Annotated in this window: 103 protein-coding genes and 3 riboswitches (2 of these 106 cut by a window edge); of the genes, 19 read left to right on the plus strand and 84 right to left on the minus strand. The window is 40.4% G+C overall.

Annotated elements, in window-relative coordinates; translation table 11 throughout:
• Window positions 1–1781, minus strand: partial view of a beta-glucosidase gene (locus tag KW850_RS12840; RefSeq protein WP_256358228.1) — the 5' portion only. Its footprint begins 616 nt before the window's first position; 1781 of the gene's 2397 nt are visible here — the first part of the coding sequence; the start codon lies at window positions 1779–1781; its stop codon lies off the left edge, out of view.
• 412 nt (window positions 1782–2193) lie between these two features.
• On the opposite strand from KW850_RS12840, the gene KW850_RS12845 reads away from it, so the two are divergent.
• Both KW850_RS12845 and KW850_RS12850 read left to right on the plus strand, forming a co-directional pair.
• Window positions 2194–4545, plus strand: coding sequence for a glycoside hydrolase family 3 C-terminal domain-containing protein (locus KW850_RS12845; RefSeq protein ID WP_218347971.1), 2352 nt, complete (start codon window positions 2194–2196; stop codon window positions 4543–4545).
• 87 nt (window positions 4546–4632) lie between these two features.
• The gene (locus KW850_RS12850; RefSeq protein WP_374226329.1) at window positions 4633–5922 is read left to right on the plus strand and encodes a prolyl oligopeptidase family serine peptidase; all 1290 of its coding nucleotides are present in this window, start codon (window positions 4633–4635) and stop codon (window positions 5920–5922) included.
• A 98-nt stretch (window positions 5923–6020) separates the two neighbouring features.
• On the opposite strand, the gene KW850_RS12855 is transcribed toward KW850_RS12850, so the two are convergent.
• From KW850_RS12855 to KW850_RS12930, 16 genes are all read right to left on the minus strand, one after another.
• Window positions 6021–7010, minus strand: coding sequence for a LacI family DNA-binding transcriptional regulator (locus tag KW850_RS12855; RefSeq protein WP_218347973.1), 990 nt, complete (start codon window positions 7008–7010; stop codon window positions 6021–6023).
• A gap of 3 nt (window positions 7011–7013) precedes the next feature.
• Window positions 7014–8072: an aldose epimerase family protein gene (locus tag KW850_RS12860; protein WP_218347974.1), complete on the minus strand. Its 1059-nt coding sequence runs from the start codon at window positions 8070–8072 to the stop codon at window positions 7014–7016.
• A gap of 18 nt (window positions 8073–8090) precedes the next feature.
• Complete coding sequence (gene galT / locus KW850_RS12865; RefSeq protein ID WP_218347975.1) at window positions 8091–9575, minus strand: UDP-glucose--hexose-1-phosphate uridylyltransferase; 1485 nt, start codon at window positions 9573–9575, stop codon at window positions 8091–8093.
• An 11-nt stretch (window positions 9576–9586) separates the two neighbouring features.
• Window positions 9587–10576, minus strand: a complete 990-nt coding sequence (gene galE, locus KW850_RS12870) for a UDP-glucose 4-epimerase GalE (protein WP_218347976.1) — start codon at window positions 10574–10576, stop codon at window positions 9587–9589.
• On the minus strand, window positions 10576–11757 hold the full coding sequence (locus KW850_RS12875; RefSeq protein WP_218347977.1) for a galactokinase: 1182 nt from the start codon (window positions 11755–11757) through the stop codon (window positions 10576–10578). Before KW850_RS12875 ends, galE begins: the two co-directional genes overlap by 1 nt.
• 172 nt (window positions 11758–11929) lie before the next feature.
• Entirely contained in the window at window positions 11930–14164 is a 2235-nt protein-coding gene (locus KW850_RS12880) for an alpha-galactosidase (RefSeq protein WP_218347978.1), read from the minus strand.
• Between the two features lie 287 nt (window positions 14165–14451).
• A complete protein-coding gene (lacZ, locus tag KW850_RS12885) occupies window positions 14452–17487 on the minus strand; it encodes a beta-galactosidase, LacZ type (protein WP_218347979.1) in 3036 nt (1011 codons plus the stop codon).
• 63 nt (window positions 17488–17550) lie between these two features.
• Window positions 17551–18375 carry a carbohydrate ABC transporter permease gene (locus KW850_RS12890; protein WP_218347980.1) on the minus strand — a complete coding sequence of 275 codons (825 nt, stop codon included), beginning with the start codon at window positions 18373–18375 and terminating at the stop codon, window positions 17551–17553.
• Window positions 18368–19231, minus strand: a complete 864-nt coding sequence (locus tag KW850_RS12895) for a carbohydrate ABC transporter permease (RefSeq protein ID WP_256358240.1) — start codon at window positions 19229–19231, stop codon at window positions 18368–18370. The genes KW850_RS12890 and KW850_RS12895 overlap by 8 nt, the downstream gene beginning before the upstream one ends.
• A 218-nt stretch (window positions 19232–19449) precedes the next feature.
• Window positions 19450–20739 (minus strand): ABC transporter substrate-binding protein, encoded by a 1290-nt coding sequence (locus tag KW850_RS12900; RefSeq protein ID WP_218347981.1) that lies wholly within the window; start codon window positions 20737–20739, stop codon window positions 19450–19452.
• Window positions 20740–20914: 175 nt separating this feature from the next.
• Window positions 20915–22678, minus strand: a complete 1764-nt coding sequence (locus KW850_RS12905; protein WP_218347982.1) for a sensor histidine kinase — start codon at window positions 22676–22678, stop codon at window positions 20915–20917.
• A gap of 13 nt (window positions 22679–22691) precedes the next feature.
• Window positions 22692–24242 carry a response regulator transcription factor gene (locus tag KW850_RS12910; RefSeq protein WP_218347983.1) on the minus strand — a complete coding sequence of 517 codons (1551 nt, stop codon included), beginning with the start codon at window positions 24240–24242 and terminating at the stop codon, window positions 22692–22694.
• Window positions 24243–24467: 225 nt separating this feature from the next.
• Window positions 24468–25187: a hypothetical protein gene (locus KW850_RS12915; RefSeq protein WP_218347984.1), complete on the minus strand. Its 720-nt coding sequence runs from the start codon at window positions 25185–25187 to the stop codon at window positions 24468–24470.
• Window positions 25184–25933 (minus strand): hypothetical protein, encoded by a 750-nt coding sequence (locus tag KW850_RS12920; RefSeq protein WP_218347985.1) that lies wholly within the window; start codon window positions 25931–25933, stop codon window positions 25184–25186. Before KW850_RS12920 ends, KW850_RS12915 begins: the two co-directional genes overlap by 4 nt.
• Complete coding sequence (locus tag KW850_RS12925; RefSeq protein ID WP_218347986.1) at window positions 25914–26816, minus strand: ABC transporter ATP-binding protein; 903 nt, start codon at window positions 26814–26816, stop codon at window positions 25914–25916. Before KW850_RS12925 ends, KW850_RS12920 begins: the two co-directional genes overlap by 20 nt.
• Complete coding sequence (locus KW850_RS12930; protein ID WP_218347987.1) at window positions 26813–27193, minus strand: GntR family transcriptional regulator; 381 nt, start codon at window positions 27191–27193, stop codon at window positions 26813–26815. The genes KW850_RS12925 and KW850_RS12930 overlap by 4 nt, the downstream gene beginning before the upstream one ends.
• A 73-nt stretch (window positions 27194–27266) precedes the next feature.
• Between KW850_RS12930 and KW850_RS12935 the strand changes: the two genes are divergently transcribed.
• On the plus strand, window positions 27267–27440 hold the full coding sequence (locus KW850_RS12935; protein ID WP_218347988.1) for a hypothetical protein: 174 nt from the start codon (window positions 27267–27269) through the stop codon (window positions 27438–27440).
• Between the two features lie 352 nt (window positions 27441–27792).
• On the opposite strand, the gene KW850_RS12940 is transcribed toward KW850_RS12935, so the two are convergent.
• Window positions 27793–28464, minus strand: a complete 672-nt coding sequence (locus KW850_RS12940; RefSeq protein ID WP_218347989.1) for a putative periplasmic lipoprotein — start codon at window positions 28462–28464, stop codon at window positions 27793–27795.
• Window positions 28465–28579: 115 nt separating this feature from the next.
• Window positions 28580–29971, minus strand: a complete 1392-nt coding sequence (locus tag KW850_RS12945) for an alkaline phosphatase (RefSeq protein WP_305730322.1) — start codon at window positions 29969–29971, stop codon at window positions 28580–28582.
• Window positions 29972–30348: 377 nt separating this feature from the next.
• On the opposite strand from KW850_RS12945, the gene KW850_RS12950 reads away from it, so the two are divergent.
• On the plus strand, window positions 30349–31551 hold the full coding sequence (locus KW850_RS12950) for an MFS transporter (protein ID WP_218347990.1): 1203 nt from the start codon (window positions 30349–30351) through the stop codon (window positions 31549–31551).
• A 92-nt stretch (window positions 31552–31643) separates the two neighbouring features.
• Here KW850_RS12950 and KW850_RS12955 read toward each other — a convergent pair whose 3' ends face one another.
• Genes KW850_RS12955 through KW850_RS12970 form a run of 4 tightly spaced genes read right to left on the minus strand, consistent with a single transcriptional unit; the run spans window position 31644 to window position 35467 of the window.
• The gene (locus tag KW850_RS12955; RefSeq protein WP_374226323.1) at window positions 31644–32639 is read right to left on the minus strand and encodes an NAD(P)/FAD-dependent oxidoreductase; all 996 of its coding nucleotides are present in this window, start codon (window positions 32637–32639) and stop codon (window positions 31644–31646) included.
• A gap of 14 nt (window positions 32640–32653) precedes the next feature.
• Entirely contained in the window at window positions 32654–33478 is an 825-nt protein-coding gene (locus KW850_RS12960) for an ABC transporter ATP-binding protein (RefSeq protein WP_218347992.1), read from the minus strand.
• Window positions 33479–33491: 13 nt separating this feature from the next.
• Complete coding sequence (locus tag KW850_RS12965; RefSeq protein WP_218347993.1) at window positions 33492–34511, minus strand: FecCD family ABC transporter permease; 1020 nt, start codon at window positions 34509–34511, stop codon at window positions 33492–33494.
• A complete protein-coding gene (locus tag KW850_RS12970; RefSeq protein ID WP_218348084.1) occupies window positions 34511–35467 on the minus strand; it encodes a FecCD family ABC transporter permease in 957 nt (318 codons plus the stop codon). Before KW850_RS12970 ends, KW850_RS12965 begins: the two co-directional genes overlap by 1 nt.
• Before the next feature lie 550 nt (window positions 35468–36017).
• Here KW850_RS12970 and KW850_RS12975 point away from each other — a divergent pair.
• From KW850_RS12975 to KW850_RS12985, 3 genes are all read left to right on the plus strand, one after another.
• Window positions 36018–36965, plus strand: coding sequence for an iron-hydroxamate ABC transporter substrate-binding protein (locus KW850_RS12975; RefSeq protein ID WP_218347994.1), 948 nt, complete (start codon window positions 36018–36020; stop codon window positions 36963–36965).
• 119 nt (window positions 36966–37084) lie between these two features.
• Complete coding sequence (locus KW850_RS12980; protein WP_218347995.1) at window positions 37085–37351, plus strand: hypothetical protein; 267 nt, start codon at window positions 37085–37087, stop codon at window positions 37349–37351.
• A gap of 148 nt (window positions 37352–37499) precedes the next feature.
• On the plus strand, window positions 37500–37724 hold the full coding sequence (locus KW850_RS12985; RefSeq protein WP_218347996.1) for a diguanylate cyclase domain-containing protein: 225 nt from the start codon (window positions 37500–37502) through the stop codon (window positions 37722–37724).
• 462 nt (window positions 37725–38186) lie between these two features.
• On the opposite strand, the gene KW850_RS12990 is transcribed toward KW850_RS12985, so the two are convergent.
• The 5 genes from KW850_RS12990 to KW850_RS13010 form a co-directional block, all read right to left on the minus strand.
• A complete protein-coding gene (locus KW850_RS12990; protein ID WP_218347997.1) occupies window positions 38187–38783 on the minus strand; it encodes a biotin transporter BioY in 597 nt (198 codons plus the stop codon).
• Between the two features lie 175 nt (window positions 38784–38958).
• Window positions 38959–39489, minus strand: a complete 531-nt coding sequence (locus tag KW850_RS12995; protein ID WP_218347998.1) for a GDYXXLXY domain-containing protein — start codon at window positions 39487–39489, stop codon at window positions 38959–38961.
• Window positions 39482–40555, minus strand: a complete 1074-nt coding sequence (locus tag KW850_RS13000) for a DUF2157 domain-containing protein (RefSeq protein WP_218347999.1) — start codon at window positions 40553–40555, stop codon at window positions 39482–39484. Before KW850_RS13000 ends, KW850_RS12995 begins: the two co-directional genes overlap by 8 nt.
• Before the next feature lie 234 nt (window positions 40556–40789).
• Window positions 40790–43171 (minus strand): M14 family zinc carboxypeptidase, encoded by a 2382-nt coding sequence (locus KW850_RS13005; RefSeq protein WP_218348000.1) that lies wholly within the window; start codon window positions 43169–43171, stop codon window positions 40790–40792.
• Between the two features lie 558 nt (window positions 43172–43729).
• A complete protein-coding gene (locus tag KW850_RS13010; RefSeq protein WP_218348001.1) occupies window positions 43730–44143 on the minus strand; it encodes an acyl-CoA thioesterase in 414 nt (137 codons plus the stop codon).
• 331 nt (window positions 44144–44474) lie between these two features.
• Here KW850_RS13010 and KW850_RS13015 point away from each other — a divergent pair, with 331 nt between their 5' ends.
• A complete protein-coding gene (locus tag KW850_RS13015) occupies window positions 44475–45011 on the plus strand; it encodes a ribonuclease H-like YkuK family protein (RefSeq protein WP_218348002.1) in 537 nt (178 codons plus the stop codon).
• Between the two features lie 55 nt (window positions 45012–45066).
• Here the strand turns inward: KW850_RS13015 and KW850_RS13020 are convergent, their stop codons facing one another.
• On the minus strand, window positions 45067–46527 hold the full coding sequence (locus KW850_RS13020; protein WP_218348003.1) for a PAS domain-containing sensor histidine kinase: 1461 nt from the start codon (window positions 46525–46527) through the stop codon (window positions 45067–45069).
• A 258-nt stretch (window positions 46528–46785) separates the two neighbouring features.
• Window positions 46786–48180: a M28 family peptidase gene (locus KW850_RS13025; RefSeq protein WP_218348004.1), complete on the minus strand. Its 1395-nt coding sequence runs from the start codon at window positions 48178–48180 to the stop codon at window positions 46786–46788.
• A gap of 579 nt (window positions 48181–48759) precedes the next feature.
• On the opposite strand from KW850_RS13025, the gene KW850_RS13030 reads away from it, so the two are divergent.
• Window positions 48760–49242, plus strand: a complete 483-nt coding sequence (locus tag KW850_RS13030) for a hypothetical protein (RefSeq protein WP_308128794.1) — start codon at window positions 48760–48762, stop codon at window positions 49240–49242.
• A gap of 120 nt (window positions 49243–49362) precedes the next feature.
• Here KW850_RS13030 and KW850_RS13035 read toward each other — a convergent pair whose 3' ends face one another.
• The 5 genes from KW850_RS13035 to KW850_RS13055 all read right to left on the minus strand — a co-directional run bounded on the left by KW850_RS13035 (window position 49363) and on the right by KW850_RS13055 (window position 53017).
• Window positions 49363–50379, minus strand: a complete 1017-nt coding sequence (locus KW850_RS13035; RefSeq protein ID WP_218348005.1) for a DUF418 domain-containing protein — start codon at window positions 50377–50379, stop codon at window positions 49363–49365.
• Between the two features lie 221 nt (window positions 50380–50600).
• Entirely contained in the window at window positions 50601–51059 is a 459-nt protein-coding gene (locus tag KW850_RS13040) for a DUF3298 and DUF4163 domain-containing protein (protein WP_218348006.1), read from the minus strand.
• A 3-nt stretch (window positions 51060–51062) separates the two neighbouring features.
• Window positions 51063–51503: an SH3 domain-containing protein gene (locus tag KW850_RS13045; RefSeq protein WP_218348007.1), complete on the minus strand. Its 441-nt coding sequence runs from the start codon at window positions 51501–51503 to the stop codon at window positions 51063–51065.
• Between the two features lie 70 nt (window positions 51504–51573).
• Entirely contained in the window at window positions 51574–52419 is an 846-nt protein-coding gene (locus tag KW850_RS13050) for an aldo/keto reductase (RefSeq protein ID WP_218348008.1), read from the minus strand.
• Between the two features lie 43 nt (window positions 52420–52462).
• Window positions 52463–53017: a histidine phosphatase family protein gene (locus KW850_RS13055; protein WP_218348086.1), complete on the minus strand. Its 555-nt coding sequence runs from the start codon at window positions 53015–53017 to the stop codon at window positions 52463–52465.
• A gap of 201 nt (window positions 53018–53218) precedes the next feature.
• On the opposite strand from KW850_RS13055, the gene KW850_RS13060 reads away from it, so the two are divergent.
• A complete protein-coding gene (locus tag KW850_RS13060; protein ID WP_218348009.1) occupies window positions 53219–53584 on the plus strand; it encodes an SET domain-containing protein in 366 nt (121 codons plus the stop codon).
• Between the two features lie 50 nt (window positions 53585–53634).
• On the opposite strand, the gene KW850_RS13065 is transcribed toward KW850_RS13060, so the two are convergent.
• The 18 genes from KW850_RS13065 to KW850_RS13145 all read right to left on the minus strand — a co-directional run bounded on the left by KW850_RS13065 (window position 53635) and on the right by KW850_RS13145 (window position 74782).
• Window positions 53635–54177, minus strand: a complete 543-nt coding sequence (locus KW850_RS13065; RefSeq protein WP_218348010.1) for a GNAT family N-acetyltransferase — start codon at window positions 54175–54177, stop codon at window positions 53635–53637.
• A complete protein-coding gene (locus tag KW850_RS13070) occupies window positions 54174–55259 on the minus strand; it encodes an ATP-binding protein (RefSeq protein WP_218348011.1) in 1086 nt (361 codons plus the stop codon). Before KW850_RS13070 ends, KW850_RS13065 begins: the two co-directional genes overlap by 4 nt.
• Before the next feature lie 273 nt (window positions 55260–55532).
• Entirely contained in the window at window positions 55533–55658 is a 126-nt protein-coding gene (locus KW850_RS33355) for a hypothetical protein (protein WP_256358231.1), read from the minus strand.
• A gap of 82 nt (window positions 55659–55740) precedes the next feature.
• Window positions 55741–56760: a thiazole biosynthesis adenylyltransferase ThiF gene (locus KW850_RS13075; RefSeq protein WP_218348012.1), complete on the minus strand. Its 1020-nt coding sequence runs from the start codon at window positions 56758–56760 to the stop codon at window positions 55741–55743.
• The gene (locus tag KW850_RS13080) at window positions 56757–57524 is read right to left on the minus strand and encodes a thiazole synthase (RefSeq protein ID WP_218348013.1); all 768 of its coding nucleotides are present in this window, start codon (window positions 57522–57524) and stop codon (window positions 56757–56759) included. Before KW850_RS13080 ends, KW850_RS13075 begins: the two co-directional genes overlap by 4 nt.
• Window position 57525: 1 nt before the next feature.
• Window positions 57526–57729 carry a sulfur carrier protein ThiS gene (gene thiS, locus KW850_RS13085; protein WP_218348014.1) on the minus strand — a complete coding sequence of 68 codons (204 nt, stop codon included), beginning with the start codon at window positions 57727–57729 and terminating at the stop codon, window positions 57526–57528.
• A 10-nt stretch (window positions 57730–57739) separates the two neighbouring features.
• On the minus strand, window positions 57740–58879 hold the full coding sequence (gene thiO, locus KW850_RS13090) for a glycine oxidase ThiO (protein ID WP_218348015.1): 1140 nt from the start codon (window positions 58877–58879) through the stop codon (window positions 57740–57742).
• Complete coding sequence (gene tenI / locus KW850_RS13095) at window positions 58854–59606, minus strand: thiazole tautomerase TenI (protein ID WP_308128795.1); 753 nt, start codon at window positions 59604–59606, stop codon at window positions 58854–58856. The genes thiO and tenI overlap by 26 nt, the downstream gene beginning before the upstream one ends.
• Window positions 59607–59715: riboswitch (TPP riboswitch) on the minus strand.
• Window positions 59716–59868: 153 nt separating this feature from the next.
• Entirely contained in the window at window positions 59869–61881 is a 2013-nt protein-coding gene (locus KW850_RS13100) for an outer membrane protein assembly factor BamB family protein (RefSeq protein ID WP_218348016.1), read from the minus strand.
• Window positions 61850–62134, minus strand: a complete 285-nt coding sequence (locus tag KW850_RS13105; protein WP_218348017.1) for a hypothetical protein — start codon at window positions 62132–62134, stop codon at window positions 61850–61852. Before KW850_RS13105 ends, KW850_RS13100 begins: the two co-directional genes overlap by 32 nt.
• 117 nt (window positions 62135–62251) lie before the next feature.
• Window positions 62252–64543: a 5-methyltetrahydropteroyltriglutamate--homocysteine S-methyltransferase gene (gene metE, locus KW850_RS13110; protein WP_218348018.1), complete on the minus strand. Its 2292-nt coding sequence runs from the start codon at window positions 64541–64543 to the stop codon at window positions 62252–62254.
• Window positions 64544–64720: 177 nt separating this feature from the next.
• Window positions 64721–64902, minus strand: a riboswitch (cobalamin riboswitch).
• 133 nt (window positions 64903–65035) lie between these two features.
• Window positions 65036–65407 carry an MmcQ/YjbR family DNA-binding protein gene (locus KW850_RS13115; protein ID WP_256358232.1) on the minus strand — a complete coding sequence of 124 codons (372 nt, stop codon included), beginning with the start codon at window positions 65405–65407 and terminating at the stop codon, window positions 65036–65038.
• Window positions 65408–65432: 25 nt separating this feature from the next.
• Window positions 65433–65828 (minus strand): VOC family protein, encoded by a 396-nt coding sequence (locus KW850_RS13120; protein ID WP_218348019.1) that lies wholly within the window; start codon window positions 65826–65828, stop codon window positions 65433–65435.
• A gap of 295 nt (window positions 65829–66123) precedes the next feature.
• Entirely contained in the window at window positions 66124–66891 is a 768-nt protein-coding gene (locus KW850_RS13125; protein ID WP_218348020.1) for an ABC transporter ATP-binding protein, read from the minus strand.
• Window positions 66892–67061: 170 nt separating this feature from the next.
• Window positions 67062–69416: an ABC transporter permease gene (locus tag KW850_RS13130; RefSeq protein WP_218348021.1), complete on the minus strand. Its 2355-nt coding sequence runs from the start codon at window positions 69414–69416 to the stop codon at window positions 67062–67064.
• 362 nt (window positions 69417–69778) lie between these two features.
• A complete protein-coding gene (locus KW850_RS13135) occupies window positions 69779–71749 on the minus strand; it encodes a beta-propeller fold lactonase family protein (RefSeq protein ID WP_374226325.1) in 1971 nt (656 codons plus the stop codon).
• A 13-nt stretch (window positions 71750–71762) separates the two neighbouring features.
• Window positions 71763–73850 (minus strand): glycoside hydrolase family 88 protein, encoded by a 2088-nt coding sequence (locus KW850_RS13140; RefSeq protein ID WP_218348022.1) that lies wholly within the window; start codon window positions 73848–73850, stop codon window positions 71763–71765.
• Window positions 73851–74044: 194 nt separating this feature from the next.
• Complete coding sequence (locus KW850_RS13145) at window positions 74045–74782, minus strand: hypothetical protein (protein WP_256358233.1); 738 nt, start codon at window positions 74780–74782, stop codon at window positions 74045–74047.
• Between the two features lie 407 nt (window positions 74783–75189).
• Here KW850_RS13145 and KW850_RS13150 point away from each other — a divergent pair, with 407 nt between their 5' ends.
• From KW850_RS13150 to KW850_RS13160, 3 genes are all read left to right on the plus strand, one after another.
• Window positions 75190–75864 carry a response regulator gene (locus KW850_RS13150; RefSeq protein ID WP_218348023.1) on the plus strand — a complete coding sequence of 225 codons (675 nt, stop codon included), beginning with the start codon at window positions 75190–75192 and terminating at the stop codon, window positions 75862–75864.
• 6 nt (window positions 75865–75870) lie between these two features.
• Complete coding sequence (locus KW850_RS13155; RefSeq protein WP_218348024.1) at window positions 75871–77268, plus strand: sensor histidine kinase; 1398 nt, start codon at window positions 75871–75873, stop codon at window positions 77266–77268.
• Between the two features lie 422 nt (window positions 77269–77690).
• Window positions 77691–78062: an iron chaperone gene (locus KW850_RS13160; protein ID WP_218348025.1), complete on the plus strand. Its 372-nt coding sequence runs from the start codon at window positions 77691–77693 to the stop codon at window positions 78060–78062.
• 482 nt (window positions 78063–78544) lie between these two features.
• Here KW850_RS13160 and KW850_RS13165 read toward each other — a convergent pair whose 3' ends face one another.
• The 13 genes from KW850_RS13165 to KW850_RS13225 form a co-directional block, all read right to left on the minus strand.
• Window positions 78545–78712, minus strand: a complete 168-nt coding sequence (locus KW850_RS13165; RefSeq protein ID WP_026564673.1) for a hypothetical protein — start codon at window positions 78710–78712, stop codon at window positions 78545–78547.
• A gap of 21 nt (window positions 78713–78733) precedes the next feature.
• The gene (gene thiC, locus KW850_RS13170; protein WP_218348026.1) at window positions 78734–80518 is read right to left on the minus strand and encodes a phosphomethylpyrimidine synthase ThiC; all 1785 of its coding nucleotides are present in this window, start codon (window positions 80516–80518) and stop codon (window positions 78734–78736) included.
• Window positions 80519–80660: 142 nt separating this feature from the next.
• A riboswitch (TPP riboswitch) is annotated at window positions 80661–80775 on the minus strand.
• Window positions 80776–81106: 331 nt separating this feature from the next.
• Window positions 81107–82480 (minus strand): 23S rRNA (uracil(1939)-C(5))-methyltransferase RlmD, encoded by a 1374-nt coding sequence (gene rlmD, locus KW850_RS13175; protein WP_218348027.1) that lies wholly within the window; start codon window positions 82478–82480, stop codon window positions 81107–81109.
• 717 nt (window positions 82481–83197) lie between these two features.
• Window positions 83198–84679 carry a nicotinate phosphoribosyltransferase gene (locus tag KW850_RS13180; RefSeq protein ID WP_218348028.1) on the minus strand — a complete coding sequence of 494 codons (1482 nt, stop codon included), beginning with the start codon at window positions 84677–84679 and terminating at the stop codon, window positions 83198–83200.
• A 70-nt stretch (window positions 84680–84749) separates the two neighbouring features.
• Window positions 84750–85301 carry a cysteine hydrolase family protein gene (locus KW850_RS13185; protein WP_218348029.1) on the minus strand — a complete coding sequence of 184 codons (552 nt, stop codon included), beginning with the start codon at window positions 85299–85301 and terminating at the stop codon, window positions 84750–84752.
• A 106-nt stretch (window positions 85302–85407) separates the two neighbouring features.
• Window positions 85408–86349 carry a diacylglycerol kinase gene (locus KW850_RS13190; protein WP_218348030.1) on the minus strand — a complete coding sequence of 314 codons (942 nt, stop codon included), beginning with the start codon at window positions 86347–86349 and terminating at the stop codon, window positions 85408–85410.
• 206 nt (window positions 86350–86555) lie between these two features.
• Window positions 86556–87476, minus strand: a complete 921-nt coding sequence (locus KW850_RS13195) for a hypothetical protein (protein ID WP_218348031.1) — start codon at window positions 87474–87476, stop codon at window positions 86556–86558.
• Window positions 87473–87568: an LPXTG cell wall anchor domain-containing protein gene (locus tag KW850_RS13200; protein WP_218348032.1), complete on the minus strand. Its 96-nt coding sequence runs from the start codon at window positions 87566–87568 to the stop codon at window positions 87473–87475. Before KW850_RS13200 ends, KW850_RS13195 begins: the two co-directional genes overlap by 4 nt.
• Window positions 87561–88640: a DUF6677 family protein gene (locus KW850_RS13205; protein WP_218348033.1), complete on the minus strand. Its 1080-nt coding sequence runs from the start codon at window positions 88638–88640 to the stop codon at window positions 87561–87563. The genes KW850_RS13200 and KW850_RS13205 overlap by 8 nt, the downstream gene beginning before the upstream one ends.
• On the minus strand, window positions 88637–89173 hold the full coding sequence (locus KW850_RS13210) for an anti-sigma factor (RefSeq protein WP_218348034.1): 537 nt from the start codon (window positions 89171–89173) through the stop codon (window positions 88637–88639). Before KW850_RS13210 ends, KW850_RS13205 begins: the two co-directional genes overlap by 4 nt.
• Window positions 89170–89688, minus strand: a complete 519-nt coding sequence (locus KW850_RS13215) for an RNA polymerase sigma factor (RefSeq protein ID WP_308128796.1) — start codon at window positions 89686–89688, stop codon at window positions 89170–89172. Before KW850_RS13215 ends, KW850_RS13210 begins: the two co-directional genes overlap by 4 nt.
• 208 nt (window positions 89689–89896) lie before the next feature.
• Window positions 89897–90535: a pentapeptide repeat-containing protein gene (locus KW850_RS13220; RefSeq protein WP_256358234.1), complete on the minus strand. Its 639-nt coding sequence runs from the start codon at window positions 90533–90535 to the stop codon at window positions 89897–89899.
• Between the two features lie 63 nt (window positions 90536–90598).
• Window positions 90599–91381, minus strand: a complete 783-nt coding sequence (locus KW850_RS13225; RefSeq protein ID WP_218348035.1) for a class I SAM-dependent methyltransferase — start codon at window positions 91379–91381, stop codon at window positions 90599–90601.
• A 120-nt stretch (window positions 91382–91501) separates the two neighbouring features.
• Here KW850_RS13225 and plsY point away from each other — a divergent pair, with 120 nt between their 5' ends.
• Window positions 91502–92128 (plus strand): glycerol-3-phosphate 1-O-acyltransferase PlsY, encoded by a 627-nt coding sequence (gene plsY, locus KW850_RS13230; protein WP_218348036.1) that lies wholly within the window; start codon window positions 91502–91504, stop codon window positions 92126–92128.
• Between the two features lie 97 nt (window positions 92129–92225).
• Here the strand turns inward: plsY and KW850_RS13235 are convergent, their stop codons facing one another.
• Window positions 92226–92375 (minus strand): hypothetical protein, encoded by a 150-nt coding sequence (locus tag KW850_RS13235; RefSeq protein ID WP_218348037.1) that lies wholly within the window; start codon window positions 92373–92375, stop codon window positions 92226–92228.
• 37 nt (window positions 92376–92412) lie between these two features.
• The gene (locus tag KW850_RS13240) at window positions 92413–92967 is read right to left on the minus strand and encodes a thioredoxin family protein (protein WP_218348038.1); all 555 of its coding nucleotides are present in this window, start codon (window positions 92965–92967) and stop codon (window positions 92413–92415) included.
• Window positions 92968–93191: 224 nt separating this feature from the next.
• Here KW850_RS13240 and putP point away from each other — a divergent pair, with 224 nt between their 5' ends.
• Window positions 93192–94670, plus strand: a complete 1479-nt coding sequence (putP, locus tag KW850_RS13245) for a sodium/proline symporter PutP (RefSeq protein WP_218348039.1) — start codon at window positions 93192–93194, stop codon at window positions 94668–94670.
• 40 nt (window positions 94671–94710) lie between these two features.
• On the opposite strand, the gene KW850_RS13250 is transcribed toward putP, so the two are convergent.
• Entirely contained in the window at window positions 94711–95250 is a 540-nt protein-coding gene (locus tag KW850_RS13250; RefSeq protein WP_218348040.1) for a DUF1697 domain-containing protein, read from the minus strand.
• Between the two features lie 157 nt (window positions 95251–95407).
• On the opposite strand from KW850_RS13250, the gene KW850_RS13255 reads away from it, so the two are divergent.
• Window positions 95408–95758, plus strand: coding sequence for a VOC family protein (locus KW850_RS13255; RefSeq protein ID WP_218348041.1), 351 nt, complete (start codon window positions 95408–95410; stop codon window positions 95756–95758).
• Between the two features lie 545 nt (window positions 95759–96303).
• On the opposite strand, the gene gatB is transcribed toward KW850_RS13255, so the two are convergent.
• From gatB to gatC, 3 genes are read right to left on the minus strand one after another with little or no spacing between them, the layout of a single operon-like run.
• The gene (gatB, locus tag KW850_RS13260) at window positions 96304–97731 is read right to left on the minus strand and encodes an Asp-tRNA(Asn)/Glu-tRNA(Gln) amidotransferase subunit GatB (protein WP_218348042.1); all 1428 of its coding nucleotides are present in this window, start codon (window positions 97729–97731) and stop codon (window positions 96304–96306) included.
• Window positions 97732–97743: 12 nt separating this feature from the next.
• Entirely contained in the window at window positions 97744–99201 is a 1458-nt protein-coding gene (gene gatA / locus KW850_RS13265; protein WP_218348043.1) for an Asp-tRNA(Asn)/Glu-tRNA(Gln) amidotransferase subunit GatA, read from the minus strand.
• Window positions 99202–99206: 5 nt separating this feature from the next.
• Window positions 99207–99506 carry an Asp-tRNA(Asn)/Glu-tRNA(Gln) amidotransferase subunit GatC gene (gene gatC / locus KW850_RS13270; RefSeq protein ID WP_218348044.1) on the minus strand — a complete coding sequence of 100 codons (300 nt, stop codon included), beginning with the start codon at window positions 99504–99506 and terminating at the stop codon, window positions 99207–99209.
• Between the two features lie 235 nt (window positions 99507–99741).
• On the opposite strand from gatC, the gene KW850_RS13275 reads away from it, so the two are divergent.
• Window positions 99742–100398 carry a lysozyme family protein gene (locus KW850_RS13275; RefSeq protein WP_218348045.1) on the plus strand — a complete coding sequence of 219 codons (657 nt, stop codon included), beginning with the start codon at window positions 99742–99744 and terminating at the stop codon, window positions 100396–100398.
• A gap of 16 nt (window positions 100399–100414) precedes the next feature.
• Here the strand turns inward: KW850_RS13275 and KW850_RS13280 are convergent, their stop codons facing one another.
• Complete coding sequence (locus KW850_RS13280) at window positions 100415–100918, minus strand: VanZ family protein (protein ID WP_218348046.1); 504 nt, start codon at window positions 100916–100918, stop codon at window positions 100415–100417.
• Between the two features lie 90 nt (window positions 100919–101008).
• Here KW850_RS13280 and KW850_RS13285 point away from each other — a divergent pair, with 90 nt between their 5' ends.
• On the plus strand, window positions 101009–101461 hold the full coding sequence (locus KW850_RS13285) for an OsmC family protein (RefSeq protein WP_218348047.1): 453 nt from the start codon (window positions 101009–101011) through the stop codon (window positions 101459–101461).
• Between the two features lie 134 nt (window positions 101462–101595).
• Here the strand turns inward: KW850_RS13285 and KW850_RS13290 are convergent, their stop codons facing one another.
• The 9 genes from KW850_RS13290 to KW850_RS13330 all read right to left on the minus strand — a co-directional run bounded on the left by KW850_RS13290 (window position 101596) and on the right by KW850_RS13330 (window position 111766).
• Window positions 101596–102033, minus strand: a complete 438-nt coding sequence (locus tag KW850_RS13290) for a YueI family protein (protein WP_256358235.1) — start codon at window positions 102031–102033, stop codon at window positions 101596–101598.
• 318 nt (window positions 102034–102351) lie between these two features.
• A complete protein-coding gene (gene aceA / locus KW850_RS13295) occupies window positions 102352–103635 on the minus strand; it encodes an isocitrate lyase (RefSeq protein ID WP_218348049.1) in 1284 nt (427 codons plus the stop codon).
• Window positions 103636–103709: 74 nt separating this feature from the next.
• Window positions 103710–105302 (minus strand): malate synthase A, encoded by a 1593-nt coding sequence (gene aceB, locus KW850_RS13300; protein WP_218348050.1) that lies wholly within the window; start codon window positions 105300–105302, stop codon window positions 103710–103712.
• Window positions 105303–105501: 199 nt separating this feature from the next.
• On the minus strand, window positions 105502–106119 hold the full coding sequence (locus KW850_RS13305) for an NAD(P)-binding protein (RefSeq protein ID WP_218348051.1): 618 nt from the start codon (window positions 106117–106119) through the stop codon (window positions 105502–105504).
• Window positions 106120–106122: 3 nt separating this feature from the next.
• Window positions 106123–107571 carry a uroporphyrinogen-III C-methyltransferase gene (gene cobA / locus KW850_RS13310; protein WP_218348052.1) on the minus strand — a complete coding sequence of 483 codons (1449 nt, stop codon included), beginning with the start codon at window positions 107569–107571 and terminating at the stop codon, window positions 106123–106125.
• Window positions 107572–107598: 27 nt separating this feature from the next.
• Window positions 107599–107919, minus strand: coding sequence for a nitrite reductase small subunit NirD (nirD, locus tag KW850_RS13315; protein ID WP_218348053.1), 321 nt, complete (start codon window positions 107917–107919; stop codon window positions 107599–107601).
• Window positions 107920–107925: 6 nt separating this feature from the next.
• The gene (gene nirB, locus KW850_RS13320; protein ID WP_218348054.1) at window positions 107926–110340 is read right to left on the minus strand and encodes a nitrite reductase large subunit NirB; all 2415 of its coding nucleotides are present in this window, start codon (window positions 110338–110340) and stop codon (window positions 107926–107928) included.
• Window positions 110341–110528: 188 nt separating this feature from the next.
• Window positions 110529–111515 (minus strand): hypothetical protein, encoded by a 987-nt coding sequence (locus KW850_RS13325; RefSeq protein WP_218348055.1) that lies wholly within the window; start codon window positions 111513–111515, stop codon window positions 110529–110531.
• 23 nt (window positions 111516–111538) lie between these two features.
• Complete coding sequence (locus KW850_RS13330) at window positions 111539–111766, minus strand: hypothetical protein (RefSeq protein ID WP_218348056.1); 228 nt, start codon at window positions 111764–111766, stop codon at window positions 111539–111541.
• A 231-nt stretch (window positions 111767–111997) separates the two neighbouring features.
• On the opposite strand from KW850_RS13330, the gene KW850_RS13335 reads away from it, so the two are divergent.
• Window positions 111998–112825, plus strand: coding sequence for a hypothetical protein (locus tag KW850_RS13335; RefSeq protein WP_256358236.1), 828 nt, complete (start codon window positions 111998–112000; stop codon window positions 112823–112825).
• Window positions 112826–112870: 45 nt separating this feature from the next.
• On the opposite strand, the gene pruA is transcribed toward KW850_RS13335, so the two are convergent.
• Together pruA and KW850_RS13345 are read right to left on the minus strand one after the other, a co-directional pair.
• Window positions 112871–114418: an L-glutamate gamma-semialdehyde dehydrogenase gene (gene pruA, locus KW850_RS13340; RefSeq protein WP_218348057.1), complete on the minus strand. Its 1548-nt coding sequence runs from the start codon at window positions 114416–114418 to the stop codon at window positions 112871–112873.
• Between the two features lie 116 nt (window positions 114419–114534).
• Window positions 114535–115343: the 3' portion of a CamS family sex pheromone protein gene (locus tag KW850_RS13345; RefSeq protein WP_218348058.1), read on the minus strand. Its footprint extends 349 nt past the window's final position; only the last 809 of its 1158 coding nucleotides appear in the window; its start codon lies beyond the right edge, outside the window; its stop codon occupies window positions 114535–114537.

Here is a 115343-nt window from a genome sequence, read left to right on the forward strand (position 1 = left end):
GGATTGACTTTACCGGAAATAACATCAGCAACAGCATAACCTGCTTCTTGGCCTGGCTGCCATGCCAACAGGATTGAATCAACCTTATCCCTCCAGCTGGCTACTTCGATAGGCCCGCCAATATTCAAAATAACAGCTACTTTTTTACCCTGCTTATGATATTCTGATGATACGTTCGAAATCATGTCTTTTTCTGCATCACTTAATAAATAATCCCCTTTTACCACTTTACGGTCCGCACCTTCTCCAGAATTTCGCCCAATAACGATGATGCCGATATCCGATGCTTTTGAAGCAGCGGTAATTTCGGTTTCTGCTAGGGGCTTTTCAGGAATAGCAGGGACGGACTTTCCAAAATCTTCACCCCATGGACTTGGTTTAATTTTATACTGATCTTGCGAGCGCAATGTATCAATATATGTTTTATATTCCTGAAGTAAACTTTGATTTAATTGGTATCCAGCACTCTTTAATCCATCAACAATAGAAGTGGTGTAAGCCGCATTGACATCGCCGCTTCCTGTTCCCCCTTTAACCGTTTCGATTTGTGTATTGCCAAATAAAGCGACCTTCTGCTCCTTGCTGATAGGCAGCGGCATCTTGTCGTTCTTTAAGAGAACCATCCCTTCTGAAGCTGCTTTTCGAGCTGTTTGCGCGTGAGCAGCTAAATCAGGCTTGTCTGAGTTTTGGTACTTTTTAAACTCAGGTGTTTGGATGACAATCTGGAGAATGTTCTTAATATTACGGTCAAGCACTTTTTCGTCTAAATTTCCACTTTCCACAGCTGTTTTAATCAAATTAGATTGGGTTGCTGAACCTGGCATAATCATGTCATTTTCTGCTTTCATTTGTTCGACCGGATTATCCCCGCCAAACCAGTCTGTCATGACAAACCCTGTGTAGCCCCAGTCCTTACGCAAAACAGTTGTTAGCAAGTCAGCACTTTGAGAGGTGTATGTTCCATTCAGTTTGTTATAGGAACTCATAACCGACCATGGATGGGATTCTTTAACAGCGATTTCAAAGCCTTTAAGATAAATTTCCCTTAAAGCTCGTTCAGATACGACGGTATCAATGCTATTCCGGTTTGTTTCCTGGTTATTAGCAGCAAAGTGCTTGATTGTCGCGCCAACGCCGTTCGATTGTACCCCATTTACCATCGCTGCAGCCATTTTTCCTGCAATTAAAGGATCCTCTGAGTAGTATTCGAAGTTTCGTCCATTCAATGGATTACGGTGGATATTGAGTGCCGGTGCTAATAATAGGTCGACACCGTATTCTTTCACTTCATTTCCCTGTGCTTGACCTACTGCTTCTGCTGTTGCAGGATCCCACGTGGATGCAAGAGCCGTCGCGATCGGGAAAGCGGTTGCATAATAAGTTTGCGTTTGACCTGGTCTTGTCGGTCTGATTCTAAGGCCGGCCGGACCGTCAGCGAACCTCAGCTCAGGAATACCTAAACGGGGAATTCCAAACGTACCGCCTACAGCTCCAACTACTTCAAATGGAGGCATCCCCCCGAATCCAGGCATCCCTACACCCACAACAAATTTAGCTTTTTCCTCTAGGGTCATAGCTTTAATAACACTGTCAATCGATGCCGCATCTGTTAAGTAAGAAGTTGATGTCTGTTCGGCAGAAGTTTGAGCTTGCTGAACGGTTGTTGAATTTTGACTCTGAGCGGATGCAATGTCAAAAGTGAGTCCTGAGAGAAGTAATGAAGATGTAAGCGTAAATGCTAGTAATTTTGACTTTTTCTTTTTCTTCAATTTTTTTAACATAATTCTAATACCCCCATCAAATTAGTTTAAATTTTCCACACTCGCAAATTAAAACGCTTTCATTAGTAGTTTAACTTAAATGAATTTTCACATTATTGATAATTTTCTGGACATTATTGCGAAAATCTTCACTATTTTGTTTTAGTTGAAAGGGACTAAGAATCGATAAAAAGAGTTTAAACGGATCTCCTTTACAGTTGAATATCCCTATATCTTATATCATGTCAAATAGTGTCTAAGAAATATGTACAATTCCTCTTGACTTTTTAATAATTTATTGAATATTCAGTCTATAACAAATTAATCTAGTAATTCACAATTTAATGCTACCTCTTGTAACTTATTGAATTATACATTACATGTTAACTTTTGGGATGTAAGGGTTTTCATTTAAAAGAAGGAGTTGTTAGGCGTGAGGGGTTATTACAAAGTTCTGAGTTCATCCATGTTTACTTTAATGCTATTGTCATCTGGTTCAGGAGTACTTGCAGAAGAACAGCCACCATTACAAGTTAATGCTGCGGCTGTTACTACAGACAATGGTAGTGTACAAACTGGTGCGGTTCAGGAGCAAACACCGATGTTAGTGGACCAAGCTTCCATTCCAGCAGTTATCCGGGCCATGACGCTGGACGAAAAGGTGGATTTGATTGGAGGAGCTGGGGCGGCAGTAACAGGGGCTGCTGGCGGAACGTTTCCAATTCCACGGCTTGGTATTCCAAAGCTTACCTTTGCCGATGGTCCAGCTGGGCTTCGATTTGGATCAACTGCAAATAAGTCGACAACCGGTTTCCCAATTCCCTCGGCATTATCTGCTAGTTTTAATAAGGATTTAATGTACCAGGTTTCTAGTGCGATGGGAAAAGAAACCCTTGATTATGGCGTAGATGTTATATTAGGACCGGCATTGAATATTCACAGAGATCCAAGAGGTGGAAGAAACTTCGAATATTATTCAGAAGATCCATACTTAAGTGGAGAAATGGCGGCCGAATTTACAAAAGGTGTTCAGGATCAAGGTGTGGGTGTTAGCATGAAGCACTTTGCCGCTAATAATCAGGAAACAAATAGACAGTCAGTCAATGAGATTATTTCTGAACGCGCCTTAAGAGAAATTTATTTATCTGGATTCGAGAGAGTAGTAAAAGAAGCACACCCATGGACAGTGATGAGTTCCTATAATTCTATTAATGGACCTTTCTCTGCTCATAACTCTTGGCTGTTAAATGATGTATTAAGAAGTGACTGGGGCTTTAATGGCATGGTCATGACTGACTGGGGTGGATCTAAAAACAATGGTATAGCGATGTTAAACGGTGGTAATGATTTGTCCATGCCAAGTTTAAGTGTCGCTGGCAAAACGGCGGTAAAAGCAGCTATTCTAGACGGCTCACTAAAAGAGGTAACACTTGATACGGCAATTGAGAATATCCTTAACTTAATAGTCAAATCCCCAACATTTAAAAAATTAAGTACGGCTGACAATACGAAACTAAGCGTAAGTTCTGACCTTGCTTCTGCCGATGCAAAACTTTCACGAGAGGCTGCACCGGAAGGCATGGTTTTATTAAAGAATGAGAACAAAGCGCTTCCTTTCGATAAAAAAGTGAAAAAGGTCGGAATTGTTGGTAACTCATATACAATGCCAAGCTGTGGATTTGGTACCCCTGCTTCTGCGTGTACTACAGATAATGCTGCTTCAAAAATGTTCTTGATGGGAACCGGAAGCGCCTATGTAACACCAACTCATACCGTACAACTTCCAGAAGGCCTGAAAAATGGAGGATATATACCTGTTAACACGAACGCCAGCGGTGCTGAGGTTAATGAAAATCTTACTGCTGAAGATGCCGCATATATGGCACAGAATTCAGATATTGGTGTGATTGTGATTGCTAGAGGGTCTGGAGAAGGGGCAGATGGAAATGAAACAACCTTTGAACCGTCTGCAAAAGAATCAGAACTAATCAAAAAAGTTACTGATGCATATCACACTGTTAATAAAAAGGTAGTAGTAGTCTTAAACGTTGGTGCTCCGTTTAACACTGTAAGCTGGAGAGATTCTGTAGACTCCATTTTATTATCTTGGCAGCCTGGGATGGAAGCAGGAAACGCTTTGACAGATGTTCTGTCAGGAAAAGCTTATCCATCAGGAAAACTTCCAGAGACCTTCCCAGTTAAATTAGAGGACGCGCCAAGTTATGCGAACTTCCCAAGCTCAGACGGCAATCCAAACTTAGTAAATTATAAGGAAGACATTTACGTTGGTTACCGCTACTATTCTACTTTTAATAAACAAACAGCTTACGAGTTTGGTTACGGACTCTCCTATACAACGTTTGATTATAGCGACTTTAAATTAAATAAAGATACCTTATCAAATAAAATCAAAGTCTCGTTTAAAGTAGCCAATACAGGTTCCTTGGTTGGAAAGGAAGCTCCGCAGCTTTATGTAAGTGCACCTGACGGCAAGTTAGAAAAACCAGCGATTGAGTTGAAAGCGTTCGGAAAAACCCGTGAGCTGAAGCCAGGTCAAAAAGAAACATTCAACTTCTTTATTGATCCAAAGGATATCGCTTCGTTTGATGAGTCTACTTCCTCTTGGATTGTTGAAAAAGGTACCTATAAATTCAAAGTTGGAGCTTCTTCTGTCGATATCAGAGGGACGCTTGATTTTAAAGTGGACAAAGAAATCATTGCCGAGGTAGACAATGACAATGGACCCGATGTGCAATTAGAAACTCTATCAAAATACAATCAGTAGAGTAGTAATATGGACATCCTAAAAATAACATTTTGGAGGTAAAGGAAAATGCTTAAAAAAGTGAAAAAAGGGGCCATATTGGCCACAATGGCTGCAACCATGACTTTATCTCTCAATACAAACGTTTTCGCTAAACAAATCAATACACAGCCCACATCCTATCAAACCGTGACAGAGATTGAAGATTGGGGAGCAGCAACCACGAAAGTAATTGTTAATGTTGGGAAACCGATACCAAAGGACTCTGTTACAACAGCTACCTTCAAAGTACATGTGGCCAGAAGCGATAAACGGTTAAAAACACCGTTGCTAGAGGAAGGCGACCGAACAATTACTAAAGCATATGTAGCAGATAAAGACGGCAATCCTGCTGTCCAAACAGGTAAATATGTCGTCTTAGAAATGAAAATTGGCCCTGATGTATCCCTAGGTTCACCTCTTAACTATGATTGGGCTACTACTGGTTTTAATGATTGGATTGATATGAAATATACCATCACACAGCAAAAGGATATTGAAACAAGTGCAGGAACGATTTCAGGATTAGTTGTCGACCAATTCGCAAGGGAAACAAGAGAACTGGTAGATGATTTTTCAACGGGAAAGGGAACCTATGACAATGTTAGTTTAACTTATGCGGACTATTCGCCAGCAACTGACAATCATAAAAACCCATTAATTATCTGGCTGCACGGCGCGGGTGAAGGCGGCACAGATCCAACGATTCCACTTTCAGCTAATAAAGCAGCAAACTTTGCTTCAAAGGATATTCAATCCTACTTTGACGGTGCCTACGTTCTGGCCCCTCAAACTCCGACTTTTTGGATGGACGGTTTAAACGGATTTGGAGATGGAACCTCCAAATATGAGAATGCTTTAATGTCTTTAATTAAGGATTATGTAGCTAATCACAAAGACGTTGATACCAGCAGAATTTACATTGGCGGTGACTCTAACGGCGGATATATGACCATGCTGATGGCGAGGGATTATACCCATTACTTTGCCGCAGCATTCCCAACATGTGAAGCCTTAGGGGATAACTTAATTACAGATGGACAAATTCAAAAAATGAAGGATTTCCCAATGTGGTTCATTGCCGCTAAAGCCGATCCAGTAGTTATCACAACTCAATATGTTGAACCTACGTATAAACGCTTAGTCGAAGTTGGAGCAAAAAATGTCCATTTATCATTATTTGATAAGGTAGTTGATACCTCCGGTTTATATACCAAAGCGGATGGCACTCCATATGAATACAACGGACACTGGTCTTGGATTTATGTATACAATAATGCGCCAACAGACATAATCAACGGAAAAACAACCACCATCATGGAATGGCTGGCAGCACAAACCAACCCAAACACTAAGTAAACGGTGGCAAATAAATGGTGTCAGGCACCACCAAAAGACAACAGGCCGATTTGTCCACCTTAGGTGGACAAATCGGCCTGTTTTAGTTTTTTATTAGGTTAAAAGCTACTATTCCGAATGACCAGTTCTGTGGCGATGGATATTTTTTTGGCTGTTTTTCTTCCTGCTATTCTCTCCAACAGGGTGTCTACAGCGGTTTCACCCATGATTTCGGTATAGACCTTAACCGTGCTTAGGGATGGGAAGACATATTTAGAGATGCTGATATCGTTGACACCGATGATGTTCACTCGGTCAGGGACAGCAATTCCTTCCTCTAAAAGCGCTCTTAATGCGCCTACTGCAAGTGAGTCATTCCCTGCAAAAAAGGCTGTCGGTAATTGATCACCATGCTCATTAATCGCCTTTTTCATCAAGGCGTGACCATCATCAGCTGAGAAAGAGCCTACATACATACACACTTCATTAGGCAGCCCTTTTTCTGCTAAATAGCGCTTGAACGTCAATTCCCTTGGGTCTTCAATCATCGATGTTTTGTCTTTAAACACTTCTCTGCCGCCGATATACCCGATTTTCTCATGACCCTTTTTTATAAAGTGATCAATTACTTTTTTTGTAGCTCTTTCAAAGTCAATAACAATCGAATCGAACCGATCTTCGTCTGGAGAGGTGTCCACAAAGACAAGATTTTTTGTAATTTTGACGAGGTCACTCACTTGCTTCTTGCTAAATTTCCCAATCGCAATAAGCCCTTGAATATCGTCTTCCTTCAAATCCCCATAGTTGTCTTGGAAATACTTATCGACCTGAATCCCATGCTGCCGGCATTGGTTTTCAACACCCAGACGAATCGACATGTAATATAAATCTTCCAGTTCTTCTTTTTCTGTATACCATTGCAAAAGGGCAATCTTACCCGACTCCTGCTTACGGGCTGGTTTCTTTTTATATGATAGTTCCTCTGCCACTTCGAAAATTCTTTTCTTGGTTTCATCACTAACGGAAAGAGTCGTATCATAATTTAAAACCCGGGATACAGTAGCAATGGATACCCCGGCAATTTGTGCAATATCTTTGATGGTAGCCATGAATCAGTCTCCTAATGTATTAGCAAAAAAACGGTACACTGTTTTGGAATAGTATACTTCCTCTGGATTCAAAATGACAGATGGAAACTCTGGTTGGTGGATGGCATCAGGAAATCCTTGCGTTTCTAAACAAACACCCAAATAGTTCTCTGCCCTGACTCCTGCGATAGAATAAGGACCTTCTATAAAATTTCCTGTATAAAGAACGACACATGGCTGATCGGTCGTGACAAGAAGGGAGCGGCCGCTTTCTTCATCGCTTAAGATTATCGTATTTTCTCCCTCTTGCGTAAAGACGAGTGGATGGTCGTAGCCATTACCGACCAGCACATTCTGGGGATAAGATGAATTCAGACCAGAACTTAACCTTCTGCCATGCTTAAAATCAAAGGGAGTATTCTTAGAATCAATCAACTTACCAGTAGGGATAAGATCGTCTCTCAACTCTAAAAATCGATCACTATCTAATTTAAGAATGTGCTCCGAACAATCTCTTTTTATATTACCACTTAAGTTAAAATACGAGTGATTCGTTAAGTTGACTAACGTTTTTTGATCCGTTTCACTTTTATAACTAATATCGAGTTCATTTTTATTATTTAGAATGTACGTAACAGTGGTGTCTAGATTACCTGGATAGCCTTCTTCTCCGTCTGGACTATGGTAAAAAAACTTCAACCCGACAGCATTTTCTTCCTCGATGATTTCAGCTTTCCAAATCACAGAGTTAAAACCCTTCTTGCCTCCGTGCAGATGATTGGGATAGTTATTGTCAGCAAGTTTATATTCTTTCCCGTCCAATTCAAAACTTGCACCGCCAATTCTTCCGGCTACCCGTCCACAAACTGCTCCGAAATACGGTGACCATTCTGTATAATCTTCGAAGTTATCAAAACCAAGAACAACATTTTCAAAGTTTCCACGGCGGTCAGGGACGATGATTTTCGTAATGATACAACCATAATCCAAACAAGAAACCATCATGCCATAATCATTGACCAGTGTATACTCAGTAACAGTCTCACCCTCGTAACTGCCGAATATTCTATTTAATATTTTCATCGATATCACTCCATATTTTTACAAAGAATTGATAAAACGCTGGAACCCAGCTTGCCCTGCCTCGTCCCGCTTGAACACTCCTGCATCTTCCAAGACCCTTGAAAATTTCTTTCCCACTTCTTCTCTTACTAGACCTTCCACATTCACTTCGTTAGGGATATCTTGATAGCGTGCCTTTAACGATTCCGCCCATTCTAAATGGTACTCGGCAATTTCAGCAGTTTTTCCAAGGATGTACCTCTGTACTTCTCCTAGTTCAGCCTTTAACCGTGCAGGTAAAACAGCCAGCCCCATTACTTCAATTAGGCCGATATTTTCCTTCTTAATATGATGAACGTCGGCGTGTGGGTGGAAAATACCCAGCGGATGTTCATCGCTTGTTCGGTTGTTACGGAGTACTAAGTCCAGTTCAAAAACATCCTCATTTTTCCTTGCAATCGGTGTAACGGTATTATGCGGCGTCTCTCTGGTTCTCGCCAAAATTTCAAGCGTCTCATCACTGTAATTTTTCCATTGGTCAAAAATATGTGAACCTGCTTCAACAAGATCGCTAATTTGAGAAGAGCGAAGGCGAATGACGGACATTGGCCACTTCACAACCGAGCACTCTACAGTAGGAAAACCAGCCATCTTAAATGTCCAGTCATCACCAGCCTTCGCCATCGCAAATTGATAATTCCCGCCTTGATAATGATCATGGGTTAAAATCGAACCGCCGACAATTGGCAGATCCGCATTAGAGCCCACAAAGTAATGGGGAAATTGTTCAACAAAGCTCAAGAGCCGTAAGAAAGACGTGGCACTAACGACCATATCGGTATGTTTTTCTGAGAGGACAATACAATGCTCATTGTAATACACATACGGTGAATACTGAAGATACCATGGCTGATCTACTAGATTAACGCGAATCATTCGGTGATTGGAGCGGGCCGGGTGTCCGACTCTGCCTGCGTAACCTTCATTTTCAACACATAGCAGGCATTTCGGATAATCTGTTTTTTGCACCGACCGCTCGAGCGCGATACTTCTAGGATCCTTTTCAGGTTTCGATAGATTAATAGTTATGTCCAGTTCACCATATTCTGTGGCGGTTTTATACTCGATATTCTTCCGAATCCGCTTCATTTGAATATAATTGCTATTTTTACTTAACTCATAAAAATACTCGGTTGCTGCTTTTGGATCCAGGTTATATCTATCATAAAATAGCTGATTGACAGTCGATGGACGCGCGATAAAACAGTTCATAATTTTACTTGAAAAAATCTCTTTCTCATCAAATAATTCTTCAATTATCCCTTGATTGCAGGCATAGTCCACGATTAAATCGAGTAAATCAGGGATTTCCATATAACTGCTCTCAGCTAATTCCACTTCCTTAAACTCGGTTAAATGGAGCAGTGACAGAATTTGATTGCGTGCATATATTTCATCTTCCTGCTCCATTAATTGAGTGGCAATCGCGCGATTAATTAATTGTTGTATTAGTTGATAAATCATTATGATCCCCTCTATTTCTGATATCCATTAGGGTGATGCTGATGCCAGTTCCAGGCATTGCTTATAATTTGATGAATCGAAGTTCTCGTTGGATTCCATCCCAATTCCTTTTTTGCTTTTTCCGAAGAAGCAATTAAGGTACTCGGGTCTCCCGATCGACGTTCACCGATTTTCACCGGAATATCAATTCCTGTCACTTCTTTAGCTGTCTCAACAATTTCTTTTACCGAGAACCCTTGACTTGAGCCTAAATTGAAAATATTACTCTCCCTGCCATTCTGCAAATAACGTAATGCTAAAAGATGGGCATCAATTAAATCTTCAACATGGATGTAATCTCGAACGCAGGTCCCGTCCTCTGTATCATAATCTTCCCCAAATATTGTTACGGCCGGTCTTTTCCCTAATGCCGCTTCGAGGACAACAGGGATTAGGTGTGTTTCAGGATCATGGTCTTCTCCAATTTGTCCGTCACTTCTTGCTGAAGCAACATTAAAATAGCGAAGTGATACATAGCTGAGATCAAAAGCCTTTTCACACCAGGCCATCATTTTCTCCATTGCCAGCTTGGTTTCACCATAGGTATTTGTTGGAATGGTTGCTGCATCTTCTGTTATAGGTACAATTTTCTGTTCTCCATAGACGGCTGCTGTGGAAGAAAAAACGATATGCTTGACGGCAAATTCTTTCATCATTTCAAGAACGATTTGTGTTCCGTATACGTTGTTATCGAAGTATTTTAATGGTTCAACCATCGATTCCCCGACAAGGGAATTGGCGGCAAAATGCAAAATCGCGTCAATGTTTTCTTTTTCAAAAACCGAACGCATAAACTCACGGCTGCGGATATCACCTTTATAAAAGGCAGCCTTTGGATGAACCGCATCCTCATGGCCTGTTTGCAAATCATCAATGACAACTACCGAAAAGCCCTGATCAATCAACTGATAAACAGCGTGCGAACCGACGTACCCCGCGCCGCCTAATACAAGGATACTCATTATATCGCTTCCTCCATTTGAATTTCTTTTGCGCCGTCGCCGATACTTGCTACGTAAAATTCTGCCTCGTAGCCAATTTTCTCTAGGTAAGCTTCACCAACATTGGCAATAAAGTTCTCAACCTCTTCATTTGCTACAATCGCAATCGCACATCCGCCGAATCCTGCACCTGTCATGCGCGCGCCAAGAACTCCCGGCTGTTTCCATGCAGCTTCTACTAAACTATCAAGCTCAACACCAGTAACCTCATAATCATCTCGTAATGAGATGTGTGATTGATTAATCAATTGTCCGAACACCTCTAGATTCCCTAACTTTAGCTCTTCTAGGGCTTTAATGGTTCTCATGTTTTCATAGACAGCGTGCTTTGCCCGTTTGCGAACTGTTTCATTGGTGATCAGGTACTGATTTTCATCGAATTCCACTTCAGATAACTGACCAAGAGCCTCAATCGGCAGCTTTTGTTGAAGTTGCGCCAATGCCTCTTCGCATTCTCCTCGTCTTTCGTTGTATTTCGAATCAGCTAATTCCCTGCGTTTGTTCGTATTCATAATTAAAATTTTGTAGTCTTCAAGATGAATTGGTGCATACTCATATTTAAGAGTCTGACAATCTAGCAGGATTCCTGCATCTTTCATACCCATGCCAATCGCAAACTGATCCATGATGCCGCTGTTCACACCAATAAATTCATTCTCTACTTTTTTGCCAATCTTGATGAGTTCCAATCGAGGAATGTCTAATTGGAAGAGGCCATTTACAAGCACTCCCGTTAAAAGCTCAATAGACGCTGATGAAGAAAGACCTGCACCATTTGGAATATTGCCTTGAATGACACAATCAAATCCGAAGGGAATTTCATAGCCCGCCTCAATAATGTAACGAATCATCCCTTTCGGATAGTTGGCCCAATTGTGTTCTTTCTTATAATCTAGTTCGTTGAGGTTAAATTCAATGATTCCTTTTTCAGGGAAGTTGGTTGAGTACAAGCGAAACACTTTATCTTCCCGCTTTCTTGCTACCGCATAGGTACCATACGTAATCGCACATGGAAAAACATGACCGCCATTGTAATCGGTATGCTCGCCGATTAAATTAATCCTTCCAGGAGCGAAAAAGGCTTGCCTTGGTAAAACCTGAAACATATCTAAGAATACTTGATTAAGTGTGATAACGTTCATTTCAAATTCCTCCAGAAGTATCGTGTCTTGTATGTTAACTACTTTAAATTTTACTCCCCTTAGTAAAAACTTTCAATATTTTTACTAAAATTTTACGTAAAAAATATAAAAATGGCGCATGAAATAATTCATGCGCCATTTCCGTTTAAATATCTTAATAATCAATGACCCATTATTTCTCTAATTGTTTCAAATAAAATACTTGTGACTGGAAGTCGCCCCCTCGCTCGGCGCTTCCGTCATTGACACCATTAAACTCAGTTGGAAGCGGCATTCCCACGTTCATGAGTTCATCACCAAAATACGTTCGCTCGCTTCCAGCCGCTTTATATGCTTTTGTTTCATCTAAGCCAGTGAGACGCAGGGTTTGCTGTTTTTTGGGATTAGGTGTTGCCAAAACTTTATACCAGCCAATCAATGCTTCCGATTGGTCCTGACTCACGACCATCCATGCCGTTTCATTATTTGCAAACGGACTCATCAGGCGATAAAAGTGACCATCCCGTATCAACTCACGATGCTCTTTATAAAATGCGACCTGCTCTTTAATATCAGCACGTTCTTCTTCGGTTAATTTCACTGGGTCTAATTCATAGCCAAAGGTTCCAAAATACGCTGCGTTCGCCCTTGTTTGTAATGGCGTTGACCGTAATGTTTGGTGATTCGGAACAGCTGATACATGAGAGCCCATGCTGTAGAGCGGATACGCAAAGGATGTGCCATATTGAATTTTCAGCCGTTCTATCGCATCTGTATCATCACTCGTCCAAGCCTGTGGTGCATAATACAACATCCCCGGGTCGAACCGGCCTCCCCCGCCCGCACAAGATTCAAACAACACATGCGGGAATTCCCTCGTTAACCGATCATAGAGATCATAGACCCCTAAAATATAACGATGGAAAAACTCGCCTTGCTGATGGACGGCAAGTTTTGGCGAGAAGGCTTCGGTCATGTTCCGATTCATATCCCATTTAATATAAGCAAGGTTTGTTTTTCTAATAATATCGGCCATTTTTTCATAAAGATAATCCACAATTTCTTGTCTGGAAAAGTCAAGAACCAGCTGATTTCGTCCCAATGTATAGGGTTGACCTGGAATACCAACTGCCCAATCTGGATGCTCGCTAAATAATTCACTGTTTGGACTAATCATTTCAGGCTCAAACCAGAGTCCAAATTTCATTCCAGTTGCTGCAATTTTCTCTGCTAAACTTTCTAAACCATTGGGAAGCTTAGCTAAGTCTACATGCCAATCTCCCAGCGAGGAAGTATCGTCATTCCGTTTTCCAAACCAGCCATCATCAAGGACAAACAGCTCGATTCCTAATTCACTGGCGGATTTAGCAATATTCACAAGTTTTTCTTCATTAAAATCAAAGTAGGTTGCTTCCCAGTTGTTAATCAATATTGGGCGTACAGACTGCTTCCATTGTTCCTGAATCAGATGCTCGCGGTAAAGAGCATGAAAAGCCTGACTCATCCCGTTTAAACCTTGATCGGAATATACCATCACGACCTCTGGGGTTTGAAATGAAGCTTGCTGCTTTAAATTCCACTTAAAGCCGAACGGATGAATCCCAACAGTAAGTCTCGCAGTATCGTAATGATCGACTTCTACTTGCATCAAAAAATTACTGCTATAGATAAAATTAAAGCCATATACTTCACCTGCATGTTCTGTCGCCTCAGGCCGTTTTAGTGCCAAGAATGGATTATGATGGTGCGAGCTGGCACCACGCAGACTGGAAATAGACTGAATGCCTGTTTCAAGTCTTCTCTCCTTCACATGACGCTCCCGTGACCACGCACCGGCTAAATGGGTAAATACAAAATCTTTATCCGGCAGGTCAAGCGATGCGCCCATCAACCGCCCAATCACCAATTCCTCTGACCCCTTATTAATAAGGGAGGCACTTCTTGTTATGACGGGTTTGTCACGGAAAATCGTATAATTTAATATTAATTCCGCCTGCAGGAACTCATCTTTTAAGATGATTTGCAGTGTACTAGCTTCATGATTTTCTTTTGTATAGGTGGCTGGTAGACCGTCAAGACCTGGCTTTCCTTCATGCAATTGATACGATTCATATGTGAAATTTGGAACATGGTTAGCTGTAGTTTTACTAACACTGATTGCTGGTTCACGAAAATCAGAATTTCCGTATGCAGGGTATTCTTGACGCAAGGTTTCCAAACCAAAGGCAGGATCGTCCCCATATACGTGCGTTGTTGCCCCAGTTGGCACATCATACGCTTGCAAATGGGAAAAATCTTCTCGATGTCGCAATGCCTTACCGTAATAAAGATGACCTAATTGTCCATTTTTCATCACGTGAAAAATATAACTGACTTTGCCATTTGTTAAATGAAACTGCCTGTCTTCTTGATTCACATGAATTAACATAACATTCTCCTTCACAAAATTGGTTTGTTTTAGACATATTCTTTTTACTTATAGTCTCTATTAAACTTGGCTGTTGATTTCCGCTCCAGGCACTTCGCTTTCCGCGGGCGGTCCGGGGAGCCTCCTCGGCGCTTAGCGCCTGCGGGGTCTCCCCTGGTCCGTCCTCCCGCAGGAGTCTTCGTGCCTTCCGCTACAATCAACTTGGCTATAAAATTTTTACAAAGCTTACTTATAAGGAAAGAGCCTGGCAAAATCAGGCTCTTTTCTTTATTTGATCCATTTCATAATTAAATTCTATTGATCACAAACTCAAATTCCATGTTTTGATTAGCATGAATAAGATGTTCTTCATGTACTGGTGCGCCCCAACTGTCGTCTCCACCAACGCCCATCTGCTTACCTGCGACCGTCACAACGGTGTAATGAACATTTGGAAGCTCATAATGATGTTGAGCATTCTCAAGTTCAAAAGCAGTATATGGGGAAAAATTGCACTCTAATGGTTCAGCAACTGTTGATATTTTTATCCCCTGTCCTTGCTTATTCGTCACACTAACGCGACGTACTCCTGTTCGATTGCCCGACTCTTGTGGCATCACATATCCGGACAAATTATCAGACACTTGGTTTTTAAAGATACCCAGTCTTGCGCCCATTGCACGATCCGAGTAATTTTCTTCTGGTCCCATCGCATACCATTCTAATTGGTCATAATCGGCAGGGACCTTAAAGGAAACCGCAAAAATCGGCAGTTGCGGAAGATTTTCTGCTCCATGATAAACCGATTTCACTCGAACACTGCCATCAGGAAGAACAGTATAACCTACTTTTACCACTACTTCTTCACTAATAGCTAGTTTATAAGTAAACGTGACAGATACCTGGCCTTTGGCTTCTTCGACCTCTATCCCCACGCATTTACGTGTAAGACTAGCTGCGTACCAAAGACCCGAATGATAACCTTGCGAATAACCACGATCATTATCTGTTGTAGCACGCCAGAATAACGGTGCCGGTGGCAAGGCAATCATCTCTTTCCCCGCATAGTTTAGTGAAACAAGGCTGCCGGCCTGCTTTGAGAAGATGATTGTAAAGTCGCGGCCGTGGACGCCAATATTGACATCCCCAGTCACAACCCGTAATTCTCCAAAAATCTGCGCCGGCTCCTCAGACGATTCTACCTGAAACACGTACTGTCCGAACGCAATTTCGTGGCCAGCATCCGCCCACAACTTACCTTCCCTCAGCCGTAAAGAGGTATGAATGCAATATTCACCAGAAACACTGGCGATCTCAACTGGCCAGTTAAATTCGACTCGTCCATCACTTTGAGGTGCCACATTTACTTCGAGCTGATCCCGATACTGTTCCTTCCCTTCAAGGTAGAGAATGTATTCCAAATCATAATCGGACGTATCGGCGAAAAGACTTTCATTTTGAATGGTTACGCCTGAACGGTCCGGTACCAGCTTTAGGTTTTGATACAAATACTTTACTTCCTTCATCTTTGGCGATACCTCTCGATTGGCGTAGACAATGCCATTCGTACAGAAGCCGTAATCGGTAGGCCGGTCATCAAAATCGCCGCCGTAGGCCAAAAATTCTTTTCCATAACGGTCCTTTTTGATAATGGATTGATCGATATAATCCCAAATAAAGCCACCTTGATACATTGGATACTTCTGCTCTAAATCCGTATATTTGTACATTCCGCCAAGTGAATTTCCCATCGCATGCATATATTCGCAGCTAATATATGGCTTTGACGGGTTATCGTTCAAATAATTCTCAATGTCAGCTGGCTTCGCATACATGCGGCTTTCCATGTCACTAGTATCATTGTACTCACGTGCATGGAAAACACCTTCATAATGTACCAATCGGCTCGGGTCCACTCTCTTAAAATACTTAGAAACGTTTAGAATGACCTCACCTGCATACGATTCATTGCCGCATGACCAAATGAGGATGGACGGGTGATTCTTATCTCGTTCATACATGGATACCGCCCTGTCCATGACAATGTTCTCCCATTCAGGCTTATTCCCGGGGATGTTCCAGGATGGCTCGACTGCCCCCATCTTCTGCCATGATCCGTGCGTTTCAAGGTTCATTTCATCGATAACATAGACACCGTATTCGTCGCATAACTCATACCAATAACTCTGATTCGGGTAATGGGACGTCCGGACCGCGTTAATGTTATTTTGTTTCAGCGTTTTAATGTCCCAGAGCATGTCTTCCTTAGTAATCGCCCGACCCGTCCGGCAATTAAATTCATGGCGATTGACACCCTTGAATATCATTCGTTCACCATTAAGACGCATGATTTTATCAACCATTTCAAATCTTCTGAAGCCGACCTTTTGCGGAATGACCTCAACCAACTTACCTAACTCGTTATATACTTGGATATATAACTTATATAAATAAGGATTTTCTGCGCTCCATAATTCCGGTTGATCAACCGCCATCGAAACCGTCCATTTCCCATCAATGAAATCACCATTTTGCGTTGCCACTATCTGCCCCTCGGTATCATACAATTCAGCCACTATTTTTGATGGTAAAGCCAAGTCAGATAGAAGTTTTAGGTCTGCTCGAAGCGTCCCTTTCGTAAAAGAAGAATCCAACTCTGCGCGGATATCGGCGTCATAGAAGTGAATTTCCGGTACAGTATAGAGATAAACATCGCGAAAAATACCTGAAAAACGCCAGAAATCTTGATCCTCCAGCCAACTTCCTGTGCTTCGTTGGTAGACCTGTACTGCTAGTTTATTTTCACCTTTCGTAAGAAAAGGGGTGAGATCAAACTCTGCCGGAGTGAAAGAATCCTCACTGTAGCCGACAAACTCCCCGTTAATCCACACATAAAAGGCTGATTCTACCCCTTGAAAGGAAATATACACAGGCTTATTTTCCATATTTTGAGGAACAGTAAACATCTTCACATAGCTGCCCACCGGATTATGATCGAGTGGAATTTCTGGAGGACGGATCTCGTTAAGGCCGTCCCATGGGTACATGGTATTCACATATTGTGGTTTTCCGTAGCCCTGAAGCTGGATGTGCCCAGGTACAGTGATGTTCCCCCATCCCAAGCAATTAAAATCCATTTTATAAAAGTTCTCCGGACGATTATCCGGATTGACGCTGTAGTTAAATTTCCAGTTTCCGTTTAAATTATGGCGCATTGCCATTGGACCTGCAGTTTTTGCCTGTTCCAGTGTTTCGTAATACAGGTGATCCGAATGCGCAGGCAGTCGATTCACGGCAAACACATTCACATCGGTAAGCCAGTCTATTTTTGGAATTGTTGTCATCATGATCACTCTTTCTAATTGCATTTTTCCAAAATGGCAAATTTCACTTATTTTACCTTCCTACTATTTAACAGATCCCATCATGCCAGCGACGAAATGCTTTTGCATAATGAAGAAAATTAATGCTGCCGGCAAGGTCGCAATCACAATCGCCGTCATGATCATTCCAAAGTCAGGTGAGTAGCTAGAACCAAGATTAGAGATTAACAGCGGAATTGTTTGATTTTCCGGCGACTGTAACACAACCAACGGCCATAAATAACTGTTCCAGCTAGCCATGAAGGTAATGATGGCTGCCGCAGCGTAAGTTGTTTTCATTGTTGGAACATAGATCCGAAAGAAACATCCCAATTCAGATAGGCCATCTATTCTTCCGGCCTCAAGGATTTCCTTCGGAAACATCTTGGTGCTTTGTCTAAAGAAAAAGATCAGGTAGGCGGTTGTAACCGTCGGTAATATGACAGCTGCGATTGTATCAATACCAATGATCGGTAAGGATTGTGAAATGGTAGCAAACATTCTAAATAGCGGTACCATCAAAGCAGCAAAAGGAATCATCATTGAAACTAACAAAATATTAAACACAAAATCTTTTGATTTACTTTTATAAATTTCAAATCCATATCCTGCCAAGGAGGCAATCAGCATGGCAAGGATAGTTGTTAGAACTGAGATTTTTGTTGAATTTATTAATGCAGGTACAAGATCAACTGTATCCAGCAGATTGTGAAGGTTTTGCATAAAATGACTGCCAGGCAGCATCCTTCCTTGCGTTACATCGACAGACTTGTTTGTCGAGCTCACAATCATCCATAGAAATGGAAACACAGAGACAATCGCTGCGATGATTAGTACTGTATAACTGAATGTATTTTTTAGCTTAATCATTTTTATCACCTGCCACTTTAAACTGAATGATAGAGAAGATGACAATCATAATGACAATTGCATAAGAGACAGTAGCTGCATATCCAAAGTCCGGAGTATACTTAAACGATAAATTATAGATATACTGAGAAATTGTCATGGTCGCATTACCAGGTCCACCCTTGGTAATATTCATAACTTCGTCAAATAACTGCAGCGTACCAATTGTTGACGTGATGGATGTAAATAGGATAATTGGCTTTAACATTGGGATAGTTATTTTGAAAAATTGCTGAATTGGCGAAGCACCATCGATTCTAGCTGCTTCATAAATAGATTCATCGACGTTTTGAAGAGCGGATAAATAGAAGATCATATTGTACCCTGTCCAACGCCAAGTGATTGCTACAATAATGGCAATTTTGGCCCAAAAGGGATCAGTAAGCCATTGGATGGGTTCCGAAATTAGTGAAACTTTCATTAACATGATATTAATTATGCCATCTTGACCAAATAAATATTTAAAAATGACGGAATAGGCAACAAGTGAGGTTACACACGGTAAGAAGATGGCTGTTCGAAAAAAGCCCTTGAACTTCAACGTTTTATTATTTAGTAAAACGGAAAGAAATAAAGCTAGTAAAATCATGACTGGTACTTGAATGATCAAATAGATGACTGTATTTTTTACGGTTGTAAGGAACGTTGGATCCTTAAATAAACGCGTATAATTATCGATACCTGTAAATGTTAAGTTCGCACCTACACCAGATTGAAAAGACAAAATAAGCGCCTGAACCATTGGGTAGAAGTAAAACAAAAAGATCATTACGGCAGCGATAATCACAAAGGACCAGCCGATGACATTATTTTTCAACCGAAGCTTCCGGCCTGAGTTTGCTTTTGGAAGGGTTTGAGTGTGATTTTCTTTCGCTGTTATCAATTTTAGTCAACTCCTTACGTTGTAATTTCAAGAAAAGAGCCCCAGGAAATCGCCTGACACATCAGATAGCTTCCATTACTAAATGGTAGAAGCCGGCGAATTCCTAAGGCAAATCTCTCTTTACAAAGATGTGTTACTTGCTACTTGTTGTATTATTTAATTTGTTCTTCTGCTTGCTTTTGAGCATCTTCTAATACTTTATCTAGATCTTTACCTTTAAGGTAATCTTGCATTCCCACTGCTAAAATGTCCTCAATTGCATATGTGTGCATACCATAGTTTACTTGAGGGATTTTCTCTGTCCAAGCTGCGAAGTCAGAAACAACTTTTTGACCTCCGAAGAAATCATCGGCAGCCTTGTAGGCTTCCCCTTCAGCAGCTGGCTTGTAAGTACCAATAGCTCCCATTTCCTTATTCAAGGTTTGATAAAAATCAGCATTAGAACCAAAAGTTTTTGCTAAGAAGTCGGCAGCCTTTTCTTTACCTGGAATGTTCAGCACGTACCAAGAGCTTCCGCCTAAGTTAGAAGCATTTACAGAACCAGAAATTCCAGATTGTTTTGGCATCGGAAGAACTGCCCATTTACCTGCTTGCGACGCTTCTGCTTTGATTGATGGAGTAATCCAGTTACCAGTAGGAACAGTTGCAACATCTCCACTGTTAAAGCCTGCTACGAATTGACCCCAGTCAGAGACAGGTTTTACTAAATCTGCATCTAAAATTGCTTTATATGTTTGGAATGCTTCCTTTAAAGAAGCGTTGCCTGCTAAGTCAGGTGTAACCCCGTCGTTCTTTAAGTACCATGAACCGCTAGTTTGAATCATCATACGAATAAGACCTAGGTCTTTTGGATCCTGTGTAAGCATTGCTTTACCAGTTGCTTCTTTAACCTTTTTACCTACTTCAATATATTTGTTCCAGTCCATATCTTGTAAATCTTCCACTTTGTATCCCGCTTTTTCCAAATAGTCAGTTCTAACGTATAGTCCCGTTACACCTGTATCAAATGGAAGACCGTAGTTTTTGCCATCCAAGCTGGTAGGAGCAATTTTATACTGTGCAAAATCATCGGCTTTAAAAGAACCAGTTAGCTCATGGAACATATCCGGATACGCTTTCAGGAAACTTTGCGCACGATAATCTTCAATTAAAACAATATTCGGAAGTCCTTTTGTAGTTCCAGAACTTAAGCTCGTATTTAGCTTTTGAATAATGTCATCCTGAGCATGTTCAATTACTTTAATGTTTACATCTGCGTTTTCTGATTTATAAGCTTCTTTTGCTAGATTCATTGCTTTAATGTTGAAATTTGGGTCCCATGCCCATACCGTTACTTCTTTTGTATCTTTGCCACTGTCGGAAGCATCTTTATCTTTAGTTCCCGAAGAACAGGCAGTTAGCATCAATATACTAACTAAAAAGAGTGCTAGTACTTTTCTCATTGATATTCCCCCAACATTCTATTATTGTAAGCGTTATCTAGCTTACATATATAATGTTAGCACCTGTTTGGACGTAAACGTTAGGACGATATTTTTAATGGTTGGTAATATTTTTGTAACATGAACACGCTTCCATTTAATTTATTTGGATTATTTTTAGATTTTATGACTATTTTTATATAGTCGTAATTGGCATTGTAATCCGTACCTTTGTCCCTTCGCCTAACTCGCTGGATATTGTCACCCCATACTGTTCTCCGTAAATAAGCTGGATACGCTCATGAACATTCCGTACACCAATCCCTGAAAACATCTGTTGTTTACGTTTTGTATTGGGTAGTTTATTTTCAGAAGAGACTTCCATTCCATCTCCATTATCAACTACTTCACAGATCAACGCATTCTCTTCCTGCCAGACAAGAACATTAATGTACCCGCCAGGCTTACGATTGAAGCCATGGAAGAATGAATTTTCCATAAAAGGCTGTAGGATAAGCTTTGGTACGTGATACTCCAAACAATCTGGCGCAACGAAATAATTAACGTTTATCCGATTACCATACCGTTTTTGATTAATGAGGACGTAATTTTTTAAATTATCCACTTCTTGGCCAATGGTATTTGTCTCGCTGACATTGCCAATTGTATTCTGAAGCAAGGAGATCAACGCACTAATCGTTGCTTCCGTTTCTTCTTTTCCACCTTGCATCACCATGAATTTTATCGAGGTCAGTGTGTTATACAGAAAATGTGGATTGATTTGCTGCTGCAAAGCAGACAATTCCGCATTGCGCTTTTGCTTTTGTGATTCTACCAGCTGTTCTACATACAGATGGAGCTCATCAAGCATGGAATTAAAGGCATTGCCGATTTTCATGGTTTCATAAGTACCAGATGCAGAAACATATTGGTGGAATTCATGTTTGGACGCATCTTCTATCTGCTTAACAAGACTCGATAATGAATTTGTCAATCTCCTTGTCGCTAGTAAGACAATAATTAGCGCCACAAAAACAATTCCCATAGAGATGAGGACGATATCTTTTTTATCAATTAGGTCTCCCACTGCTTTTTGCTTGTCGATTATATTAAATAAGTACATGTCAAAAGAAGGAAGATATTCCATCGAAATAATCTGGTCCTTCCCCATAAAGTTATCAATTATATAATGGTCTGGACTCTTTTCAATTTTCCCTGCGTAGCTAAGCAAGCCCTTTGGTTTTTGCCCAATGAGCTTGGACTGATTGCTAGAAACAATGACCCCCTGCTTATCTACAACAAACACATTATTACCAGTGCCTGTATAGCTTGTGAAGAACTTTCTAATTTCACCTTCATCAAACGCAAAAAACATAGATCCATAAATATTACCGTTGATCCGTTCCATTAGCACCTTTGATGCGACAATGAACCATCTATTCGTTCCACCATGTCTCTTGTCCAATTGATAAACCAGTTTCTTGGGTGCCTTAAACGTATTACTAATAAGGGTACTAGTCCTTAACTCTTCATCCGTTATTGGCCAGTAGGTACGGTCCGTCGCAAAACTGAACCCATTTCTGCCCATGATTAGAATGCTTTCCTCATATGCATCTAAATTGGTTTCGATCCGCTTCATCTGTTGGCCCGTATTATAATAAGCACTAAATTTCTCTTTATTGCTGTACTGTTCCTTCGTAAGGATTTTTTTTATCGTACTGCTTTGAAGGAGGTTGTTTGATGCAAGGACGACCGAATAGTTAAAGGACTCGAAGCTTTCCTTTACCTGACTCATTACTCTGGAATTCGTAATACTAAACTTTTTAATAAAAAATTGCTCGGACATCCGAATCGTTGTCCAAGTAATAGTAATCGAAACTGTGATAATCATCATAACCGTAATGAAAAACATAACGATAAACAATCCGTTATGTTTAAAACGTTCGGGAATAAATCTCATATTTCACCATCTCTTATCTAAGTTTTTGCTTTCTTTTGTATTGGCTTGGAGACAATCCCTTTATTTTCTTAAAAACTTTACAGAAATAACTGTGGTCCGAATAACCTACCCTTCCACTAATTTCGGAAATTGATTCCGTGCCTTGCAAAAGTAGCTTCGTCGCTTCTTCAATTCGGACTCTATTTAGATATTCGATAAATCCTTCCTTATTATGTGTTGAAAAATAGCTTGAAAGGTAGGAAGGATTAAAATGAAAATGCTTTGCTACCCCAGTAAGCGTAAGCGGCTCGGCATAATGTTTTTCAATATATTCCATTAGATTTTTCATATTTACATCTTCAGGCTCGTCTTGCACCGAAAATATGCATCGTTTCGCTTCTTCAATAAAGCGATTCATTAGTTCAACCGTGGCCTTGGCTGAAGGCGCTTCATCAATCGACCTAAAGTATGAATACTTAGCATTTTCCAAATCTGTTACATCATATTTCATATTACTTAGAAGAATTGTTATATTAAAAATAATGTTGCCAAAAAAAGCTTTATATTCAAAGACATCCATCGTATACCATGTGGACAACGCTGTAACATGTTCTTGTAAATATTGAAAAGCTGGATCAAAATGTTTGCGCTTTAATTCTTCTGTAAACCAATCCAAATTAAAGTTTTCAGGTTTGGAAGGCAGATGAGGCAGATCCTGTTTCATAAAGAATGATTGTTCGGGAAAATAAAAGCGATAGTCTAATAATTTTATAAGGTCTTCTTTGTAAATGTTCCCTAGTAGCGAGAGGTCTGCAAACTCCTCTGTTAAAGCAAGACTAATTCCCGGAATAGACTGTGAAAGTTGGCCGGCCAATTCAATAACCTCCGGAAGAATCTTTATATTAATTAAGTATCCGATGATATTCTCTTCAACGTTTAAGGGCTCGTGAACGGCTTGGCCTAGTTTGTTCTGAAATGCCTCTATCATTTTCTCTTTTATACTCGTTTGAAATTCGGCGCTATTTCTAGTTTGCTGGTTCCTTAAATCCACCCCAATTAAACAATAATGGCTAAACGGAAACGCCTGAGCTACTACGTCTGGATCATAATTTACTTCATATCCCGAAATGAGTTTATCGATAATCTGTCCGATTGGGAGATTACCAGTTACTCTATGATCCATTTTCTGAAATGCAGGAATTCGGCTTGCTGCCGTTTTCAGCGCCTTTAAGAGACCCTCCGCGTTGAGCTTCGGTTTTAGAATATAATCAACCACACCACTTTGGAAGGTGGAACGTACATAATCAAATTCTCCAAAACTACTTAAAATAATCATTTCAGTTTGAGGATATCTTTCCTTCACGATTCTCGTTAATTCTTCCCCGTCCATAATCGGCATCACGATATCTGTAATGATGATGTGTGGTTTGGTCGCTTCGATTAACTCAAGGGCTTCTTGGCCGTTCGAAGCCTCTCCCACAATCATAAACCCTTCTTGCTCCCAATTGATATAATGTTTAATCCCTTGTCTGATTAACATTTCATCGTCTACAATAAGTGTTCGGCATAGTTCCCTGACTGTCAACGCGATCCCTCCAGAAGATGATCTGTACAATTAATATTTCTATTATACTATAACCATTCTGTTTCATTTTTCATAAAATTGTTCCAATTAATTGCACTTCAGCAGAATACAAAGAAGTCCCTATCCCAACACAAAAAGCCTTATTTTACAGAACTTCTGACCAATTTAATTAAACGTTTGATTAGTTACCAACATAAAAAAAGGATAACCCTAACGGCTACCCATTTACTCGACATACTGAATGTTTATGTCTGATTGGTTGATAAGTTCAAGATCCTTCGGAATTCGCAGGTAGAGGATGCTCTGCCCCTCAAAAAAACTAGATTGGTGTTCAAATAACGAAGGCTCGCCCGTAAATTGATTGACTGAGAAGACATTATTAAACATGGAAAATTCAAGTTTTGCTTTCTTTGGATTTTGTAAAACTAATATATTCCCTGCTAATTTCAGACGAATCGGGTTAATCAACTTACTGATATCCATGTCATTCACACTTGATCTCGTTTTATAGGCTATTGCGTCAATTTTATGATCATTCGTGTTCTTTCTTTCCACAAAAATCTGTGTGCCAAAGAATTCAGCGGTTTCAGTTGTCACGTTAAGTTTTTGATCACGATAATCAAGGTCCCATTTTTTCTCAATAAAGTTGCTATCGATAGTATCGATTTTTCCAGCTGCAGCTGCATCGACTAAAGCGATTCCTTCTTTTTCTAAAGAGTCGACATCAGCCTTTTTCAAATCATTGTTATCTTTTCCGTTGATAAAAGTAACTACAAATGCACAGATAAGTAAGAGCGATATATACGCGCCAAATATCCTGCGGACCCAATGACTGGACATGGATTTGCCCTTATGGTTGACTGACTTTTTCATACTTTTGGCTGTGAAACCAGCAATCACTAAGATAATAAGAATAGGGAAAACAAAGGCCAAGGTCATTGTCATGATCTAACCTCCATTCGGTTTGACAATACAAATGCACTCGTAAAGAGCAGACTGCATGTAACGATTATTTTGATAATAAATAACAGGATGGATGATTCTGAAAAGATGAATCCAACGAGGTTTGATACGATGCGTGCGTTCCCACTAACCCCGCCGAGAACCAATGACCCGAAAAATAGTGCCGGCACTAAGACAACGAAAACTTTATGAATCTGGACCAGCGTCCCGACCAAATATCCAAAAGCACAAAATAGGAATATATAAAAACTTGTTGCAAAAATACCCAATATTAATGCTGCGGGGGTACCGAACACGCTTGAGTTAGCCATTGTTTGCGGCCCGACAAAGAGATATGTTATCACTTTCAGAAGATAGGTAGACAACATAGCTGTCAGACCGCCAATAAGGCTGGCTGTTAGCAAAAACAATAGATTGGAAAGGTTGTGGCTAAGTCGATTGGTGACAAAGGTGAAGTCATCATTGCGATATGCCTTCGTAGTAATGATAATAGCGATAATAAACCCCCATAGCATTGTGAAAAAAGCAACCAAATCGGCGGAATAATAATGAACCTCCAGTTCAATACTTTCACTGCTTGATCCCATCATGCCCACACCGTTAAGTGAAAAGAAAATAGCTAGCAATTGAAGAAAGACCAGGTTCCAAAACACCTGAACGTAAGCCTTCAATTTATAGGAATATTGTTTTTTCACAATCGATGTCAGACTAACCTTGGATAAAGACATCATCAATTCCCCCTTCACTTTTACTAGTTAAATAAACACATAGGTCGCTAGCGGTAACCGACGTGAGGTCAATCCCAGACGCACGAGCTTTCTGCCTTTCTTGCTCGGAAAACTGATTCCTTACGACGACAAAAGATTGATCAAGACCGATGTTTTTGGTGTGAATCCTCTCTCTATCTTTAGTCCATTCATTGACGATCGCTGTCTTTCCTTGAATTCCAATCGCAAAGTCCTTAACATCTGCTGCCGGGAGATGTAGATGCTCTTTCCCATCTTTTATCAGAAGGATATCTTCTAGTAAATCCTCGATCTCGTTCAAATGATGGCTTGAAATAATAATCGAGCGTGGATGGGCAATATAATCTTTTAGTAAAGCGCGGTAAAAATCATGTCTGACAGCCGCATCCATACCTGTGGTCGGTTCATCAAAAATCGTCAATGGACACCGGGCAGATAATCCTATGATGGTATTGAACGTACTCTTCATTCCCTTTGATAGTTCTTGATAATCTTGCAACGGGTTCAACGAGAAATAGTCAAAAAGGCGATTGGCCAGAGCTGCATCCCAATTTTCATAAAATTTTTCTGCGGCCGCTAAGATTTCTTTAAGATTCAAAGCAGAAGGCAGACTCAATTGGTCATGAATCAATATGACGTTAGCTGAAACTGTTAGACTATTAAACGGCTTTTCCGAGAACACGTGGACCTTTCCTGATGTTTCCTTTATCAAGCCAGCAATTATTTTTAACAGCGTCGATTTCCCTGCTCCATTTCGACCAATCAGGCCGGTTATTTTATTTTCTCCGATCTCAAATGACAGGTTGTTTAACGCTCTATTTCTCCCGTAGTCTTTCGTCAATCCATTGCACTCGATGACACTCATTTTTCTTCCTCCCCACTGTTAGCTGCTTTAATCATTTCAATTAACTCGGCTTTACTAACGTTTAACCGGTCTGCTTCGAGGACAATTTCCTCAACTAATCTTTTTAACGTCTCATTTTTCCGCTTGTTAAGGATCATGTCTTTGGCAGTGCTTGCAACAAACATCCCCAGTCCACGTTTCTTATAGAGGATGTTTTCATCCGCCAAAATATTGAGGCCCTTTGCGGCCGTTGCCGGATTAATATTAAAGATCTCTGCCAGTTGATATTGGGAGTAAATTTTTTGATCACTTTCAAAATTTCCATTCAGAATCTCACGCTCTAGCCACTCCGATATCTGTAAATAAATCGGCTTCGTCCCATCCAAATTAAGATTCAAGCTCTCACCCCTCACCTCTAATATAGTGCATTAGTGTTGTAATGTAGTATATATCAATTGGAAATAAAAAACAATGGATAAATTTCCAATATTTACATTTTTATTTGGTGGTGCCTCTTTTGTGGTGCTTTGGTGTCAGGCACCACAAAAAGACATTTGTCCACGGGTGGTGCCTGACACCTTAGATGACACCATGGGTGGCCAACAGGATAATAATCTTCCAGTAAGGTTTGGATACTATTTTTAGGGAGGGGTGTGTATTAGTGAGTATTAATTCAATATGCTATCTCGGACTGGGTTTTTTAAGTGTCATTCTTTTGGGTTATGTGCGATATAAAAAGGGGATAAAAAGGAGTCTGCTGCTATTTTTAGCAATGGTTGGTTTGGGGTATATGATTGAAGCCATTATTTATAATTTTTTAGGAAGCTAACAATATCATCCCAAAATCCTCATGCATGGTCGAATTTATGATAGCAATATGGGAGCGGTCGCATCCAATGCGTTAGCCTTGCCTGTTTTGCAAAAGGGGTATAGGGTGTCAGGCACCACTCGTGGACATTTGTCCACGAGTGGTGCCTGACACCCTTTTCATTCTCTATTAGAAATTTAATTGGATTTTTTGTGCTTCTTCAAGTCTTTCTTGTTGAGCATTATACACATCACTTGTTAAGATTTTTATCCATTGAATCTCTTTACTGTTTGCTTGGTTGATGATGAATCCTAGACTCCCCCGCTTTATTTGGCTTCCTTCGATTTCCCCATTTAAATGTTCAAGATACATATCCTGTTTCCAATCCATTTTCACTCCTGTGTTCGTTTCAAACAGGGCAACTGGGGCAAAATTCAGCTTTTCTTTCGAGTGATTTTTTATATCCACACTTATTTTAATAAAATCAAATTCCTCGGCTTCCGTTAGCGGATGGAAATAATCAATTAAACTATAATCTGGCCGGTAGTGCAGTAGTTTCATTTCTTTGATTGTGTACTCGATATCTCCAAAATGATAGACCTTATTGATTTGTTTCATTTGTTTTAAAGTTGCTTCTCCTTTTTCATCTGTAACCGACTGCCCAGGTTTTTGTAACGTTGAATCATCGGTTACCTGAGGGCTATTGTAATAAGCATCATGTTCGTCTGCAGAAATCTTTTTGGCAGCTGTCGAAGTATTCTCTGTTACTGTGTCAGTCTTCTCATTAGGTGGCTGAATTGAGACAAATGAACAGCCAGTTAGAAGGAAAACAAATAAAATAATTATCATTGCCTGTTTCACATCGATTCCTCCTATCAAGTAAAAACGGTCTTTTTAGCAAGCTATCCCGTTGCTTTAAAACGCAACGGGATATACGATTGCTAAATCTTTGTCCTCTTTATTGTGAAAACTTAACTTACTTGTCTTCGACGACTGTTTTTCGACTGCCTTTTTCAAGTAGGTCAAAGATGATTTTAGCATTGTCTGTATTGTCAATTTGTCCGGCAAAGCGTTCGCTCGCTGGGCCGAATGCATAGACATTTACATCTTCACCCGTATGTCCGCCCGTCGTCCATCCCGTGAATGAACGGGTATCAATAATTTGTTCGATCGCATTATCGATATCCACTACTTTCTTGGTTGCTGCTGCATCTTTAACCGACTGAATCTCTTTATCTGTTAATGTAAGATTGATATATTTATTCAATGTTTCTTTCACATCTGCACCGTTTGCAATTTGCTCTGCCATATAATCCGGCGTACGTTTTGTAGCATTGATTGGGGCACTAAACCAGTTATACTCGCCGCGAGCACCAATTGAGTAACCGCCAGTTGAATGGTCGGCTGTTGCTACAACCAATGTATGTTTATCCTTTTTGGCAAAATCGATTGCTGCTTTGAACGCCTTTTCGAAATCTTCCATTTCACTCATCGCACCAACAATATCATTATCGTGACCAGCCCAGTCGATTTGACTTCCTTCTACCATTAAAAAGAAACCTTTTTTATTTTGATTTAAGCGCTCAATTGCTGAAGTCGTCATGTCTGCAAGTGAAGGCATCCCTTCTGTGCGATCAATCATTTTTGGCATACCGCGTTTCGCAAATAAACCGAGTACCTGGTCATTCTTATCCTTTTTCAATTCTTGCAGGGTAGAAACATAGCTGTATCCGTCTTTTTGGAATTCATCAGTAAGGTTACGATCTTGTCGGATAAATAAATCTGAGCCGCCACCCAAAAGGACGTCAATTTTGTGTTTTCCGTTTACCATTTCATTATAATAATCATCTGCAATGGCATTCATGTTATTTCGGTTTACATCGTGAGAACCAAACGATGCAGGTGTAGCATGTGTAATTTCGGAGGTAGCAACAAGACCGGTTGATTTCCCCTGCTCTTTTGCAGATTCAAGGACTGTTTTGACTTCAGATTTGTCGTTATCAACAGCGATGGCAGCATTATATGTTTTGACACCAGCCGCCATTGCCGTAGCAGCTGATGCTGAATCCGTTACATTTTGCTTCGCATCCTCAGGATATGTAGTCTGTTGTCCAACTAAGTATTTATCAAACTCAGTTGGTTCCACTCTTTTCGTAGCAGGATCGTCCTTTAAATAACGATAAGCTGAGGTATAAGAAACACCCATACCATCACCTATTAGAAAAATGACATTTTTAATTTCCGCATTGTTTTTCGTATTATTTTCTGATTCCGCATTAGCAGTACCCTCTCCGACAAGGCTGCTAAACGCAATAGTTGAAAGAACAGCAACTGGAAGAACCTTTTTCATTAGTTTTTTCTTAAACAATTGAATTTCCCCCTCAAATTAAAATGTTAATTATTACGACTCTATTTTAAAGGGGTTTTATTAAGCGAATGTAAACCATTGTAAAGATGAATACTCTTTGAATTGCTTGATCATAGGAAATTGGTATGAGAGCAAAAGTATTTTGAACACAAATCCCGTATTTTCCCTTTTGATTTTTGACCTACTTCTCCTGAAAATGGCCTATTTTTCTTTATATTTTTTTAACAAAAATTGAACATTTGAGGGAAGAGTTACTTTTCAAGTGAAACAAAATGCCATTTGTTCACTAGTGGTGCCTGACACCTTTTTCTGATACTATTTTGAATAGTATTATATTTTCGTATAAATACGAATAGAGGGATTGAGGGAAACATCGTATGTTGAGGAACAAGAATGTTTGGATATTGTTAACAGGGGAATTTATCGCTGGCCTCGGTTTGTGGCTTGGTATTATTGGTAATTTGGAATTCATGCAGGCGAAGCTGCCTTCGGATTTCTTAAAATCACTGCTTCTGGCGGCTGGATTGCTTGCTGGAATTGCTTTTGGCCCCTATGCTGGCCGGCTTACTGATCAAGTAAGTAAGAAAACAGTCATGCTGTTAGCTGGATTTGTAAGGGCTATCAGTGTCATCTTTATGCTAATTGCGATAGCTACTGGCTCCATCTGGTGGATGCTAGTGTTTCTAGTCTTGCTGCAGATTTCCGCAGCGTTTTATTTTCCTGCCCTGCAGGCAGCACTGCCGTTGATTGTGGCTGAAAAGGATTTGCTCCAATTAAATGGTATTAATATGAACGTATCTACTCTGTCTCGCATTATTGGAACAGCGGTGGCCGGCGTTTTGTTGGTAATCCTGCCATTATCGATGCTATATGTCAGTTCTCTGGTCGCGTATATTGGATTATTTATCCTCACTTGGTTCTTAGATATTGATGAATCAAGGGAGCTTCAAATAGCAAAGAATAGCCCTACTGAAAAAACAAGTTTTAAAGACGTATTTCCTATTATTAAAGGTCTACCTATTGTCTTGATGACGCTTATCATGACACTGGTCCCGGTCCTATTTCTTGGCGGATTTAACCTTGTAGTCATTAACATTAGTGAACTTCAGGATAGTTCAGCCATAAAAGGCTGGATTTACACCGCAGAGGGAACCTCCTTCATGCTTGGTGCTTTTCTTATTAAGTTAATCAGTGACAGAACTTCACCCTACATCATCTTATTTGCCTGTTCCTTACTGATTGGGGGTTCACAGATGCTTCTCTATATGGCTGACAATCCAGTGTTGACCATTGCAGCGTTTGCGCTTTTTGGATTCTCTGTCGGCTGCTTTTTCCCGACAGCTGCCACCATTTTTCAAACAAAGGTACCAAAGGAATTTCATGGCCGCTTTTTTTCGTTCCGAAACATGCTGGACCGGATAACCTTTCAGATCGTCCTGCTCATTAGCGGCTTTCTCCTAGACCTCATTGGCCTGCAGCTCATGTGCGTTCTATTTGGAGGCATATCCATCATCATGACAGCAATCTTTTATACCAGACATAAATACCTTCAAACCCGTCCAGCCAAACAAAATACCTAACCGTAAAAAGGCACCATCCACAAACGGATGATGCCTTTTTACTCTATACACACCAGGAGGACAAATGTCCACGGACAGTGCCTGACACCAATTTAAAAATGGCTGGTGGAGTAGATGGGTTTTAGTTCTTTTTGGGGTTCTATGTAGGCTTTGGCACTATTGACAGCAGTGGGGCCTTCGGAAAATCCGCCCGCTATTAGGTGTAATTTATTTGGGTAGTTTGCGACGTCTCCCGCTGCGAAGATTCCTTCGATATTGGTTTGCATCTGGCTATCTACTTTGATATTTCCATATTCGAACTCTAATCCCCATCCCTTGATCGGGCCTAGGTCGATGCAGAAGCCATGATTGACTAGAACCTCGTCCACTTCAATGGTCTGGATGTCATTCGTTTCAATGTTTTTAACGTTAACACTCGTAATTCCTTCACCCTCCCCACGTAATGCCTCCAATACATAAGGGGTCAAGATGGTCGCCGTCGATTTCCGCAAATTGCTGATGTTTCGTTCAAGTCCTGAAAACTCATGTCTGCGATGGACCACGGTAACCTGCCGCGCAATCGGGAGCAGCTCGTTTGCCCAATCAACGGCAGAATTTCCTCCACCGGATATAAGAACATGTTTATCTTTGTAGTAATTCAATCTTTCCACCGCATACCGCAGGTTTCTTCCTTCATATTGTTCTGCATTTTCTACATCAAGCTTCGCACTTTTTAGCGTTCCGAATCCCGTCGCTAAGATAATTGCCCGGGTATGGTGCTTCTCCCCGTTGTGACTTGTTAACAGAAAGGTCCCATCTTCTAACCTTTCTAGCCCCATAACTTGTTGATTTAAAACAATCGTCGGGTTAAAGGTTTGGGCTTGCACAACCAGCTGTTGAATTAAGTTTTCTCCTGAAATAGCAGGAATCCCGCCAATATCGCGGATGACCTTCTCTGGATAGAAATAGGAAACCTTCCCTCCTAAGTAGGGAAGAAATTCAATAATTTTCGTTTCCATCTCTCTCATCCCACAATAAAAAGCAGTAAATAAGCCCACTGGTCCACCACCGATGATGGTTACATCGTATAATTTCATCTCATTCCCCACCCAATCCGATTTCACTAGAAATTCATGACTTTTCGATTGTCTAACGACTGCTCTTTCTGAATTAAATCATAGCAAAGACATACTGGCTTTTTCGTCCGTGGATCTTTGACAATTTCTGCATCGATTTGGAAAACCGCTTTTAGTACGTCTGAGGTCATCACTTCTTCTGCGCTACCCTCTTTGACAATAGTCCCCTTACGAAGAGCCACCATATGATGGGAGAATCGTGACGCATGGTTCAAATCGTGAATGACCATCACGATGGTCCGGTTTTGTTCCTTATTCAATTTTTCAAGCAGTTGCAAAATCTCCAACTGGTGCGCCATATCAAGGTAAGTAGTTGGCTCATCGAGCAGCAAGAGATCCGTCTCTTGGGCAATGGCCATCGCAATCCAAGCGCGTTGACGCTGTCCTCCAGAAAGGGCATCGACTGGATGATCAGCGAATAGACTAAGGCCGGTTACTTCTAGTGCCCATTCAATCACTTGTCGATCTTTATCCGTTAATCTTCCAAATCCGCTTTGATGCGGGGAACGCCCAAAGGATATCAATTCATAGACTGTTAAGCCGTTCGGAGCCTCAGGACTTTGCGGAAGTACAGCCATTTTCTTTGCGATTTCTTTTGTTGGGACCTTGTGAATCATCTTTCCATCTAAATATACGATTCCAGATTTGGCTGCATGGACGCGCGCTAATGTTTTTAAAATAGTGGATTTCCCGCAGCCATTGGCGCCGATAATGGTGGTAATTTCCCCTTTGTTTATGTGTAAATTCAAGTTTTCAACGATCGTCTTGTCTCCATAACCAATCTGAAGATTCTCGGTAGAAAGTGAAACCACAATCCGTTCCCCCTTATTTTGCTTTCATTAGTAAAAAAATAAAATATGGTGCACTAAATATTGCTACGACAATTCCCACCGGAATTTGGGTTGGGGCAAGCAGATTTTTACCAATCGTGTCTGCTAATAAAAGCACGAATGCCCCTATCACCGCCGTTATCGGTAAAAACAGCTGGTGCTTTGGTCCAATTAATCGTTTGGCAATATGGGGAGCAACTAATCCCAAAAAGGCAATTCCTCCCCCTGCGGCGACACTGAAGCCTGCAAGGGCCACTGCCGCTAGAAGCAACAAACGTCTTTCTTTTTCTACCTGAATGCCTAATCCTGTCGCGACTTGGTCACCTAAATTCATGATATTTAAGATATGTGCTTTATATAAGACAAAAGGAAGAAGCAGCAGGATTAACGGGGCAAGAATCGCAACGAATTTCCAATTCGTCCCCCAAATATCACCTGACAGCCAGACAGCTGCCTGCATGAAGTCTTGCGGGTTCATTTTTAATTGAAAAATAACAATCGCAGCTCCAAACCCTGAATTTACCCCAATCCCGACTAAAATTAACCGAACAGGGTCAATCCCCTTTTTCCATGCTATGACATAAATCAGGAATGCCGCGATTACCGCGCCTACTAAAGCAAATAGTGGCAATAAAAAGATCCCAATTGTACTCACGCTGTTCATAGAGCCTTGAAAGAAATAGATAAATAGGATAACCATGAACCCGGCTCCTGAATTAATGCCTAATATACCAGGATCCGCTAGTTCATTTTTCGTCACACCTTGCAATATTGCACCAGAGACTGCTAATCCTGCACCAATCAATAATGCCAGAATCATTCTTGGCAGTCTAAAATCAACTAATACGAGTTGGTCACGTGCCGTTCCCTTCCCCAGTAATGTCTTGAAAACATCGATTGGGGCAATCCGTACCACACCAAGATTTAAACTTATAATAAAAGTGATAATTGTTAAAATAAATAAAAGGCTAATGAGGACAATAAATTTTTTCTGTTTCGCTTTCGATTGATTCATTACAGCCCCCTCCTTTCCCCACGAGCAAGGTACAAGAAGAAAGGAACACCGATGATGGCCGTTATGGCTCCAACAGGCGTCTCAAATGGGGCATTCACCATTCTAGCTGCAATATCGGCAAGAACGAGTAACAGTCCGCCTAATACCGCAGAAATAGGAATAATCCAGCGGTAATCTGATCCGATGATAAAGCGGGTAATGTGTGGAATCACTAGCCCAATAAAACCAATAGCACCCGCAACAGAAACGGCAGCACCGGTTAGCACTAATACCACAATCACACCAAGTGATTTTACTAAAAGGGTGTTTTGGCCAAGCCCTTTTGATACTTCTTCCCCTAAGCTAAGAATGGTGATGGACCTCGAGATGTAAAGGGCTAGCAATAATCCAATTCCGCCAGTGATAAGTAAAATCTTAATGGATTCCCATGTTACCGTTGTTAATCCTCCGGCATACCAAAAGCTCATGTCCTTTGCAACTTGCGTATGAAGAGCAATGGCACTAGAAAATGCACTGAGCATCGATCCCACCGCAACCCCGGCAAGGGCAAGTTTTACTGGGGTCAAGCCTCCCTTTGAAAAAGCCCCAATTGTAAACACAAGGATAACACCAAGTCCCGCTCCGACAAATGAAGAAAAGGTTAAGCCTAACATCGTCGCAGTCGGAATAAAGGCGAGCGTGATAACTAACGCAAAAGCCGCACCATCAGTCACGCCCATGATGGAAGGAGAGGCGAGTGGATTTCGTGTTAACCCCTGCATGACAGCACCTGAAACAGCAAGAAAAGCTCCAACTAATACCGCACCGATTGCCCTTGGCATGCGAATTTCTTGAATAATTTGATGAGAGGTTATTTCAGGATTAAAACGGGAGACCGCCTCCCAGACCGTAGCCATTTTTATATCCGCTGCCCCGTATGCAATGGATAATCCCATCGAGATTAGGATTAGTACCATTCCGACGATTAATACAAAAGTTCCTTTAATGGATGTTCTGAATCTTTTATTGTGAAACGCTAACGAATCTCCCTCTTGCTTTGTAGTTGTATTCCCATTCAAAAACTAACACCTCTTCTGATAAGGCTCTTTTCGTAAACTTTGTTGCTTTTGGAGCATAATAAGGGTCATTTACTAAGTTTCTAGGCAATTTTCGCAAATGTCTTACGAAAAGTTGCCACGAAGCATCCAGTTATACGGGTTGATGAACTTATATAAAAACAACAATCTATGCGAAAATAGCCTCTGATAAAAAGAAAAATTGGGTATATTACTATAGTGAAAATGAATGTATGTGTAACCTATAAAAAGAATGATAATCATTATCAAGTATAGAGAGTAAACAGTTATTTTTCAATACGTTTATGGTATATAAGCGACTCCCAGTATTATCCTTCAAATTTATTTCACAAATTTATTCAATTTAAATTATTTTGTTTATTGACACCTTAAATGAAAATGATTATCATTACCATTATAATAGGTATTCACTATCTTAGGAGGTTTACATATGCTTAAAAAGCGCTTTTATTTATCTTTTACTTTATTACTAATGCTATTTTTGGTAAGTGCTTGCAGTAATTCTGATAATTCAAAAACAGAAAAGTCGTCGGAAAAGAAAAATGCCGAGGTGACATTAACGGATGCTAAGGGGGAAGTGGTGATTCCAGCTCATCCTAAGCGAATCGTTGCTCCTTATTTAGAGGATTCATTAGTAGCATTAGGAGTTAAACCAGCTGCACAATGGTCTATCGGTGATACCGTTTTGGATTATTTACAGCCAGAGTTGAAGGATGTTCCCAAAATCGGCTGGGACCTTCCACTTGAACAAGTTATCAATAACAACCCTGACTTAATTATTTTCAGCTCTCCATCCGCCATCCAAAAAGGGCAATACGAAGAGTATAAAAAGATCGCTCCAACCTACGTCTATAAGGACGAAGTTAGTGCAGATTGGCGCAAACAACTAACGCAAATGGGCGAGATCTTGAATAAACAAACAGAAGCAAAAAAAGCACTAGCCAATTACGATACCAAAGCAGCAGATGCAAAAACGAAAGTCCACGATGCAATTGGAGATGAAACAGCAGCTATCTTATGGATTATGGCCGATAAGTTTTATCTAATGGAAAATAATCGTTTCAGTGCCAATGTTCTTTACGGCGATTTAGGCATTAAACAGCCTGCATTCGTTAAATCACTTGGTGGTGCCGCTGCCCAGTGGGATCCTATTGCTCTTGAAAAATTGCCAGAAATCAAAGCAGATCACATCTTCCTTGTCAGCAAAAAAGGGGAACCAGGTTTAGACATATTATCGAAGAGTTCGATCTGGAAAGGTCTTGACGCGGTTAAAAATGGACATGTGTATGAAATGAACGACCCAAGCAACTGGACCATCAACGGTCTGAATGCCGGTGAAAAAACCATCGACGAAGTCGTAAATGCCCTAAAAAAATAACAATCTCATTTAAAAAGGCGCCATCCACTTTTAGGATGACGCCTTTTTTATCTATAGGGCTTATTATTTTTCTTAAAAAGATATGGGTGCCTCGGGCTCAGGGGGATTTAAGCAATCGTTTGATTAGTTTTTCCATTTTGCTTGAAAAGTCATGGGTGCCTTGGGCTCAGGGGGATTTAATCAATCGTTTGATTAGTTTTTCTATTTTGCTTGAAAAGCCATGGGTGCCTTGGGCTCAGGGGGATTTAATCAATCGTTTGATTAGGTTTTTGATTTTGCTTGAAAAGCCATGGGTGCCTTGGGCTCAGGGCGATTTAATCAATCGTTTGATTAGTTGTCTATTTTCGCTTAAAAGCTATGGGTGCCTTAAGCTCAAGATGATTTAATCAATCGTTTGATTAGTTTTTTTCATTTAGCAAAAAAACTCCATGGGGGCCATGAGCTCAGGATGATTTAATCAATCGTTTGATTAGTTTTTCTATTTTGCTTGAAAAGCCATGGGTGCCTTGGGCTCAGGGGGATTTAATCAATCGTTTGATTAGTTTTTTGATTTTGCTTGAAAAGCCATGGGTGCCTCAGGCTCAGGGGGATTTAATCAATCGTTTGATTAGTTTTTCCATTTTGCTTAAAAAGCATGAACGCCATAAGAATAAGACGATTGGGATTGTTGTTTGTGACATCGATAAATTTAAAAGGATTAATGATAATTATAACCACGTGGTCGGTGATAAAGTGATTCAGCACTTTGCGGGCACATAAAAAAACTATCTTAGCGAAAAATGATTTCCTGTTAAGGAGTGGGGTGAGGAATTCACCCATTGTCTTAGAAAACGAAATTTCGAGGAGACTTTGGAAATTGTTAATACAATTCTAAACGAGGTCAAAACAATCATATAAATGTAGACTTTAACGTAGAGAATCTGCCCATTTCTTACACGGCATCATTTGGACTCTTCTTCTATACTGCAAACGAACATGTCTCTATGGAAAAGGCATATATTCAAGCAGACCAGCTCCTGCTCCAAACAACTTGGAAGAAACAGAGTATCCGTCGAAAATGCCCTATCACCCCTATAAGGAATGCGGCCAACAAAAAGTGGTTACACCAACTAAATGGTGTAACCACTTTTTTTATGCAAGATATATTTATAATGGTGTCAGGCACCACAAAAAGACAATCATCCACTCCATATGGACATTTTTGTTTTGTGTTGGATCTCTCTAGGAAACGCGCTTTAGGTTTTTAAATTGTCCTTTGGATAGGACAGTTTTTTCTAGTCGGTGGGCCATGATTCCTCCTAGGACTGCTAAGATGATGTCCTTTGGCAAAGGCACTACCATCCATAACCATGCCATTTTATAGGTAAATCCATCTGGCGCAGCCGCCCAGAGCTTGTAGGCAAAGTACATCCAATTTGTTCCGAATAAGTAGTTAACAACCATTCCGATTAAGGATGCAATGATAAAGGCCGCCACAGTTTTCTTCTTTTCAACGACTTTTCCAATGATAAACGCTGTGAAAATATATGAAACAATGAAGCCGAAGGTGGGACTGAAAATTGAAGAAGGTCCTGCCCCAAATTTAGCAAAAATAGGTACGCCGGCCAATCCAACTAACATATAAACAATCATTGCTATTGAGCCTAACCGGCTCCCTAAAATGGCCCCTGCTAAAATTGCAAAAAACGTTTGTAGCGTAATTGGAACTCCTCCCACCACCATAAAAGGTACAAAAGAGGTGATATTAGCCCCAATCGCCATAAGGGCTACAAACATCCCCACTAGTGTTAAATCCAACGCTCTTAATTTCCGATTCATTCTTCCACCCCAAATAATTGTTATAAGTTTAAAATAAAGGGTGAACCGCTATATTGTCAACCAAAATTAAATTATAGTTAACAATAAAAAAGTGTCAGGCACCAAGGAGAAATATTTTCCTCTCCACGTGGACAAAAAGGAATATTTGTCCACAAGTGGTGCCTGACACCCACGTTTACTTCGTTGTAATATCGGTCAGGATGGCGTAGCCTTTGTTTACTTTTAGTTTCGCTAGTATTTCTCCTTTAGCAGAGGCTTTTTCCCATTCTGTGCCTGTGTTGTCCTCAAGGTAGTAATTATCCAAATCATATTTAATATAGACAATTTCTTGGCCTTGGTTGTCTTTATCGATATAGCTGACTGTTCCGTTGAGGAATTCTCCCTTATCTGGTTTCGAAAGGGTGACTTTAATGGGCGTATGGACTCCGTTCTTTTTTTCCATCAGAACGTACACACCAAACTCTCCACCAAGGTCCTGTAATCTTGTAACCACTGATTTTTCCACCAATTTTATCGGGACCTCCTCTGCTTCATATTGCAGGGTCACATAATCGCCTCTAAATACGTCGGACGGATCCAACGGTTTTGTTTGGAGAATCATTTCTTCCCCCACTAATAAGGTATAAAGGGGCATGACGCACATGCCCAATAGAATGAGGACCGGCACACAACAAGCCAAAACTAACTGCTTTGCCCGCTTATTCATGCACACTCACCCCTTTTTTCCTTTGTTTTTCAAAATAAAAACCAAAACCAAGTAACAGGAATCCTCCAATTATAAAGACAAACGATTTTGGTAAAAACTCAAAGGATAAATCAAGGTAAAAACGGAAAATCATCACGCAAAGAATAATGATGCTAAGGAGACTTCCTCTATTGATTAAATACAAGACATAGATCAGGTAGAGGATGGAAAACGGAATATATAGCCAATCCAGCGGCCAGTTGCCTTCAAATGATAACATTAATGCAGCCGCGCCATGAACGAGGTAGCCTAATACAACATAAATGTCTCTAATTTTTCCCTTTGAAATAACCAGTGCCACGCCGATGATCAAATAGATTAGTCCGAAAACGTAATTAAAATCTTGATAATCAAACCGATAGGTAAAATAACTAATGATCGTGCCAATAAATGCGAGCGACAGCAAGCCATTGACAAAACCAGTTACCTTTGAAAAACCGATTTTTTCATTAAGGATATAAATTGCTGCAATCCAGAGGAGAGTCCAATAAGGGATATTTACTCCTTGGAGATATTGCCCATCAAGCATGTATTTGAGGACAAACAGGGAAGAGGCTAATAGAATCCATCTATCCCGTAGTACCCATGCCAATGGCAAAATGCCAAGCGACCACCATAAAAAAGCATTTTGGGAATTTGTTCCGAGATGAAACATTTGCTCGACAAGAAAAATTCCTGCTCCGAACACTAGACAGCCTAAGTAATAAAGACTCTTTGATGTCTTTGGAAAGTTTTTTTCCATTTTGTAGCCTGCAAGGTTACAAGCAATATATAAAGCGATGATGATAAGAAATTTCACAGTTTTTCCAATCTCATCCCAATTGCTTGCAATAAAGCTTAGTACCCCAGCGCCAATTAAAATCGTACCAACATACAAAAGTGTTTTTGTAAAGGATAGTTTCTGCACCTCGTAAATTGCTTCTATCTCATGAGCCTTACCAGCTGGCAGAATCTCTGAATCTTCTAAGTACTTAAGCTCCCTCTTTAAAAAATTTAATTCATTTTGTTTGACAATTCGCTTCGTCAACCATCCCACCCCTTTTTGCGTCTATTTATAGAGATTACACCCGTTCAACCGCTTCGAACTAAGTGCTCTACAATTAAGTTTATTCGACAGCTATTATTAATATCCTTTTAAAAGAAGAGTGCCTGACACCATAGCTGTTAAGGATTTCACATCACCTTTGGGGATATTTCTATCACCTCAAGTAAATAGGAAAAAGCCGGGTTCATCACTGAAACCCGGCTCCTTCGATAACTTTTATTTTTCAAAAATGGCATTGGATAATAAACGGAATAGGTAATCCGTATGGTCACGGAAACCCGCCTCTAAACCGATTAAGGTTACATCCTTATTCTTCTCTTTAACGATTACAGCCTGACCCTTAGCATCGGCTTTTTTATTAATCCAGTGCCCAGCTACAAAGAAATCATCAGAGTTTGCTAGACTTGCAACTACTTCATCATTATCAGTACCGGTATACCAAACTGGGCGGTAAACAAAACCAAGGTCATCCTGGTCATAACCTGCAGTTATACCAGTTCCTTCATAGTTCAACTTCACGATTCCATTGCTATTAGACCCAGCAGGATTAATTATATCGTCCGTAAGGCCAAGCGTTTTAGTTGCGTTTGATGCCCCTGCGCCAACAGCAATATATTTTCCGCCCTTGCTTACGAAATCAGTCACATTTGCCTTAAACGAATCAAACTGCCCAGCACTTTGGAACCCAAATTCTTTGTTTGCCACTGATAGATTAGTAGAAATCAGATTTTCGGTACCACTGTAAATAAACACATCAAATCCATTCAAACCGCTTTCCGCTACTTCCACTGGCGTCACTTCTGTCACCTCAAAGCCAAGACGTTTCAGTGCAAGCTTCGTTCCGCTATGGGACTGGACTTTGCCCATACCGCCATCCTTCAAAATGGCTACCTTTAAGCTGGTTAACGTAACTGCTTCTGCAGGCACCTTATCTGTAGATGCAACCTGTAATCCAGATCCTTTTACAGCTGCTGAAATCTGGTTAGCTGCTGCTTCTGCGTAGAAATTACCTTTAGCATCACGCTTTACAAGGATACCTTGTTGAAGCAAAGTATTTACTAGATTAACAGCTTTAACGGAACTGTTTTGAATCAAGAATGGCCCTTTACCTGAGACAGAACCTTGCTCAGTAACTTGGTTTACCTTCGTAGTCGTGACATCAACCGAATTTTGTGTGGCGAAAGCGTCAAAGCCCCAAAGTTCTGGCAGGCTCCATGCAGAAATATCATACATAGCTGGCGTGTCATTCGAGATATCTTCCCCGTCCCAAAGCATTGTATTGGCTAAACCAGCCTTTGCTTGGTCCATTTGAACGAGATAGGTTCCTTTAGGATAAGTTTTCCCATCTACCGTAAAGGCTTTCGAAGCTTGGACCACTTCAATATCATTATTGATTAAGTGATTAATAGCCTTATTCGTTACAGTTGGATCCTTCTCGTCAACTGGAAGGATATACGCTTTCGGGAAGAATCCATCCTGATGGAACGGATGGTCAAAATTAATCCCCCGCTTAAACATTTCAATTTGGTCCGTGATCATGCCTTGCTTATTCTGTGTAGCAAATTTTAACGCGCCTAAAATGGCATTATACTGCCAGCGCACGCCATCTAAGTCATTCGTCGGCGCCTCTAATGTATGACCGTAAGCCCCGTGGTACATGGCGTACATTGGTGTAAAGATTGGCGGATAATCGTCCCAGCCTGCAGCATCATCACGCTGTGGAACATATACACCTTCCATGCTTTGATACTTGCTTCCAGTGTAACTGGCTTTATCTCCCATAATTGACGCTTCCATCGCTTCTGCTTGTTTGTATGCCCACTTATTATAAAGATCATACTCATAGTTCGGGTTATGAGGAGGCGTACAAGGTTCGATTAATCCTTGTAAGTTTGGACCGTATCCACTTACGTATCCATGAGTATCAAGGAATACCATCGGGTTCCACTCTTTAATTAGTTCAACCGTTTCTTTCGTTTCTGGCTGTGACTGTGTAATAAAGTCACGGTTCAAGTCGATACCCTCGCCATTAAAACGAGTGGCATTCACACGTCCGTCAGGATTTTGTACAACATTGAAAATAAGAATATTACTATTTAAAATACTTTTGGTCTCCTCGTCATTCTGTGTTGCAAAGCGTTCAATGAGTTGAAGAAGTGCATCGGAACCTACAAATTCTGTTCCATGAATGGAGCCGTTTATCATGACTGGAACTTTAAAGTCAGGATTATTGGCAATCCACTCTTGTGCCTTCCCTGGGTTTTTAAACATCTGTTTTCTTAGGGATTGGATTTTTCCAAATTTCCCTTGGGTAGTTGGATCCGCAATCGTTACAACATAAAGTGGATGGCCATCGGCTGAAGTTCCGCGAACCTCCACTTTTACTCTGTTAGACTTCTTCTCAATGGATTTCAACTTATTGCCGATTTGCGAGAATTTAACAAAGTCATAGTTTTCACTATTAAACTTACTCCCATCCTGTTCTTCATATGCATTCACGTTTGTCCATTTTGGTCCCTCAGCAAATCCAACTGTCCATGGACTTGACGTCAGCAAACCTATAGCCAATAGGCCGGCAACTGTTTTCTTCGTCTTCATTTGTAACCCTCCGTCTATGTATCATTATAAATTTTTATGTATTTTTATTCCATTAGACTTATTTTATTACGGAATCTTAAATAATTAAATCCTACCAATTCACCAAACAAGAAATCTTTTTATTACAAATTATAGGGTATTTGACATATATTTGAATCAACATTACATTAGTGCTAGGCACCGTAGAATGAAAAAGGTGTCAGGCACCCCAAAAAGACAAATGTCCACGGGTGGTGCCTGACACCTTAGATTATTTATCTCTGCAGAATTTGCAAACTTTGATGGTTTGGTTTGTTTCTGTTTTATGCGGGTACAATAGTTTGATTCTTGTTCTCGCACATATCGGGCAGGTTCCGCGCCCGTTCGAAGGCAGGTAGCTGATTGTTTTCCCTCGGTTTCTCTTTGCCATCTCCATCCATCCCTATCCAAATTAGATTCTTTTCTTTATCTAATGATGGACTTGCACAAATATTGTTAGGCAAATAATTGTTTTTTGAAAAAAGATTGTTCGAATGTTCATTTGTTTGATGTACGTTTTGGATAAATATTTTTACAGAATTAACAGATTGCATTCACCTGTGAAAGGTAATCATCATTCAACACAGTATCATTCTTAAGGAGCATTCGCACTTCATTTGGAACAGTGACTTTTCTCCTCGTTTCCCGATTAATTGTCGTAAGAATCACTTCAGCAGAAACAGCCAGTTCTTTCCCGTCCTTCAAAATCGTCTGTTTGAGAATAAAACTTGTATTCCCCACATGTTCTAGACAAGTACGGACCAACAACTTTTCATTATTGAATACTTCCCTTTTATAATCAGCACCAATATGAACGACAACTGCTTCCACTCCTAACAAAATACAATATTGGTACCAAGCGTTGCGTGCTTGATCTAAATAATCAATGAGTTTCACATTATTAACATGGCCCCCATTCGTTTCTGCAATCATGTTCATTTCTGAATAAGCCAAGCCCTCTCCCCCTATTTCCGTCTAATCTAAAAATCCCTTTTACTGAAATTCGCCACTAACTAACAGGTTACCTCCACCACAAAGTACAATTCATTCCCAACCTTAACAGACTTGTCCTCCCACAGTGGACAAATAAGGCATTTGTCCACTGACGGTGCCTGACACCACTCCTATGACACCATTCATGAATTTTTGCTCACCTTTCTACATACATTTCTAAGAAGATCAAATGTTTCAATGGCTGCACGACTATATATCACTTTCCATAAGATAGGAATAAGAGGCGAGACTAAACTTTTTCAGTTGGAAAGGAAAGATGTGGTGCTTCATTATGAAAAAAAGCGGAGCTTATCACGATTCGTTTCAAAATCTTCAAGAGAATGGAATGTCTTTCGAACAGGTTTTTGAACGGATTGTATCATTCATGAAGTTAGATCCAAATGGCAACTACAAACTAATGGTCGGCACAGATTCTCAAGTCCATAGATCTACAACCGTTTTTATTACCGGACTTGTCATTCAGAATAAGGGAAAAGGAGTATGGGCGTGCATAAGGAAGGTCGTCATTCCAAGGAAAATGACACACTTGCACGAGCGGATATCTCTTGAACTATCATTAACGGAGGAAATTGTTTCGATGTTTACCGAGGAAAGGAAAAATGAGTTGGTTAATCTTGTTCTTCCCTATATCTATCAGGGAGCAACTTTCACCATGGAGGGACACATTGATATTGGCGCAGGTAAACGAAACAAGACGAGTGAATTTGTGAAAGAAATGGTAACCAGAATTGAATCCATGGGCGTTGAACCAAAAATCAAGCCGAACGCCTTTGTAGCATCCAGCTATGCAAATCGTTACACCAAATAAGGGTATCAGACATCACAAAACACTGTGGTGCCTGATACCTTTTTTATTATCTAATTTAAAAACATTCCAGTTCCACTTTCACCGTCGTACCTTTACCCATTTTACTTTCGATGTTCATGGTACCATTATGTTCCTGGATAATTTTATTGCTCACGGTAAGCCCTAGTCCGATTCCTTTGTCCTTAGTTGTATAAAAAGGTGTTCCTAAAAAGCGCATCAGTTCGGTGTCAATTCCCATCCCTTCATCAGAAAAGCTTATCTGTACACGATTGCCTTCCACTCTTTGGACATGAATATCGACATTTCCTCCAAACGGCATAGATTCAATCGCATTTTTTAAGAAATTAACAAAAACTTGTTTTAACTGATTAGGACTACAATCTATTAAAATGTCATCTTGTTGATATTGGTTTGTAATTTGAACATTATGTAATAATGCTTGGGGATGTAAAATATTAACCGTACTCTCTAAGACGGAAGTTAAACTTACTTGTTCAAATTGAATCGCCTGTGGCTTTGCCAACGACATAAATTCATTGACAATTATATCAATTCGATCTAATTCGTTCATGATAATTGATAAATATTCATCTTGTTTTTCTCTATTCGTTGCATCTGTCAATAGTTTTGAAAATCCTTTTAATGATGTCAAAGGGTTTCGTATCTCATGAGCAACCCCGGCAGCTAATTGGCCGATAATCGAAAGACGGTCTAAATTTCGAAGGGTATCGTCATTTTTGATCCGATCTGTAATATTTCTGCCAACCGTGACATAGGAATCAATCTCTCCTTGATCATTAAAGATGGGCGAAATCATGGTCTCGGAATATATGACTTCATTATTACCCGTTTGGACCTGCGTTTGGAGTAGTTGAGGCTCCTCTGTTTCTATTAACTTTTGATAAACCTTTTTTAATTGGTCAATTTCCTCTGGTATGATAAGATCACAGACAGTTTTACCAATTAATTGATCAGGGGTATACCCAATCCCGTCCTCATGAGATGGAGATGCATAGACGACCTTTCCATCTTTTGAATACACCTTGATCATATCCGTTGTATTTTCAGTAATTAGCTTGTACAGTTCCCGTGTTCTCTTCAATTCTCTTTCAATATTAATAAATTTGGTTATATCACGAAAGATGGCAAGGACGGCAATAATTTCCCCACAAGAATTCCGAAAAGGAGAATACGAAACAGCGATATCAAGAATGGTTCCGTCTTTGTGGTAGCGCTGTGTAACCATATCAGTAAAGGTTTCACCACGCTTAACTGATTCAATAATATCATTTGCTTTATCAGGATAAGGAAATTCATCAATTCTTTTCCCTAATAAATCATCCTCTGTATAACCAAAAATTTTCGTATACATTTGGTTCACTCGAATAAACCGATTCTCCATATCAACCATACAAATCCCGTCCGCTGTACAGTCTAGAAACAAGTCTATTAAATCATCTGGATTATAAACTACAGATTCATTCTCTTTTGAAAAAATCGGGAAAAACTTCGACATAGAGATCGCTCCAAACACATCAAATATACTCTTAATTTCCATTTTACAGAGTTTTTCGATAAAGAAAAGGAGAATTTTACAATTTCAGATTCATAACGGTGTCACATAACGGTGTCAGGCACCACCGAAAGACACTTAGCTTATTTCGTCCGCCACACACGGACAACTGTGTTTGTTGATATTAAAAAACGCTTGGACCACTGTGGTAAGTGGCCAAGCGTGGCTCTTTCTTGTTATGAATGGCTGCTTTCGCATTGATTAATCGACTGGACGGTCCTCAAAATCGTAGTCAACGGTACCTGCGGCAACACGTGCCTTTTCTAATGCCGGGGTTTCAGGGCGGGCAATTTGATATACCGATGATCCAACAATCTCAGCGGCCTGCTGCAGTTTTTCCTTGCTGATTTTATCTATTGTATCTGTCGGCTGATGGTACCATGGTTCCACAGGTGAATGGATGAATAATGCCGATGGAATTCCTAATTCATGGAACGGCTGGTGGTCGCTTCGGCCTAATTGTCCATAAGGAATGGCTACATCCATCGTCCTTACGCCTGCTGCTGCTCCTAAATCGGTAACAAGGTTCTTCTGACCGTCAATCGTATACATAATTAAGCCGCCCGCTGGGTGATCCGCTCCGGCATCTCGACCGCCTATCATATCCATTTGGAAGTGGGCAACCATACGGTCCACGTCATCTTTTGGAAGCTGAGAAGCATAAAAAGACGACCCCACTAAACCTCTTTCCTCTGAACCAAATGTAAGGAATCGCACTTCTGTATCGATTGGTGCTTTCGCAAAAATCCTCGCTAATTCAAGGACAGCCGATACACCTGAGGCATCGTCATTTGCCCCTGGTCCCCCATGAACAGAATCATGATGGGCGCCGACAGTGACAATTTGGCCTGTATCCTTGTTCTTGTTCGGCTTCAATTTAGCTTCAACAACATAGGATGTTTTCTCGATTTTTTCGATATCCACATCTAAGGTTGCCTCAACTGGTCCAGACTTTAATTGGTCCACCAGAGCCAAGCCCTGTTTCTGTGTAATCGCTACTGCTGGAATATTTTGCCCCTCAGCTGCTTGTCCAAAGTTGTTACCATTTGAACTGTTGTTATACATTAGTACCCCAACTGCACCTTTATCTAACACATTTTGTACTTTTTCGATAAACGTTATGTCCCCGCGTTCCACCAAGGCAATTTTCCCTTTCACTTCATCCGGAATTTCCCCAAGCTTCGCTTTCCCAACATTCACAAGCTGTCTGGATACCTTACCACTAACACTGCCACTAAAGGCATGCGGTGCAGTCCCTTCGATATCAGATCCACCAATTTTCACCCAAACATGGTTTGTTCGGTAATCATAGATTGGGAATGGTATTACCCTTGTTTCAAAACCTAAGCTCTTAAACTCGCCCTCTATGTATTTAACCGCACGAACTTCCCCTTCCGTTCCCGCTTCTCTTGGCTGCTCAGACAACAACGCAATGGTGTTATACATATTATCTGCGCTAATTTTCTTGATAATTTTATTATCAAAGGCTGTGTCTGATTGTCCATTTGGTGCACTCATAGTTTGAGCATAGACGGCCCCGCTGGACAAAACCATCCCAGCTGCTAGAATTGTAATAATAGATTTACGACGAAACATGTAACTCCCCCTTTTTTATTATCAATCTACTGATTATTCACATGTATGGAATAATTAGTAAACTATAATCGTTTTACAAAACAACTGCAATTCCTATTAATTTCAGCATATTTACACTATAGAGAGTTTAATAACCAAGTTATTTTTAATGAAAAGCTATCAAAACATAGGAGTTCCTTACTAAATACACCTTTAAAAAATAGCTATTTTTGGATATATCTCCTCACACACACATGATTAAATGCCTAAGAAAATCAGAATATTATACCTACGAATCACCTGTTTCGAGGAAAATAGACATATTTTGCATTACCCTCTCCCAAGATCGGATAAATCCTCATTTTTCTTGTAAAAATGACAAAGTTTTCACATAGAAAAAGCACCCAGTTTGGACAGATTTTTCTGTCAAACTGCACGCTCACCTTCCCATTTACCCTTATTAAAACTTTTATAAGGCACTTTCTATTTCATTGGCCATTGATTTGACAGATAATACCACCCTATGAATAAAATAAAGCTTTTACAAACACATAATGGACTTCCTTCCCCTCATAAATTGGGCATTAGGAGGTGAATGTAGTGAAAAAATGGCTATTGGCTATATTCTTACCCATTTTGTTTTTAATGTCTGGATGCTCCAGTGATCCTGTACAAGATGATTTACTTAACTATGTAAATAAAGAAATGAAGGAAGCGGGGAAATTAGAAAAGGCTGCCATATCAGCCTATGACGGGGTCTCGGGTTCAAACTATCAGGATGATCAAACCATGTACAATGTGTTAATAAACGATGTTATTCCGAATTACAACGAATTTATTAAAGAGCTTGATTCGGTAAAGATAGAAACAGATGAGGTAAGAGAAATCCACGAAATATATATTGAAGGGGCAGATATACAGTTTAATGCCTTTGCAATAATTAAGCAGGCCTTAGAAGAACAGGACGCAAATTTAATTCAAAAAGCCAATGACATGTTGGCGGATGCCCGAAAACATATTCGTGATTATCAAACAAAATTGGATCACCTAGCAAAGGAACACGATGTAGAAATTGAAAAATAACAACCTTTCAACTTAGCCGCCGTTCATTTCCTCCTCACATAAAGTCAGTCCTCCAACATTCAAACTCGTGGGGGACTGACTTATTTTTCTTGAATCCCACACCGTACAATCCGCGCGAGCTTATATCTTAGGTTTTCTCATTGGCGGGAACTCAAGATAGGTCATCGCGCGCCACATCCATTCCAAAGGACCGAATCGGAAGTACCGCAGCCATAGTGAACTGAAACTAAGTTGAATCACAAAAATCACTAAACACAGATATAGTGATTGGATGTAAGTCAGATGATCGACTAAATCCAAACCTTTCCCTGCTGTCAGGATTAGGATTGTTTGTGAAACATAGTTTGTCAACGCCATCCGTCCGTAGCTTTTTAAAGGAGATAAGACCTTACGGATTATTGAAAAACGTAACAGCAACATCAACAGCCCTACATAAAACGCCGAAACAATCGGACCAATCGTGATTCCAATATGTAAGAACATTTTCGTTTCGATGCTGGTTTCATCCAAAGCATCGCCAAATTCAAACGGTGCAAATTGATATTGATACATAAGGCCACTAATACTCAAGACAAACATGATCCCAGTAAAAAGAGCAGTCATTTTCCAATGGTGGACATAGCGTTCAAATACCCGGTACTGCCCGGCAGCAATTCCTAACAACATTAGGGGGACGACCATGAAGATTTTTTCAGCAAAAATACTTAAGACGAGCACCATCGCCGCTCCAAAAACAAGATTTACTACCTTGCTGGCTCTGTAAAAAGGCAAAATAATCAGGCCGCAAACGGCGTAAATCGTTAATGCTTCCCCTGGATGGAATTGCACATGGACGAGTCCAAGTAAAAATAAGACGGCTACCCTGCGCAAAAACAACATATATCCATTTTTCCCCTTGGCCATTGCCTTTGAGATAAAAATGTAAAAGCCCACACCAAACAAAAAAGTAAAGATTGTATAAAAGCGCCCTTCGACAAATAGGTATAAAAACCTCAAATACGTTGCATTGCCAGTACCGGGAAGTGGTACTTTTACCGAAAGTAAGGGAATGACATTAACCAGAATAATTCCCAGTAATGCAAATCCCCGTAAATAGTCTAATGCATCGATCCGTGCATTTATATCCTTCGAATTCATCCTAATCAACTCCACTATCATTATAACCGTTTAGGCAGCATTCACCCATCTATTGAGACCCTACAAAAAGGCTTACAGGAAACTCGCTGTCAGCCTAAACTATTCTTCTTATAAATTTAATTATTTCTGTCCTGTCAACTTAGCTGATTTACTGCATCTTTTTTTAAGAACAATCTGCCTCAGGCAAAAAACAAGCACTGACATATGCCAGTGCTTGTCGATTACTTATAGAGTGTACTTGGTATTTTAACAGTAGGATATCCCGAAGAATAAGGTCCTACTTCATATTCCTGAAAAACTAAAACAATACCGGAATCTGTGTAATAGAATTGTGTATTGTTATTAATGGCAACATCGCTAAGCTTGGATACAGAAAAGGTCTCGTTATGCTTTATCATATAGTTATACGCATATCGCTGCACTTTACTAACCTTAGTATTTGAATTTAATACATCTCTCAATTTTACTTTTTGACCATTACTAATTTTGAAATTAAACGAAGTAACTGAACCCATTCCATGCGCACCACCATAGTAGCCATAATCATAGATAAGTACGCTTAAAGTCTTTCCGTTGTTATATTTAATTTTGTATGTTGTTGTATAATCATAGTCGCATGCGTAGGAATATTCTCCACACAATTCCACATCTTTACGAACCTCTTTTTCATCCTTTAACATTTTTTAATATTCCTTATAAGCGTTCGAGGCATAAATTAATAATGCTTGGTTGATTTTCTTTTCTGCAGTTTTACTTTTTAGTCCTTTTACTTGAGGATAGGACAGTTTGCTAATATTCTTGTACTTATATTTTACTACGACAACGCCTTTTGGAGTGAACTTCAGGTATTTTGTCATGACATACGCTTTCTTACCCTTATAACGAATTTCGGAATAACCGCTCGACTTTTTGGCATAAACAGTTACCTTTATTCCCTTTTTCAGCGAGCCAACCTTCTTATACTTTGTTCCCGCACCGCTTCTAACATTTAATTTATCAACCGTTACGGTGGCTGATTGTGTTGTCGCAGCTTCCACTTGTTTGTTAGGGCTTACTATTGTGCTGAATAAAAACATAATCACAGTTAGAAAAAGAGTAAGCCGTAAAGTTTTTGATAATTTCATAGTATCCTCCTAAAATATGTTTTATCTTTCGTGCTGACCTTCCAGTCATCATAAGTGGTGCCTGACACCCTTAATATCGTACTAAGGGCATTCCCTCTTGGGGTCTTGGAAAATATCTGTTTATTTGTGCTAAATCCTCTGCATGAAGTGCCCAACCGTGTGCATCAAGATTACGTTTAATATGCTCAATGTTTTTGGCTTTCGGGATGGTTACAACCCCATCCTGTCTAAGTATCCAGTTTAGAGCTACTTGATGAGCTGTTTTCCCATATTTCGCGCCGATACCATCTAATATATTGCGCTCTATTGTCCCCTCCCTCGGGAATCCAGGGCTTCCAAAAAATTCAGGAGCATAACCAAATGGTGAATAGGCCATAACCGTAATCCCTTGCTGATGACAATATGGCAGGACATTATTTTCAATACGTCTGTCATTTAGATGATAACCAACCTGATTACAAGCGAGATGATGATCCCCCAGACCTTGTTTTGCTTCTTCCAATAATTCCGGAGTGAAGTTACTAACCCCTATATGGTTAACCAACCCTTTTTCTAGCAAATAGACCATGGCACGCATGGTTTCCTCTACAAGGTGTTCCGTGCTTGGCCAATGCTGCAAGTATAAGTCGACATAGGTAGTTTTCAACCTTTCTAGGCTTGATTCTACTGCCTCAATCACTCCTTGATAAGAGCAATTTTTTGCAGAAACCTTTGTTGTTAAAAAAATATCCTTGCGGCAATCAGCAATCGCTTCACCAACAATCCTTTCGGCACCAACCCTAGCGTACTCTTCAGCTGTATCGATCAGCGTTATACCATTCTCAATTCCAAATCTTAATGCTTTAATTTCTTCTTTTGCTTCACTCTTATGTTCTCCGTAAGTCCAGGTTCCCTGACCAATAATTGGAATCTTCACCTGGTTCTTCCCTAAATCTCTATGTAACATTTCAGCACCTAACCTAACCCCGCCACAGCCTATCTATGGAAATCTCATTGTTCGTTAACTTCAAAAGAAACACATCCGGATTTGTAAGGTTTCTCCATTGCTCAAAGCCAAAATCCGGGAGATAATTTTTTAATAGTAATGACATCAAATTTCCATGGGTGACGATTAGTGTGTTTTCCGAATCACTCTTAAATATTTCTTCCACCACACTAACAACACGGTGCATCGCTTCCCGGCTGGACTCGCCGTGGTCGAACTTTAGATCTAAGTCATCGTATGTAGCTTTTAATTTCTCAAGCCAATCAGGTAAAACCTCTCTACTTAAAATTCGCTCCGCTAACCTATCCTCAACTTCAAGGTCTATTTTTTCCCGCGCGGCAGCCCGCTCGATGGACTGGATGGCCCGTAAGAAGGGACTTGAGATGATGCGATTCATTTTCACATCCACAAAAAATTCAGCTAAATCGGCTGCTTGCCTGACTCCTTGTGCAGTAAGCCGTGCCTCGCTTGATTGTCCTTCCGCTTCACAGTGCCTTATCACAAAGATCTTTTTTTCCAAGTTAATCATCCCCATTAAATAAGTCAGCAACTGTAATTAAATTCGATACACTTGCTAAATCTCCTCCTCTGTTTCTCCTAAAAGTGAGCCATATTTTTTTCCACATTAATTAAGCTCATCACCCAAATAACCTAAACCAAACACCTTCTTTTTTCATACCTTAATAAAAAACTGGAAATGTATGAAAGGAAACTGGAGGTATACAGAGATATGTTGGAGGTAAAGCAATCTCAACATGGGCGAGGGATTTTCGCAACTCGTGATATTAAGAAGGATGAGCTTTTAGAGGTGTCACCGGTCATCATCTTCCCTAAAGAAGAGTTTAAGTATTTGGAAAAAACGACCTTGATTGATTATGTCTTCTGGTGGGGAAAAGAGTTTGATGAATGTGCATTAGCACTGGGTATTGGGTCGCTATTTAACCATTCCAGCAAACCGAACGCCATCTTTAAAAGAAAACTAAATAAGAGCACCATTAACTTTTATGCATATACCGACATTAAAGAGGGCGAGGAAATCCGGATTAATTACAATGGTGATCCCGATGACAAAACGAAATTGTGGTTTGAGAAATAATCAGAAAGATGGAATTCGAAAAGAGCCCAGTCATTAGATTGGGCCCTTTTCTACTTATGATGATAAGTCTTTACTCTCCAAATCATATGATCAAATCCTTCTCCCCAATAATCCTTTAATAAATATTCGGGTGCCCCAAATTTCTTCTTCCATATCTTTTGTGCATTCGTATATCCACTATCGAGGCAAAATTCCGTTATATCCTTTTTCTCTAAGGTTCGAAACATGGCATTCAACAGCAAATTTCCAACCCCGTTTCTCTGAAAGTCTGGATGTACAAATACGGTGCCTATCTCTACCAATTCCTTTAATGCCCCATCCGTACAACTAGTAATGAGGTCACTAGCAGCGCCATACTCAATGGTACCAATAATTTTGGAATGATCTAAAGCGATTAAAAAATAGCGATTCTCCCCATTACTTTCTAAATCACTTTGCACGTATTTCATCTTTAACTCGATTTCCTGTTCTATTTCCTCCACCATCTCAGCTAGTCCTTCTTTAGCAAAGGTGTCTGTAATGACAATTCTAAAAAATTGACTTAACTCTTCCTGGTCCTCCCGTTCAGGTCTCCTTATCTCCATATGATTCACGCCAAAGCCCCCACCATCGGTAAATTCACTTCGATACAGGTTCCATTTGTGCTGCTAGTAATATGAATATTCCCCTTATGCTCTTCAATAATTTGATAACTCACTGGCATCCCTAGTCCTGTTCCGTGTTCTTTTGTTGTATAAAACGGTTCATTTATCCGGTTGATAATATCAGGTGGAATTCCACATCCTTGATCGATAATCTTAATCTGCACAATGTCCTCCGTAAAAATAGCTCCTTCAACCAGGATTATGCCGCCATCTGGCATAGCCTCAATAGCATTTTTTATATAATTGATAAACACTTGTTTTAATTGGTTTTCATCCCCTAAGATTAACTCTTCCTGGAGACTTAACCTTTTTTCAACCTGAATATTATTGAGTAATACTTGCGACTCCATTACCGTCAAGACTTGTTCCACTAATAAACGGATATTCAATTTTTCTAACTTCTTTTTGGTGGGCGTTGCCAGCACCATTAGTTCTTTTAAAATCACTTCAATTCGCGAAATCTCCGATTCTACTACGTTAAAATACATGGATTCACCTTTGTATTCTCCCATGATTAATTGGAGAAACCCTTTTATAGCAGTGATGGGATTTCGAATTTCATGGGCAATCCCAGCAGCCAATTGTCCTGCCACCGCTTGTTTTTCCGATAGCATTTGCCTTTCTTTTTTAATCAAAGATATATCTTCTAGTACTACATAGGACCCCACCACTTCTTCATTAAAAAGGATTGGGAAAGTAGTTACATTTACGTCCATTATTGTTCCATGGCTCATACTAATTCTTGAATCAAAATTTGTAAGTTTTTCACGACCTTTTTCGAAAAAAAATGTTTGCGTTTCATTTAAACCAGAAGAGAGGAAAATATTACTCAATCTCATCTGTAATAATTCGGGTGCAGTGCATCCCAAGAGTGTTTCACAAACATCATTCACATAAGCCAATTCTCCTGCCATATTCAATATAAAGAATGAGTCTGCGTTTTTTGATAAAACAGAGAAATCTTTATCTACATTCACATCTATATATATTTCAAGTAGAAAGTTCAGCCGTTTAATCTCATCCAGTTCCATCCTTACCCTCCCTCTCTCGGCATTTAACCTAAATAAAAAACCAAAATAAGCGTAGAGGTTCCTACGTCTTATTTTGGCCTAAATTCTAGCATCCATAAATCTAGAGAATCATTGCCTATTAAAAATAGCTTCCTTATATTTCCTCTTACAAAGAGCACGATTCGAATAGAGCAAAAATCCCTATTCCACTATTAATACTAACCTTATTTGTTAAAATTTTCAATCAGTTCTTTTTTATTTTCTTTGGTTTTCCTAAAAGAAAAATTAGGCAATTTACTTTTTTAAAATCAGCCATCGAGCGAGCAGGATGGGCAGCCCAAGCATAACCACTGACACCACAATGCCAACATAAGGGGCTAACACGGGATATCCAAACATATTCACTGAAATAAAATTCATGTATAAGTCTTCCACTTTCATAATATTTGTCAGGGTAGATATTAATATAGGAAGATTAGAGCCAGTCGTTGTTTCATTCTAACTAACCCAAGTATCTATGATATAGTGCCTTTGCTGCGGAAATATCCTTCGTTCCGTGTACTAACACCCTTCCGTCTTTAAAAACTACTAATCGGTGAGAATTCACAGTATACGATAAAAGGTAAGGATTTCGTTCCACGGCTCCCCCTTGATTCGCAAATATTTTTTCTAAAGCCTCCAAATCACGAACAATTGGAATCGAAGGACGTATCTGAACAGAATCTCTTCCACATAGGACAGCTGTCTTTGTTTGATTTTCAAATGATAAATAAGGGTAAGTACGTTCTTCCCCGCAAGAAGGACAATCCCTCTTTTTCAATTTATCTACTTGTATGGAACTATATTGGTTTTTCCATACATCAAAAGAAACAAGTTTATTTCGCAATGAATCCAAGTCACCAACCAAAATTTTCAATGCTTCACTTATTTGAAAAGAAACGACCATGTTAACAGCTGGACTAATAATTCCAGCTGTATCACAGGTTAATCCTCCAAGAGGAACTGTTTCTACTAAACAAGAAAGGCAAGGTGTTTGTTGAGGAATGATCGTGTAGGAGATTCCGTAGCTTCCAACGCAAGCACCGTAAATCCATGGGACACCATACATTTGGGATACATCGTTAATGATCATTCTTGTTTCGAAATTATCCGTTGCATCCATAATAAGATCAACTTTTTTGGCCCAGTCCTCCAGCTCTGACACAGAGGCATCCGCAATGATTGCCTCCATTTTTACAGAAGAGTTAATGGCTGTTAAGCGGTTTTTGGCCGCTATTACTTTAGGAATTCGATTTTGGGCATCTTCTTCTGTATATAATTGCTGCCGCTGTAAATTGGACCATTCTACATAATCACGATCAACAATGGTAAGTTTACCAATTCCAGCGCGGACAAGTGCTTCGGCACATGCTGATCCGAGCGCTCCCACTCCAATTATGAGTACATGTTTATCGGAAATTCGCTGCTGCCCGTCTTTTCCAATGGGTGAAAAAAGTTCTTGTCGTGAGTACCGATTAATCACCCGATACTCATTCCTTCCTTTGGACTGCTTGCTGTAGAATATCTCTTTTTCTCGATTCGGCCGGCCTCATAGCCTAAACGTCCAGCTTCAATCGCTAATCTCATTGCTTTTGCCATTTTTACTGGATCCTTGGCAGCTGACACAGCCGTATTCAATAAGACGCCATCGGCTCCTAATTCCATCGCTAAAGCCGAATCGGCCGGTGAGCCGATTCCAGCATCAACAATAACAGGAACGACGGCTTGTTCGATAATAAAGCTAAGGTTTACGGGATTGATGATACCTTGACCAGATCCAATTGGCGAGGCCCCTGGCATGACAGCATGACAGCCAGCTTCTTGAAGTTTCCTAGCTAAAACAACATCATCTGAGGTATAAGGGAGGACAATAAATCCTTCCTTCACTAATTCTTCTGTCGCCTTTAGGGTTTCAATCGGGTCAGGAAGTAATGTTTTATCACAGCCAATCACTTCCACTTTAATCATATCGCATAGGCCAGATGCTTTTGCTAATTTTGCGATACGGACGGCCTCTGCCGCTGTTTTCGCACCTGCTGTATTAGGCAGTAGCGTATATTTATTGGTGTCTAGCTGTTCTAAAAAATTCGGCTGACTTGATTCAAAAATATTCATTCGTCTTACCGCGAACGTGAGGATTTCAGCTTTGGAAACTTCCACTGCTTCCTTTTGGATTTCATAGCTTGGATACTTTCCCGTTCCTAGAAACAAACGAGATTGAAAGGATAATGAACCTATTTTTAACATGTCAACCGCCTCCTACAAAATGGACTATTTCAATTCGATCTTTATCTGATAATCTAGTACTTTGGTGATCTATTTTGGTTAATATTTCACCGTTTACTTCCACGACAACGCACCTTTCATGGATTTCATAATGCTTGAGAACATCTGAAACAAATACGACATGCTCTGGTAATTGGATATACTCGCCATTTAATATTACTTCCATCTTTGACCTCCTAACCAACTGTCTCTTTGTGTCTTTCAAGGTGAAAAGCTGCGAGAAGAGCCTCATTTTGCCGTCTATCTGCTAATAGGTCAGCTACTATTTCCCCTGTAATAGGGCTTAATAATATCCCATTTCGAAAATGCCCTGCTGCAACGAACAATCTCTTCCATCTTGGATGCTCGCCAATATAAGGGATTCCATCGCCTGTCTGTGGTCTGAGTCCTGACCACACTCGCTCCCATTCTGCTTCCTTAATCTTAGGTACTAGTTGAGTCGCTCTTTCTATTAATGAAGCAATCCCTTCGGGTGTAACCTTGTTATCAAAGGTATTTTCAATCATGGTTGCCCCAATATAAATTTCCCCATTTCGTTTTGGTACCAGATAACAGCGTTTGTCAGAAAAAATAGTCGTGTTAATAATCGGCTCCTCCGTTCTAACGGAAAAGCATTCTCCTTTAACAGGATACACGCTAATGTCCAGCCCAGATTCACGCATTAATTTCGCTGCCCAAGCTCCGGTGGCCACGACTACTTGTTCACTATGTATGACACCATTGGTCGTTTTAACCCCTTTAACCTGACCGTTTTCAAAAATAAAAGAAAGGACCTCCGTATTTTCACGAATTTCCGCTCCAAAATAAACCGCCGCTTTTGCAAAAGCTTGTGTTAACTTTGCTGGCTGCACATGTCCATCGTTGGGGAGATACATCCCTCCAACAACACTTGGTGCTAAAGACGGTTCCATTTCTCGTAATACCTTTCCATCCAGCCATTTTATAGATGGATCCCAATTACTTTGATAGTTGACCTGCTTTTTTACTTCTACTGCTATTTCTTCCGTTTCTGCAATTTTCAGCATTCCTTTATTCACAAACTCGATATCAATTCCAGTATATTCATATAACTCGCTTGATAGAGTGGAAAACATTGCTTGACTCTTTAATGCCAACTGGAATAAAGGACCATCTTGTTCAATCTCTGCTTGTGCTGCCAGCATACCGGCAGCCGCACTGGAAGCTTGGCAAGCCAATCGTTCCTTCTCAATTATGATTACTTTTCTTCCCATTTTTGATAGTTGATAGGCAATAGAGGATCCGTTAATCCCTCCTCCGATTATGGCAACATCAAATGAATTTTCCACTTGTTCCATCTCCATCTCTTAACACATTTAAATAAGCCTTTACTGCTAATAATGGATCGCGAGCTTCTAAAACTCCTGACATGACCGCGATACCTTTTGCCCCTGCTTCGAGTACCCGCCCCGTATTCTCAGGGGTTATGCCTCCAATGGCAATAACCGGAACCTCTAATTGTGTGATCCTTGATAATTCCTCAAGACCTTTAGGGGTCATTCCTGGTTTTGATTGTGAAGGGAAGACATGGCCGAAAAGCACGTAATCAGCACCATTTTCTTTTGCTTTTTGTCCTTCATCAAAGGAGTGGGTGGAACTCCCTACCCTAAGCTGTGGAAAATTTCCTTTGACAATGGCTGTATCTAAACTATGAAAGGCTAATTGAACCCCTCCTGCCTTTGTAACTAAGGCAACATCCACACGATCATTGATAATAATCTTTGATAGTGGCAGGTTTTTCGTGGTTAATAGTTCAACTGCTTGAAAAAGCTCCCTCGCTGTTTTTTGTTTTTCTCGTAAGTGAATCGCGGTTACATATGGGTGAATATCCATGACAATTTCACGTAGCTGTTCGATCGGCATTTTACCATTGGATATAATATGCAACTCTTTAACACTAGTTAAAATACAAGTCACCCCTTTAAGAAGATTCCGCTTCTCTATGAAATATAGTGAAAAACAAAAAACCACTTTCTTTTGATAAGAAAGTGGTTGATAATTTGAAATATAAACATGATCCTTCAAATATCCATGTTTCCACTTCCCTACGCTGGTATAACCCAGATCAGGTTCATAGAGTCCCGAAGTATCACTTCAATCTCAGCCTTTTAAAAAGGCACCTCTAGCGGATTTGCTTCACCTATTAATTTGTAAAAATTGCTCTGCATGGATAATGTTAACACGTCGGTTAGAAATGTCAAATAAATTCTTTATCCATACCTTTTATATATTCTGAGCCTTCACTTTCGCATAAAAAAAGATCGCGTGCTCTCTTTTTGAAAAATGATTATTTCACTATGATCAGTTTTTGGCCAATATAGATTGGTTGATTGGGATCGAGGTTATTCGCTTTGACGATGGAGTCAATCGTTACACCATTCTTTTGGGCGATTTTCCAGAGGGAGTCCCCAGCAATTACGGTGTAAATAAATGTAGATACAGTTGGAAGGGCAATAGTAAATTTTGCAACATACCCAGAATCCGAAGTAGTGCTGTCTTTCTTGTATTCTATTGCGGAATAAATTTTTATATCTGTATTCATCGGAAGCACGATCTTTGTATCATACTGAGTTCCAGGATAGGTTCTAACATTGACGTTTGTCCTTGTCTTAGCATTTTCAATTGCTTGAATCTCCTGATTGGATGGAACTTTGATTAATGGCTTGGAGACATATCCTTTCAGAACCGCGCTGACAATCCTGTACTCAATCTGATACCAATCACCCGTTTCTCCTGTTATGACCACTTCTGAACCAGCAGGGATTGTTCTTAGTATGGTACTTTGTGTAGTTGCTGCCGAGCGCAAGTTGGCATTTTTCACCGTTAGGCCGAATCCTTCTGTAATCTGAATGACCTTGTCACGTGCTGTGTACTCATTCTTATTTCCTGCAAGATCTGTGAGCTTTACAATTACATAGTAATTTCCACGGATTACGTTAAAGCCACGGCTATTTTTGCCATCCCAATATAAATTGGCTGTTCCCTTCAAGTATCGTCCATTACCGATTATCCGCACTACATAACCGCTTTCATCGACAATACTAACCTCCATATCTGACGTTTCACTTAGTGTAATTGGAATTTTTATTTGCTTCATTCCATCTTGAAGTGTAAGTTGATTGACTGCTGGCAAATCAATGGTTGCCGTTGGCTTTTCGGTATCGAGCTGACTTGGCTTTGGTACCGCATAGGTATAGAGGATTTGATTGGACTCCGTTACAAAAATGGTGTCTTTGATGACTCCGATTGGCCTTACGCCCACACCGCCCGTGGTAGTAGAAAGCTGTAGCGTTGAATAAATAAGCTGTCCATTGGCTGTATTAAAGAATTTGAGCTTGTTGTAATTTTCCAAAATGATTTTGTCTGATGCTATGACCATTCCATCTGATCCAGTAATAGTCTGAAGTCCACCTGAAACAAACTGTTCTGCATACATAGTTTTCCATTTTTGCACCCCTGTATTTTTATCAATTGCCATAATATTAGCCTCATCAAGGACAATTAGAGAATCATTCGTTACCGAAAGGGGCTGTGTATAGTAACCAGTTGGAATATACTTCCATAATGTTCTTCCGCTGGCCGCATCCAATGCCCAAATCGTTCTAGTTGTTTTTTTCGTTTCGAAGTAAAGCTTCTCCTCTTTATAGACAGGGGCTCCGTAAATAGGCAAGCTTGAATCAAGATCAAATTTCCAAAGCACCGTTCCAGAAGACGTATCGAAAGCATACATTTTGGATGTCATTTGAACGGGATTCCGTATATTTGCAAACAGCTTGTTTCCGCCAGCAGCGAAAACTCCTTCGATTTGCTCTTGGAATTTAAGGGAATAATTCCATTTCTTTTGACCCGTATTTGCATCTACTGTCCCAATAGCATACAATCCCTCGCTGGTTCTCGTTAAATAGAATAACGTATTTTGGTCAATTAAGAGACGATTGGCAAAGGCAGCAAGGGTCCAAAGTGTTTGTGGAGCATTACCATTATCCTTAATCGCATAAATATTATTCATGGTTGAAGCGTATATGACTCCGTCTCTTGCTATCAAATCAAGAAATTCGTCTTGGTTTTCTGTTGAAAAATTCCATCTCTCTTTATAGGTGTCCAAGTCGGTTGCAGAGAGTATTTTTTTCGAGATTCGTTCAGCTGAATACAGCTGATTCTTATTCACACTAAACAGGGCAGAAGCATTATTAAATGGATCTTTCTTTAAAGTCAATAATTTCAAATCTACCGGCATGGTGGCACTTGAATATTTTGTATTTCCCTGATCAGCTAAGTGCATTTCCCAGTTTTTGGTCATCTACCCTTAGGTTCTGATTTGTAACTAATTGCTCAAATTGCGAGAGCCTTTGTCTTAATTGTTGGTTTTGAGCCTTTATTTGATGATAATCACTTGTTACTGAATAAATCATTTGTTTTCCGTCCCAAGTAACCTTAGCACCTATCCTGCTTAACTCCGAAATCGGTACATATATGAATGGATACGGCCGGGCATATTCCTGTTGGGAATTTAAGAACGGGCTATTTCTATAATAATGATTGAAACCCATCATTTTTGAAGACCACACCTCCATTTTGTGCACTATCATTTTATGCACATATGCCTAGGTGGTGATGTTTAATTAAACAACCCAAAGAGCCTTTCCAAAAGTAGAAAAGGCTCTGGTGATTTAAACCGTTTGATGCTGCTGTTGGCGCAATTTCCGAGCGGCCGACACCATATTTTTTAACGATGCAATGGTTTCTTCTTCATGCCGTGTCTTTAAACCACAATCTGGATTCACCCAGAACTGTTCTTTTGGAATAACCTCTAAACTATCTTTTAATATCGTATTGATTTCTTCTACACTTGGCACTCGTGGACTATGAATATCGTACACTCCTAAACCAATACCCAGTTCATAAGGATTTTGTTTAAGAGATTGAATCAACTCCCCATGACTTCTAGACGTTTCGATTGAAATAACATCGGCGTCAAGGGCATGAATGGGTTCAATAAAGTCATTAAACTCGCAATAGCACATATGGGTATGGATTTGTGTTTCATTCTTCACACTTGAAGTCGCTAACTTAAACGCGTTTACCCCCCATGCTAAATAGCCAGCCCATTTTTCTTTGCGTAATGGCAATCCTTCACGTAATGCCGGTTCATCAACTTGAATAATGGCAATACCTGCGGCTTCTAACGCTTGTATTTCTTCTCTAAGTGCCAAGGCTAGTTGGTTGGCGACTTGTTCACGTGAAATATCATCACGGACAAAAGACCAATTTAAGATGGTGACCGGACCGGTTAACATCCCTTTCACATGCTTAGATGTTAATTGCTGTGCCTCTGCTACTTCCTTCACTGTCATTGGAGCTTTCCACTCGATGTCACCATAAATAATGGGCGGTTTTACACAGCGTGAACCATAGGATACAACCCATGCTTTTTCTGTAAAGGCGAAACCTTCTAGTTTTTCTCCAAAGTACTCAACCATATCCGTACGCTCGAATTCACCATGAACTAAAACATCCAGTCCAATTTCTTCTTGAATTTGAATCCAGCGAGCTGTTTCACTTTTCAAAAATACCGCATATTCCGCGTCCGTCATTTCTTTTTTACGCCAGGCAGTCCGAGTCCGTTTTACTTGATCCGACTGAGGGAAGCTGCCAATTGTAGTGGTTGGAAAATCTGGCAATTGTAATGCCTCTTTTTGCAAAGGCTGACGTCCTTTATACGTCAAAGGACGTGCAAAATGTTCTGGCTTTACTTGCAATACAAGCTCCTTCACTCGTGGATTTTTCCTCGCCTTATGCTTTGCTAAAGCTTCAGTTGCTATCATACTTTGTGATACGCTCCTATTCCCTTTCCAAGTCTCGTCACGTAAATAGGATGTGATGTATGTTAACTCAACCAATTTCTCATCAGCAAATGATAAAGCATTTGTTAAGGTGGGATCTAGCTTCGTTTCAGCCTTTGTTGTTACAGGGACATGCTGTAAACTACATGAAGACTGAATCCAAGCATCTTTTACACCGCTTAATGATAAAACAGCTTTTGTATTCATTGCTTTTTCAGCCAAATTTGCCCGCCAAATATCACGTCCATTTATGATTCCAATCCCTAATACTTTATCTCGTGGGAAGCCGTGTTTACGAAGTGATGCTATATTCTCTTCTCCACCATGGATGAAATCAAGACCAATTCCTGCAACAGGTAATTGTGATAACTCTTCATATGCTGAGAGTCCCTCAAAGTATGTTTGTAACATGATTTGGGCAGCAGGGACTTGTTCTGTTAATTGTTTGTAAATTTCTTGAACTAGTTTTACTTCATCCGCTGTAAGGGAAAGGACTAATGCAGGTTCTTCGACTTGAATCCACTGTGCCCCTGCATCTACTAGTTGTTGGAATACTTGTGTATATAGCGGTAAAATTTTTAAAATAAACAATGCTTTCGATTTGGCATTGTATCCTTTCGTTAATTTCACAAAAGTAAAAGGACCGATTATGGTAGGCTTTGTAATAAGACCTAGTTCTTCTTTGGCCTCTAGAAAATAATCTAACAGGTAGTTCTTTGTTAATCGTAATGACTGGCCTTCATACTCAGGTACGATGTAGTGATAATTGGTGTTAAACCACTTTGTCATCTCGCATGCGACAACATGGTTGGCCCCGCGTGCCATTGCGTAATACGTAGTTAGATCTACTTCATCACCTGTCCACTGATAACGACTTGGAACCATTCCGAACATTGCTGCAAGATCAAGCATACGGTCATAAAGGGTAAAATCCCCAACTGTAAGTAGATCTAAGCCTAAAGATTGCTGGCGCTTCAAATTATTCAAGCGATTGGTTTTCATCTCTAATATAAATGGTTCCTCTGAAAACGTACCCTTCCAAAAGGACTCCACACTCCGTTTCCACTCCCGATTCTCACCAATGTACGGGTAACCAATCGCTGTACTTGCTAAATTCATTTGTCATTCCTCCTTTTTATCATTACAAATCCCAAATACAAAAAGCCATCTCCACAAAATGGAAATGGCTCTACAATCAAGTTAAAGTTATGCTAAAAAAAACATAGCAAAACAGCGCTGCTCATAACTCGTTTGTCGTACAAATGAATGTCACCACCTATTTCCACGTAGGTATTTGGTGTGTACTAGAAATTGGCAGGTCTCCTGGCTTATCATCATGGCTCCTCACACCTTCCCGTCATCTAGACAGTGGTATTTGTGATTCACTCCGATTTACAGTTGCGGGACAGCGACGGAATTACACCGTTCTTCCCTATTAAGCCAAGCCTTAGCTTGGCACCAATTCTTACACGATATGTAATTTTCAATAACTATAACATACTACTAATATGAAGTACATAATTTTCTGAAAAGTGCCGTTTATTACTTTCTTAGCTTTTGGTTGTTAATAAAAAGAGAAAAAAGAAAGAAAGGCAGATCATTCCGCCTTTCTTATCTTTTATGCAACTCATTCCAGTTCTTAACCAAACGCTTCGGGGCCGCCCGTAAATAGGCTTCTTGAATGAGATCGGTCAATTCATTCCAGTCTTCCCGATTCGGATTTTGAATAGAGACCCAGCCGTGCTGTCCTATGTATGGCGTTTTGTAAAAATGCTCTTTCTGGAGCAATAACTCTTGTGTTTCCCGATCTGACTTGAACGACAAGTTGAATCCTTGCTCGCTCTCACCAGATATCACAAATGATTTTCCATTGATTTTAAAAGTATTATGACCAAAACCGTCGATATGTTCAACTGCTTCGGGCATGGCAAGACAGATATTGCGCAATGTTTCAAGCATGCCTGCCGTGTCTTGTGATTTCATGTTTTTATTCACCTAATTTTGGATTCTATTTTGCATTCGCATCGGGTTGATGAATGCCGAAAATGTTGCCTTCGGTATCAATATAGTATCCTTGCCACGCCATTCCAGGCAGGGCATATTTGGGCAATGCGACCTTGCCGCCATTCTCAATAATTTTCGCTTCCGTTACGTCGTAATTTTCAATTCCCATTGTACAAGCAAATCCATTTAAAGCTTGATTTGGTTCCGGCGCAGCACTTTGACGCTGCATCAATGCACCATTAATCCCAAGTTCATCTTCATTCCCGGTCACTGCCCCAAAGTAAGGCATCCCTGCATACTCACTCCAATCTTGAAATGACCATCCGAATACCTCTCCATAAAACTTCTTTGCCCGTTCCATGTCACTGACATGAATTTCGAAATGAACTACTTTACCCATAATTTCCTCCTATTTTTTCAAGAATTATCATATCTGTTACCGCTTACAAATACCTACTTTCTATTATAACTGGTTTGGGAATAAATTCAATTTTTACTAGAAAAGGAAGGTACACCCATACCTCCCATTTGTTCGAATTATTAATGTTCCGTTTAGCTGTTTCAAATAATTATATCGTTTAAAATAAGATTTAATAATGCAAGACCAAAAGAGAATAATGCTATTCCATCCCCTGTAGCAGATATTAGTTCGTTATAATATTAAATTGGAACTTTATGCGAATGCCAATGAAAAATTAGAATCCATTTTCCACTAACCATTTATTAATGCTTTCTTCTCTTTCCTTAATATCGTCATGCTGCGCATCGTATTTACGCATTTTCTTCTGTACCACAATAGTTCCATCTACCATAAACAATACTCTTTCGGTTTTTGCTGCCACCTTTGCATCATGCGTAACGAGCATTATGGTTGTCCCTTTTTTATTAATCTCTGCAAGAATCGACATAATCTCTTCTGTCGATTTGGAATCTAATGATCCGGTCGGTTCGTCTCCAAATATGATATCCGGATCATTGATCAATGCTCTGCAGATGCCGACTCTTTGCAGCTGTCCACCAGATGCCTGGGTGATATTATTATCTGCAAGCTTTTCAATTCCTGTCATTTTCAACATTTTTTTTGCTTTATTATTTATCGCAATTTTATCCGCATCTTTTGATACAAGAGCAGGAAACATAACATTGTCAATCACAGACAGATTCTTTAATAGATTAATATCCTGAAAGATAAATCCCATGTTATTCAGTCGGATCTTCGCCAGTTCTTCTTCTTTTAGTCTGCCGAATTCACGGCCTTTAAATTTCACACTGCCAGAAGTAATTCTATCCATACCGCTTACATTATATAGCAGTGTTGACTTTCCGCTTCCGGATGGCCCCATGACCGATACGAATTCACCTTTTTCTATCTCCAAGTTTACATCCTTTAAGATATGAAGCTCATGATTATTCCCTAATTCTACTTTTTTGTTCACACTTCTTGCTTCTAGTATATTGCTCATATATATTCCTCCAATGGCAAACCATTTTAAACACCGTCTATATCCGCAGAGACACCCCGGATTGCCTTATTTTTCAGGAATCTGCACTCTTTTCTACATCAGAGCCATCACGAAGGAGACTTCTTCCACCTTCGCGGATACATCTCCTGCCCGTACCCTTTTCAGCAGTTCTAACTTCTTAACACTGCAGATAAATCATCTTCTACCGTTACCTTACAGCACACAGATATCGTATATCCAACTACTCCTATCAGCACTAACGGACATAGAAGCCAAGTCTGCCAAGCAATATGAACAAATTCAATTCTTGCAGCTCCCATATAGGACATTGCCATACTTACAAGAAACTCCCCTAAATAATCAGAAGCCAGTACTCCAAGTATGATTCCCAATATCAGTACCATCAACGTTCCTGCCATATATTGATGTTTAACGTTTTTAGAAGTTAATCCCACACTTCTCATGATGGCAATCTGGGACTTATCTTTTGACAATAACATCTTAAGGAATAATGCAGTTATCAATACAACAATGATTACTGCAATGGCGATTCCGCCGATAACAATTGTACTCATCTGATCAATGATATTTCCAAGAGTCTGTTGTGTATATTCTTCGATATCATTTACCTGTGCAGAATCATAGGCATTCCGATAGTGGTCCATTTTCTCATTAATATCAACGCCGGGAGCCACATCCATGCTCACAATATACCAAAGAACAGCATCTTCATTTACGCCAAGACTGGTATCCGCCTTTGCTGTTTTTCCGCCATTTGTAATATCTTGATAGATACCAGATACTTTCAATGTCTTTTCTGTCCCGGCATTCTTAACTACTACTTCATCCCCCACTTCCTTGTTTAATCCGTCTTCTGATGCATTTGCATGGGAAAGTGAGATCTCCCCTTCACCCTCCGGTGATCTTCCCTCCAGATAATTCAGTGGAAATACGGAAAAATCTCCGGCTTCAATATTAATATAGTCCCAGGAACCTTCCACATTTTTGACCTGGTAAGAACTGGTGATGTAGGCCGCATGCTTCTCAATATCCAAATCATTCTGCAGCTCTTCCTGCAGCTTATTAAAATCTTCTGTAATCGTATCTGTCTTTCGAAGATCGATTCTCATGTCGCTTTTTCCAATTCCCATGTATGTGGAAAATTCCGGTGAATTCATGGTGTTATACAGATTTAAGGGGAGAATTACAATAAACGTACATACGACAAAAATAATTAGTAATAATCCGTATAATTTGGAACGCATCCATACATCCCTAAGACCCATGTATATATTAGTGCTAAAGAATTTGTTCTTAAGCAGTGAAAAACTGTATTTTTGGTTCTTTCCACGCTCCATGATATCTGAACGTAATGCTTCCACCGCAGAAATCTTATCGATTCTTTTTAGTACTCTCTTGCAGTCCATCACAATCATTACATATACAAATAATGGAGCAATAAGAGATAGAACATATTTTAAGTTTCCTGATAAATCCGAAGATAAATAAAGTCTCATATTACCGTTAAACAGGTATATCACCACAAAGGAAAGCAGATAGCCAATTATACCGGCTGCCACTGACATGACTCTGTATTTGCTAAGATATACCTTCTTTATATCCTTTTTGGATATTCCGATCGCTTTCATAACACCGATTTCTCTTAAATCTTCATCAATCGTTGCCAGAAACGTGAGTCTGATACAGAACGCAGCTATCATAATCAGCAGAATACTGATAAGTATAATGACCAACGCAACTGCCGCATCTGACATGGCATTAAACATCAGAAATATCGTTCCTCCGACAGTAGGACCGTTTGCCGGAAGACCTGCTTCCTTGTATGCAGTCTGTAGTCCTTGAGAATCCCCGTTTTCCATCAGCTTGAATTCAATAAGATATTCCAGTTCCCCTACCTCATTTTCAAGCATTTCACCATAGTCCGCCTGATTAAGAACAAACCGTTTCGAAGAAGTAAGGGAAGAGTTCATCTCATAATCTCTAGCATAATCTGAAATGACAAACTTTTTCTGATACCCTTCATATTCCACCGTAATCGTATCACCTATTTTTAAGTCATATTCTTCGATAAAATAGATGGGAACCGCCACTTCGCCTTCCTTCACATCCAGTTTTTCATTTTCTAGATCCAATATAAAATCAAATTTCTTATTCTGTACAACAAATGAAATATCCTGTACCGTTCCAGCCATCGTTTCATTATTACCAAAATGGATATTACTTCCTTCAAAGGACAGAAGAACCATCGTCTCCTGCATCGCTATATTCTCCTGCTCTTCTTCTGTAAATTTATCGATTTCCGTCTGGTCAAAATCTCCCGAATGCATCTGCGTAATGTCAGCTGGAACTGCGGATTCTTGCAGTTCCGACATCGACTGAATCAGATTTGCAATGATATTTGTTGCACTAGCCCCCAAAAGAACTGCCAGGGTTATAAATATAAACACTGTCACAGTTATGATTTTCTTCCTGAGGAAATCATTCTTTACAATTTTTAAAAACAAAATTTTCCCTCCTTTCTACCCAGATAATTTTTTCTATTTCTATAACTTTTTCATTTCTAGAACATGCAAAAGGCAAGAATGAGAAAATTAACGTTAATCATATAAAAAGATATTTATTCATACTCACTCTCTCCTCCCCCAAACCCAGTATCTTTTACTATTTCAATTTGGGGTATACTAAAATCCTTTATGGCTTACAAAAATTAACTATTTGTTTACATTCCTTCATAAAACTTTATATAAAATTATTGTAGCTTGCCTAAATAAAGTCGCGGTTCGTGAAAAAGAGCTAACAGGAGTCATCATTAAAATAAGAGAACTTTCTTTACAAAAAAACCTGCCGCTTTCACGACAGGTTTCGACTATTCAATCGATTTAATATATTCGGCAATGGCGTTCACTTCCCATGTTGATAGCTTCGGAATGCTGTCATTTCCATGACGTTCAATCGCATCCTCTATGGTCTTTGCGCTGCCATCATGAAAATACGGCGCAGTTGCCCAAACACCCCTTAAAGTTGGAGTATCAAATTTTTTACCATCACGAGGATTCTGATATTGACCGCGTGCATCTCCTTTTGAAGGCACGTCGAGTTTGCTTCTTGTTCCAATATCATGGAGAAAGTTTGTGTTTCGTTCCGTCAGCTCTCCTTCTCCATTCACAGCCTTGCCGCTGTCAGTGAAGAACTCACCTCCATGGCAGCTGAGACAGTTTCCTTTTCCGTTGAACAACCGTTCTCCTTCTTTGGCTGTGTTTGTTAAACTGCCATCTTTTTTCCGATAAGGACTTTGAGGGGGTGGAAACGAGTTTGGATCTTTCAAAAAGGCCAGGAGTGCATCATACATATGCTGTACATCTTCTGGGATCGGTTTGGCAGGATCAAGTTCCATCATGCCTCCCATTTCGCCTTGAACAGTATGAATGTAATCCGTAAACTCATTGCGTGATCCGTCCCACAAAAACAGCCCTGTTTCCGTCGTCACCACGTTGCTTGGAATATTACGTGGACCTTTTGCCGTCGTTAACGTTAAGCGATTCATGTCCCCATCGGCATGGCAGGAGGCACAGCTCATCCAGTTGTTCCCTGTTATGCTTGTGGCGAATTCATCACTGTTGGCACTGTAAAATATTGTTTTACCTTTCCGCACCTCTTTTGACAGAGAGTCTTTTTTAATCAGCTTAACAGGCTCCCCCGACATTTTGGCACGTGCATAAGGGCTGTCTCCCCCTGTTTGAATCGTCGCTAAATTATGACTCATCGCATTATGGATATAAAGTGACTTTCCATCATTTGAAATGACAATCCCCCGTGGGTTATCTCCTTTAATGCGGCGCAAAATCTGTGTCGCATTTCCGCCGCGTGTTAAATCAAAAACGACCAGGTCTTCGCTGCCCGACATAACCACATAGGCTTTACTGCCATCCGGCTGAAAGGCTACATCATATGGGTTCGCTACGATGATGGTATCATTTTTTACATCCCGAATATTCATTTCGTCAAAGAGCTCTTTTCGTTCATCTACGATTTCTTCATCTTTTTCCAGATCAATAACTGACACTGCAGGAAAAATCGTTTCTTCAAAATGAATAGGGGTATCGATATTCGTTAACAAGTGTGGAACAAACGCCTTTTTCCCGTCAGGCGATATTACAAACTGCTCAAACGTATTCGGAATCCCTTGGCTTTTCTTACGGTCAGGCTGATCCGGTGAATTTGCCAAGGTAATAGTCTTTGTCACTTTGTCTTCCCCTGTGTCGATGACCGAAATATTTCCATCTAAGTAATGAGGAACATATAGCTTTTTCCCATCCTTTGTAATAGCAATCGTTCTAGGACGGTCACCAATTTTTATTTCCTTCTTTACTTCCCTCTCATTTGTATCAATGATAGATAGCGTACCAGACTGATAGTTTGCTACATAAAGTGTTTCACCATTTGGGCTTGTGACAAGCCCAAATGGTTGAATGCCAACCTCAATGGAGTCGACCACTTTCCTCTTATTTGTAGAAATGACGTCTACCTGGTTATCAAATAAACACGAGACATACACGTATTGGCCATCGGGACTTAGGGTTAGCTGCTGCGGCTGTTTTCCGACCGAAACTTCCGCTAGTATTTTTTTCGTTTTTGCATCAAGGATCGATACGGTGTCTACATCTATATTGGCTACATAAAGTGTATCACCTTTGTCATTTAGCACCATATTATCACTGTGAACAGCTTGGTTACGAAGGACCTCTTTGGTCGTGACCATTTGTTCCGGCATACAGCTTACAGCGATAATGGCCGTTGCAGATAAAATTGTTAATTGCAAGAGTCTCTTCCACCACATAATATTTCCTTCCTTACCGTTTCTTCACTTCTACATTCACTAAAACAGGAGCAATCCCATATTTCCCGTGCCCTGCCTGCACTTGTGGAACATTGTCTTTGTCGGTATTCCCAAGCTTTTTACCGTCAATATAAGCATCTCCTGTATCCCAGAACTCACTTGCCTGCATTCCTTCCTGTAACGATGGCCCGTCAATAACCGTATCGTAAAAAGCAACATAGCGGGAGATTATGGTTTCACGGTCCAGAGCTGACAGCGTATCTTGGTCTCCGTCCGCATTGTATAGGTTATTTAAGGCAACACGGAAGACAGCTGATAAAGCCCCTGCTGTCATTGGGCTATATTTCATTTCATCTTTACTTGTGTAATATAAATTGGTTTCTTTATCGAGCATCTTCTCATCCATCGCTTGGTATAGCGCACGGGCAGCATCGCGGTACTTCGTGTCTTTCGTTGCTAAGAATGCTCCAGTCAAGCCTCTAATCGCTCCGAGTTGTGCATCTAAAGTTGGCTCTGTATCGTCCTGGCCTTTTCCGATCGTATAGCCGTTTGCAACTAGGCCATCTTCACGTTTTAACTCATTGATGATAAAGTCGGCTTGCTTTTTAATCATTTCCAGAGCACGCTTTCCTTCTTCTGTCTCTAATCCTTTTGCATCCTCACCATTGGCGTATCCGACAGGAAGACCGTCAATCGCACGCTGGAACATTCGCAGCGCCTCTGTCGTGTATCCGGCCTGGAATGTATCTACATGCGCTCCCTGTGTCTTTCCGTCATGTTGATCGATAAAAGCTCCCGCTTCATTGTTAAAGTGCATGGCATCGATATTTTTAAAAACTTGCAGCAACACATCTCGGTTGATGGAATAAGGATCAGATGCCTTTACATCGTTGGCAACAGAACCATCTACATTCTCCTTAGCTGCACTCGGAAACGGTTTACCGTCAAATGCGGCTAAAAACGCCGGGTTTTGCGCTTTGTTTTCCGGGCGCTGATCTGTCATGCCGTAAAATTCGGATGCCGGCCACAGCATCAGCCATTGATCTTGCAGCATGCTTCGTGCATCTTTTACGGTCAATTGTTTGGAGTTTGGCATCTCATCATTGCCGTCTTCCACGACTTCGATTTGGTGCGGCAAATAAACAAAGCCATTAGCCGGATTATATTTGCTTCCAGTCCCAGCCGTCAGCTGCTTTTTAGCTGTATCATAAAATAATCCGTCGCGAATGTAGGCCAGCTTGTTCCAAATTTGTTCCGTCAGAATGGCTCCCTGCATCCCATCAGCTGAACTAACCCCTAACGCGATGTTGGCGTCATCATCATCTTTCGGTGATGTCGCTTCAAGTTCTTCATCGCTGTCTACTTTATGTAAGCCTCCCATAAAGTCTCCAGCCCAAAGCGCTTGCTTCAAGAAGGTTGCTCCATATGCTGACGGATTTAACGTTTTGTCCATCTTTGCCCGACCCCAGCGCAATGTTTCAAAATTCACCTGATACATTGGGACATAAGAGTCATCGTCATTTTTTGCATAAACATTTGTATCCACTTTTTGTATGTAGTGCGGGTCACCAGTGGAATATTCAATTAATGTTGGAAACATATTCCTAAACAACTCATCTTTTGGATAACCGACACTGTCTGCCATTTCATAAAATCGTTCCCCTAGCATAGTCGGTGCGTCTTTACCTGCTTTCTTTGCTAATTCTGCAACCGCCGGTCCGTGGATCAAATGTAAGCCTAGGCCGGATTTTTCAGTTACTTCATACATCGCTTCTTCCGAATATTCATATGATTCAACACCTGCTGTGTAGTCAAATTGGGATGGTTGATCAAGCTTTCTAACATCAAGAACATCTAAATCTAAGCCAAGACCTTCTACTAACGGCTCTCCGGAGAGCTCAAATTCTGCATAAGCAAACATATTCGCGGCTGTATCAAACGTATAATCTTTCACTGGAACTGATACGCTGCTTTTTTCTGTTTCCGTTTCAGCTTTTGTATCTTTTTTTGCAGTTGACCTCTCGTTTGAGCAGGCACTCGTTAATAAAAGTGATGAAGCCAATGCGAATGTTGTCATCACTTTCCATGGTAGTGTTCTCATTATCGTTCTTCTCTCCTTTAATTTATGACTCTATAATTGAAAATTGATTATTATGTCATTTCCTATCTTTAATTGATAATAACAATCATTATCAATTAAAGATAGCTTCATTTACGTAATTAAGTCATTTCTCCTAAACTATTTATTTTCACAGCCCCTTATAAAAAATGGTCTATAAGGGAGTCAAAATGATGTTATTCTTGACGAATTAATGATTTTACTTGCTTTTCTTTTTCAATATGACTATTTTCACTAAAGTAAGTTTCTTGAATATAAGTGATAAATTGTTCAATCCGTTCATTTTGGGATACCTGGGCTTTTTCAACAGAACTTGCAATCTCGTTAATACTGTCTTGCATTAGTTTTTTAAGATCGTCTTGGGGATACATTTCTTTAAATTTAGGGAAAGTGAAGTCTCTGGATTTATTAATAGTAAAGTTCAATAACTGATCTAACTTGAAATATTTATCCAAGCTTAAACGATACATTTGTCTTCCACTTAGTAACAATCCAAAGGCACTTGTATAAAGGGTAAGGCTCATTATATTGATGTTTCCTGAAAGAAGAAAATTAATATGCATAAAGAGGCATGTCAGAATGGACGGAAGTATCATAAACCCGGCGATGAGAAATAAACCAACCATCACCTGAACGATGGGAATGGTATAATTTAATGCCATCACTTGCTTCAAGGCTGCCTCTTCTATAAAAAATTTATAAAACTCAGGTACATTTGGTTTATCTAATGATTTCACCAAGTAATCACTGAGAAATACTCCGGGTTGAGCAAACCAAGAATGTCCTGAAGAACCCCCTTCACCTAAAATTTTTGTTACTCCCGCTAATAGCCAGCCTATTCCAAATAGAATACGCATTAAAACAACTAAATGATGAAAAACGTGTTTTCCGGAATTATTTTGATTTTGCATCATAGGCCCCCTCTAAAATATTTGCTGATCAATGCAAAAGTGACAATGATAATCATTATCACTTTTAAACCGTTGGCGATATATTATAAAAAAATTCTTAAAAACTATTTAAAATAAAATTAAAAAAATTTAATATTTTACTCGATTTTAATGTTGAACTTACCTTATGAATGTTAAGTTAATATGCATATTATCAATTAGGTATTTAAAGGTATCTATCAGTTTAGATAATAAATCTAGGAAATTATCATGTTGCTTAATGAAGAGGAGTTGTTTTAGCTGAATCCCCAATGGAAACTATTACCTGATTGACCAGAAAAGAGTGATAATTTAAGATATTATTATAAATGATTGATAATGATTATCACTATAGGTATGTAGAATGAGTGAATTTGTTAGGGGAAATGGACATGAGGTTGTTATTGGTTGAAGATGAGTCAAAGGTAGCCCGTTTTATATCGCAAGGATTAAGAGAACACCATTATGTTGTAGATTTAGCGAATGATGGTGAAATGGCTTCTGAACTCGCATTTGCAGAAGAATATGATCTTATGATTGTCGACCTTATGATTCCGAAGAAAAATGGAATGCGATTGATTAAGGAACTAAGGTTGAATGGAAAAAATATTCCTATCCTTATTCTCAGTGCCAAAGATTCCGTGGCAGATAAAGTAGATGGACTCGATTTAGGAGCGGACGATTATATGACAAAGCCATTTGCTTTTACGGAGTTATTAGCACGTATACGGTGTCTATTAAGACGAGACCAAGAAAAGGCATCACCTCTTTTACAAGTAGCGGATCTGACGTTGAATCCTTCTACGAGAGAGGTGACTCGAGGGGGACTCCATATATTCCTTTCCAATAAGGAATATGCTATTTTGGAATTTATGATGAGAAATGCCGGTAAGATTTTATCTAGAACGTTAATTCTAGAACGCGTTTGGACGGATGCTTATAACATAGGAACCAATGTAGTGGATGTTTATATTAATCACTTAAGAAATAAAATCGATAAAAACTTTGATTTAAAACTAATACAAACGGTTTATAGTATTGGTTATATAATCAAAAGTGAAGAATAAACCATCATGAGGTTTTTAAAAAGTATCGTATGGAGAATTACGATTTGGCATTCGATTATGTTTATTTTCATTTTATTCCTATTTAGCGGATTCTTATATTTTACATTTTCTGAAATGGTAACCAAAGAAGTCGATTCGATCCTAACCCGAGAACTTGGTTTGATTGCCTATTGTTTGGAGGAAGGGGATTCGTATTCTAAAATCGAACAACACATCAACCGATTGCGAAGTTTTGAAAGCGTAAATCAAGAAGAGATCTATTGGATCATTGAAACTGATCGAGGGCAAATCATTGCAGAATCTCGAAATTTGGACGGCCAACTCATCAACGATTCAGAAACTTTAAAGAAGATGGACGAGAATACCTTCAGCTGGGATCCCGAGCTAAATGGGATACCGCTTCGTGCGATGTCCATGCAACTGATATCAGAAAATAAATTGACATACAGAATTACGGTTGCTACAAACGACACGATACGGCATTTCGCCATTGATCAGTTGCGGAACATTATTATCATCTCTAATTTTGTATTCCTAGGAATATCAATCGTGATGGGATGGTTGATTTCGAAAAAAACTCTGAAGCCGATTCATCAAATTATCAGTACGACTAATACCATTACTGCAACCAGTTTACACGAACGGCTGCCTATTGAAGGGCCGGAAGATGAATTGTATAGTTTATCTAAAACTCTCAATCATATGATTGACAGACTAGAAAGCTCTTTCACGCAAATTCAGCAGTTTACTTCCGATGTTTCTCATGAACTTCGTACTTCCTTAACCATTATGCGAGGAGAATTGGATGTTGCTTTAAATAGAAATAGATCTGAAGAGGAATATAAAGACGTCCTGTATGCTGTTTTGGAAGAGGTCATCTATTTATCTGATATGGTAGAAAAATTCTTATATTTATCGAGAAATACCTCTAATTCAAATCTGATAGAGCGAAAAACCGTTGACGGAATGCTCTTATTCCAAAATGTTAGGAATCATTTACTATCATTGGAAATGAAAAAACAGATTGAATTACATATTCAAATACCCGATCCATTCATTTTATTCGGGGATGAAGATCTCTTACGAAGATTATTTATTAACTTAATTGAAAATGCGCTTAAGTACACTCCAGAAGGTGGCACAGTGGAAATCAAGGCAAACAGGACGGAAAAATTCATTTATATTAATGTTATTGATAATGGGATCGGGATTTCAGAGGAACACTTGCCTTTTATTTTTCAGCGATTTTATCGCGCGGACGATTCCAGATCAAGAAGTCAAGGAGGAACTGGGCTTGGATTGTCTTTATGTAAATGGATTGTAGATGTTCATGAAGGAACGATTGAGGTTCGTAGTAAGCCGAATGAAGGAACGTGTGTAACTGTAAAGTTGCCTATTTATTAATGAATATTGAAAGAGGTTCTAGTACAAAAATGAAATGGAAACAACATACCAAAAGGTGCTTCCTATGCAAAGCAGCTTTATCAGTTTACAATTTTTTTAAAGTCTCCATACTTTATTCTATCTACGCATGTCTAACATGGAATGTCACCGTTGAAATATAAAAGTATCGATTGGATGGTCTACTTTCATTTCAAAACCAGTAGTAACAGCACTCCACATGACTGGAGTGCTGGATGTAAATGGTATTTAGTCATAGTTGTAGTCCCAAGCTGGCTACAGCGCTTCTTCACACTTGTTCCGAATTCAATGGACTGAACCAGTTAATTTCGAATTGCTAGAGAAGATATTTTAATTTAATATCAAGGATAAGGCTGAGAATTCAAATTTTTGGCGACTATTGCATAATATCGAAGGAGGAAGACATGGAAGTTTTTGTAAAATATTTAACAGATATCGATAACCCCGACCACCGCGACCGAACAGAAGAAATTTTGGCGTGGGTTGCTAATAAATTCCCAAATTTGGAACCGCAAATAAAGTGGAATACGCCAATGTTTTCCGATCACGGCACATTTATCATCGGCTTTTCCACAGCGAAGTATCATTTAAGCGTTTCACCCGAAGAAGCAGGCATTGCGCACTTTGCCGATGACATTGCACAAGCTGGCTACAGCGCTACCAAAGGCTTGTTTCGAATTCCGTGGAATGAGCCGGTAAATTACGAATTGCTTGAGAAAATGATTGAATTTAATATTCAGGATAAAGCAGAATATACGAATTTTTGGCGGAAATAGTACATCACGCCTTATCAAAAAACGCATGACACGAAAAAATGTCATGCGTTTTTACAACTCAATTAAGGCGCCAACAGCTCAATAGTAGCCGTATGCGAACGCCCGTCAAAGCACCAGTCAATGGATGATGAAAGCTTTCTACATACAGGTTTCTAACCTTTTTCCATATATAGATTTAGTTCTATTAATTTAAGGAGAAAATCACCAATACTATTTAACAGAGACTTCTAAGTAAGATAAACCTCATCATATTCACAATAGTCATAGTCATGCCCTGTTTCTGGAATGTGATATTAAAATCCTAATAATTGCGAATTACCTTCTCTTACATTTGTAATAATAAAAAGTGATTAATAGTTTTTACTATGGAATTTTATAGAGAAAAATAAAAAACCTTACCCCGATTATTAATCAAGGTAAGGTTACATGGCTATCTTTTTAATACCCTCTTGTTGAGAGTGTCTTTTTGTCGAGTTTTTTGTTTAATAATATAATACGTTTACCTTATAACACTTCAAACATTTTTCATAATATTGATCGCCATCAAAACGATGATCACAATTTTGCTGAATCCCCTTTAAACGCTCCTCTAAAAAAGCAAGGCTAGTTTTCATTTGCGTAATTTCCTCTTTAATCTTTTGAACATTCATCCGTATGACCTCCCAAGAAAGTTACTGATATATGCTGCCCCCAGATTGCTTAAACTCCTTAGCTTTTTCCTTCATACCTGTTTCAATAGCTTCCTTCGTATCAAGTTTGTTTTCTTTCGCATAATTACGAATATCTTGAGAGATTCTCATGCTACAAAATTTTGGTCCACACATTGAACAGAAATGTGCTGTTTTTGCACCTTCCGCAGGTAAAGTTTCATCATGATATTCTATGGCTCGTTCAGGATCTAAAGATAAATTAAACTGATCTCTCCAACGGAATTCAAAACGAGCTTTTGATAAGGCATCATCTCTTTTTTGTGCTCCTGGATGTCCTTTTGCCAAATCAGCAGCATGGGCGGCAATTTTATAAGTAATAACCCCTACACGAACATCCTCTCTATTCGGTAATCCTAAATGTTCTTTAGGCGTTACATAACAAAGCATAGCAGTACCATACCAACCAATCATTGCAGCCCCAATAGCAGATGTAATGTGATCATAACCAGGTGCTATATCAGTCGTAAGAGGTCCAAGTGTGTAGAATGGTGCTTCCTGACACACTTCTAGTTGTTTATCCATATTTTCTTTAATTAGGTGCATAGGTACGTGTCCAGGTCCTTCAACCATCACCTGTACATCATGTTCCCAAGCAATTTTTGTTAGCTCTCCAAGAGTCTCTAATTCTGCAAACTGCGCATCATCATTCGCATCTGCAATAGACCCAGGACGTAAACCATCCCCTAAAGAGAATGCAACATCATAAGATTTCATTATTTCGCAGATTTCTTCAAAGTGAGTATATAAAAAGCTTTCTTTATGGTGGTGTAAACACCATTGTGCCATGATTGAACCACCGCGGGATACAATACCTGTTAACCGTTTGGCCGTTAATGGAACATATCGTAAAAGAACACCAGCATGAATTGTGAAGTAATCAACACCTTGCTCCGCTTGTTCAATCAAGGTATCACGGTAAACCTCCCATGTAAGATCTTCAGCAACACCATTTACTTTTTCAAGTGCTTGATAAATGGGGACGGTGCCGACAGGAACGGCTGAGTTTCGAATAATCCATTCTCTTGTTTTATGAATGTTTTTACCTGTTGATAGATCCATAATATTATCAGCACCCCAGCGTGTCGCCCATGTCATTTTTTCAACCTCTTGTTCGATGGATGATGAAACAGCAGAGTTACCGATATTCGCGTTAATTTTAACATGAAAATTACGTCCTATTATCATAGGTTCTGACTCTGGATGATTGATATTAGAAGGAATAATCGCTCGACCTTTTGCAACTTCATCACGCACAAATTCAGGTTTCATATTTTCCCTTATTGCGATAAATTCCATTTCAGGAGTAATAATTCCCTTTTTTGCATAATGAAGCTGTGTAACATTTTTCCCTTTTTTTGCACGTAATGGTTTGCGCCTCAAACCCGGAAACACGTTATGATTGGCACGAGGATCTTTTTCATCCTTATACCCATTATCTACAGGCTTAATTTCTCGACCTTCATATTCTTCAACATCTGCTCGTTCATGAATCCATGTGCTCCGAATGGCAGGAAGACCTTTTGAAATATCAACAGAATAATTTAGATCCGTATAAGGACCGCTTGTATCATATACGCGTACTGGAAGATTTTCCTCTTCACCAAACGTACCTGTAGTAGGGCTTAACTCAATTTCACGCATTGGTACTTTAATGTCGGATCTCGAACCTGTTACATATACTTTTTTACTTCCTGGAAAACTAGACATGATGGAAATATTTTGTTCGTTTAATGAAGTCGTTGACATAATAAATCTCTCCTTTTTTTGAATATAAAGGACGAGATACAGAACATAACAAGTGAATAAGCGTAAAAAAGTACATCAAAAAGCCGGGACCATAAATGGTTGGACCCGGCTAAAATGTATGCAGAAGTATAGTTGCATTGAAGATTGTCTATTCTAACTTCCCCACGCTGGTATGATCCAGATCAGGTCCCAAGAGTCAAGAAACTTCATCGTGTTTCTTTCTCAGCCCAACTTATTGGGCACCCCTAGTTATTTATATTCAATTAAGCTACATTATAAATGAGTATCGTTTAAAATGAAATACATAATATTATTTAAAGTGATATAGTCGTGTTTAGATATTATGTTTAGGATGAAGATAGAAGGGAATATTATATTAAACAAATCAACAACTAGAGCTATTTAATATAGAAAAGTAGAAGCTAGGCAGTACCTAGCTTCTTTTGATCTGGTAAGGTAAAAATAAATTATTCCCCACTTTATTAACCAAACGGCTCATGGGGTGGATTTTCATTTAACTAAATGATAAAAAAACAAGCCTCCCTGACATATCAGAGAGACTTATTTACACACGGCCACATTTATTTTTTATTTCTTCAATATTAGTAGTGAACAGCACTCCACATGTGTTGTCTGCGGAAACATATCCACCGGCTGTACTTCTAAAGTTTTGTATCCTCCGTCTTCCAATATCCGCAAATCCCTTGCTAGGGTAGCAGGATTACAGGATACGTAGACGACCTTTTTTGGTTTCATCTCGATAATGGTCTGTAATAAGGCTTCATCACAACCCTTGCGTGGCGGGTCCACGACCAGGACATCTGCGACATTCCCTTCCTTATACCACTTCGGAATCACAACCTCAGCTTCTCCAGCCACAAACTCGGTATTCTCCATTCCGTTCAATGAAGCATTCCGCTTGGCATCCTCTATCGCCTCGGGAACGATCTCCACGCCAAACACCTTTCGTGCTTTTTGGGCTAAAAATAAAGAAATCGTTCCAATTCCACAGTAGGCATCAATCACGCTTTCTCCCCCGCTAAGGTCGGCATATTCCAGCGCTTTATCATATAATACCTTTGTTTGAACAGGATTAACTTGATAGAAGGAAAGTGCGGAAATGGCGAATTTCACATCACCGATAAAGTCATAGATGACTTCATTCCCCCACAAAACATTTGTTACGGCCCCCATTATAACATTGGTCCGTTTAGAATTCACATTATGAATAATTGACTTTAGTTTCGGCAGACGAGCCACCATTTGCTCCACTAACTGATCTTTCTTTGGAAGATCGGTCGTTCTTGTGATGATGACCACCATCAGTTCACCCGTTTGCTGCCCATACCTTGCCATGATGTGGCGGAGTACCCCTTTATGTGTTTCCTCATGATAAGCAGGGATTCCCAGTTCATTGCAAATTTCCTTCACCACACGCACCGCTTCATTTATTCCAGGCAGCTGAATGACACTTTCATTGGTATCAACAATTTCATGACTCCTCGGTTTAAAAAAGCCTGCTATCAGTTTGCCGTCCTTTTCCCCAACAGGCACCTGTGCCTTGTTGCGGTAATGCAGGGGATTGTCCATCCCCAAAATCGGATGAACAACAACATCTTCTAATTTACCTATCCGTGTAAGCACTTGACGTACCTGGTTCTCTTTATATTTCAGCTGGCCTTCATAACTGATATGCTCAAGTTGGCAGCCGCCATATTTATGGAGCTCGCTGCGTTCAATATCGACGCGGTCAGGGCTTTTTTCATACAGCTCCACCAATCTTCCAAAGCCATACCCTTTGCCCACCTTAATGATCTTCACTTTTGCCTTTTCGCCCGGCAGTCCGTTTGGAACAAATAACGGGTACCCATCAACCTTGGCCACACCCGCTCCGTCATGGGTTAAATCTTCAAAAACTACATCTATATACTCATTTTTATTAACCGGAATTATTCTGCTCATTCGTTTCTTCCTTTGCACGTTTTGACTGCTAAGATTGTAACACAAAGCATGACCGTTTGCGAAACTTGCTGAGGACAAGGGCCCTTTTTTAGAAAAAAGCGAAAAAATTGTCAGAATTTTTTTGTTTTCAAATATAATAAAAGTATATATGATTAAAACAATCTCATGATTGGAAGGAGTGGATCAAGATTAAGCTAATAAAAAACCTGTCCATTCCGTTACTCTTTGCCTTCCTTTCTTTCACCTTTATTCACTTTACGCACTCACTTCCACACTCACACACTGATGTCAAAGCGGTCATCAACATTGATGACGGCAAGGTGAAGGACCAATGGGAGAATGAGAAAAAACTGCCGGTTGTGATACTAACACTCATAGTCATGACGACCGTCCTTACAGCAGCTGTGACCCCGCTTATTTATTTGTTCATCCATTTTGACAAAAGCTTTATTTTTCTAATTCCCAAATTGTATCAATCAAACTATGTGATCCAATCTCCCTTATCATTCAATATTAAATAATGATAAAGGGAGGTAATCAATTATGTGGATTCGCTTTGTTATCATCGGTTTCTTTTCGATTTCGGCCGCAAGCATGCTAACCTACCAGGGAATCGAAATTTTCCATGCCTTTACTGACTTCTTTAGGCAAAAATAAATAAAGGGCAGACTCTATGGGGGAGTATCGTAACATCCCATTGGAGTCTGCCCTTTTTAATCAAAATCCCGCTTCTTGGTCATCTTTCATAGCTGCAACCTTTTCTTTCACTTCTTCGATATTTCTCATCTTGTTATCCCAGCATTTTTGACTCAAGTCAACGGGGTACTCTTCAGGATTCATGATCCGCTTATACTCATCCCAAAGTGCATCGAGGTTTTGCTTCAAATAATCACGTGATTCTTCCAAGCACGGCACTTCATAAACAAGCTCGCCTTTCGTAAAGATCCTCGCATGTAATTCTTTTGCGGTAAAATTGGTTACCACTTTGTTCATAAACGTATGGGTTGGATGGAACATCCGCAGCCGCTTTTCAGGGAGTCTTTCGTCTGCTAAGGCAATATAGTCTCCTTCGGCATGGTTATTTGTATTATTGATGATTCGATAAATCCTCTTCAATCCTGGTGTTGTAACCTTTTCCGGATTGGATGAGATCTTGATCGTATCTTCCATTTTCCCTTTATCGCCCTCAATGGACACAATTTTATAAACCGCACCAAGTGCTGCCTGGTCGTAAGCCGTAATCAGCTTCGTCCCTATTCCCCAACTGTCAATTTTGGCACCCTGCGATTTCAAACTCATAATCGTATATTCATCTAAATCACTGGAGGCTACAATCTTTGCGTCAGTGAATCCGGCCTCATCGAGCATTTTGCGCGCTTCCTTCGAAAGGTAGGCAAGGTCACCGCTATCAAGACGGATGCCGATAAAATTAATTTTATCCCCTAATTCTTTTGCCACTTTGATGGCATTGGGCACACCAAGACGGAGTGTATCGTATGTATCTACTAAAAAGACACAATCCTTGTGCGATTCGGCATATTTAATGAAGGCTGTATATTCGTCTTTATAGGCTTGGACCATCGAATGCGCATGTGTTCCCGATACAGGAATGCCAAACAGCTTTCCAGCTCTGACATTGCTTGTAGATTCAAACCCTGCAAGATAGGCTGCTCTCGTACCCCAAATCGCTGCATCCATCTCCTGCGCCCGTCTTGTCCCAAACTCCATCGCTACTTCATTGCCGACGACTTGCTTGATTCGTGATGCCTTCGTCGCAATTAATGTTTGGTAATTCACAATATTAAGCAAGGCTGTTTCAATCAATTGCGCTTCTGCCAGAGGAGCTTCCACCCGTATAATTGGTTCATTGCCAAAAACAAGCTCTCCTTCTTCCATCGCACAGATCGTTCCAGTAAAGCGGATATCTTTCAGATATTGAATGAAATCATCCTTATAACCTACTTCAGTTTTTAAATACTCGAGATCTTCCTCGCTAAAGCGGAAGCCTTGAATAAACTGAATCACTTTCTCTAAGCCAGCAAAGACAGCATAACCATTCCCAAACGGAAGCTTGCGGAAAAATAGTTCGAAGACCGCACGTTTATTATGTATCCCATCTCTCCAATACGTTTCTACCATATTGATCTGATATAGATCCGTATGCAGAGTTAAACTATCATCGTGATAAAAGTGTTTCATAACCTGACCTCCGAAGTACTATTTCAGCTTTTTCATCATTATAACCAATAACACACTTGAAAGTCTAAGTCTATTTAACCTCTGCTCCCAGGGATTGTTCAAAATGACCAAGCGCCCATTCATGGCCAGCTTGATTAAAAGATGCCACTGCATCCTTGTATACCACAATCTTAAAGCCTTTATTGTAGGCATCGACAGCAGTATGAAGCACGCAAATATCAGTGCAGACCCCGACCAAATGGACCTCAGTAACCCCGCGTTCCCGTAATTTCATCTCAAGATCCGTTCCCGCAAACGCCGAGTAACGCGTTTTATCCATAAATGCAACATTTTCAAGCTGACTATTCATTTCATATACTGCCTTGAGGGCACCGAATAAGTCTCTACCTGTAGTTCCACGTAAATTGTGCGGAGGGAACAGCTTCGTTTCCGGATGGAACTCATCTCCACGGTCATGAACATCTATCGCAAAAACGACATACTCTCCATTCGCGATAAACTCTTTGGTCAGTTCGACAATCTTTCCTTCAATCTTTTGTCCGGGCTCGCCGCATGTTAATGCCCCGTCCTCTGCTACAAAATCATAGGTATAATCAATATTTATTAGTGCTTTCAATTCCATACACCCCTTCAACCGTTTATCCATCATTCATTACAGATTATTCTATAACGTTTACATAATTCCCTTTTCAATAGAAAAAAAGCCCGTCCTATTGGAACGAGCTTTCTTAGCTATATCTTTTCCCTGCTTCCCAATCGGTTGGGCGGTCATTCGGTCTGATATCTTCAAGGGGCACAAACACCTCTAAGTGACGATAGAGGTTCTCAAACTCAGCTGGTAACAATCCGCCAAACTCTCCATCCAAGTTTAACTGCACCTTTTCCGTCGCATGAACCTTAATCCGGTTTGCCTGTGTGTAGATGACATTGGGATCATGGATATGGTCACCACGAAGAGCCAATGTCGCAATTCGAATAAATTCAGCAAGATTGGTCTTTTTCAAGATCAGAAGCGAAAATAGTCCATCGTTAATCGATGCATCAGGTGCCAGCTTTTCAAACCCGCCGATTGAATTAGTCAGTCCTACCAGAAACAGCATGGCTTCCCCATCGAATAACTTCCCATCATACTCAATCGATACCTTAGATGGTTTAATGGAAGGAAGCATTTCCATCCCTTTTAAATAGTATGCCAATTGACCAAGCATCGTTTTCAACTTACTTGGAACTTCGTATGTAATCTCGGTGAGTCTACCGCCGCCAGCAATATTAATAAAATACCGGTCATTGATGCGTCCAATATCGACTGGAATCATTTCCCCTTTTGTGATGATATCCACCGCCGCTCCAATATCTCTTGGAATGTGCAGGGCGCGGGCAAAATCATTCGTCGTACCAGCTGGAATAATCCCTAATCGCGGACGATACTCCTGTTCCGCGAGGCCGTTAACCACCTCATGAATCGTTCCGTCACCGCCAGCTGCAATAACAATATCATACCTACGCTCAACAGCTATCCGTGCTGCTTCCGTCGCATCCCCTGCACCCGTTGTCGCGTGACAAGATGCTTCATATCCAGCCATTTCTAGCTTCTGAAGAATTTCTGGAAGATTCCGCTTCAGAATTTCACGTCCTGAGGTAGGATTATAAATCAGTCTTGCTCTTTTCATCGTTTCATCATCCTATTTTTGAAATCAACATCGGTAATAGCTATCCGCTCATTTCAATATTCTACCAATTATTGTTCTTGCTTACAAACATATCGCTATGCGGAGATACTAACTTACCTTCTAACATTCATCTCCTATCATAACGTTTTTTTATTTTTTTGCAAAAAACAAGACATATAGGAACTAAATCCTTATGTCTACTCTAGTTATTGATTCGTATTCAGGTTGATCTCATAGGCATTGGCAATGTTGATGTGGTATTTCCCTTCACCTGATTGATAAACTCCATCTTTCATACCATTATCGATGCCATCAGAAGTCTTTTTCTGCGACACCTTCCAATCTCCTTCTTTTCCTCTAAGCTCTTGAACACCCACTGCCTCAACCTTCAAATTACTATTGGCAGCAACATCGACCACAATCGAAGCGACACTCTCAATATTCCAGTCATTCACAAGAGAGCGTGGCTTTAACGTGAGTGAATTGTCACTGCCAACCACTTCAAGCTTCACATTATTTGGAACCAACAGTGTTGCGGCAACCTCCCCACTAGCATTGAACGGACTAACTTCATTGGGCAGTGACTTCATGTTTAAATAAAGCGTATCACCCTTTTGGTTTGCCGAAATGATATCATCGGAACTCTGAAGTAACTTCGTCTTTTTGGCTGTTTGCACCCGATACGTCCCGAACAAAGATACCGCTTTTTCTTCCGTCGATTCAACCGTTAACTGATGGCCCACCGACCTGACTACCACCCGTTTGATGTTTTCATCCATTTGGCGGGAAAAAGCAGGCAGTTCAAACGTGCGCTCCTCCCTCGCCATCACTTCTTCCACTTTCCCGATAATACCCGTTGTGCTCAAAATCGCGAATGCAATCCCAGCCGTTCCGACGACTCCCACAAAGAAAATACTTAGAAAATCATATTTTAACACCGGTTTTTCCTGTCGTGACAAAAACAAATAAACGAGAATCTCAACACCGAGGACAACCAATAAAAGCGGCCACCAAGCTGTCATCACCTGCACAAGGTCTAACCCCATAAACTTTGAAAAAAAGAGGAAAAGACCAAGGAATACAAGTGAGGCTCCCATCGAAAACGTTCCAACACGCCAAGTTCTCATCCTTCTTCTCCACCCCTTCTTTTTCTAAAAAGGAACCCAATTCCGAATCCGATTATTGCTGCGCCTGCAATCGTTTTTCCCCACTTATTCATGCTTTTTTTCCTCCCGTTTTTGTTTGCTTCCAGATAAAAGCTTAATGCCCCCGCCAATCAACAGGATACAGACAAGTCCTGTTTGTAGATACCCTTGTACCCAATACATCACATCAACATTAATTAACCTGTTTAGAATCGGTGAGAAAGCCGGAAGGAAGACATTCATCAAGAGGTAGTAGAGACCCATCAAAACAAGCCCAATCCCTACCCATTTTTGATGATTAAGGAAATACGCAATAATCGGTACATCCTCTATCGTTTCTTCTCCGTACCTTGAAACCTTTTGCATTGCATCAAAAAAACTATAAAACCAGATAATCGGAATTAAGAACAAGAAGATCCCAAGTCGTAACGTATCCAAAATATAGATAGAAAACAGAAATGCTGCCATTAACTGGATGCCCCGTCGCTGCAGGCCAAGATACAGATGTCCTGCTCCTGGAAAAATAGCGAGAAATGTGGCGATCGATTTGCTTTTTTTACCATCTTCACGCCGCATCTCAAAGTCTTCAAAGATCGTCCTATCGACAAGTACCTCTCCGCGCTGTTTTTTGTTTACCTGTTGAACGGCATCAAAAAATCCATACACCCAAATAATCGGCAGGGCGGCTAAAAAGACCATAAATTCATCTCGGTTGGAGAGAGCTGTCACGAATATGACCATAACCCCGAGACCCAAGAAAGTAGCCAAAAGCGTTAATCCTCTGGTCATTAAGCCAATTTGGAAGTGGCCTAAGCCTGGGATAAATGATAAAACAATCGTATAAAACCGTTCTGAATCTTGCGAAACCTGTGTCTGCGCTCCATCTGGGTTAGCAGACTTAAGCACCTTTTTATGTTTGGAAACCTGCACACCCATATCGATGAAACTGATAAGATACAGGAACAGTCCTAACATAAAGGTCACGATGGAGACTTCCTCATTATTTGTGACTAACCCAATGACCGTAACGAATGCCAGCCCCAATACCGACAGTAGATAAAGGACTCCGCGAAACATGTTGCCGAAATAAATATGACCAAGACCCGGGAATAAGGATAAGGTCAGTGCTTTTGTCGGATTTTTCATTTCTTAACTGCCTCCTTTTTTTCTAGTGAATCCATCCATGCAAAAGTTTTATTAATAACGCCCTCCGTCACTGAAGGCTTCTTTTCCTGAAGTTGCTGCGGCCTTTCGAGCGAGTTTGCATAAGCAGCTAGCGATTGAAAGACTCCTGAGAAGGTTAATAAAAGTGTCGCGGCCGCTGCAAGCAGATAATGAAAGGCTGCTTGCTGATAAAATGGTTTTTTCTTGTTCTCTTCTACCTTCTTTATGATTGGCTCCGTTGGCACCGGTTGAATACTAGAATCGATATCCACTTTCCGATCTAGACAAGACACTTGTAATTCCGTTTTTTGCTTTGAAACCTCCGCCATGACCAACTCGGTAAAGTCACTGTCTGGTAGAACTGGAAGCGATGATTCACTCGTTTCCACGGCCATTAAATAATGGTTGAGACATTGGTCGCACGAATATAAATGATTTTCTAATTCCTCTTTGGTTTTCTCATTGATTTCGTCATTAACGTATTGCAACCACTCATTAAAAGTGTAATGCTTCATGAAAAATCGTCCTCCTTCCAATTCTTTTTCATCCAATGGCGGGCCCGGTACAGCTTTGTTTCAATGGTTTTTACCTGCACATTCTGTTCTTCAGCCATTTGCTGATAGCTTTTATCCGCAATATAAAATCCGTAAATAACATCACGATAATTTTCAGGCAGTTCATCAAGCTTTTTCCTAACAAGCCTTCTTCGATCTAGTTCGATTATCTCTTTTTCAACACTATCCTTCGGCGACCCTGCAACCTGTTGTTCAAGGTCTTCCGCCACTTCCTCTCGTTTTCTCACATGTTTTCGTTTTACATCTATCGCATGATTAACGGCAATTCGCGTTATCCACGTCTTAAACCCTTGATTTTGATATTGGGGGAGAGAGGTATAAATTTTCAGAAATACTTCCTGTGCGGCGTCTTCTGCTTCTTTTTGGTCGCGAAGCACAGCAAAGATGGTCCGGAACACATCATTACGGTACTTTTCAACCAAAAGTCGAAAGGCATGATCATTGCCGTCCAGCACATTTTCTATTAAAGCTGCATCACTAATGGTTCTCTCCCCCTTTCTTTTTTGTTACTCAATTAATAGACGAAACGCTATTTACATAACCCTACACCATTTTTAAAAATATTTTTTTCAATTCTCTTCATCATACCACGCTCATTTTTGCAGTTGAATATAAAAACCGTGCGGATGGCGGCCGCACGGTTTTAGCATCTATCAAAATAGTTTATTCTTTAATTTCCAATCCTAAAAGCTTTGCAAATCCAATCGCCTGATCTGCAGAAACAATGCACCCTGCCACACTATCAAGTGAGAGATTTAAGCGGTTAAATTTACAACTGCTAAGGTCGACTCCAGCAAGCCGGGTTCCCGTAAAGTTCGAATCTTCGAGATCACAGTGTTTAAATTCAAGTTTATTGAACTTGGCTTCATAATAATCTGCACTGCGCAGGGAACAATTTTCAAACCTCATTTCTTTCAAATCTGCATATCCAAACGATCCCATATTCAGATTACAATTTTCAAAAAAGACATTCCTTAACGTCGCATCTGCAAGATTTAATCCGAGCAGTTTACAATCACGAAACTCGACCCGGTGGATGATTCCATCGGTAAAGTCTACATTGGACAGGTCGCACCGTTCAAAAATAACATCGGTTAATTGAATGTAGCGAAACGATCCATCGAGAAAGGTAACGTTTTTAAACACAACCTCTTCGAATCGTACTTTTTCAATATCCTCTTGTGAGATCGTACAGTCGCTAATGAGCGCCATGTTAATATAAGAATCTTCTCTATTGTTATAATCAAACGAACTTAAACCGGTTGGTATTTTCGGTGGTTGGATTTTTAGTTTCTTACTCAAATTCATCATCCTTTATAGGTGCGCTAGTATGTTGTCTATTATATCGTTTATTTACCTACAATACTACGCTTCTAATCTTAGGATGCAGACATTACATTCATGGGGAATAGCCCATTGTCCCTGATCTGGCAAGGCCTTTTCTAACTCAAGAAGGGCCTGCTTTCGAACGGCTTCATCTAATCCTGCCAGCCAGGAGATTGATTCGATTCGTTCAATCCATCCCTGCTTTGTAAAGTTGACTGAATAATTTATCTTATAAAAGTCTCTTACTTCAAACCCGTTTTGATCCCATTCTGCAAACCACTCTATCGGAAAGCCATTGATTCGCATGTTGGAGTCTGCCTTCGAACCGGCTGGTTTTAAGCCCTCTTTTACATTTTTTTTGAGGACCTCAAAGGTTTTTTCCACTACTGAGGTTCCTGATAGAAAACCTGAATCAATGACAATTAACGTCCCTCTTGCTTTTAAGATACGTTTTACTTCTTCTATTGCCTTTGGCCGGTCAAACCAATGCCAAGCCCGCATAACCGTGACAATATCATAATGTGAATCATCTAATCCCGTCGATTCAGCGGTACCCTGCTGATACGGAATCGTAAAATTCTTCATCCGATTCAATTCAGAAGCTTGCGATAGTAATCCTTGTGATGGCTCAATCCCAATCACATTGGCTTTTCGCATCGCCATTTTCCTAGTTAAAGCACCTGTACCTGCACCGATATCGGCCACTTTTTTTCCATCAAAAAAAATATTTCGAAGCAGCAAACTATCCATTAAGGTGACTGGAATATCTTCTCTTGAACTTGCATAGCTATTAGCAACTTGACCAAAATCAATTTGTCTCATGTCGAGCGCTCCCTTTTCTTTACTAATACTGACAATTAAACAAAATAATACCACTTAAATATGATAGAATCTATGAATAATGGGAATTTTACTAAAATAATAGTTGAGGGAATGATTCGTATGTTTTGGTTCTTACTTTTTGCTTCCTATTTAGTTGGAAGCGTTCCCACAGCCTTAATTGTGGGCAAGTTGATTTTTGGTGTTGATATCCGGGAACATGGCAGTAAAAATCCAGGGGCTACCAATACACTAAGGGTTCTTGGTAAAAAATCTGCTGTGTTCGTTCTAATTATTGATCTGGCTAAGGGCGCTGTGGCAGCCTACCTGCCTATCTACTTCAACCTTGACGCAGAACCCCTTTACTTTGGTTTAGCAGCTGTTGTTGGTCATTGCTTTCCCATTTTTGCCGGCTTCAAAGGCGGAAAAGCAATTGCCACCACTGCCGGGGCTTTGTTAATCGCAGACATCTATCTCCTCGTCATTGCCTATGTGGCTTTCTTTTTAGTCATCTTTTTAACCAAGTATGTTTTTATCGGCTCGATCACCGTTGGCATTAGTATGCTCATCTATTCTTTAGTATCTTCTAAGCTTGAATTAGAACTTATCTTTATAGTATTCTCGTTATTCTTAATTTATTTGCACCGCTCGAACATTCGTAATTTCATCTTGGGTATCGAACCAAAAATTAATGATAAAAAGTTAATTAATGACCGCATCCCGCCTAAGGGAAGCGGATATAAAATGTAATGAAAGCGTAAGCGTCTATTTAGCGGCGTATTAAAAAACCTTTGAAAAAAGGATCCCCTTTCAGCTAGATTGGCTGCCTTGGGATCCTTTTTTTATTTTAGGCTCTGTTAAACTTGCCTGTTGATTGGAACGAAAGAAGCTTCGCTTTCCGCGGGCGGTCCGGGGAGCCTCCTCGTCGCTGCGCTCCTGCGGGGTCTCCCCTGCCCCGTCCTCCCGCAGGAGTCTTCGCGCCTGGAACGTAGATCAACAGGGTGCCAAAATCAACAATAAGCTATGACATACCCTTATTTTAAAAGTGTTGACATGATACTATTGGCAACGGTTTGCCAAATCGATGGATCTGATTGATAGGTTGCTCGAAGATTCTTAAACATTTCAGTCTGTTTCGCTTGGAATTCAGGAGCATCTTTATCTGGCAAGGCAGCGCGCTTTTCCATCACAAAAGCCTGCAATTCTGGTGCCCTTGGCCCCCAGACACCGACTTCATTTCCGTCTTCATTGATAAATATAAAAATCGGAATCGCTCTCGACGTGCCATTGGTTAAATATTGGTCCATTAACTCCAAATTAGAGTCGCGGAGCACAAAACGGACTTCCATTCCCGCCGCTTCAGCTATTTTCAGTAAAATGGGGTTATTCAGCATCGCATCACCGCACCAATCTTCGGATAAGACAATCGAACGTAATTTTTGCGGCCTTAATGCCTCGAGCCTATTCTTATCTTCCTCCGTTAAGGTAAAACGCTCATAGATTGTCAACATTTCCTCTTTATTAGTGGTCATAGCATTTATGTACCCATCTACAGTCAATCCTTTTTGAAACCATTGGTTTAAATCCATTCAATGCACCCCTTCCATTTTCTCCAATAATAGTCCTTTTAGGAACCCGATACAATTGAACTGCTTAGTGAGATGCACCAAAGTTATTCTACAAGTATTTTCTCCTATCTTAAAAAAGTATATTTATCCACTAGAAATACAGTGTTAAAGTTGATAGAATATTTTTTATATAGAAAATATTATTAAAAATATTTTCTACGATAACAAAATTAGGGAGGAAACCTATGTCTAACGAATCACTACAACTTCTTTCGATTGGAATCTATATAGCCGCTATGCTCTTTATCGGTTGGTATTCCTATCGAAAGACTAGCAATCTTACAGATTACATGCTTGGGGGAAGGTCTTTAGGACCAGCAGTAACCGCTTTAAGTGCAGGGGCAGCGGATATGAGCGGCTGGCTTTTAATGGGATTGCCAGGCGGAATTTATGTTACCGGTTTGGCAGATGCTTGGATCGCCATCGGATTAACGATTGGTGCCTATCTTAACTGGTTATTGGTGGCACCTCGCTTGCGTTCTTACACTCAAGTGGCCAATGATTCAATCACGATTCCAAGCTATCTTGAGAATCGTTTTAAAGACAACACAAAACTACTCCGTATTGTTTCAGGTATTGTTATTCTTATTTTCTTTACTTTCTATGTTTCTTCAGGGATGGTTTCTGGGGCAGTCTTTTTTGAAAGTTCATTTGGCACTAGTTATCATACCGGACTTCTTATTGTTGGAGGCGTTACCGTTGCCTACACCTTATTTGGTGGATTCTTGGCGGTAAGCTATACAGACTTTATTCAAGGCTTAATGATGTTGATTGCCCTTGCTCTTGTTCCAGCAATTGGCATCTTCCACACAGGAGGTCCTGCTGAAACAATCGAAACGATTCGGGCGATTGACCCCACAAAACTTGATTTATTAAAAGGAACAACCTTTTTAGGCATTATTTCAGCAATGGCCTGGGGCCTAGGCTATTTTGGACAGCCGCATATCATTGTCCGCTTTATGGCAATTAAGACGATTAAAGAAACGAAAAGTGCCCGCCGGATTGGTATGGGCTGGATGATTATCTCGCTTCTTGGAACAATCGCTACCGGTTTTATTGGTATTGCCTTTTTCCATAATAATCCTGATCATGTCTTAAAGAACCCGGAAGCGGTATTTATTGAATTAAGTCAGATTTTATTCCACCCACTATTCGCTGGGTTTGCGTTGGCGGCCATTCTTGCTGCGATTATGAGTACGATTTCTTCTCAATTAATCGTAACATCCAGTGCGCTTGTTGAAGATTTATACAAAATGGTGATGAACAAAAATGCTAAGGATAAGCAGCTTGTCTTCTTAGGAAGAATGGCGGTACTTCTCGTTTCTGTAATTGCCGCAGCTCTTGCCTTTAAGCAAAATAGCACTATTTTAGACCTTGTCGCTTATGCATGGGCAGGCTTCGGCGCTTCTTTCGGCCCCGTGATCCTGCTAAGTTTATTCTGGAAAAAGATTACGAATTGGGGCGCCCTCTTCGGGATGATCGTTGGGGCTGTTACCGTTATCGTTTGGAAAAATGTTGGGCTTGGTGACACACTTTATGAAATTGTTCCTGGCTTTGTTTTCAACCTTCTTGTCGCTGTCATTGTCAGCATGTTAACCTACCGAAAAAATGACGAGATTGAAAAGGAATTTACTGAAAGTGTTCGTTTATTAAAAAACGAATAATAGGATTGACGCTCGGATTCAATTGAATCCGAGCGTTTTATTATTTTAAAGCCTCAACCATCGTCGATAGTTTGATGACGGTTTTCCAGTTCCGTACTGTCGCTGGAACAGCTAGTTTGGGCAGCTGGGCAGCTAGTTTGGAATCAAGGATACTTTGCCGCAATAAAAGATAAACGTCTTGTTCTTTAATAAAGCACTCGTCCGGTTCGCTTTCGTAGCTGCGCAAATAATCTATTTTTGCTTGGGAGGGTTCTTCAGCTAAAAAGGCTACTTGGATACTCTCGCCTTCCTGAAGCGCATCGAATGAGTAGGGGCAATCACGGATAATCTGCTCGTATTCCCCAGCTGTCCTTAAAATAACAGGGACAGGAAAACCAAACGTCTTACTGATTTCAGCCTCTAGTCGTTTGCTAAGTTGTGGTGCCTCGTCCTTGGATTCAAACAAAACATTGCCACTTTGAATATATGTTTTTACTTTTTCCAAGCCCATTGTTTCTAACAGATCTTTTAAATCTGCCATTTTGATCCGGTTATTCTTACCGACATTGATTCCTCGTAACAGTGCAATATAAATGGTCATTTATAAACCTCTCTTTTTTTGATAAACGCCTCACTAAAATTTTACCATTTATTAGTTGATTTAAACTATGAAAATCCACTATCCGCAAGTTTGGGAGGATATTACGAATTGTTCGGAGAAAATTAGATAGATAATAATTTTTTGGAGGGATTTAATTATGGTACCACAAAGAGTTAGCTTGCTTACGATCGGTGCATACGATCTACCGGTTCTTAGGAAATTTTATCAAACATTGGGTTGGGAGGAGACTGAAATAAGCACGGATCAATACGCTGTCTTTAAAACGGCGGGTGTCCTGCTATCGTTATACCCGATTGCCGAGTTAGCAAATGATGCTGGTATTGAATTTAGACATTCTCCTGAGAGCTTTCATGGAGTAACCTTTTCCATTAACGTAGATCAACAAGAGCAAGTTGATACAACAATAGAAATCATTCGTAGCGCAGGGGCAAAGATACTGCCTCGACTATTTCCCCCCCAATATAAGACTAACCAAACGTTTGATTAAAACTGGTTTCAGCCCTTTTAAATAAAGGGTTTTACTCTGTAATCATATAAAAAGTTTGTCGGTAATTGGAGCTACTAAGCCTCCTAGGTACCTTTTTTCCATTAATTTTTACATCCTTCGACCAGCTGCAAACTAATTAAACGTTTAATTATAAACGCAGAATACCCTTCTATAGCAGACTTTTACTCCAAAACACTGTGAAAAGATTGTTGAAACAACTCATCTCAAAAAAACTAACCAAACGTTTGATTAGTTTGCCACGAGGTCATACACAGAAAGGGATCCAGCTTATTATGGAAGAAATTTTTGTCGTCCCCGACGATAATTTTTCTCTAAAAAACGAAGAAACAAGTCGATATTAGGCATTTCTTAGGGAAACACTCAAGCTTCGACATGTTTCCTGATAATTCGTTACTAACCAAACGTTTGATTAGAAACAGGATAAACCCTTTTCACCAAAGGATTTTTTCCCGGGAAATGTAGAAAAGATTGTCGGAATTCGCATAACAAAAAAGCTGGCAGAATCGATTCTGCCAGCTTCAGTCTTAACGCTTTTGTAGTTCTTGCTGCAATAACTTATTAACCACTTGTGGATTGGCTTGACCCTTAGTCGCTTTCATTAATTGCCCTACCAAGAAGCCAACAGCTTTATTTTTTCCATTCTTAAAGTCTTCAACTGATTGTGGATTCGCATCCAAAACCTCTGAAATAACTTTAAGAAGTGTTCCCTCATCGGAAATCTGGACTAGCCCTTTGTCCTTCACAATTTGCTCGGCATCGCCGCCGTTTTCGATTAACTCTTTAAAAACGGTTTTAGCAATTTTCGAAGAAATCGTTCCGTTTTCGATCAACTTAATCATGCTTGCTAGACCTTCTGGAGTTAAGGCAACTTGATGAAGTTCCTTTTGCTCAGCATTTAAGTAGGCGGAAACATCCCCCATGATCCAGTTCGAAGCAAGTTTTGCGTCCGCACCGCCATTAACTGTCGCTTCAAAGAAATCAGCCATTTCTTTCGTAACGGTTAGCACCTTTGCATCGTAAACAGGTAGTCCCAGTTCTTCAATATAACGCTTTTGGCGTTGATCAGGCAGTTCAGGAATTTCTGTACGAATACGTGCTTTCCAGTCCTCATCAATGTACAAATCCATTAAATCCGGCTCAGGGAAGTAGCGATAATCATCCGAACCTTCTTTGACCCTCATCAACAGCGTTGCACCAGTGGCTTCATCAAAGCGGCGTGTTTCCTGATCAATGGTTCCACCAGCTGCTACGACTTCACGTTGACGCTTCTCTTCGAATTCAAGTCCTTTGCGGACAAAATTGAATGAGTTGAGGTTTTTCAATTCCGTCTTCGTTCCGAATTCCTTTTGTCCAACAGGACGGATCGAAATATTTGCATCACAACGGAGTGAGCCCTCTTCCATTTTACAATCCGACACGCCAGTGTATTGGATAATCGATTTTAATTTTTCAAGATACGCGTACGCCTCATCAGGTGTGCGAATATCTGGTTCTGAAACAATCTCAACAAGCGGCGTACCCTGACGGTTGTAATCACATAATGAGTACCCTTTGCCATGGTTCAGCTTACCCGCATCTTCTTCCAAATGGATGCGAGTAATCCCAATGCGCTTCGTATAGCCATTTACCTCAATATCAATCCAGCCATGTTCCCCGATTGGCTTATCAAATTGAGAAATCTGATAGGCTTTGGGATTGTCCGGATAAAAGTAGTTCTTCCGGTCAAACTTGGTATGAGTAGCAACCTCACAATTAATTGCCATCGCTGCCTTAATCCCGAATTCGACCGCCTTTTTATTAAGGACAGGTAATACTCCAGGATAGCCTAGGTCAATGACACTTGTATTCGTATTCGGCTCAGCACCAAAATGATTAGGGCTCGCCGAGAAGATTTTTGAATCTGTTTTTAACTCTACATGGACCTCAAGTCCGATTACTGTTTCAAATTCCATTGTCTTCACCCCCTATAATCCAGGCTTTTGTTTATGATAGTCAGTTGCCTGTTCAAATGAATGTGCTACACGATAGATAGTAGATTCATCAAAATACTTGCCGATGATTTGTAAGCCTAATGGCAATCCGCCTTCAAAGCCGCACGGAACGGAAATTCCAGGTAAACCAGCAAGATTAAGCGGAATGGTTAAAATATCATTAGCATACATCGTTAATGGATCCTCAATATTTTCACCAATTTTAAAAGCTGGTGTTGGCGTTGTTGGTCCGACAATCACATCATAGTTCGCAAAGATATTTTCAAAGTCTTGCTTGATTAAGGTACGAACCTGCTGTGCTTTTTTGTAATAGGCATCATAATAACCTGAACTTAATGCAAACGTACCAAGCATAATGCGGCGCTTTACTTCATCACCGAAGCCTTCTGCACGCGTTTTTTTATATAAATCGATTAACGTTTCAGGATCCTTTGTCCGGTAGCCATAACGGACTCCGTCGAAACGGGCAAGGTTGGCTGATGCCTCTGAGGAAGACAGCAAATAGTACGCGGCCAGCGCATACTTCGAGTGCGGCAAGGACACCTCTTCCCATACGGCACCAAGACCCTCAAGTACCTTTAAGGCATTTAATACAGACTGTCTTACAGATTCGCTGACACCTTCACCAAGATATTCTTTTGGTACAGCGATTTTGAGGCCCTTCACATCACCTGTTAAGGCACTTGCAAAGTTTGGTACATCTACATTGGCTGAGGTTGAATCCATTGGATCAAGTCCGGATATCGCTTGGAGCAGATAGGCATTGTCCTCAACTGTTCTCGTAATTGGCCCAATTTGGTCAAGTGATGAAGCAAAAGCGACGAGACCAAAGCGGGAAACACGGCCATAGGTTGGCTTCATTCCAACGACTCCACAAAAAGAGGCCGGCTGACGGATTGAACCGCCTGTATCAGAACCAAGGGAAAATAGGACTTCTCCTGCTGCTACAGATGCTGCTGAACCGCCTGAAGATCCACCTGGAACCCTCTCAAGATTCCATGGATTGCGTGTTGTTTGAAAGTGGGAATTTTCATTCGAAGATCCCATCGCAAACTCATCCATATTTAACTTCCCAATCGTTACCGTTTCTGCCTGCTGCAGTTTCTGAACAACGGTGGCATCATAAATGGGATCAAAGTTTTCAAGGATTTTACTCGCACAGGTTGTCCGAAGTCCTTTTGTCACTAAGTTATCTTTTAATCCAATTGGCATCCCAAATAGCAAACCTTTTGCCGCATCTGTATGGATCTTGTCGTCTAATGCTTTCGCAGATTGGCGGGCGCGTTCTTCATCTAACGTTAAAAAAGCCTGGACTTTGTCCTCGACTTGTCCAATTCTCTTATAGGATTCATCAACAAGATCGGATACCGTTACTTCCTTTTTCGTAAAAAGCTCATGTAAGTCTGAAACTTTATAATCAAATAAACTCACCCTTATCAATCCTCCTTCCCCATAATCGATGGTACTTTAATCTGTCCATCCTGATATTCAGGCGCATTTTTAAGTACCTCTTCACGCGATAATCCAGGTTTGGATCTATCTTCACGTAAAACATTTTTCATATCTAACACATGGTATGTAGGCTCCACATTTTCCGTATCCAATTCATTTAACTGCTCAGCAAAGGTAATAATTGCATCCAGCTGCTTGGTAAACGTTTCTGTTTCTTCCTCGGTAATGGCCAATCGTGCCAGATTGGCCACATGCTTAACCTGTTCATTTGAAATTCGTGACATATTATAACCCCCAATCCATTTGTCTTGTCATATCAATAATTAAGATGATACCAAACTTTTTTGCTTTACCGCAATGATTCATCATCAGTATTGGCAAGCAAATCGATTTTTGTTCACACTTTTTAAAAATTTCATTCTATTTTTCTCTTAATAATGCAACTATTTTTCTACTTAGCTTGTCACAGACATTCTTGGCAACTTCCCTTATAATGGTCATGGATGGGAGGATTTCAGAATGAAAAAACGTCGACGGAAGAAATTTAAAACCTTTTTCGTATTGTTCATCCTTTTTTGCGCCTTAGCCATGTTCCAAAATTATTTTCAACAACAAGATTCCCCTCTTCTTGTAAAAAATGATCCATTTGCTGATGTAAAAAAATATCATCCCTTAATATATGATGAGTTAGCAAAATATCATCTCGAAAGCCAGACAACAGTAGTAATCGCCTTAATGCAGCAGGAAAGCCGCGGCAAGGGCGGGGATCCGATGCAGGCTTCGGAATCGGCTGGCTTGGCTAGGAATACCATAACAGATCCGAAAAAAAGCATCCAGGTTGGGGTTAAACATTTCCAGCGTGTACTCAATTATGGCAATAAGAAAAAGGTAGATTTCCAGACCATTATCCAGTCTTACAACATGGGCATTGGCTACATTGACTATATTGCAAAACACGGAGGCAAGCATAGTGAGGAGCTCGCAAAGCAATTTTCTCTCCAGCAGGTAAAAGAAAAGCCGGCCATTTATACCTGCGGCGGCAATAAACAAAATTTCCGCTATCCGTACTGCTATGGTGATTTTACTTATAGCACAAAGGTAACGAAAAATATAGAATTGTTAGCAGACAGCGTTCCGGTAACTGGCGGCAAAAAAACCACTAGTGAATCGTTTTGATTCATGTGTGGTTTTTTTATTTACTGTAATGAACATTTCTTTTTACATGCTTCTTTTTTAAATGGGTAAATAGAATAATCAGTTTAATAGGCAGGTAACCAAGTATTCCACCAGCCGTATTTAAAATCAAATCGTCCACATCAAAGCTGCCGAATTCAAATATCAGTTGCAGCAGTTCAAACGTCAAGCTTAAGCAAAAAGTGGCTAGGGTGACGGCACTAAGTTTTTGAAACTTCTTCGCCAGCAATGGTAAGATGAATCCGAACGGCATAAAACCGATAACATTCCCTGCTAAGTTCTCAATCCGAATACTTAAGTTGATATCTGCTAAGAACAGATAAAAATTAATCGTTTTAAATGGGACAAAATTATTTGACCGCCAGTGGTATTCATCATAAGTAAAGTTAAAATGATTGATAATCTCAGATAACGGGATGTATTTAAACAAAATGAATTTTGAAAGAATCGCTAAATATAAACAAAGAATTAGGAATAGGGTCATTTTAAAAATAATTTTCATTCATCACTGCTCCATTTTTTACATATCAGAATAACCATACCATATTTTCAAAAAGTCGTGGGCGCAAAACTGGAATTGGAGGAATTTAGAATGTCTGAGCATGTTTTTCACTTAAAAGCAAACTGGCCGGGATTACGGAATGATGTCGGCGAAATCAAGGCAGGGAATTTAATAACGAAGATCTCTATCCCGCCAGAAATGGATGGACCGGGTGTCGGCACCAATCCAGATGAAATGCTGCTAGGGGCTGCCGCGACTTGCTATATTATCACCCTTGCTGCGATGATGGAACGAACCAGGTTGGTGAAGGAAAGCTTAACGATGGAGTCTGAAGGCATTGTTGATGTAACCAATGGGGTTTTTACTTATAAAAAGATTATTCATCGTCCAAAGCTTGTCCTGAAACCAGGTGCTTCGAAAAAAGATGTTGATATGGCGGTTAGACTCACTAAAAAAGCAGAGACATCCTGCATGATCAGTCGCGCGATTCAGGGAAATGTTGAGTTAGAACTGCAAGCTACGGTGGCAGTAGCCGCAGGCTGAGGGTTAGAGCGTCATTAGGACAGTTAGCGCTCGGGATGGACAACTTTTGTCCTCATGAACAACTCATGAGGACAGTTGGTGTTCTGGATCGATGACTTTTGTCCTTATGAACACCAGCTTGATCCTCTTATGCTTTATCGGTTAAAGATTTTTGCAAAGAACCCCTTGCTCTTTTTGTCTTCCTGCTGGATTGGTTTTGATACCTTGTTGGTAATATAAATATCTTCCTTATCAATGGCGTGATCCATGGCTAACACTAAGCCAATTTCCGAGTCATGCTCTTTATTGGTCACAAGGGTATGTTCAATTTTATATTTCGTGGCCAGTTTTACATATTTCGATAGATTACCATAATCCATATTTCCATTTAAAAAAAGATGTGACTGCGGCTTTTCTTTCATATGCTGCTCCACTTGGGGATATACGTTCGTTTCTGCCACTTGGCTTTTCGTTAGAGCCACGACAATCCGCTCTCTTATCGTTCCTAAGAATTTCCGCCGCTCATCTGGCTTTGTCTCTAGCGGTCCATAGATCCCTTGCTGTAAGACCTCGTCAACGGTTGTCTTTTTCAAACAAATCAACTCCATATAAAGGCTATTATTAACTATGATGATACCCTAAAAAACGTTCCACACCAAAAAGGGTATCTCGATTGTTGAAAAAGTCATTTCGAGAGTAAATCTACCCTCTCGCCAGTAAACTCATCTCATCCGCCAGTTAACTACACCCATCCGCCAGTAACTACACCCATCCGCCAGTAACTACACCCCATCCGCCTGTAACTACACCCCATCCGCCTGTAACTACACCCCATCCGCCTGTAACCCACTAAACCCCATAAAAAAAATCCCTCCCTCCAGCTGGAGAGAAGGATCTGCTGCCGGTCGACCTTAGTTTTTGCTTGTAAACTGTTCTGCCTCGGTTGAACCTTTTAATGCGGTTGTTGATGAGGTTCCGCCTGTAATGACCATGGAGACTTGGTCAAAGTAACCTGTACCTACTTCACGTTGGTGGCGTGTGGCTGTGTAGCCATATTTTTCGCTGTCGAATTCGGCTTGCTGCAATTCGGAATATGCTGCCATGCCGCGCTCTTTATAGCCGCGAGCCAGCTCGAACATGCCATAGTTTAGGGCGTGGAAGCCAGCAAGGGTAACGAATTGGAATTTGTAGCCCATTTTGCCAAGCTCGACTTGGAATTTTGCAATCGTTTCTTGATCGAGTTTCTTTTTCCAGTTGAAAGATGGTGAGCAGTTGTATGCGAGCAACTTGCCTGGGAACTGCTCGTGAATCGCTTCAGCAAACTGTCTTGCTTCCTCAAGATTTGGCTCAGAAGTTTCACACCAAACAAGATCAGCATATGGTGCATACGCCAGCCCGCGAGCGATCGCTTGGTCGATTCCCGCTTTCACACGGAAGAATCCTTCACCTGTGCGTTCACCGGTAATAAACGGGGCATCATTCATGTCAATATCACTGGTAATTAGGTCGGCTGCGTTCGCATCGGTCCGTGCTACCAGTACGGTTGGAACCCCCATAACATCGGCAGCTAGACGTGCGGCAATCAGGTTACGAACCGCAGTTTGTGTTGGCAGCAAAACCTTCCCGCCTAAGTGACCACATTTTTTCTCTGATGAAAGTTGGTCTTCAAAGTGGACACCTGATGCACCGGCTTCAATCATGCCTTTCATTAATTCGAAACAGTTTAATTGACCGCCAAAGCCGGCTTCAGCATCTGCCACAATTGGAGCGAACCAATCGATTGAGTTATCACCTTCGGAATGGTGGATTTGGTCTGCACGCTGTAAGGCTTGGTTAATCTTTTTCACCACATTTGGTACACTGTTTGCTGGGTATAAGCTTTGGTCAGGGTACATGTGTCCTGATAGGTTCGCATCGGCCGCAACTTGCCAGCCGCTTAAGTAGATTGCTTTCAGCCCTGCTTTTACTTGCTGGACTGCCTGATTCCCTGTTAAGGCACCAAGGGCGTTGACATAGTCTTCCTCATTTAATAGTTTCCAAAGTTTTTCAGATCCTTTTCGTGCCAGCGTATGCTCAATATCAATCGACCCACGCAGTTTAATAACATCCTCAGCACTATATGGTCTTGTAATCCCTTTCCAACGGCTATCCATTTCCCAGCTTTCTTGTAATTGCTCTACTCTTGAATCTGTCATTTTCTATTCCTCCTATTAATCTATTAAGTATTTTTTATATCTTGATAACGCTTAATGAGTACTTCCATTTCTCTTTAGATATACTCATACCCTGGCAGGGTTAAAAATTCAGCAAACTCATCCTTTAAGATCAACCGATCAAACAGTTCTACGGCTTCATCGAATCGGCCATTTTCAAATGCCTGTGCCCCAATTTCCTGTTTGATATTTTCTAATTCCTCTTCCTTAAATTGCTCATACATTTCCACTGTGACTTTTCGCCCGTCATTTAGGATACCTTTTGGATGGCGAATCCATTGCCACAGCTGGGCACGAGAAATTTCTGCGGTTGCTGCATCCTCCATCAAGTTGTGAATAGGAGCAGCGCCATTGCCTCTTAGCCACGAAGCCACATACTGAATCCCGACATTTATATTCAAACGAACGCCTTCTTCTGTAATAGTGCCCCCTGGTGACTCAAGTAAATCTTGTGCTGTCACTGTAATTTTCTTCTGTTTACTGGTGTGGATCTGGTTAGCCACCGGCATTTCGCGGTTGAATACCTCCAGGGCAACTGGCACGAGGCCTGGGTGTGCCACCCATGTTCCATCATGACCGTCACGTGCTTCGCGCTCTTTATCGGCTCGAACCTTAGCAAAAGCTTCCTCGTTTGCAGTCGGGTTATTGCGAATTGGAATTTGTGCAGCCATCCCGCCGATTGCCGGTGCCTTGCGGCAGTGACAGGTTTGAATCGTAAGCAACGAATACGAACGCATGAATGGAGCCGTCATCGTGACCTGTGAGCGATCAGGTAAAATGACATCCTTGTGATGACGCAGCTTTTTCAAGTAACTGAAGATATAATCCCATCTGCCGCAATTCAATCCAGCGGAGTGATCTCTTAGCTCAAATAAAATCTCATTCATTTCAAAGGCGCCCATGATGGTTTCCAGTAAGACTGTTGCTTTAATGGTTCCATTCGGAATTCCCAGCTTCTCTTGCGCAAATACAAATACATCATTCCAAAGCCGTGCCTCCAAGTGACTTTCCAGCTTTGGGAGGTAAAAATAGGGACCGGTTCCCCTCGTAAGCAGTTGGTTCACATTATGGAAAAAGTACATCCCAAAATCGAAGAAACTTCCTGAGATAGGCTTGCTATCTAGCAAAATATGTTTTTCTTCTAAATGCAGGCCGCGTGGCCGCACAAACAGTACCGCTGTCTTTTCATTTAGTGCATATTTTTTTCCATTGGCATTTTCATAAGATATCGTCCGATTTACTGCATCTCTTAAATTGATTTGTCCTTCGACGATGTTTTCCCATGTCGGTGAAGTAGCGTCTTCGCAATCAGCCATAAAAACTTTTGCACCCGAGTTCAAAGCGTTAATCACCATTTTTCGATCGGTCGGACCGGTAATTTCGACTCGGCGATCCTGCAGGTCATCCGGAAGAGGAGCAATCGTCCAGTCCCCATTCCGAATATGCTTAGTCTCCGGAAGGAAATCTGGCAATGTACCACTATTCATTTCCGCTTGGCGTTTTTGCCTGTACTGTAACAGTTCCACTCTTCTTCCGCCAAACTTTCGCTCCAGCTCTTCAATAAAATTTAATGCCTCTGGTGTTAAAATCTCTTCGTATTGGGCTTTCACGGCCCCGACCACTTCAATACCTGTTGTTTGCGTCGACATGAATTACATCACCTCTTTGTTATAATACAGAAACTTTCTACGTTTTGTATTATATAACACGCATTTTAAAAATGGAACTACTTTTCTGAAAATTTTATAAAAATAGGTAAATACTCCCTGTCCTCTTTCTCGGAAGGATAAATGTCCATAAAAAAAAGAATGTCAACGGATTGACATTCTTCCTTTATTCTCGCGTTTCTTAACGAAGCGATTCATATAAATGCATAAAATCCCTTTCCCGATGATCACTAGTTAAGAACTCCGGGCTCACGATAGACTTTAATAGTTTTCTCTTTAGCGATGCATTGGCTACTTCCTTCAGAATCCATTTTCGTTTCGAAGAAAGAAAGTTAAGGTAGGCCTCATAGGAATCATCGAACTGCTGCTCGAGCTGCTCGCGGATTTTTCTGGCCAGAGTTGGACTGGCCCCTCCTGTTGAGATGGCAATACTCAAATGTCCGCGTTGAACGTGGGCAGGGACATGGAAAGTGGAGCCATCTGGATCATCGGCAATCGTTACAAGTTGGTGAGCATTAACCGATTTCCGAATCGACTGATTGATCTCACGATTATTGGTGGCTGCAAAAATAAGGAATGCATCAGCAATGTCACTGTCTGTAAAAGACTTTTGTTTCCACGTGATTCTTCCGTCCCGACTAAGCCTTTGAATTTCTTCTGTTGCCTCCGGACTGACGACGACGATTTCTGCACCGGTATCAAGCAAGCCTGTCACCTTCCGCTCGGCTACGTTCCCGCCTCCTATAACAACGACTCTTTTCCCTTCTAACCTTAGCATAACTGGATAGCCTGCATTCATTCTTTACACTTCCTCAATGGGCAGGGCTACTAAATAGTCCACTAAAGCTTCCTTGGTTGGATGTGCAGGCTGGCCATGTGAAGGAATGCCTGCACTTTCAACAGCCGCCTCCGTTTGTTTGCCCATGCTGATCACTTGCAGCCCTTTCAACAGATCAGTGGTATCCAAATCACAGTCATTTAACGCTTTTACAAACAATTCAACCGAAGCACTGCTTGGAAATACCATCGTGTTCAGGTTAGCTTCATCCAACATTCTTTTAAAAAGAGGCAGGAACTGCTGATCCAGTTCTTTCTTGCTGGTCACCATGATATCCGCTGAATCATATTCTCTTTTCAAAAGGCAATTATCTCCGACAATGAGCAAAACCTCGGAATCTTGCATCTCATCCGCATGGTCAGCCAAAAATCCACGCTTCCTAAGCGCCTTTATCGATTTAATGGAAGCACCATAAAAGGCAGCACGAATGGTTCGAATATCGATGTCATGCTCCATTATCGCCGTAAAAAATTCATCGACACTTTCTGGTGAGGTAAAGAGAATGTTTTCATAGGAAGCCACCTTCGTTAGATCAATCGGCAGCATGTTTTTTTTCCATTTTGGAAATTCAATCACGTCTGCTCCCTGATCGATTAATGCTTTTGCTAATTCACTAGAGCCTTCACTCGTACGGGCCAGCAGAATTTGTCGTCCATATAGAGGCAATTTCTCGAACCAACTGATTTTTTCACGAAGGGAGATGACGTTACCAACTAAAATAATTGACGGGTTGCTAAACTTGGCCTCCAAGACCTTTTCTGAAATATCCGCAAGCGTCCCTTGCAAGGTTTTTTGACGGCCAAATGTACCCCATTGAATCAAAATAACAGGTGTCGACGATGGTTTACCGTAGTTGATGAGATTTTCGCAAATAAACGGTAAATTGCTGACTCCCATATAAAATGCAATCGTATCGACACCACGGGCCAATCCTTCCCAGTCTAGCACAGGTTTGCCCTCTTTCGATTTATCATGGGCGGTAACCACTGCAAATGATTCTGCATATTCACGGTGAGTAACAGGAATTCCTGCATAAAGCGGGGCTGCTATCCCCGATGTAATACCAGGAACAATTTCAAATGGAATTTGATGTTCGGCAAGGGCGGCTGCTTCTTCACCAACTCTGCCAAAAACGCCAGGATCTCCTCCTTTTAAGCGGACAACCCGCTTTCCTTCAAGCGCCTTCTCCACCAAAAGTTCATTGATATTCCCTTGGCGTATAATGTGGCGATTAGGTAATTTACCGCAGTAGATCAACTCACAATCGGCCGGAGCAAACTCCAATAATTTGGGATTGGCAAGCCGATCATATAAAATGACTTCGGCATGCTTAATGGCCTCCATGCCTTTGATGGTGATTAATCGTATGTCCCCGGGTCCTGCTCCCACTAAAAATACTTTTCCTGTCTTCATCCTGCAGCAATCCTTCCCATTTCCTACTTATCTGATAATAAACACGATATCATCCACTAATTCTACCTTAAATGTCCGCACTTGACCTTCATCCGGTGCCTGTACTTTACCATCTTTTAATGATATTTTCCAATCATAAACGGGGCAATATACATATTCTCCACTTACAAGCCCTTCAGAAAGAACCCCGCCTTTTGGATGCGGACTACGATCTTCAATCGCGTAAACCTCTCCGTTTGTTAATTTAAATAACGCAATATCCGTGGCATCGATTTTAAGCGAATAGCCAGACCTAACTTTTATTTTGGAATAGTTTGCAACTGGAATTCGTGTTATAGTTTGAAGCATATTGAATCACTCCCCAACCTTGATGGTGTGTTTTGTATAATATTTATCTTGAATTTCATCACTTTGAATCGCTTCATTCCAAGGCTCGATATACTTTTTCAATGTTTTATCCATGCGCTCGTTCAAGGCTTTCCTTGTTTCCTCGTTGGCAAGAACTTCTCTCACATGGTCCAGGCCTACACGTTCTACCCATTTAGAAGTACGCTCCAAATAATGAGCTGTTTCACGGTAGTATTGCAGGTAGGCACCTGTCATTTCCATCACTTCGTCCTGTGTTTTCACAATACATAAAAGGTCTCCGGCTCGGAGGTCGACCCCGCCATTACCAGCCACATAAATCTCCCAACCGCCATCAATGCCGACAAATCCAATGTCTTTGATGCCTGCTTCAGAGCAGTTTCTCGGGCAGGCAGACACACCCATTTTTACTTTATGCGGTGTATCGAGGCGTTCAAATTTCTTTTCTAGTTCAATCCCGAGTGCCATTGAATCTTGTGTACCATAGCGGCAGAATTGTGCGCCGACGCAAGTTTTCACCGTACGAAGTGTTTTTCCATATGCATAACCAGATGGCATATCTAGCTCTTCCCACATAGCTGGCAGGTCTTCTTTTTTCACCCCGAACAAGCCAATTCGCTGTCCGCCTGTTAATTTCACAAGCGGAACCTCATACTTTTCGGCAACCTCGGCGATCTTTTTCAAATCAGCGGCAGTTGTTACCCCACCGTACATTCTTGGGACAACTGAGTAAGTCCCATCTTTTTGAATATTTGCATGCATTTTTTCATTTACGAGACGAGAGTCACGGTCATCTTTGTATTCATCCATGTGAATCATCCCGAGGTAGTAGTTGATGGCCGGACGGCATTTGGTACAACCTTCCTCATTGTTCCACTCAAGTACATTCATGACTTCTTTCACACTTGTTAAGCCCTTTTCTTTAATTTCGGCCACTACTTCATCACGGCTTAGGATTGTGCACCCACAAAGGCTAGTTTTTTGTGCTGCTGCTTCATCAAATTGGTCCCCAAGTGTGTGAACGAGAATATTGCTTACCATCGGTTTACAACGTCCGCAGGAACGGCCGGCGTTCGTACAATGGCTCACTTGATCTAATGTTGTTAACCCTTGTGTTTTAATGGCTTCAACAATGGCGCCTTTTGTACCCCCATTACAGCCGCACACTAATTCATCATTCGGCATCGAAGCGACATCGTCAGTGCCGCCTTCTGCACTGCATTCTGTATGGAAGATTGACACTCCGCTGATGTCTTCTTTTTTAGTCAGCATCCGATATAATCTAGTACTATCTTTTGTGTCACCATAAAGGACAATCCCTACGATAAGGTTGTTTCTAGTTAACACTCGTTTATAGAGACCTTCGTACTCATTGTAGATCATAATAGATTTGGTAGTACCATCTTTAAAGATTTCTCCTGCAGAGAAGAGAGAAACGCCAGCAACCTTTAACTGGGTACCTGTAACAGAACCTTCATATGGATTCGTATCGATTCCGCAAATGCGGCTGGCAAGGATTTTTCCTTGTTCATATAAAGGGGCAACCAAACCATAGACAATCTCCCGGTGCTCCGCACATTCTCCAACTGCATATACATGCGGGACACTTGTTTCCATGAAGTCATTAACGACAATGCCTCGATTCACATAGATACCGCTGGTTTTAGCCACTTCCGTATTTGACTTAATCCCAATCGCCATAACAACCAAGTCAGCATCCACTTGTGAGCCATCTTTAAAGCAGATACCCGTCACACGTTCGTCGCCAAGAATTTCAACCGTTTCTTTTTCCATTAAGAAGTTCATACCTTGTGCTTCTAGTTCCGCTTTTAGTAAAGAGGAAGCAACCGAATCGAGCTGGCGCTCCATTAGATGCGGCATGAGATGGACGACATCGACTGTCATCCCTAAGTTCAGCAGGCCTCTTGCAGCTTCCAGTCCGAGGAGCCCGCCGCCGATGACAACAGCCTTTTTATAGTGTTCTGCTGATTTGATCATCATTTCACAATCATGGATGTCTCGAAACCCTGTCACACCTTTTTTATCTGCCCCGGGGATCGGAAGAATGAAAGATTTCGAGCCAGTAGCGATAATCAAATCATCATATTTGACTTCCCTGCCAAGATCACTAACAACACGTTTGTTCTCCACATCAATCTTAACTACTGCTTCACCCATAAATAATTGAATATTGTTTTCTGTATACCAATCTAGGGGGGTAATGATGATATCTTCAAAGTTTGTATCCCCTTGAAGGATATTTGATAGTTTAATCCGATTGTAGTTTGGATACGGCTCTTGGCCAAAAATAGTTATCTCAAAGGGTTCAGTTGATGCTTTTAGAATTTCTTCAATCGTTCTAATGCCTGCCATCCCGTTCCCAATAATCACTAGTTTTTTCATTTTTGGATCGCTCCTTATATATTAAATCATAATTATTAAGGTTTTCTTTATAGTTAAATTGTAAATGCTAGAGTTCATAAAAATTGTGAAGTACGTCACTTTCCAACACAATATGTGAATGATTTCACATTTTTGTCATAGTATCGGTCCAAACAAAAAAATAGCATACCAATGTATGCTATTTTCGCCTAAACTACCTTTTTTTCTGTTTTTTGTAATGGAAATGGTTTAATCAATCCAATTATAACCGGAACCAGTACACCAATGACTGCAACCGGTACAAGCTCCCATAGTTCCAAAGGCGGTGTTATCAGTAAACCTGAGGTGTGAATCAGATACAAAACAAGAAAGTAAACAGCACTGCCGACAAATCCTGCAATCCGACTGTCTTTTCTAATCAATAAATAGGCCAACGGGATCAATAATAATGTTATTGGAACATAGGAGGTTGGATACCCAACCGTGGCAAAAATGGCTTTTCCAACAAATCGTAACAGGATATAAAGAGACGCCGCCATCACAGGGATTGTATAATCGCGACAATAGCGAATGATTAAAATCGTGAGGAGAGCAACCATTAGGACGGAATAAATCGGATAGACCCATTCAGGAATGCCTCCAAAAATCTGTGAAGCAGGATCAGAGATTAATTCCAGGATTTCCTTTGAGGCAATCGAGTTTCCGTGAATGTATTGATCATAAGAAATCGCTCCGTTCTCCTGCTGCATGTTCGGGAACATCAAGCATTCAAGGAGATACATGGCAAACCAAGTATGAAGTGACTTCCATGACGGTTGAATTTCTTTCGTATGCAAAAAGTACCCGCGCCATACTCCAAAAATCATTATATCTGTCCCGATATAATAAATAAAATGGGTGGGGCTCCAGGTGGTTAAATCAATTCCAAATGCAATATGGTACGTAAAATCTAAGGGAATTCCAATAAGGAATAAAATGTATCCGATCGTAATTAAATTTCTAGAAAACCGGTCCATATATTGCGGACGCCGCCACTCTTGAAATAACAAAAAGGCCCCTAAGATAAATCCAATGGTATTGACAATATGGGGAATCGAATATTCCTCAAACAAATATTTAAAATGATAAGAAGCATCCCATGCCGACCCAATGAATTTCAACAGAAAGGCAAGTACCCACAAACGGTAATATTTCAACGATATCATCTCCCCTCTTTTGCTTATCCAAGCAAATCGAAAATATCTCCAAAGATGGCGATAAGGATATAATTTATGGCTAAAGCAATCGCAAACGTAATTCCCGCAACCCGAACAGGTTTCTGTCGAAATAATTTATAGATAAATACAATACCTGCGGAGACAACAAAAATATTACAAATTAAAAATGTCCAAAGTAAACTTTCACTATGTTCCACTGTTGTGACGTGTAATAGGTATAATGGAATCAATTTTACAATCCTCCACACTTTTACTTCCTAACTGCCTTTTCTCTATATTATCATTATTTTTAATATATGGGACTTTTTAATTACATAAAATTCTTGCATTGGTTGAATTAGGTAATGTATTTTTAAAAAGTAGGCTGTGCTATACTTGCATATTGATTTCCGCTTTCAATCAACATTGCTAAAATATCAACAATAACCATTAACACAGCCAAAAAGTAAGAGTGTCTATGATTGGGGGATATTCCACTGAAAAAATCCATACTAGTTAGCATCCTATTTTACACGTTGCTTTTATCTGCTTGTAATCCAATTAGAGTCCCAAAGTCAAGTATGGACCATAATATGAGTGCCACTCCAACTGGTGTCATTCCTACAAAGTCTGAATGGAAGATCCAGGATTATCCGAAGGCAAATGAGGAAATTCCGATTTCACTCCTCATTAAGGATAAATCTAATAAACCGATTCAATCATTCGATACGGTTCATGAGAAAAAAATGCATTTATTTATTGTAAGTAAGGATTTAGCTTATTTTTCTCACATCCATCCAAATTATAAGGGAAATGGCGAATTTAACTTTACCACGAACTTCCCCACAGGCGGAGAGTATAAGCTTATCTCTGAATTCACGCCCAAGGGTGGAGGAGACCCTAGTGTTGAAAGTCATTGGGTCCGGATTGAAGGAAAAACGGCAGCTCCAAATCCGCTCATCCCAGACCAGAAGCTTACGAAAGTAGAGGATGGAAAAAAAGTGACGCTCACTTTTGACCATATGATGGCCGGAATGACGGTTCATCTGAACTTTACAATTAGTGATGCAACAAGCAATCAACCCATTAAAAATCTGCAGCCCTTTTTAGGAGCCATGGGACACGCGGTCGCGATTAGTGGTGATGCTGAAAAGTATTTGCACATCCATCCGATGACAACTGATGGGAGTGGTCCAAAGGTAACCTTTATGACCATTTTTCCTGAAAAAGGGCTCTACAAGGTATGGGGCCAATTTCAGCACAATGGCAAAGTATTTACCGTCCCGTTTGTGATTAACGTACCAGAATAAAAACAAACCCCTTCTTGGCTTAAGAAGGGGTTTTGGCTTTTATCATTAATACATTTCAGAGGTTGTTTTAGCCTGCATATGAAGCAGTAAGTAGTCAGGACCGCCTGCTTTCGAGTCAGTACCGGACATATTGAAGCCGCCGAATGGCTGATAGCCAACGATAGCCCCTGTACATGAACGGTTGAAGTACAGGTTACCAACATGGAAGTCTTCACGTGCTTGTTCAAGGTGCTCACGGTTAGTCGTGATAACAGCACCAGTTAAACCATACTCGGTGTTGTTTGCAATTTCAATTGCATCGGTGAAATCCTTTGCTTTGGTAAAACCAACAACTGGACCAAAGATTTCTTCCTGCATGATGCGTGCATCTGGAGCAAGGTCCGCAATAACGGTTGGTTTGATGAAGTAACCTTTCGAATTATCTCCTTCGCCGCCAGCCATTAACTTACCTTCGCTCTTACCAATTTCAATATATTCCATGATCTTTTTGAACGCATTATTGTCGTTTACTGGACCCATGAATGTTGCTTGTTCTGTAGGATCGCCGATCGTTAGCTCATTGGTTAATTCTACAACGCGATTCAGTACTTGATCGTAAACATCTTCTACGATGACTGCGCGTGAACATGCAGAACATTTTTGACCTGAGAAGCCAAATGCACCTGCAACGATGGATTGTGCCGCAAGCTCCAGATCTGCTTCACTGTCAACCACAATCGTATCTTTTCCGCCCATTTCGGCGATTAAACGCTTCATCCATACTTGTCCTGGGTTTACTTTGGAAGAACGGTCGAAAATGCGAAGTCCAACATCACGTGATCCCGTAAAGCTGATAAAGCGAGTATCTTTGTGGTCAACTAAATAGTCGCCAACTTCAGCACCACTACCTGGTACAAAGTTTAGAACACCCTTAGGAAGACCTGCTTCTTCCATGACTTCCACAAACTTCGCAGCAACAACTGGTGTAGTGGAAGCTGGTTTTAATAGAACGGTATTCCCAGCTACAATCGCTGCAACTGTCGTACCAGCCATAATCGCTAATGGGAAGTTCCAAGGTGAAATAATAATCCCAACGCCTAGTGGAATATAATTGTAACGATTAAATTCGTTCGGACGGCTATTTACTGGAACACCATCTTTAAGGGCCAGCATTTGGCGTCCATAATATTCAAGGAAGTCAATCGCTTCTGCTGTATCTGCATCCGCTTCTTTCCATGGCTTACCTGCTTCTTTTGTTAGAAGGGCAGAAAACTCATGTTTGCGGCGGCGAATAATCGTTGCTGCTTTAAAAAGCACATCCGCGCGAACTTCTGCTTTAGTTTTTTTCCAAGTTTTAAAGGCTTCAACTGCTGCCTGCATTGCTTTTTCAGCTAGATCTTGGCTCGCTTTTGAAACGCTACCAATGACTTCTTTCGTATTGGAAGGATTATAGGAAACGATTTTATCCTCAGTTTTAATTCTTTCTCCACCAATAACTAGGTCGTAATCCTGACCTAAATAACCTTCGACTGTTTTTAACGCCTTTAGATAGGCCTGACGGTTTTCCTCAATCGTAAAATCTGTAAATGGTTCGTGTTTGTAAGGTTGTACCATATCTTAAACCTCCTATGTATTAAAAACGTTTTCACTCCACTGTACATTCTAACATGTTTTAATTCCGTGTCGCAATGATTTGGAGAATTGAAAAAAGACCCAGTATAAACTGGATCTTATTGATAAATATGGACAAATGGTTCTTCTTCATTCGCTTTGCGGACGATCAAGGCTTCAGGTCCGTCTACAGACGTCACACTGACCGAAACGGATAAATACTTAGGAAAATGTTCCATTACAAGCCCAGTTACATACTGGGTAAAACCAATTCCTTCCGTTTTTCCGTAAAATTGGATTGGGATATTAATATTCAAATCCTGCAGTTGATCTCCAATGTAGAAGGCTCTGCCGATTACACCATTATAGTTAGGAAAGTACTCTTCTACATCCTGCTTAAAGTTTAAAAATGCAGTCAAATCATCACGGTGAGCATCCTTTGCTTCGGTGGATGGGAATAGAAAGTACTTTTCATCGACCTTTTCCCAACTATTTAAAGTAGCACTGCCTTGGTCTGCAGTGGAATAGCTAATGAAATTACCAGGAACAACAGATGATTTACTCGCCTGTTCAAACAAAGCAATCGTAATCGGAACATTCTTTAAGTTTTTCATGTTCCTCATACGCTTTACTACTTCTGTGGCAATTTTCTTCCCTTCCCTGACCACTTCTGAATGAGGGACATCTTTCTCAAAGGTATCTCCACCTGCCGTTTTTTTGTAGTAATAAACAGAATTTAAGGCAAGACCAATCGTCACACCACCGAGCGTTACATTGCCTTTATCATTTTTGATTAAGTAGTCATGCTCTAAAATATGCGCCAGATAAATCGGCGAACTCGGTTCCCCTTTTTTCCCCGTATCAACAGGGTTTAGTCCGATGTTTTCAGCCTCTTTTAGTCCTTCATCCTTTAATTGCGATTTTGTAA

It is taken from the genome of Bacillus sp. sid0103 (assembly GCF_019219025.1).

Bases quoted from the DNA above. Each gene is read 5' to 3' on its own strand.
- KW850_RS12850 (WP_374226329.1), top strand. From the start codon at position 4,633: ATGGCTGCAACCATGACTTTATCTCTCAATACAAACGTTTTCGCTAAA.
- KW850_RS12855 (WP_218347973.1), bottom strand. From the start codon at position 7,010: ATGGCTACCATCAAAGATATTGCACAAATTGCCGGGGTATCCATTGCT.
- KW850_RS12860 (WP_218347974.1), bottom strand. From the start codon at position 8,072: ATGAAAATATTAAATAGAATATTCGGCAGTTACGAGGGTGAGACTGTT.
- galT (WP_218347975.1), bottom strand. From the start codon at position 9,575: ATGATTTATCAACTAATACAACAATTAATTAATCGCGCGATTGCCACT.
- galE (WP_218347976.1), bottom strand. From the start codon at position 10,576: ATGAGTATCCTTGTATTAGGCGGCGCGGGGTACGTCGGTTCGCACGCT.
- KW850_RS12875 (WP_218347977.1), bottom strand. From the start codon at position 11,757: ATGAACGTTATCACACTTAATCAAGTATTCTTAGATATGTTTCAGGTT.
- KW850_RS12880 (WP_218347978.1), bottom strand. From the start codon at position 14,164: ATGTTAATTCATGTGAATCAAGAAGACAGGCAGTTTCATTTAACAAAT.
- lacZ (WP_218347979.1), bottom strand. From the start codon at position 17,487: ATGACAACAATTCCAAAAATAGACTGGCTTACCGATGTGAATGTGTTT.
- KW850_RS12890 (WP_218347980.1), bottom strand. From the start codon at position 18,375: ATGATTAAGCTAAAAAATACATTCAGTTATACAGTACTAATCATCGCA.
- KW850_RS12900 (WP_218347981.1), bottom strand. From the start codon at position 20,739: ATGAGAAAAGTACTAGCACTCTTTTTAGTTAGTATATTGATGCTAACT.
- KW850_RS12905 (WP_218347982.1), bottom strand. From the start codon at position 22,678: ATGAGATTTATTCCCGAACGTTTTAAACATAACGGATTGTTTATCGTT.
- KW850_RS12915 (WP_218347984.1), bottom strand. From the start codon at position 25,187: ATGACAATGACCTTGGCCTTTGTTTTCCCTATTCTTATTATCTTAGTG.
- KW850_RS12920 (WP_218347985.1), bottom strand. From the start codon at position 25,933: ATGTCTTTATCCAAGGTTAGTCTGACATCGATTGTGAAAAAACAATAT.
- KW850_RS12925 (WP_218347986.1), bottom strand. From the start codon at position 26,816: ATGAGTGTCATCGAGTGCAATGGATTGACGAAAGACTACGGGAGAAAT.
- KW850_RS12935 (WP_218347988.1), top strand. From the start codon at position 27,267: ATGGATAAATTTCCAATATTTACATTTTTATTTGGTGGTGCCTCTTTT.
- KW850_RS12950 (WP_218347990.1), top strand. From the start codon at position 30,349: ATGTTGAGGAACAAGAATGTTTGGATATTGTTAACAGGGGAATTTATC.
- KW850_RS12965 (WP_218347993.1), bottom strand. From the start codon at position 34,511: ATGAATCAATCGAAAGCGAAACAGAAAAAATTTATTGTCCTCATTAGC.
- KW850_RS12970 (WP_218348084.1), bottom strand. From the start codon at position 35,467: ATGGTACTAATCCTAATCTCGATGGGATTATCCATTGCATACGGGGCA.
- KW850_RS12975 (WP_218347994.1), top strand. From the start codon at position 36,018: ATGCTTAAAAAGCGCTTTTATTTATCTTTTACTTTATTACTAATGCTA.
- KW850_RS12990 (WP_218347997.1), bottom strand. From the start codon at position 38,783: ATGAATCGGAAATTAAGAGCGTTGGATTTAACACTAGTGGGGATGTTT.
- KW850_RS12995 (WP_218347998.1), bottom strand. From the start codon at position 39,489: ATGAATAAGCGGGCAAAGCAGTTAGTTTTGGCTTGTTGTGTGCCGGTC.
- KW850_RS13005 (WP_218348000.1), bottom strand. From the start codon at position 43,171: ATGAAGACGAAGAAAACAGTTGCCGGCCTATTGGCTATAGGTTTGCTG.
- KW850_RS13015 (WP_218348002.1), top strand. From the start codon at position 44,475: ATGAAAAAAAGCGGAGCTTATCACGATTCGTTTCAAAATCTTCAAGAG.
- KW850_RS13020 (WP_218348003.1), bottom strand. From the start codon at position 46,527: ATGTCGAAGTTTTTCCCGATTTTTTCAAAAGAGAATGAATCTGTAGTT.
- KW850_RS13025 (WP_218348004.1), bottom strand. From the start codon at position 48,180: ATGTTTCGTCGTAAATCTATTATTACAATTCTAGCAGCTGGGATGGTT.
- KW850_RS13035 (WP_218348005.1), bottom strand. From the start codon at position 50,379: ATGAATTCGAAGGATATAAATGCACGGATCGATGCATTAGACTATTTA.
- KW850_RS13040 (WP_218348006.1), bottom strand. From the start codon at position 51,059: ATGTTAAAGGATGAAAAAGAGGTTCGTAAAGATGTGGAATTGTGTGGA.
- KW850_RS13045 (WP_218348007.1), bottom strand. From the start codon at position 51,503: ATGAAATTATCAAAAACTTTACGGCTTACTCTTTTTCTAACTGTGATT.
- KW850_RS13055 (WP_218348086.1), bottom strand. From the start codon at position 53,017: ATGATTAACTTGGAAAAAAAGATCTTTGTGATAAGGCACTGTGAAGCG.
- KW850_RS13060 (WP_218348009.1), top strand. From the start codon at position 53,219: ATGTTGGAGGTAAAGCAATCTCAACATGGGCGAGGGATTTTCGCAACT.
- KW850_RS13070 (WP_218348011.1), bottom strand. From the start codon at position 55,259: ATGGAACTGGATGAGATTAAACGGCTGAACTTTCTACTTGAAATATAT.
- KW850_RS33355 (WP_256358231.1), bottom strand. From the start codon at position 55,658: ATGAATTTTATTTCAGTGAATATGTTTGGATATCCCGTGTTAGCCCCT.
- KW850_RS13080 (WP_218348013.1), bottom strand. From the start codon at position 57,524: ATGTTAAAAATAGGTTCATTATCCTTTCAATCTCGTTTGTTTCTAGGA.
- thiS (WP_218348014.1), bottom strand. From the start codon at position 57,729: ATGGAAGTAATATTAAATGGCGAGTATATCCAATTACCAGAGCATGTC.
- thiO (WP_218348015.1), bottom strand. From the start codon at position 58,879: ATGGAACAAGTGGAAAATTCATTTGATGTTGCCATAATCGGAGGAGGG.
- KW850_RS13100 (WP_218348016.1), bottom strand. From the start codon at position 61,881: ATGACCAAAAACTGGGAAATGCACTTAGCTGATCAGGGAAATACAAAA.
- KW850_RS13105 (WP_218348017.1), bottom strand. From the start codon at position 62,134: ATGATGGGTTTCAATCATTATTATAGAAATAGCCCGTTCTTAAATTCC.
- metE (WP_218348018.1), bottom strand. From the start codon at position 64,543: ATGAATTTAGCAAGTACAGCGATTGGTTACCCGTACATTGGTGAGAAT.
- KW850_RS13115 (WP_256358232.1), bottom strand. From the start codon at position 65,407: ATGAAATCACAAGACACGGCAGGCATGCTTGAAACATTGCGCAATATC.
- KW850_RS13120 (WP_218348019.1), bottom strand. From the start codon at position 65,828: ATGGGTAAAGTAGTTCATTTCGAAATTCATGTCAGTGACATGGAACGG.
- KW850_RS13125 (WP_218348020.1), bottom strand. From the start codon at position 66,891: ATGAGCAATATACTAGAAGCAAGAAGTGTGAACAAAAAAGTAGAATTA.
- KW850_RS13135 (WP_374226325.1), bottom strand. From the start codon at position 71,749: ATGTGGTGGAAGAGACTCTTGCAATTAACAATTTTATCTGCAACGGCC.
- KW850_RS13140 (WP_218348022.1), bottom strand. From the start codon at position 73,850: ATGAGAACACTACCATGGAAAGTGATGACAACATTCGCATTGGCTTCA.
- KW850_RS13145 (WP_256358233.1), bottom strand. From the start codon at position 74,782: ATGATGCAAAATCAAAATAATTCCGGAAAACACGTTTTTCATCATTTA.
- KW850_RS13150 (WP_218348023.1), top strand. From the start codon at position 75,190: ATGAGGTTGTTATTGGTTGAAGATGAGTCAAAGGTAGCCCGTTTTATA.
- KW850_RS13155 (WP_218348024.1), top strand. From the start codon at position 75,871: ATGAGGTTTTTAAAAAGTATCGTATGGAGAATTACGATTTGGCATTCG.
- KW850_RS13160 (WP_218348025.1), top strand. From the start codon at position 77,691: ATGGAAGTTTTTGTAAAATATTTAACAGATATCGATAACCCCGACCAC.
- KW850_RS13165 (WP_026564673.1), bottom strand. From the start codon at position 78,712: ATGAATGTTCAAAAGATTAAAGAGGAAATTACGCAAATGAAAACTAGC.
- thiC (WP_218348026.1), bottom strand. From the start codon at position 80,518: ATGTCAACGACTTCATTAAACGAACAAAATATTTCCATCATGTCTAGT.
- rlmD (WP_218348027.1), bottom strand. From the start codon at position 82,480: ATGAGCAGAATAATTCCGGTTAATAAAAATGAGTATATAGATGTAGTT.
- KW850_RS13180 (WP_218348028.1), bottom strand. From the start codon at position 84,679: ATGAAACACTTTTATCACGATGATAGTTTAACTCTGCATACGGATCTA.
- KW850_RS13185 (WP_218348029.1), bottom strand. From the start codon at position 85,301: ATGGAATTGAAAGCACTAATAAATATTGATTATACCTATGATTTTGTA.
- KW850_RS13190 (WP_218348030.1), bottom strand. From the start codon at position 86,349: ATGAAAAGAGCAAGACTGATTTATAATCCTACCTCAGGACGTGAAATT.
- KW850_RS13195 (WP_218348031.1), bottom strand. From the start codon at position 87,476: ATGAGAACTTGGCGTGTTGGAACGTTTTCGATGGGAGCCTCACTTGTA.
- KW850_RS13200 (WP_218348032.1), bottom strand. From the start codon at position 87,568: ATGAATAAGTGGGGAAAAACGATTGCAGGCGCAGCAATAATCGGATTC.
- KW850_RS13205 (WP_218348033.1), bottom strand. From the start codon at position 88,640: ATGAAAAATCCGACAAAAGCACTGACCTTATCCTTATTCCCGGGTCTT.
- KW850_RS13210 (WP_218348034.1), bottom strand. From the start codon at position 89,173: ATGAAGCATTACACTTTTAATGAGTGGTTGCAATACGTTAATGACGAA.
- KW850_RS13225 (WP_218348035.1), bottom strand. From the start codon at position 91,381: ATGAGACAAATTGATTTTGGTCAAGTTGCTAATAGCTATGCAAGTTCA.
- plsY (WP_218348036.1), top strand. From the start codon at position 91,502: ATGTTTTGGTTCTTACTTTTTGCTTCCTATTTAGTTGGAAGCGTTCCC.
- KW850_RS13240 (WP_218348038.1), bottom strand. From the start codon at position 92,967: ATGGATTTAAACCAATGGTTTCAAAAAGGATTGACTGTAGATGGGTAC.
- putP (WP_218348039.1), top strand. From the start codon at position 93,192: ATGTCTAACGAATCACTACAACTTCTTTCGATTGGAATCTATATAGCC.
- KW850_RS13250 (WP_218348040.1), bottom strand. From the start codon at position 95,250: ATGACCATTTATATTGCACTGTTACGAGGAATCAATGTCGGTAAGAAT.
- KW850_RS13255 (WP_218348041.1), top strand. From the start codon at position 95,408: ATGGTACCACAAAGAGTTAGCTTGCTTACGATCGGTGCATACGATCTA.
- gatB (WP_218348042.1), bottom strand. From the start codon at position 97,731: ATGGAATTTGAAACAGTAATCGGACTTGAGGTCCATGTAGAGTTAAAA.
- gatC (WP_218348044.1), bottom strand. From the start codon at position 99,506: ATGTCACGAATTTCAAATGAACAGGTTAAGCATGTGGCCAATCTGGCA.
- KW850_RS13275 (WP_218348045.1), top strand. From the start codon at position 99,742: ATGAAAAAACGTCGACGGAAGAAATTTAAAACCTTTTTCGTATTGTTC.
- KW850_RS13280 (WP_218348046.1), bottom strand. From the start codon at position 100,918: ATGAAAATTATTTTTAAAATGACCCTATTCCTAATTCTTTGTTTATAT.
- KW850_RS13285 (WP_218348047.1), top strand. From the start codon at position 101,009: ATGTCTGAGCATGTTTTTCACTTAAAAGCAAACTGGCCGGGATTACGG.
- aceA (WP_218348049.1), bottom strand. From the start codon at position 103,635: ATGACAGATTCAAGAGTAGAGCAATTACAAGAAAGCTGGGAAATGGAT.
- aceB (WP_218348050.1), bottom strand. From the start codon at position 105,302: ATGTCGACGCAAACAACAGGTATTGAAGTGGTCGGGGCCGTGAAAGCC.
- KW850_RS13305 (WP_218348051.1), bottom strand. From the start codon at position 106,119: ATGAATGCAGGCTATCCAGTTATGCTAAGGTTAGAAGGGAAAAGAGTC.
- cobA (WP_218348052.1), bottom strand. From the start codon at position 107,571: ATGAAGACAGGAAAAGTATTTTTAGTGGGAGCAGGACCCGGGGACATA.
- nirD (WP_218348053.1), bottom strand. From the start codon at position 107,919: ATGCTTCAAACTATAACACGAATTCCAGTTGCAAACTATTCCAAAATA.
- nirB (WP_218348054.1), bottom strand. From the start codon at position 110,340: ATGAAAAAACTAGTGATTATTGGGAACGGGATGGCAGGCATTAGAACG.
- pruA (WP_218348057.1), bottom strand. From the start codon at position 114,418: ATGGTACAACCTTACAAACACGAACCATTTACAGATTTTACGATTGAG.